Annotated in this window: 105 protein-coding genes and 1 tRNA gene (2 of these 106 cut by a window edge); 36 read left to right on the top strand and 70 right to left on the bottom strand. The window is 50.1% G+C overall.

Annotated elements, in window-relative coordinates:
* From K0335_RS00835 to cbpM, 5 genes are all read left to right on the top strand, one after another.
* Positions 1-754 carry the 3' portion of a LysR family transcriptional regulator gene (locus K0335_RS00835; RefSeq protein WP_104919641.1) on the top strand. Its footprint begins 161 nt before the window's first position, so 754 of the gene's 915 nt are visible here — the last part of the coding sequence; the start codon falls outside the window, past its left edge; the stop codon is at positions 752-754.
* A 50-nt stretch (positions 755-804) separates the two neighbouring features.
* Positions 805-2,058: a D-amino acid dehydrogenase gene (locus K0335_RS00830; RefSeq protein WP_104919640.1), complete on the top strand. Its 1,254-nt coding sequence runs from the start codon at positions 805-807 to the stop codon at positions 2,056-2,058.
* On the top strand, positions 2,055-2,411 hold the full coding sequence (locus tag K0335_RS00825; RefSeq protein ID WP_104919817.1) for a RidA family protein: 357 nt from the start codon (positions 2,055-2,057) through the stop codon (positions 2,409-2,411). The genes K0335_RS00830 and K0335_RS00825 overlap by 4 nt, the downstream gene beginning before the upstream one ends.
* 202 nt (positions 2,412-2,613) lie before the next feature.
* On the top strand, positions 2,614-3,534 hold the full coding sequence (gene cbpA / locus K0335_RS00820; protein WP_000420612.1) for a curved DNA-binding protein: 921 nt from the start codon (positions 2,614-2,616) through the stop codon (positions 3,532-3,534).
* A complete protein-coding gene (gene cbpM / locus K0335_RS00815; RefSeq protein ID WP_000024555.1) occupies positions 3,534-3,839 on the top strand; it encodes a chaperone modulator CbpM in 306 nt (101 codons plus the stop codon). The genes cbpA and cbpM overlap by 1 nt, the downstream gene beginning before the upstream one ends.
* Before the next feature lie 45 nt (positions 3,840-3,884).
* Here the strand turns inward: cbpM and cheZ are convergent, their stop codons facing one another.
* From cheZ to flhD, 16 genes are all read right to left on the bottom strand, one after another.
* Entirely contained in the window at positions 3,885-4,529 is a 645-nt protein-coding gene (gene cheZ / locus K0335_RS00810) for a protein phosphatase CheZ (RefSeq protein WP_000983596.1), read from the bottom strand.
* 7 nt (positions 4,530-4,536) lie between these two features.
* Positions 4,537-4,926 carry a chemotaxis response regulator CheY gene (gene cheY, locus K0335_RS00805; RefSeq protein WP_000763853.1) on the bottom strand — a complete coding sequence of 130 codons (390 nt, stop codon included), beginning with the start codon at positions 4,924-4,926 and terminating at the stop codon, positions 4,537-4,539.
* Positions 4,927-4,940: 14 nt separating this feature from the next.
* Positions 4,941-5,990 (bottom strand): chemotaxis response regulator protein-glutamate methylesterase, encoded by a 1,050-nt coding sequence (locus tag K0335_RS00800; protein ID WP_219393689.1) that lies wholly within the window; start codon positions 5,988-5,990, stop codon positions 4,941-4,943.
* The gene (cheR, locus tag K0335_RS00795; RefSeq protein ID WP_000204372.1) at positions 5,987-6,853 is read right to left on the bottom strand and encodes a protein-glutamate O-methyltransferase CheR; all 867 of its coding nucleotides are present in this window, start codon (positions 6,851-6,853) and stop codon (positions 5,987-5,989) included. The genes K0335_RS00800 and cheR overlap by 4 nt, the downstream gene beginning before the upstream one ends.
* A gap of 19 nt (positions 6,854-6,872) precedes the next feature.
* Positions 6,873-8,438: a methyl-accepting chemotaxis protein II gene (tar, locus tag K0335_RS00790; RefSeq protein WP_000483257.1), complete on the bottom strand. Its 1,566-nt coding sequence runs from the start codon at positions 8,436-8,438 to the stop codon at positions 6,873-6,875.
* A gap of 59 nt (positions 8,439-8,497) precedes the next feature.
* On the bottom strand, positions 8,498-9,457 hold the full coding sequence (locus tag K0335_RS00785) for a spore coat U domain-containing protein (RefSeq protein WP_000638294.1): 960 nt from the start codon (positions 9,455-9,457) through the stop codon (positions 8,498-8,500).
* Positions 9,454-11,841, bottom strand: a complete 2,388-nt coding sequence (locus tag K0335_RS00780) for a fimbria/pilus outer membrane usher protein (RefSeq protein WP_104919638.1) — start codon at positions 11,839-11,841, stop codon at positions 9,454-9,456. The genes K0335_RS00785 and K0335_RS00780 overlap by 4 nt, the downstream gene beginning before the upstream one ends.
* Positions 11,817-12,563 carry a molecular chaperone gene (locus tag K0335_RS00775; protein ID WP_000836025.1) on the bottom strand — a complete coding sequence of 249 codons (747 nt, stop codon included), beginning with the start codon at positions 12,561-12,563 and terminating at the stop codon, positions 11,817-11,819. The genes K0335_RS00780 and K0335_RS00775 overlap by 25 nt, the downstream gene beginning before the upstream one ends.
* Positions 12,564-12,575: 12 nt before the next feature.
* Complete coding sequence (locus K0335_RS00770) at positions 12,576-13,115, bottom strand: spore coat U domain-containing protein (protein ID WP_015953324.1); 540 nt, start codon at positions 13,113-13,115, stop codon at positions 12,576-12,578.
* A 12-nt stretch (positions 13,116-13,127) separates the two neighbouring features.
* On the bottom strand, positions 13,128-13,697 hold the full coding sequence (locus K0335_RS00765; protein WP_001038662.1) for a spore coat protein U domain-containing protein: 570 nt from the start codon (positions 13,695-13,697) through the stop codon (positions 13,128-13,130).
* Between the two features lie 269 nt (positions 13,698-13,966).
* The gene (gene cheW, locus K0335_RS00760) at positions 13,967-14,461 is read right to left on the bottom strand and encodes a chemotaxis protein CheW (protein ID WP_001098483.1); all 495 of its coding nucleotides are present in this window, start codon (positions 14,459-14,461) and stop codon (positions 13,967-13,969) included.
* A 16-nt stretch (positions 14,462-14,477) separates the two neighbouring features.
* Positions 14,478-16,433: a chemotaxis protein CheA gene (gene cheA, locus K0335_RS00755; RefSeq protein WP_072274242.1), complete on the bottom strand. Its 1,956-nt coding sequence runs from the start codon at positions 16,431-16,433 to the stop codon at positions 14,478-14,480.
* 4 nt (positions 16,434-16,437) lie between these two features.
* Positions 16,438-17,352, bottom strand: coding sequence for a flagellar motor protein MotB (motB, locus tag K0335_RS00750; protein ID WP_000796096.1), 915 nt, complete (start codon positions 17,350-17,352; stop codon positions 16,438-16,440).
* Positions 17,349-18,236 carry a flagellar motor stator protein MotA gene (motA, locus tag K0335_RS00745; protein WP_000905460.1) on the bottom strand — a complete coding sequence of 296 codons (888 nt, stop codon included), beginning with the start codon at positions 18,234-18,236 and terminating at the stop codon, positions 17,349-17,351. The genes motB and motA overlap by 4 nt, the downstream gene beginning before the upstream one ends.
* A gap of 124 nt (positions 18,237-18,360) precedes the next feature.
* The gene (gene flhC / locus K0335_RS00740) at positions 18,361-18,939 is read right to left on the bottom strand and encodes a flagellar transcriptional regulator FlhC (RefSeq protein WP_001291584.1); all 579 of its coding nucleotides are present in this window, start codon (positions 18,937-18,939) and stop codon (positions 18,361-18,363) included.
* A gap of 2 nt (positions 18,940-18,941) precedes the next feature.
* Positions 18,942-19,292, bottom strand: coding sequence for a flagellar transcriptional regulator FlhD (flhD, locus tag K0335_RS00735; RefSeq protein WP_002431607.1), 351 nt, complete (start codon positions 19,290-19,292; stop codon positions 18,942-18,944).
* 817 nt (positions 19,293-20,109) lie between these two features.
* On the opposite strand from flhD, the gene uspC reads away from it, so the two are divergent.
* Positions 20,110-20,538 (top strand): universal stress protein UspC, encoded by a 429-nt coding sequence (uspC, locus tag K0335_RS00730; RefSeq protein ID WP_046077443.1) that lies wholly within the window; start codon positions 20,110-20,112, stop codon positions 20,536-20,538.
* A 6-nt stretch (positions 20,539-20,544) separates the two neighbouring features.
* Here uspC and otsA read toward each other — a convergent pair whose 3' ends face one another.
* The 5 genes from otsA to araF form a co-directional block, all read right to left on the bottom strand.
* Complete coding sequence (gene otsA / locus K0335_RS00725) at positions 20,545-21,969, bottom strand: alpha,alpha-trehalose-phosphate synthase (protein WP_000089023.1); 1,425 nt, start codon at positions 21,967-21,969, stop codon at positions 20,545-20,547.
* The gene (gene otsB, locus K0335_RS00720) at positions 21,944-22,747 is read right to left on the bottom strand and encodes a trehalose-phosphatase (RefSeq protein ID WP_000165652.1); all 804 of its coding nucleotides are present in this window, start codon (positions 22,745-22,747) and stop codon (positions 21,944-21,946) included. The genes otsA and otsB overlap by 26 nt, the downstream gene beginning before the upstream one ends.
* Positions 22,748-22,900: 153 nt before the next feature.
* Entirely contained in the window at positions 22,901-23,887 is a 987-nt protein-coding gene (gene araH, locus K0335_RS00715; protein WP_000100214.1) for an arabinose ABC transporter permease AraH, read from the bottom strand.
* A gap of 14 nt (positions 23,888-23,901) precedes the next feature.
* Entirely contained in the window at positions 23,902-25,416 is a 1,515-nt protein-coding gene (araG, locus tag K0335_RS00710; RefSeq protein WP_002432082.1) for an L-arabinose ABC transporter ATP-binding protein AraG, read from the bottom strand.
* Positions 25,417-25,510: 94 nt separating this feature from the next.
* Complete coding sequence (araF, locus tag K0335_RS00705; protein WP_046077441.1) at positions 25,511-26,500, bottom strand: arabinose ABC transporter substrate-binding protein AraF; 990 nt, start codon at positions 26,498-26,500, stop codon at positions 25,511-25,513.
* 957 nt (positions 26,501-27,457) lie between these two features.
* Between araF and K0335_RS00700 the strand changes: the two genes are divergently transcribed.
* The 3 genes from K0335_RS00700 (at position 27,458) to ftnA (ending at position 29,069) form a co-directional block, all read left to right on the top strand.
* Entirely contained in the window at positions 27,458-27,961 is a 504-nt protein-coding gene (locus K0335_RS00700; RefSeq protein ID WP_000246690.1) for a non-heme ferritin-like protein, read from the top strand.
* A 145-nt stretch (positions 27,962-28,106) separates the two neighbouring features.
* Positions 28,107-28,442, top strand: coding sequence for a YecR family lipoprotein (yecR, locus tag K0335_RS00695; RefSeq protein ID WP_000706230.1), 336 nt, complete (start codon positions 28,107-28,109; stop codon positions 28,440-28,442).
* A 129-nt stretch (positions 28,443-28,571) separates the two neighbouring features.
* Positions 28,572-29,069 (top strand): non-heme ferritin, encoded by a 498-nt coding sequence (gene ftnA, locus K0335_RS00690; protein WP_000909918.1) that lies wholly within the window; start codon positions 28,572-28,574, stop codon positions 29,067-29,069.
* 37 nt (positions 29,070-29,106) lie between these two features.
* Here the strand turns inward: ftnA and K0335_RS00685 are convergent, their stop codons facing one another.
* Complete coding sequence (locus tag K0335_RS00685) at positions 29,107-29,346, bottom strand: YecH family metal-binding protein (protein ID WP_000094892.1); 240 nt, start codon at positions 29,344-29,346, stop codon at positions 29,107-29,109.
* Positions 29,347-29,540: 194 nt separating this feature from the next.
* Between K0335_RS00685 and tyrP the strand changes: the two genes are divergently transcribed.
* On the top strand, positions 29,541-30,752 hold the full coding sequence (tyrP, locus tag K0335_RS00680) for a tyrosine transporter TyrP (protein WP_024256854.1): 1,212 nt from the start codon (positions 29,541-29,543) through the stop codon (positions 30,750-30,752).
* Between the two features lie 39 nt (positions 30,753-30,791).
* Here tyrP and K0335_RS00675 read toward each other — a convergent pair whose 3' ends face one another.
* The 9 genes from K0335_RS00675 to K0335_RS00635 all read right to left on the bottom strand — a co-directional run bounded on the left by K0335_RS00675 (position 30,792) and on the right by K0335_RS00635 (position 38,351).
* Positions 30,792-31,457, bottom strand: a complete 666-nt coding sequence (locus K0335_RS00675) for a YecA family protein (RefSeq protein WP_001091689.1) — start codon at positions 31,455-31,457, stop codon at positions 30,792-30,794.
* A gap of 93 nt (positions 31,458-31,550) precedes the next feature.
* Positions 31,551-32,405, bottom strand: a complete 855-nt coding sequence (locus tag K0335_RS00670; protein WP_000004888.1) for a hydrogenase expression/formation protein — start codon at positions 32,403-32,405, stop codon at positions 31,551-31,553.
* Complete coding sequence (gene hyaE / locus K0335_RS00665; protein WP_000063963.1) at positions 32,402-32,800, bottom strand: hydrogenase-1 operon protein HyaE; 399 nt, start codon at positions 32,798-32,800, stop codon at positions 32,402-32,404. The genes K0335_RS00670 and hyaE overlap by 4 nt, the downstream gene beginning before the upstream one ends.
* The gene (hyaD, locus tag K0335_RS00660) at positions 32,797-33,384 is read right to left on the bottom strand and encodes a hydrogenase 1 maturation protease (protein ID WP_000003633.1); all 588 of its coding nucleotides are present in this window, start codon (positions 33,382-33,384) and stop codon (positions 32,797-32,799) included. Before hyaD ends, hyaE begins: the two co-directional genes overlap by 4 nt.
* Positions 33,381-34,088 carry a Ni/Fe-hydrogenase b-type cytochrome subunit gene (hyaC, locus tag K0335_RS00655; protein ID WP_001186414.1) on the bottom strand — a complete coding sequence of 236 codons (708 nt, stop codon included), beginning with the start codon at positions 34,086-34,088 and terminating at the stop codon, positions 33,381-33,383. The genes hyaD and hyaC overlap by 4 nt, the downstream gene beginning before the upstream one ends.
* Before the next feature lie 18 nt (positions 34,089-34,106).
* Positions 34,107-35,900 (bottom strand): Ni/Fe-hydrogenase large subunit, encoded by a 1,794-nt coding sequence (gene hyaB / locus K0335_RS00650; protein ID WP_104919634.1) that lies wholly within the window; start codon positions 35,898-35,900, stop codon positions 34,107-34,109.
* Positions 35,897-37,015: a hydrogenase 1 small subunit gene (gene hyaA / locus K0335_RS00645; protein ID WP_046077437.1), complete on the bottom strand. Its 1,119-nt coding sequence runs from the start codon at positions 37,013-37,015 to the stop codon at positions 35,897-35,899. The genes hyaB and hyaA overlap by 4 nt, the downstream gene beginning before the upstream one ends.
* A gap of 309 nt (positions 37,016-37,324) precedes the next feature.
* Positions 37,325-38,065, bottom strand: a complete 741-nt coding sequence (locus K0335_RS00640; RefSeq protein ID WP_000206924.1) for a hypothetical protein — start codon at positions 38,063-38,065, stop codon at positions 37,325-37,327.
* Between the two features lie 198 nt (positions 38,066-38,263).
* A tRNA-Ser gene (locus K0335_RS00635) sits at positions 38,264-38,351 on the bottom strand.
* Positions 38,352-38,667: 316 nt separating this feature from the next.
* Here K0335_RS00635 and yccA point away from each other — a divergent pair.
* Entirely contained in the window at positions 38,668-39,327 is a 660-nt protein-coding gene (gene yccA / locus K0335_RS00630) for an FtsH protease modulator YccA (RefSeq protein ID WP_000375136.1), read from the top strand.
* Positions 39,328-39,417: 90 nt separating this feature from the next.
* The gene (gene tusE, locus K0335_RS00625; RefSeq protein WP_000904443.1) at positions 39,418-39,747 is read left to right on the top strand and encodes a sulfurtransferase TusE; all 330 of its coding nucleotides are present in this window, start codon (positions 39,418-39,420) and stop codon (positions 39,745-39,747) included.
* Here tusE and yccX read toward each other — a convergent pair.
* On the bottom strand, positions 39,744-40,022 hold the full coding sequence (gene yccX, locus K0335_RS00620) for an acylphosphatase (RefSeq protein WP_000048252.1): 279 nt from the start codon (positions 40,020-40,022) through the stop codon (positions 39,744-39,746). The two genes, tusE and yccX, sit on opposite strands and share 4 nt — an antisense overlap.
* 94 nt (positions 40,023-40,116) lie before the next feature.
* On the opposite strand from yccX, the gene rlmI reads away from it, so the two are divergent.
* Both rlmI and hspQ read left to right on the top strand, forming a co-directional pair.
* Positions 40,117-41,307, top strand: coding sequence for a 23S rRNA (cytosine(1962)-C(5))-methyltransferase RlmI (rlmI, locus tag K0335_RS00615; RefSeq protein ID WP_000116320.1), 1,191 nt, complete (start codon positions 40,117-40,119; stop codon positions 41,305-41,307).
* Positions 41,308-41,364: 57 nt separating this feature from the next.
* Entirely contained in the window at positions 41,365-41,682 is a 318-nt protein-coding gene (gene hspQ / locus K0335_RS00610; protein ID WP_000561985.1) for a heat shock protein HspQ, read from the top strand.
* A 46-nt stretch (positions 41,683-41,728) separates the two neighbouring features.
* Here hspQ and K0335_RS00605 read toward each other — a convergent pair whose 3' ends face one another.
* Positions 41,729-42,142 carry a CoA-binding protein gene (locus K0335_RS00605; RefSeq protein WP_000665266.1) on the bottom strand — a complete coding sequence of 138 codons (414 nt, stop codon included), beginning with the start codon at positions 42,140-42,142 and terminating at the stop codon, positions 41,729-41,731.
* A gap of 172 nt (positions 42,143-42,314) precedes the next feature.
* On the opposite strand from K0335_RS00605, the gene K0335_RS00600 reads away from it, so the two are divergent.
* Positions 42,315-42,977 carry a DUF2057 family protein gene (locus K0335_RS00600; RefSeq protein ID WP_104919632.1) on the top strand — a complete coding sequence of 221 codons (663 nt, stop codon included), beginning with the start codon at positions 42,315-42,317 and terminating at the stop codon, positions 42,975-42,977.
* A 95-nt stretch (positions 42,978-43,072) separates the two neighbouring features.
* Positions 43,073-43,531 carry a methylglyoxal synthase gene (gene mgsA / locus K0335_RS00595; protein ID WP_000424177.1) on the top strand — a complete coding sequence of 153 codons (459 nt, stop codon included), beginning with the start codon at positions 43,073-43,075 and terminating at the stop codon, positions 43,529-43,531.
* Positions 43,532-43,562: 31 nt separating this feature from the next.
* Here the strand turns inward: mgsA and helD are convergent, their stop codons facing one another.
* Positions 43,563-45,617 (bottom strand): DNA helicase IV, encoded by a 2,055-nt coding sequence (gene helD / locus K0335_RS00590; RefSeq protein ID WP_000420509.1) that lies wholly within the window; start codon positions 45,615-45,617, stop codon positions 43,563-43,565.
* 122 nt (positions 45,618-45,739) lie between these two features.
* Between helD and K0335_RS00585 the strand changes: the two genes are divergently transcribed.
* Together K0335_RS00585 and yccS are read left to right on the top strand one after the other, a co-directional pair.
* Positions 45,740-46,186 (top strand): YccF domain-containing protein, encoded by a 447-nt coding sequence (locus K0335_RS00585; protein ID WP_002431615.1) that lies wholly within the window; start codon positions 45,740-45,742, stop codon positions 46,184-46,186.
* Positions 46,187-46,205: 19 nt separating this feature from the next.
* Positions 46,206-48,359, top strand: coding sequence for a YccS family putative transporter (gene yccS / locus K0335_RS00580; RefSeq protein ID WP_032243386.1), 2,154 nt, complete (start codon positions 46,206-46,208; stop codon positions 48,357-48,359).
* Here the strand turns inward: yccS and K0335_RS00575 are convergent.
* Entirely contained in the window at positions 48,322-48,951 is a 630-nt protein-coding gene (locus K0335_RS00575) for a TfoX/Sxy family DNA transformation protein (protein ID WP_000793790.1), read from the bottom strand. The two genes, yccS and K0335_RS00575, sit on opposite strands and share 38 nt — an antisense overlap.
* A gap of 216 nt (positions 48,952-49,167) precedes the next feature.
* Here K0335_RS00575 and sulA point away from each other — a divergent pair, with 216 nt between their 5' ends.
* A complete protein-coding gene (gene sulA / locus K0335_RS00570; protein ID WP_000288735.1) occupies positions 49,168-49,677 on the top strand; it encodes an SOS-induced cell division inhibitor SulA in 510 nt (169 codons plus the stop codon).
* 356 nt (positions 49,678-50,033) lie between these two features.
* A complete protein-coding gene (ompA, locus tag K0335_RS00565; protein WP_219393688.1) occupies positions 50,034-51,089 on the top strand; it encodes a porin OmpA in 1,056 nt (351 codons plus the stop codon).
* Positions 51,090-51,144: 55 nt separating this feature from the next.
* On the opposite strand, the gene matP is transcribed toward ompA, so the two are convergent.
* Positions 51,145-51,600 carry a macrodomain Ter protein MatP gene (matP, locus tag K0335_RS00560; RefSeq protein ID WP_000877154.1) on the bottom strand — a complete coding sequence of 152 codons (456 nt, stop codon included), beginning with the start codon at positions 51,598-51,600 and terminating at the stop codon, positions 51,145-51,147.
* A 184-nt stretch (positions 51,601-51,784) separates the two neighbouring features.
* On the opposite strand from matP, the gene K0335_RS00555 reads away from it, so the two are divergent.
* A complete protein-coding gene (locus tag K0335_RS00555; RefSeq protein WP_104919631.1) occupies positions 51,785-53,545 on the top strand; it encodes a Lon protease family protein in 1,761 nt (586 codons plus the stop codon).
* 68 nt (positions 53,546-53,613) lie between these two features.
* Positions 53,614-54,132, top strand: coding sequence for a 3-hydroxyacyl-[acyl-carrier-protein] dehydratase FabA (fabA, locus tag K0335_RS00550; protein WP_000227930.1), 519 nt, complete (start codon positions 53,614-53,616; stop codon positions 54,130-54,132).
* 66 nt (positions 54,133-54,198) lie between these two features.
* Here the strand turns inward: fabA and rmf are convergent, their stop codons facing one another.
* From rmf to rlmKL, 6 genes are all read right to left on the bottom strand, one after another.
* Entirely contained in the window at positions 54,199-54,366 is a 168-nt protein-coding gene (gene rmf / locus K0335_RS00545) for a ribosome modulation factor (RefSeq protein ID WP_000828648.1), read from the bottom strand.
* Between the two features lie 255 nt (positions 54,367-54,621).
* Entirely contained in the window at positions 54,622-55,185 is a 564-nt protein-coding gene (gene pqiC / locus K0335_RS00540) for a membrane integrity-associated transporter subunit PqiC (protein ID WP_000759110.1), read from the bottom strand.
* Positions 55,182-56,822: an intermembrane transport protein PqiB gene (pqiB, locus tag K0335_RS00535; RefSeq protein ID WP_000444390.1), complete on the bottom strand. Its 1,641-nt coding sequence runs from the start codon at positions 56,820-56,822 to the stop codon at positions 55,182-55,184. The genes pqiC and pqiB overlap by 4 nt, the downstream gene beginning before the upstream one ends.
* Positions 56,823-56,826: 4 nt before the next feature.
* Positions 56,827-58,074, bottom strand: a complete 1,248-nt coding sequence (gene pqiA, locus K0335_RS00530; protein ID WP_104919630.1) for a membrane integrity-associated transporter subunit PqiA — start codon at positions 58,072-58,074, stop codon at positions 56,827-56,829.
* A 129-nt stretch (positions 58,075-58,203) separates the two neighbouring features.
* Positions 58,204-60,111, bottom strand: a complete 1,908-nt coding sequence (locus K0335_RS00525) for an ABC transporter ATP-binding protein (protein ID WP_219393687.1) — start codon at positions 60,109-60,111, stop codon at positions 58,204-58,206.
* A gap of 11 nt (positions 60,112-60,122) precedes the next feature.
* Positions 60,123-62,231 (bottom strand): bifunctional 23S rRNA (guanine(2069)-N(7))-methyltransferase RlmK/23S rRNA (guanine(2445)-N(2))-methyltransferase RlmL, encoded by a 2,109-nt coding sequence (gene rlmKL / locus K0335_RS00520; protein ID WP_001086527.1) that lies wholly within the window; start codon positions 62,229-62,231, stop codon positions 60,123-60,125.
* A 97-nt stretch (positions 62,232-62,328) separates the two neighbouring features.
* On the opposite strand from rlmKL, the gene ycbX reads away from it, so the two are divergent.
* Complete coding sequence (ycbX, locus tag K0335_RS00515; RefSeq protein ID WP_000224279.1) at positions 62,329-63,438, top strand: 6-N-hydroxylaminopurine resistance protein YcbX; 1,110 nt, start codon at positions 62,329-62,331, stop codon at positions 63,436-63,438.
* On the opposite strand, the gene zapC is transcribed toward ycbX, so the two are convergent.
* The gene (gene zapC, locus K0335_RS00510; RefSeq protein WP_001220658.1) at positions 63,435-63,977 is read right to left on the bottom strand and encodes a cell division protein ZapC; all 543 of its coding nucleotides are present in this window, start codon (positions 63,975-63,977) and stop codon (positions 63,435-63,437) included. The genes ycbX and zapC overlap by 4 nt on opposite strands.
* Before the next feature lie 173 nt (positions 63,978-64,150).
* Positions 64,151-65,161 (bottom strand): quinone-dependent dihydroorotate dehydrogenase, encoded by a 1,011-nt coding sequence (pyrD, locus tag K0335_RS00505; RefSeq protein ID WP_002431618.1) that lies wholly within the window; start codon positions 65,159-65,161, stop codon positions 64,151-64,153.
* Positions 65,162-65,397: 236 nt separating this feature from the next.
* Here pyrD and ssuE point away from each other — a divergent pair, with 236 nt between their 5' ends.
* The 5 genes from ssuE to ssuB are packed head-to-tail and all read left to right on the top strand — an operon-like array spanning position 65,398 to position 69,634.
* Complete coding sequence (gene ssuE / locus K0335_RS00500) at positions 65,398-65,973, top strand: NADPH-dependent FMN reductase (protein WP_104919627.1); 576 nt, start codon at positions 65,398-65,400, stop codon at positions 65,971-65,973.
* Positions 65,966-66,925 carry an aliphatic sulfonate ABC transporter substrate-binding protein SsuA gene (ssuA, locus tag K0335_RS00495; RefSeq protein WP_104919626.1) on the top strand — a complete coding sequence of 320 codons (960 nt, stop codon included), beginning with the start codon at positions 65,966-65,968 and terminating at the stop codon, positions 66,923-66,925. Before ssuE ends, ssuA begins: the two co-directional genes overlap by 8 nt.
* Entirely contained in the window at positions 66,922-68,067 is a 1,146-nt protein-coding gene (gene ssuD, locus K0335_RS00490) for an FMNH2-dependent alkanesulfonate monooxygenase (protein WP_104919625.1), read from the top strand. Before ssuA ends, ssuD begins: the two co-directional genes overlap by 4 nt.
* An 11-nt stretch (positions 68,068-68,078) precedes the next feature.
* Positions 68,079-68,870, top strand: coding sequence for an aliphatic sulfonate ABC transporter permease SsuC (gene ssuC, locus K0335_RS00485; protein ID WP_032183869.1), 792 nt, complete (start codon positions 68,079-68,081; stop codon positions 68,868-68,870).
* Complete coding sequence (ssuB, locus tag K0335_RS00480; protein WP_001090506.1) at positions 68,867-69,634, top strand: aliphatic sulfonates ABC transporter ATP-binding protein; 768 nt, start codon at positions 68,867-68,869, stop codon at positions 69,632-69,634. Before ssuC ends, ssuB begins: the two co-directional genes overlap by 4 nt.
* Positions 69,635-69,676: 42 nt before the next feature.
* Here the strand turns inward: ssuB and pepN are convergent, their stop codons facing one another.
* Complete coding sequence (pepN, locus tag K0335_RS00475; protein ID WP_219393686.1) at positions 69,677-72,289, bottom strand: aminopeptidase N; 2,613 nt, start codon at positions 72,287-72,289, stop codon at positions 69,677-69,679.
* A gap of 265 nt (positions 72,290-72,554) precedes the next feature.
* Here pepN and pncB point away from each other — a divergent pair, with 265 nt between their 5' ends.
* From pncB to aspC, 4 genes are all read left to right on the top strand, one after another.
* Positions 72,555-73,757, top strand: a complete 1,203-nt coding sequence (gene pncB, locus K0335_RS00470) for a nicotinate phosphoribosyltransferase (RefSeq protein ID WP_000191397.1) — start codon at positions 72,555-72,557, stop codon at positions 73,755-73,757.
* A gap of 165 nt (positions 73,758-73,922) precedes the next feature.
* Positions 73,923-75,323, top strand: coding sequence for an asparagine--tRNA ligase (gene asnS, locus K0335_RS00465; protein ID WP_104919623.1), 1,401 nt, complete (start codon positions 73,923-73,925; stop codon positions 75,321-75,323).
* Between the two features lie 609 nt (positions 75,324-75,932).
* The gene (gene ompF, locus K0335_RS00460; RefSeq protein WP_046081546.1) at positions 75,933-77,006 is read left to right on the top strand and encodes a porin OmpF; all 1,074 of its coding nucleotides are present in this window, start codon (positions 75,933-75,935) and stop codon (positions 77,004-77,006) included.
* Positions 77,007-77,189: 183 nt separating this feature from the next.
* Complete coding sequence (gene aspC / locus K0335_RS00455; protein WP_046083462.1) at positions 77,190-78,380, top strand: aspartate transaminase; 1,191 nt, start codon at positions 77,190-77,192, stop codon at positions 78,378-78,380.
* Positions 78,381-78,428: 48 nt separating this feature from the next.
* Here the strand turns inward: aspC and gloC are convergent, their stop codons facing one another.
* From gloC to cmoM, 7 genes are all read right to left on the bottom strand, one after another.
* Positions 78,429-79,076: a hydroxyacylglutathione hydrolase GloC gene (gloC, locus tag K0335_RS00450; protein ID WP_001109459.1), complete on the bottom strand. Its 648-nt coding sequence runs from the start codon at positions 79,074-79,076 to the stop codon at positions 78,429-78,431.
* 26 nt (positions 79,077-79,102) lie between these two features.
* The gene (locus K0335_RS00445; protein WP_002431619.1) at positions 79,103-79,654 is read right to left on the bottom strand and encodes a YcbK family protein; all 552 of its coding nucleotides are present in this window, start codon (positions 79,652-79,654) and stop codon (positions 79,103-79,105) included.
* A 179-nt stretch (positions 79,655-79,833) separates the two neighbouring features.
* A complete protein-coding gene (gene ldtD / locus K0335_RS00440) occupies positions 79,834-81,681 on the bottom strand; it encodes a L,D-transpeptidase (RefSeq protein ID WP_104919622.1) in 1,848 nt (615 codons plus the stop codon).
* 242 nt (positions 81,682-81,923) lie between these two features.
* The gene (gene mukB, locus K0335_RS00435; protein ID WP_104919621.1) at positions 81,924-86,384 is read right to left on the bottom strand and encodes a chromosome partition protein MukB; all 4,461 of its coding nucleotides are present in this window, start codon (positions 86,382-86,384) and stop codon (positions 81,924-81,926) included.
* Entirely contained in the window at positions 86,384-87,088 is a 705-nt protein-coding gene (gene mukE, locus K0335_RS00430; RefSeq protein WP_024256410.1) for a chromosome partition protein MukE, read from the bottom strand. Before mukE ends, mukB begins: the two co-directional genes overlap by 1 nt.
* Positions 87,069-88,391 carry a chromosome partition protein MukF gene (gene mukF, locus K0335_RS00425; RefSeq protein WP_001288847.1) on the bottom strand — a complete coding sequence of 441 codons (1,323 nt, stop codon included), beginning with the start codon at positions 88,389-88,391 and terminating at the stop codon, positions 87,069-87,071. Before mukF ends, mukE begins: the two co-directional genes overlap by 20 nt.
* Entirely contained in the window at positions 88,388-89,173 is a 786-nt protein-coding gene (gene cmoM / locus K0335_RS00420) for a tRNA uridine 5-oxyacetic acid(34) methyltransferase CmoM (protein ID WP_001360537.1), read from the bottom strand. Before cmoM ends, mukF begins: the two co-directional genes overlap by 4 nt.
* 135 nt (positions 89,174-89,308) lie before the next feature.
* Between cmoM and elyC the strand changes: the two genes are divergently transcribed.
* A complete protein-coding gene (gene elyC / locus K0335_RS00415; protein ID WP_000899542.1) occupies positions 89,309-90,088 on the top strand; it encodes an envelope biogenesis factor ElyC in 780 nt (259 codons plus the stop codon).
* Here the strand turns inward: elyC and K0335_RS00410 are convergent.
* The 13 genes from K0335_RS00410 to K0335_RS00350 form a co-directional block, all read right to left on the bottom strand.
* A complete protein-coding gene (locus tag K0335_RS00410) occupies positions 90,065-90,958 on the bottom strand; it encodes a YcbJ family phosphotransferase (protein ID WP_000436940.1) in 894 nt (297 codons plus the stop codon). The two genes, elyC and K0335_RS00410, sit on opposite strands and share 24 nt — an antisense overlap.
* A gap of 152 nt (positions 90,959-91,110) precedes the next feature.
* The gene (gene kdsB / locus K0335_RS00405; RefSeq protein WP_000011564.1) at positions 91,111-91,857 is read right to left on the bottom strand and encodes a 3-deoxy-manno-octulosonate cytidylyltransferase; all 747 of its coding nucleotides are present in this window, start codon (positions 91,855-91,857) and stop codon (positions 91,111-91,113) included.
* Positions 91,854-92,036, bottom strand: a complete 183-nt coding sequence (ycaR, locus tag K0335_RS00400; protein ID WP_000350053.1) for a protein YcaR — start codon at positions 92,034-92,036, stop codon at positions 91,854-91,856. Before ycaR ends, kdsB begins: the two co-directional genes overlap by 4 nt.
* Positions 92,037-92,088: 52 nt before the next feature.
* On the bottom strand, positions 92,089-93,321 hold the full coding sequence (locus K0335_RS00395; RefSeq protein ID WP_000058082.1) for a winged helix-turn-helix domain-containing protein: 1,233 nt from the start codon (positions 93,319-93,321) through the stop codon (positions 92,089-92,091).
* A gap of 36 nt (positions 93,322-93,357) precedes the next feature.
* A complete protein-coding gene (gene lpxK, locus K0335_RS00390; protein WP_000572825.1) occupies positions 93,358-94,344 on the bottom strand; it encodes a tetraacyldisaccharide 4'-kinase in 987 nt (328 codons plus the stop codon).
* The gene (msbA, locus tag K0335_RS00385) at positions 94,341-96,089 is read right to left on the bottom strand and encodes a lipid A ABC transporter ATP-binding protein/permease MsbA (protein WP_000551253.1); all 1,749 of its coding nucleotides are present in this window, start codon (positions 96,087-96,089) and stop codon (positions 94,341-94,343) included. Before msbA ends, lpxK begins: the two co-directional genes overlap by 4 nt.
* A gap of 36 nt (positions 96,090-96,125) precedes the next feature.
* Complete coding sequence (locus K0335_RS00380) at positions 96,126-98,390, bottom strand: ComEC family protein (RefSeq protein ID WP_104919619.1); 2,265 nt, start codon at positions 98,388-98,390, stop codon at positions 96,126-96,128.
* 202 nt (positions 98,391-98,592) lie between these two features.
* Positions 98,593-98,877, bottom strand: coding sequence for an integration host factor subunit beta (gene ihfB, locus K0335_RS00375; protein WP_000167338.1), 285 nt, complete (start codon positions 98,875-98,877; stop codon positions 98,593-98,595).
* A gap of 159 nt (positions 98,878-99,036) precedes the next feature.
* Complete coding sequence (gene rpsA, locus K0335_RS00370) at positions 99,037-100,710, bottom strand: 30S ribosomal protein S1 (RefSeq protein WP_000140320.1); 1,674 nt, start codon at positions 100,708-100,710, stop codon at positions 99,037-99,039.
* Between the two features lie 110 nt (positions 100,711-100,820).
* Positions 100,821-101,504, bottom strand: coding sequence for a (d)CMP kinase (gene cmk / locus K0335_RS00365; RefSeq protein WP_000125009.1), 684 nt, complete (start codon positions 101,502-101,504; stop codon positions 100,821-100,823).
* A 186-nt stretch (positions 101,505-101,690) separates the two neighbouring features.
* Complete coding sequence (aroA, locus tag K0335_RS00360; RefSeq protein ID WP_104919618.1) at positions 101,691-102,968, bottom strand: 3-phosphoshikimate 1-carboxyvinyltransferase; 1,278 nt, start codon at positions 102,966-102,968, stop codon at positions 101,691-101,693.
* Between the two features lie 69 nt (positions 102,969-103,037).
* The gene (serC, locus tag K0335_RS00355; RefSeq protein WP_219393685.1) at positions 103,038-104,126 is read right to left on the bottom strand and encodes a 3-phosphoserine/phosphohydroxythreonine transaminase; all 1,089 of its coding nucleotides are present in this window, start codon (positions 104,124-104,126) and stop codon (positions 103,038-103,040) included.
* A gap of 189 nt (positions 104,127-104,315) precedes the next feature.
* The gene (locus K0335_RS00350) at positions 104,316-105,008 is read right to left on the bottom strand and encodes a DUF421 domain-containing protein (RefSeq protein ID WP_160193982.1); all 693 of its coding nucleotides are present in this window, start codon (positions 105,006-105,008) and stop codon (positions 104,316-104,318) included.
* 129 nt (positions 105,009-105,137) lie between these two features.
* Here K0335_RS00350 and ycaO point away from each other — a divergent pair, with 129 nt between their 5' ends.
* From ycaO to pflB, 3 genes are all read left to right on the top strand, one after another.
* On the top strand, positions 105,138-106,898 hold the full coding sequence (ycaO, locus tag K0335_RS00345; RefSeq protein ID WP_104919617.1) for a 30S ribosomal protein S12 methylthiotransferase accessory factor YcaO: 1,761 nt from the start codon (positions 105,138-105,140) through the stop codon (positions 106,896-106,898).
* 404 nt (positions 106,899-107,302) lie between these two features.
* On the top strand, positions 107,303-108,160 hold the full coding sequence (gene focA / locus K0335_RS00340; protein WP_002431623.1) for a formate transporter FocA: 858 nt from the start codon (positions 107,303-107,305) through the stop codon (positions 108,158-108,160).
* Positions 108,161-108,215: 55 nt separating this feature from the next.
* Positions 108,216-110,498, top strand: a complete 2,283-nt coding sequence (gene pflB, locus K0335_RS00335; protein ID WP_001292805.1) for a formate C-acetyltransferase — start codon at positions 108,216-108,218, stop codon at positions 110,496-110,498.
* A 319-nt stretch (positions 110,499-110,817) separates the two neighbouring features.
* Here the strand turns inward: pflB and ogrK are convergent, their stop codons facing one another.
* From ogrK to K0335_RS00310, 5 genes are all read right to left on the bottom strand, one after another.
* Positions 110,818-111,036 carry a prophage transcriptional regulator OgrK gene (ogrK, locus tag K0335_RS00330; protein ID WP_000468308.1) on the bottom strand — a complete coding sequence of 73 codons (219 nt, stop codon included), beginning with the start codon at positions 111,034-111,036 and terminating at the stop codon, positions 110,818-110,820.
* Between the two features lie 81 nt (positions 111,037-111,117).
* The gene (locus K0335_RS00325; protein ID WP_104919616.1) at positions 111,118-112,281 is read right to left on the bottom strand and encodes a phage late control D family protein; all 1,164 of its coding nucleotides are present in this window, start codon (positions 112,279-112,281) and stop codon (positions 111,118-111,120) included.
* Complete coding sequence (locus K0335_RS00320) at positions 112,281-112,760, bottom strand: phage tail protein (protein WP_000978908.1); 480 nt, start codon at positions 112,758-112,760, stop codon at positions 112,281-112,283. The genes K0335_RS00325 and K0335_RS00320 overlap by 1 nt, the downstream gene beginning before the upstream one ends.
* A gap of 14 nt (positions 112,761-112,774) precedes the next feature.
* Positions 112,775-115,222, bottom strand: coding sequence for a phage tail tape measure protein (locus tag K0335_RS00315; RefSeq protein ID WP_169710550.1), 2,448 nt, complete (start codon positions 115,220-115,222; stop codon positions 112,775-112,777).
* Positions 115,215-115,343 carry the 3' portion of a GpE family phage tail protein gene (locus tag K0335_RS00310; RefSeq protein ID WP_000143830.1) on the bottom strand. 27 nt of this gene lie beyond the right edge of the window, so 129 of the gene's 156 nt are visible here — the last part of the coding sequence; the start codon falls outside the window, past its right edge — the gene reads right to left on this strand; its stop codon occupies positions 115,215-115,217. Before K0335_RS00310 ends, K0335_RS00315 begins: the two co-directional genes overlap by 8 nt.

Genomic DNA, 115,343 nt, shown 5'->3' with positions numbered 1-115,343 from the left:
GCTTCTTCCAACCAGCGAAGCGCTCACACTTTTTGAAAAAGCGCAGTCGATTTATCACGAACTCGACAACCTGCGACTGCTGGCCGATAACCTGACGCGAGATCCGCGAGCCAGAATAGCCCTGGGATGCCTGCCAAGCCTGGGATTAAGTCTGGTGCCAGAAATAGTCACTGCGTTTTACCAGCAGAATGCGAATCTGGTAATGACACTGACGACAGAACACACCGAAACGTTGGTTAAAAAACTTGATCTCCGTGAGATTGATCTGGCCCTGACGCTACAGCCGATTCAACAGGGGGAGATTATGACGACGCTGATAGCCGAAGTTCCGCTGGTTTATATAGACCGGGACTATCGCCAGGGCGCAGTAGAAATAGACAAGATTGACCAGCAACGCTGGATTTCTCCCGGCCCCTATTCCCTTTCCGATGCAATAGCCAAACGGCGTGACTTTTTGACGACGCGCCTGAATGTCCAGACCTATTACATGGCGACGGAATTTGTAAAACGCGGAATGGGATGCAGTATTACCGATATTTTCTCTGCCCGTCATAACCTCCCGGCAGAGACGATTCATCCCATCGCCCCGCCAATGAAAATTGATCTTTGCTTGCTACGCCGTGCCGACGTTTCACTTAGCCCCATTACACAAAAATTTGTCGATTTCCTCTGTCAACAATTACGTCAGCAACTGCGAGCCATTAACCTTGAGTTATACCCTGAAAATAAAAAGTCAATTGCTCCTCAGACCTAAATGCTTTGACATAACCCCAACGCATTTATTAGCGGTGGATATCTCAGGTGATGAAAAAACGCATTGTAGTTATTGGCGGCGGGGTAATTGGTCTGGCAACAGCATGGGTGCTGGTAAAACAGGGCCATCAGGTGCAATTGTTAGAACGCAACAGCCAGGCAGGTGTCGCCACCAGTTTCGCTAACGGAGGGCAACTCAGTTATCGCTACGTTGCTCCTCTGGCGGATAAAGGCGTACCGATGCAGGGGCTTAAATGGATGGGGAAAAGCAACTCCCCCCTCAATATGCGTTTGCGCATGTCATTTAGCCAGTGGCGCTGGTTGCTGGAGTTTTTACTGGCCTGCAATAGCCGGACAAATAAACTCAATGGCGACCATATTTTACGCTTATCACTGTTAAGCCGTCAGGTCATGGAAGAGTGGCTGCTGGAAGATAATCTTGATGATTTTCACTGGCGCCGTTCTGGCAAACTGATTATTCATCGCCGCCCGCAAGATTTAGCCAAAGCGGCAAAAGGCATTAATCCGCAATTTCAACAGGCGTTATCACGCGAAGAGTGCGTTCATCTGGAACCAGCACTAAAACATATTAGTCATTCATTGTGTGGCGGTATTTACTCCCCTGGCGATGAAACGGCGGACTGCTATAAGTTCTGCCAGGCATTACTTGCCAAACTGAATGCCAGCGCAAATTTTTCGCTACAAACCGATTGTGAAGTTTTGCAGTTGAATAAAAAAGGCGAGCGCATTGATTCCCTTACCACCAGCACAGGAACACTGGTTGCTGATGATTATGTCGTTGCCGCGGGTAATGGCAGTAAGCATTTACTTGCCGGAACCGGGACTCACGTACCGCTCTGCGGTCTGAAAGGTTACAGTCTGACGCTCCCCTTTCCACAAGAAATGGGGATCGCACCGCAAATCAGTGTCACCGACTATGGTCATAAAATTGTCTATGCCCGCCTCGGTGACCGGTTGCGTATCGCCGCTATGGTCGATATTGGCTATGACGGTAATGAACTGCGCCCTGAACGAATCAATGCCTTAAAGCAGATCGTAGCTTCCAGTTTTCCGCAACTGCAAGGCATCGATGATGCCGAATTATGGACAGGTATGCGTCCATCCACCCCTGCGGGTCCGCCACTATTAGGACGGGCGAAATATCAAAATCTGTGGATGAATCTTGGTCAGGGCAGTCTGGGCTTTACGCTGGCGGCAGGTAGTGCCGTGGTGTTAGGCGCTCTGCTGTCGGGCGAAGATCCCGTAATTTCCCTTGATGGACTGACATGGAGCCAATCAGCTTGAATATCAAACGTAATAACCCACAACCTCGTCTTGCCGCCAGTGTGGAATATGGCAATCTTGTATTTCTCTCCGGCCAGACACCGAAGAGCAATACTCCTGACATCGCGCAACAAACGCGCGAAGTGCTGGAGAAAATCGACGCATTACTTGCTCAAGCTGGTAGTGATAAATTTCATCTCTTGTCCGCTCAGGTATGGTTAAAAGATATCAGCCGCGATTTTACCGATTTCAACGACGTATGGGTTAACTGGATGCCAGAAGGATATAGCCCGGCACGTGCTGCCGTGCAGGCTGAGATGGCCCGCCCGGAGATTCTGGTTGAAGTGATGGTCACTGCGGTAAAAGCGGGATAATCCCCCATTGTCAGCCCCCTGCCAACATCGTCATGGGGCTTAAACGCCCCCTCTTTTACCTGCCAACATTCAGGCTGAAAATATCATTTTTAGTTATGTTTTTTTCACTGCCCTACGATTTTTTCTGATTTCCCCTACACTTAACACTGATACCTTGTCAGGGGTTTCCCTTTGTCTGTATTGATTTACGCGAGATAATGCTATGGAATTAAAGGATTATTACGCCATTATGGGCGTGAAACCGACGGACGATCTCAAGACAATCAAGACCGCCTATCGTCGACTGGCCCGTAAGTACCATCCCGATGTCAGCAAAGAGCCCGATGCCGAAGCCCGCTTCAAAGAAGTCGCTGAAGCCTGGGAAGTATTGAGTGACGAGCAACGCCGTGCTGAGTACGACCAGATGTGGCAGCATCGCAACGATCCACAATTCAATCGTCAATTCCACCATGGTGATGGGCAAAGCTTTAATGCCGAAGATTTTGACGATATTTTCTCGTCGATCTTTGGTCAACATGCTCGCCAGGCACGTCAACGTCCGGCTACGCGTGGCCATGATATCGAAATTGAAGTGCCCGTTTTCCTTGAAGAGACACTCAGCGAACATAAACGGACTATCAGTTATAACCTGCCTGTCTACAACGCCTTTGGCATGGTCGAGCAGGAGATCCCAAAAACTCTCAATGTGAAAATTCCGGCAGGCGTTGGCAACGGTCAACGTATTCGTCTGAAAGGCCAGGGCACTCCAGGTGAGAATGGCGGACCCAATGGTGATTTGTGGCTGATTATTCATATCGCTCCCCATCCCTTGTTTGATGTGGTAGGTCAGGATCTGGAGATCGTCGTGCCTGTTGCGCCCTGGGAAGCCGCTTTAGGGGGCAAAGTTACGGTTCCAACATTGAAAGAGAGCATTCTGCTGACTATCCCGGCGGGTAGTCAGGCCGGACAACGTTTACGTGTGAAAGGCAAAGGTCTGGTGAGCAAAAAACATACCGGCGATCTCTACGCCGTGCTGAAAATTGTGATGCCACCAAAACCAGATGAAAACGCTACTGCGCTGTGGCAACAACTGGCAGACGCCCAGTCGTCATTTGATCCGCGTAAAGATTGGGGGAAAGCATAATGGCTAATGTGACGGTGAGTTTTACGATTACTGAGTTTTGCCTGCATACCGGTGTTTCAGAAGATGATCTGTATGAGATCGTCGGCTTAGGGGTGGTTGAACCTGCTGATTACAATGAGACAACCTGGATATTTGATGATCATGCGGCAACGGTGGTACGCCGGGCGGTACGTCTGCGTCGGGAGCTGGCCCTCGACTGGCCGGGTATTGCCGTCGCGCTGACACTGCTGGACGATATTGCTCATTTACGTCAGGAAAACCGGCAGTTGCGCCACCGGCTTTCGCGTTTTATTAATCATCCCTGAGAGACTGATTGTAACGCCGGATAATCTGTCATCCGGCGTTTGCGCTCAGAACCCGAGACTATCCAGCAGATCATCAACCTGATCCTGGCTGGCAACCACGCCCGCTTTCGACGTATCGACTTGCGGGCCATTGAGTAAGCTCTCGTTCTCCCGTTTCGGTCGGGCGTCCTGCTCAGGGATGTTTTCCAGTAACACCATCAGTAACTGGCGTTCAATCTCCTGAATAACATCCATCATCCGTTTGATCACCTGTCCGGTAAGATCCTGAAAATCCTGCGCCATCATAATGTCGAGCAGCTGCGCATTGGTAAAACGGGTATGGTCCGGCACTTCCGCAAGAAAACGACGGGTATCAGTGACCAGTTCTCGTGCTTGTGCCAGTTCAATCGGATCGTCAAACCACGCATCCCAGCGTTGGCTTAGTGATTTTGCGCCCTTTTCCATCTCCTCCTGATGCGGCTGCGAGGCTTCAACACTGTTTAACGCCCGCTCTGCCGCCTGCGCGGTCATTTGTACGACATAATCAAGACGATCACGGGCGTCAGGAATGGCTTCTGCCGCTTCGGCAATTGCCCGATCCAGCCCCAACTCCCGTAGACTGTCGCGCAACATGCGAGTCAGACTTCCGATGCGCGCAATTATGTCTGCTGCTGAATGTTCATCAGCAGGTTTAATCGAAGGTTGCATCATCACATCCTCACATGCCCAGTTTCTCAAAGATTTTATTGAGCTTCTCTTCAAGCGTAGCCGCAGTAAATGGCTTGACGACGTAACCACTGGCGCCCGCCTGTGCTGCTGCAATAATGTTCTCTTTCTTGGCTTCTGCGGTGACCATTAATACGGGCAACGTTGACATTGCTCCGTCGGCACGAATGGTTTTCAATAGTTCCAGACCATCCATATTGGGCATGTTCCAGTCTGAAATAACGAAATTAAAGCCACCCATTTGCAGTTTATTCAGTGCATCCACGCCATCTTCCGCCTCTTCCACATTATGGAATCCCAGCTCTTTCAGCAGGTTGCGCACAATACGTCGCATGGTGGAAAAGTCATCCACTACCAAAAATTTAAGTTCTTTATCCGCCATCTAAAACTCCTGATTTAAATACGTATTGCCTGACCGGCACTGATTTTCGCCAGCATCTGCTGACTAATTTGACTGAGATCGAGCACTTCACTGACACCGCCCATATTGATCGCTTCGCGCGGCATCCCGAACACGACACAACTGGTTTCGTTTTGCGCGATGGTCCAGGCTCCGGCCTGATGCATTGCCAGCATACCGCCTGCACCATCGTTGCCCATCCCGGTAAGGATCACGCCAACCGCGTTGCGTCCGGCATTGGCCGCCACCGAATGAAACAGCACATCTACCGAAGGTCGATGGCGGTTCACCGCCGGGCCAGCGTGAATTTTGATTTGATAATTGGCACCACTACGTGCCAGCTCCATATGCCGATCACCCGGTGCGATATAAGCGTGTCCTGGCAAAACGCGCTCGCCATCTTCCGCCTCTTTAACACTAATCTGGCAAATCTTATTCAGCCGTTCAGCAAAAGAACGGGTAAAACCAGGTGGCATATGTTGAGTAATAATCACCGCCGGGCAGGAGAGCGGTAGCGGTTGCAGAACATGACGGATCGCCTCTGTCCCCCCCGTTGAGGCGCCTATGGCAATCAGTTTCTCCGAACTGAGTAATGGCCCGGCTTTTAGCACTGCGGGTGTGGCAAGAGGTTTATGGGCTGTCAGTCTGGCGCGAGAAGCCGTGCGAATTTTTTCAGCAATGGTTTCGCTATAGGCCAACATCCCTTCGCGTATCCCCAATTGCGGCTTAGTCACAAAATCGATAGCTCCAAGCTCCAGCGCCCGCAGTGTAACCTCCGAACCTTTTCCAGTCAGGGATGACACCATCACCACTGGCATTGGTCGCAGACGCATCAGTTTCTCGAGGAAATCGAGTCCATCCATTCGTGGCATTTCAACGTCCAGCGTCAGCACATCCGGGTTAAATTTCTTGATCAGATCCCGCGCCACCAGCGGATCAGGAGCTGTCGCCACCATTTCCATATCGCTGTGACTGTTAATAATCTCGGTCATGATCTGGCGCATAAGCGCAGAATCATCCACCGACAATACTCTGATTTTACTCATACTTTGCCCTTATTTAGCGCATACACCGTCTGTCCGCGCAGGGTGAAATTGCGCACCAGGTGGCTAAAGTTTTCTGAATGACCAGCAAATAGCAGTCCATCAGGTTTCAGGAGTGGCACAAAACGACGCAGAATCTCTTGCTGCGTCGTTTTGTCAAAATAAATCATTACGTTACGGCAGAATATCGCATCGAATGGCCCCGGAACTGCATACTGTCTGTCCAGCAGGTTGAGGCTGGAAAAATCGACAAAATTCACCAGTTCCTGCCGCACTCGCACCAGCCCCTGATGTGGTCCGGTGCCACGCAAAAAGTAGCGTTGGCGTTGCAGTGGAGAGAGCGTTTTCAGCTCTTCGAGGCGATAAATGCCGTTACGTGCTTTTTCCAGGACATCTGTATCGATGTCACTGGCAAAAACTCGCCAGCGCCCCGGTACGAGGCCCAACGTATCAGCAAGCGTGATCGCAATACTGTACGGTTCTTCTCCGGTCGACGCCGCCGCACTCCAGACACGATATTCACCCTGGCGACGACGTGCGTGTTCGGCGAGCACCGGGAAATGGTGCCCCTCCCGAAAGAACGCGGTCAGATTGGTGGTCAGGGAGTTAATAAATGCCTGCCATTCCGGGCTGTTCTGGTCAGCCTCCAGCAAACTGAGATAGTGACCGAAATCAGCTATTCCCAACACCCGTAATCGGCGGACCAGACGGTTGTAAACCATATCCCGTTTGTGATCCGCCAGCACGATCCCCGCACGCTGATAAATTAACTGGCATATCCGACGAAACTGACTGTCGGAGAGCGCCAGGCGCTGAGTCATCTGTGATAAAAACGACGTTTGTCCGTCGGATAGCGATGAGGTCATTGCGCCTTCTCAACCATATTTACGATACAACCGGCGCTGTCAGACGAAATGCCGACACCGCCATCGTCAGGCGACTGGCCTGTTCTTCCAAAGCTGCAGCTGCCGCTGCTGATTCCTGTACCAGGGAGGCGTTCTGTTGTGTGACGCGATCCATTTCCGATACTGCCAGAGCGACTTGATCGATACCCCGGCTTTGTTCATCAGATGCGGAAGCAATTTCGCCCATAATGTCGGTGACACGAGTGACCGCATTGACAATATTGGTCATGGTTTCCCCGGCGCTTTCCACCAGCACAGAACCCGTATCGACACGGGCAACTGAGTCGCTGATTAAGGCTTTAATTTCTTTTGCCGCCTCTGCACTTCGGCTGGCAAGATTACGCACTTCGCCAGCAACCACGGCAAAGCCACGGCCCTGTTCACCCGCACGCGCCGCTTCTACCGCAGCGTTGAGTGCAAGAATATTGGTCTGAAAAGCAATGCCGTCGATAACAGTGATAATGTCAGCAATTTTCTTGGAGCTGTCGGCAATTTCATGCATCGTTTTCACCACGCCATCCACCACTTTTCCGCCATGGCGCGCGGTATCAGAGGCATTTTGTGCCAGTTGCGAGGCCTGACGGGCGTTGTCGGCATTCTGTTTCACCGTGGCAGTCAGTTGCTCCATACTGGCGGCAGTTTCTTCCAGTGCAGAGGCTTGCTGTTCTGTACGGGATGAAAGGTCATTATTACCGGCAGCAATTTCACTGGTGCCCGAGTAGATGGCATCTGAACCATTGCGCACCTGTTTGACTGTTTCAACTAATGAGTCCTGCATTTGATTTAAACTGCGGGCCAACTCGCTCATCTCACTGCGCCCGTCTATGGTCAGCGCTTGCGCCAGATTGCCTGTGGCAATTTCACGAATATGGGCAATGATTTGTGTCAGTGGGATCAGCAGCATCCGACGAATGCCGTACCAGACTGCCAGCAAAATCAGGACTACGACCAGGGCGATCACCGCCAGTTGCCACTGGGCAAAGCGATAATCACTGGCATTATCGAGAATGATATTTTGATAAAGGTTTTCACTGCTTTTTGCATACTGAGCAAACGCTTCGCCCATCGAATTTTGCATACTCTGAGTAGGCTGAGCGAAATAGGCATCCGTATTGCCGTAATCAAGAAAATCAATTAATTCAGTTAATGCGGCATAATAATTTTTGTACTTTTCATCAATATTGCGACTGGCGGTAACCATCTCAGGTAGCGAGTCGATATTTTTAAAGTTTTTATAATGAACAGCAGCCTGCGCCAGCGTTTTTTTAGCGCTTTCAAGTAATTCCATTTTTGCATTACTTTGCTGATGAGATGTATCCATCATCATGCGTACAGCCGAACGACTTAAATTAATGCGCGTCTGTAACATTAATTCCCAGGTCGAGGTCAGTTCCCGTTGCTGTTCCCGCAATTCATTCGAGATGACAAAACTTTCCTGACTGTGGCGTAAAGAAGAAAAAAACAGACCACCAGAAACAAACTGTAACAGTGCAAATACCCCCAGCACCATTATCAGCAGCGTGACTACGCGGATACGGTTAAACATAAGGCACCTTCCTGATAAAGAGTTAACCTCGTTATCGGCAGAAAGGCAGGAAACTTTATTCAGAAGGCAATATCTACCACGACAACATCGCTATAGGTACCGGCAGGAGGCGTGGTCTGGTTGGGCAGTACTCTGGCCGTGTAGCTATACGTTTTTAAAAGACCGTCACTGCTGGTCTCTGAGGATGCACTACTGGCCCAACGTTCCGTACCCGTGCTGCCCCAACGGTTAGTGCTGTTTTCTTTATAGATTTCATAGCTCAGGCGGTTATTACCGTTTGCCATATTGCGTACCGTTCCAGTGGCGTAACTACCGTTATTGATACCAATGGTGTAACTACTGCCTTTGGTACAGGTTACCGCTACCGCTTGCGCAACGACCGGGAAGTTTTTTGCCAGTGGCGCACTGCCAAAATTAACGTTGGGAGCAGTGATGGTAATGCAATCGTTGGTGACAGTGAGATTGAGCTGAAGGGTACGCACTACAGTATCCGTTTGCGGACTCAGGCAGATCCCAACACCCGCAGCACAAATATTGTAAGTAACACTGAAATTCAGTGTGACCTGATACGGCCCGGCACTAACATTTTGTCCGGTGGTCGTGGCGAAATACAGCGGCAGGGTATAGCGTGCTGTGACCAATAAATCCAATAATGTGCTACCGCTCCAGGTATAGCTTCCACCAATATTAATATCACTATTACCGGCACATGCCGCTTGAGTACAGAGTCGGACGGGGATTGCATCGGCAACACTGCTATTATCGCTGCGCTTTAATATTGCACGGTTGGTCGCAGATGTCGTGGCTCCGGTGTAAGTGAGCTTTACTGTATCGTTGGTTAGCAAGCCGATAACTTTGTCACATTGCACAATAAGACTGGCACTGGTCGTTTGTACCGTGTTGTTAACGGCAAATGACGTAACCGTACCCAAAGCACCGTTAGTGGTATTAACACTACAAACTGCCCAACAACTGCCTGATAACATCAGCAGCAACAGGCATCCCCATCGCCAGATCATGATCCACTCCGGCAAACCAACGGACCGTAAGTTTTTAATTTATGTTGCGGATTGGGCGTCAACGATAAGCGTGTTTGACATTGTTTGCCATCCGGTGTGATGGCGTGCAGTAGATTAACTGGCGCTAAATTTTCCAGCCAGACGATACCGTCATAACCCACAACTGCTGAAGTCTGATTGTTCAGCAAAATCTCACTTCCCACCGGCAGTATCTGGCCTTTCTCATCATGCAGGATCACGCTGGCGACTTGTTGCTGATCCATGGGGAAATCCACCAGGTAACCACTCTGCCGTCGCAGTGCTACTTTTCGCTCAGTCTCTTTCAGGCGGATATCTGCCGGAAGATTCAAGGTATTAATGCTGTAACTGGCGGGATAATAAGCGGACACACCACTGATCAATAAATAGCCATCATGGTTGGTTTCTCCAACAGGCTGATTCTCATAATTAACCGGGACGCCAGCTTGTCCATCAGTACTCACCACCACAAAGGCATCGTTAATTTTATTGGCGGCAAACAGTTGCTGCTCCATCCATACAAACGATCCCAGTGCCTCGCCCCACCAGGTCATATTGCCACTTTCTCCCCATGTGCCACCTTGCAGTTCCAGATGATCATTACGCCAGCCCAAAGTCGCTTGCTTGTAATTACTGGCTTCAGATTGCCTTGCCCATGCAAGATTCCAGCTAAAGCCGCCATCAGTTGGCATTGAGTGATTGTAGTTAATACGTTGTGTTTGCCCGGCATCCGGCATTTTTTCCATGGTGAACGCAGCACTGTCGCGCTCACCCAACGGAATCTGTACAGACATTGCCACTGTCCAGCCACCCTGCTGCCAGTCACGACTGGCCGCCAGATAAACGCTACTACTCCCCCACAAATTGCGACTCCAGGAGAGATTCAGCAATTCAGTTTTTTGTGCATCGAAACTGCGCACTCCAATCCATGCAGCGCCCACATTGCCCAATTCCCCCATATTAAAGGAAAGTGAATATTGATCGCTTTGTTGGCTGAGCGTCGCTAACGGTACATTATTTTCATCGACCTGAACGACGTTATCGTACAGCGCCAGGTTACCAAATCCGCGTTCACGGCGGGTATGTTGCGTCGCCACACTGAATGCTGCCGTACTGTACTGATATCCCCAGTTGATCTGGTTGCCGCTGCGTCCATGCATCCGGCTTTCGCTGTAGGCACCATTCACAACGCCAAAGTACCCCAGTTTCACGACTGCCCCCGCCCCACCGAGTGCTAATTCTTCAGCGACTTCGCTGTGACCTTCTAAAGTCAGAAAATCGCTGACGCCATAACGATAAGAAGCACTGGCCGCCGCCGGGCCGTAGTTGAAGCTGTCAATGCCATATTCACGACGCAATGCGCCAAAAGATAGTGCCCCATCACTCATTCCGGGTTTAAGCAAATTACTGGCAACATAAAAAGGCAACGAAGTAGTGACTTGCCGTCCGGCAGCGTCCTGAGTGACCAGTACCGCATCTCCGGCACCGTTGATATATGGCAAATTGGTCAGGGTGAATGGGCCAGGTTGCAAACTGGTTGATCCTGCACGATAACCATTAATAAACAAATCTACCGCTGTAGGGACTGCGGCTTCGCCGGAAAACGTCGGCAGCGGCCAGGTCACCAGATCAGGGCGCAGAGAAAAATCACGCCCCCAGTAAACACCACCAAGGCGCACACTGCTGCTCCAGCTTAATGCATCACTTATCACATCCCCGACTCGCCACTGGGTCGCCTGTTGTTCATTGGTGGCGGTGAAGGTGGTGTCATAACGCACATAACCTTCTTGCAAATCGTCAGCTCCGGAAAGTCTCTGACGCCAGAATCCTGTGGAAGAAAGTGATCCCGCATCGTTGAAAAAGCGCAGTTCATGCGAGAGAGTAGCCTGACCACTGCCATTTTGCGTTTTGCTGTTATAGAAGTCGTAATTCAGTAGTACGCCGCTACCATGATGAGCGGTTTGCGGTTCGGCTTCTCCGGCAAATGGCGTAATCCGCTCCGGCAGCCAGCTACGCGGAACAGTTAAAAGCAGTCGCTGACCGCTGCTGTCGTACTCTGCATTGACATGGGTCAGGCGGGAAACATTAACTTCACCTACGGGAAGCTGTTCGGCGGGCAGGCCGGCACGCATCAGATCCGCCCTGGAGAGATAAAAATCACCGTTTCGCTGAGTCACTGGCACCACCTGCTGAGTGTCGTAATAGTTAATGACCAGAGCGAGATGAAAAATCGCCTGTTGCTCAAGGGCATGAGCATTTGGTGGAGGCGGTAACAGATCGTCGTCGGCCATTCCACGCTCAGGCACACTGCTGGTGATAATCAGTATCATCACCACGCCTCTTACCTGGTGGGCGCTGACTGCCATTGATTACTCTGTGTATTCACCGTGGCGGTTAACGAATCCGATTGTGTTACCCCCGCCGGAAGCGGCCAGCGACGGTAGCTGCCAGGCAAAACATATCCCAGTAGCCCCTCGGCAATTATCTTTTGGCTGCCCCCCTGGCGCAGTGAGACTTTACTCAACCGGGCATGAGTATCATGTTGGTTACGCACTTCCAGCAGCGGTTTACCTTGCTCCTGCACGACTCGCCAGCTTAGCTTTGAAGCCTCTACCCTGGTGGGATGTTCGTTTTCTATGGCGGTGACAATACCCTGACCATAAACAAAAAACGGTAGAGAGTAACGCATCTGAACCTTAAGCCCCATTTGCGGTTTACTGGCCTGTTCAGGTTGGGGGATTTCATCAACAATAATGCGATAAGCCTGTTCGACACCCGCTGGCACCGGCGATTGTTTTATCAGTCGAATCAGCTGTTTTTTACCTTTTTCAATCCGCACTACAGGAGGGCTGGCGACGACATCTTGTTGCGGTTGATACCGTTCGAAACCGTCCTGCTGTTGCCAGCGGACAATGCGTACCTGCATGGTGGTGGCTTCACTGCCCTGATTCTGGATCCACAATTCGGTTGCGGTGTTATCGGCTGCCAACCACGGATCGATAGGCCAGAGTAATATCGTTGCCGCACCGTGAGCATTCGGAGCTAACAGCACCGCCGTCAGCGCACCTGAAAACAGGATCGATTTCATACATCTCCCTTTTTACCATGACAAAGTCACCGTAAGTTTGTCGAAATAATTTCCCGCCGGGCTAAATCCGGTCAGTGTCGCTGCACCAAATAGCGGCAGCGCTATGTTATTACTGTCGCTGTACAACACCGATACTGGCTGGTTAACCGTAACTTCACTGTTGGCGGCAAGCGAAGCACTGCTGTACAAGCGATAGGGCACACGATCTGTTCCCCCTGCTCGTTGCAGGTTGCGCACGGTGGTGTAGTTTTGCCCACCGTCAACACTCATATTCAGGACTACACCGGGGGTACAAGCCAGCGACAGCGTTGAGTTCGCCACAAAACTGCCACTCACCCGACGATTTTCCACTCCGCTATATGTGCCAAAATTGATATCGCCTAACGCACCGCCATTACCCGTGGTGATTGCACAACCTGACGTAACCGTGGCGCTCAGCTGAAAAGATTGTGTCGTCACTGCCTGCCCTTGCACGGCGGTTAACATTAGCACGGCATAACTCAGGCGAAACAAGCCACCGCCCCCTGACAGGGGGCATGTCGGTTTTTTCATTATTATGACAAATCAGTAAGTTACGCTGACATTGACCGTATCAGTATATGTACCGGGAACGACCGTTACGCTATTGCCACCGCCCTGAATACGCCCATACAAGGTGTAGTTATCGACACCCCCGGTGCTGGAGGCGACAGGAATCGGTGTGTTATTGCTGATGACGTTGCTATAACCACTGTCGCTATACAGGCTGTAGGCAACGCCCTGAGTGTTATCTGCGGCATTAATCAAATAGCGCCCCGGTGTGCCAGGCGTACCGATAACCGTTCCCGGTGCAGTGGCGTTGGTATTACCTGTCACCTCCACCGTATAGTCGGCTGTTGTGCACTGGATGGTAAAACTATTACCACCACTGGCTCCGCTGAGTTGAGTGGTCAGGGTAGAGAATGTCGCCGGATGTGTACCAAAATCGAGTGTCCCAAAATTGATACCATTCTGACTGGGCGAGCCATTGATAAGGCAGCCGTTAGTCAGCGTCAACGTCACCCCCACCGTACCGCTACTGGTTACGGCAATTGCTAAAGGAAGGTGTAACAGGAAAAAACTCGCCATACCTAAAAACAGATGGTTCTTGTTCATATCTTCACCTCCGAAAAAGCAATAGCTAATAATCCGCAAGGGATAACACACTGATAATCTGAAATTTAGTTTACGGCGGGGAATTCAACCACCCATGTTGCGCTTATTCATGCGTATGGATGATTGACAGGGTTTTATCAGATATTTCATCCTGTTATGAAAATTAACAGGGCGATAACAAAGTATACTGAGAGGATATATTCATTCTTATGTGAAGTTGATCACATGCCAGCACCCGATAAACAGAGTGCTGGCCGTGATATTAAGTGTTACGCCACTTCCGCAGTCGCGCTATCCAGAAGCGCCATTTCCTCACTATTCAGCAGTTTTTCGATATTCACCAGAATCAACATGCGATCACCCAGCGCTCCGAGTCCAGTCAGGTATTCTGTCGCCAGCGTTACCGCAAATTCTGGTGCCGGGCGAATTTGTTCAGCGGTCAGTGAGAGCACATCCGACACACCATCGACAACAATGCCAACGACCCTTTGTCCAAGGTTAAGAACGATCACCACTGTATTATCGTTATAATCCACATCGCCCTGACAGAACTTAACCCGCAGATCGACAATCGGCACGATAACACCACGCAGGTTAGTGACACCTTTAATAAAGGCTGGAGTATTGGCGATACGCGTTACCTGGTCGTAACCACGAATCTCCTGAACTTTAAGAATATCAATGCCGTACTCTTCTTCCCCCAACGTAAAAACCAGAAATTCCTGACCCGTTGGCTCGCCGGCTAATTTGTTCGTTGTATTCATGTTTTTATCGTCCTGTTCAGGCGGCGTTACCCGCCATACGTTGTTCGCGATTTAACCCTTGCAGTGCCGAGACATCGACAATCAGTGCGACGCTGCCATCCCCCAGAATGGTCGCGGCAGAGATCCCAGGCACTTTGCGGTAATTGCTTTCCAGGTTTTTCACCACCACCTGGTGCTGACCGATCAATTGATCCACCAGCAGCGCATAGCGACGGCTACCACTTTGCAGGATCACCACAATCCCCTGCGTCGCTTCCGTTTTCGCTCCCGCAACATCAAAAACTTTCCACAATTCCACCAGCGGTAAGTATTCACCGCGGACTTCCAGTACACGTTCTCCGCCCGCCAGTGGATGTAGATCGGCTTCTCGTGGCTGGAGTGATTCCATCACCGCATTCAGCGGCAGGATGAATACCTCGTCGGCCACGCGTACTGACATGCCATCAAGGATTGCCAGTGTCAGTGGTAGCAAAATACGAATCGTGGTTCCTGCCCCCTGCTTCGACTGAATTTCAACATGCCCGCCCATTTCCTGGATGTTCCGTTTCACCACATCCATACCAACGCCACGCCCGGACACGTCGGTTACCTGTTCGGCAGTGGAGAAGCCTGGCGCAAAAATTAACATTGCCACTTCGTCATCGGTCATGTTGTCACTGACCGCCATCCCCTGAGAAATCGCTTTCGCCAGGATACGCTCACGGTTCAGCCCTGCTCCATCATCAGTGACTTCAATACAGATATTGCCACCCTGATGTTCAGCGGAAAGAATCAAGTTACCCACGCTGTTTTTACCACTGGCCAGTCGTTTTTCTGGCAGTTCAATACCATGGTCAAGGCTGTTGCGCACCAGATGCGTCAGTGGATCAATAATTCGCTCTATCAGGCTCTTATCAAGTTCTGTGGAGCTACCCACCAGCGTCAGTTCAACCTGTTTACCCAGTTTTCCTGCAAGGTCACGGACCAGTCGCGGGAAACGGCTAAACACATATTCCATGGGCATCATGCGGATCGACATGACCGACTCTTGCAAGTCACGTGCATTACGTTGCAACTGCCCCATGCTGGTGATCAGTTCGCCATGTTTAACCGGATCAAGTTCGTTCGACCGTTGTGCCAGCATCGACTGGGTAATTACCAGCTCCCCGACAAGGTTTATCAGTTGATCCACTTTCTCAACCGCCACACGAATGCTGGTGGATTCACTGGCGCGGGCCGGTTTTTCTCGTTCTGCACGGTGTACCGGTGGTTCGCTGACGGGAGCTTTTGCCACCGGGGCCACAGGCTGTTGCGTGACGTTTTCAAAATGAATCTGATCTTCTTCGATCACAAAACAGAGCACCGCCACAATGTCATCCTGCGCGATATCGCCCTCCAGCGTCGCTGCCAGTGAATCTTCACCTTTTACTACCTCGCTTAAGGTCGCCAGATTGCGCAGTTCCGCTTCCAGTAAATCAACTTCTTTACTTTTCAGGCGTGACAACACAATGCGCAACTTGCCATTGGCGTTTGTAGACGGTGCAGCCTCTTTAACCGCCTGTAATTTACTGTGGCTATCGTCGGCAGGTACGGCTTCGCCTTTTGCTTCCAGCGCCAGTTGTCGCAACGCCTGACAGATGTAGTCAAAACTTTCGGCATCCGGCTGTTCCGCATTTTTGTAGGCGTCTAGCTGTTCTTGCATAATGTCTTTCGTTTCCAAAAACAGGTTGATAATGTCGGTGTTCAACTGCAATTCACCGCGCCGGGCCTCGTCCAGCAGGTTTTCCATAAGATGAGTGGTTTCCTGCAGGATCGTAAAACCAAATGTTCCCGCCCCACCTTTGATGGAATGGGCAGCACGAAAAATGGCGTTCAATTGTTCGGCGTCTGGTGCTGCTGGTTGTAGATCGAGCAAATGCTGCTCCATATCAGCTAACAGCTCGTCAGCCTCATCAAAAAATGTTTGATAAAAATCGCTTAATTCCATACTCACGCGGTCACCTCGAATTGGCTGGTGGCGATGTGGGAACAGCCTCAGGCTGTGATAAAACACTTACCGGCTCGTTCTGGCTTTCAGCGTTTTCGTGCAAAATTGCCTGCTCGGTCTGTTTATTAAGTACCAGCAGGCTTATACGGCGGTTAATGGCATCATTGCCACCGCGATCGCTCAGACGCATGGTGGCGGCCATCCCCACGACTCGTAATAATTTGCCTTCTTCAAGCCCCCCGACCATCAATTCCCGGCGGGAAGCATTGGCGCGGTCTGCAGAAAGTTCCCAGTTGCTGTAACCTCTTTCGCCATTGGCATAAGGGTAATCATCGGTGTGTCCGGCGAGGCTAATGCGATTAGGAATACCGTTAAGCACGGGGGCAATCGCCCGCAAAATATCGCGCATATACGGTTCCACGTCGGCACTACCGGTTTTAAACATGGGGCGATTCTGACTATCGATGATTTGAATACGTAACCCCTCCTGCACCATATCGATTTTCAGATGCGGTCGCAGAGCGCGTAGTTTAGGGTCGCTTTCAATCAGTTGGTCGAGATCGCCGCGTAAACGATTAAGCCGACTTTGCTCCATATGTTTTTTCAGCTCTTCAATACTCGGCTGACGGTTAACTTCCCCCTGCTGTTGGGTATAGTCGTCACCCCCGCCGGGAATTGGACTCTGGCTATTAGAGATACGATCACCACCCGTAATGGCTGTCGCCAGCGGTGTGCGGAAATACTCAGCAATCTGAATCAACTCTTTTGGGCTGGAAATTGAAATCAGCCACATCACCAAAAAGAAGGCCATCATCGCGGTCATAAAATCGGCGTAGGCAATTTTCCACGAACCATGCCCCGCGCCGCCGTGGTTTTTGGGCTTACGCCTTTTAACGACGATAATAGGTTGATCACGATTCTTCATACTTCCTCGGTAGTGGCCTGCTGATTCGGGTTTTTCACGGCGCGGACATGTTCTTCCAGCTCCACAAATGACGGGCGCTCACTGGAGTAAAGCGTCTTGCGACCAAACTCGACGGCAATCGGTGGGGCATAGCCATTCAGACTGGAAAGCAGTGTCACTTTGACGCACTGCATCATCTTGGTGGTTTCGGCGCTTTTCTGCCGTAACACTCCGGCCAGCGGCGAGATAAATCCGTAAGCGAGCAAAATACCGAGGAAAGTGCCCACCATAGCGTGGGCGATCAGCGCCCCTAACTCCGCAGCGGGTCGATCAGCCGATCCCAGGGCATGGACAACGCCCATTACCGCCGCAACAATGCCAAACGCGGGGAGAGAATCGCCAACAATTGCCAGGCTATTGGCTGGTACTTCTGCTTCACTTTCATGGGTTTCGATCTCTTCGTCCATCAACGCTTCAATTTCAAAGCTGTTCATATGACCGCTGATGATCAGACGTAGATAATCGACAATAAATTCAAGCATTACGCTGTCTGCCAGAATACGCGGGTAACTGGCAAAAATTTCACTTTCCTGGGGGTTTTCAATATCCCGTTCAAGAGAAAACATCCCCTGCTGGCGTGATTTCGCCATCAGGCGGTAAAGCAGCGCCAGCAGATCCATATACATCGCTTTGCTATATTTCGAGCGACGAAACAAGAGCGGTAACGCCTTGAGGGTTCCTTTGATCGCTTTACCGTTGTTGCCAACGATAAATGCCCCGATTCCGGCACCAGCAATAATCACCAACTCAGCAGGTTGATAGAGTGCTCCAAGACTTCCGCCGGTCATTAAGTAACCGCCGAAAACTGTACCGATAACAACCAGGTAACCTAATATGATAAGCACGACATCATCCTTCCACTGTTGATCATGACAGGATGAGCAGTCGAAGGATTAACCGGGTGAAGTGGCAAAAAAAAGCAGCGGTGGAGAGTGACCGCTGCTGGGGGGCTTTACCATACCGTTTCGGTTACATAGCCTGTTCGATCTGATCATCCAGCAGTTGTGGAATAATATCGGCAGCTTTCTGGCAAAGTTTACGTCTTTTTACAGCGCGAGAGGGTGGTTGGCAAAGACTACAGGCAAAACTGCCTGGCGGCTGGTGCGCATGGGTTATGAAATTGCCACCGCAGCAGTTGCAACTGGAAAGTTCCAGCAGTCCACTCTCAACAAAGCGAACCAGTGTCCAGGCACGGGTTAAGGCCAGTACCGGGCCATCGGCCTCCTGCGGGCACTGTTCGAGATAAAGGCGATACGCTTTGATCACCGCATCAACACCACTACACAGACCGGTTTTGAGTAAAAACTGCCAGGCATTGCAGAACATGGACGCATGTATGTTTTGTTCCCAGGTCATAAACCAGTCAGTAGAGAACGGCAACATGCCTTTTGGCGGTGGGCTGCCTCGCAGCTCCTTGTACAGTTTGATCAGGCGACCACGGCTCAGCTGGGTTTCACTTTCCAGCATCTGCAGGCGTGCGCCAAGGGTGATCAGTTCCATCGCCAGTTGGATATCCCGCGCTTCCTGCACAATGCTTTTTTCACTCATGATCAGCCCCTTCTCTTGCGCTCGGAGGCATCCTGTTGGTTTGCCTCATTCAGCAGCCGCGTGGACAGCATAATTCCGGTGTGGATTTGCTGCAGGTCATCGACGCGGGAGTCCTGAGTCAGACGGGTAATCGTCTGGTGGTTATCAAAGCGGAAATGGCAAACGAGTTGATTCGTTTCTGCCAGTTTAACCATTTGCGGAAGGGTCAGAGCTTCCAGCGTAGTCGCCATCTCCTCATCGATACCGAGACGAAACATGGCAGACGCTTTGTCCTGAAGAATCAGACGCTGAGCAAGGAGTAAATACGACAAATTGATATCGTAGATGTGTTTCAGCAACTCGGATGTATGCATTATTTTCATCCAGAATAACCAGCTATACCCGGCATACTTCAAGTTGCCTGTGCTACGACTCGAATTATGCCAGGTATATATTTTTATGCGGATAATTCCGCACCCCATGATGTCGCCGGAAAAACCGGTAAGAAGAAAAATCAGATAATCGCTATCACGTTATAAATGGGTAACAGGAAGCTCGTAGGGGTAGCATCCATTTACACATTCGCATGATTTCTTACAAATACCTAAGATTTTTCCTAATTCGTCGCAACTCTACTCGCCGCCTCATAGACATACAACGGAGGCCTGCTGCGATTATCGAAAATATGTGATCCAGATCACATAAAACAACAAAATAATTAATGTTTATCAATTAGCAATACTTTTCTGTTGTGGTGTATTTAGTCGACTTATTTTCATCTTATTCAACTTATAGCTTGCTTAACATTTGTCCGGCTTACCGTAATGTGAATATCACGCAACGTGATAATTATTCACGCAACTCTCACCGCGATGAGCTATCGCGCGAAAAAATCTTTTTGAAACAGTATGTTGGATATTTTAAACATAAAATAATTCATATAATTCATGATGTTACCAGAGGAAAAAATTTCGCTATTGGAATATTTAGCGATTTATTTTGCTAACTGAGTGAATATATATCGACTCAATTTTGTATAATTAATCGTCATTATTACCTGTCTACATTGATTAGATTCTTTAATTAATAATCATGATGACCTTCACACTATTGAGAAAGTTAAATATTGCACTATGCTGCGAAAGCGTGTAGTGCTGAACTAAAACTGAACAATCGCTATAGGGAAATAACATGGCATATACCAATATACTTGTGGCTGTCGCTGTAACACCGGAAAGTCAACAATTGCTGGCCAAAGCAGTTTCTATTGCGCGGCCACTTAATGGTCGCGTGAGTTTGATTACGCTGGCTTCTGATCCAGAAATGTATAACCAGTTTGCCGCCCCGATGCTGGAGGATTTACGTGAAGTCATGCAGGAAGAGATTTACGATTTCTTTCGCCAGCTGGAGCAAGAAGCGGGTTATCCCATTGCACAAAGTTTTATTGCCTATGGCGAAATGAGCGAGCACATTCTGGCGATGTGTCGCAAGCATAAGTTTGATCTGGTGATTTGCGGTAATCATAACCACAGCTTCTTTTCGCGAGCATCCTGCTCAGCGAAAAGTGTTATTGGCTCCAGCGAAGTGGATGTGCTCCTGGTGCCGCTTGCCGGGAGTTAATCCTGCTCAGGCCAGCTTAGGAAAGGTCGCCACGTTATTGCGCTGCTGGCTTTCCGCGCTTCGTGGCGCGACTTCCTTTAGGTCACGAATAAAGCGTTCCTGCCAGGCGTTAATATCGTTTTTGATGATCACTTCCATCATCTCCGCATGACGTGATATTCGCTCTGCCAGTGACATAGTTAACGCCCGGTTCAATGCCACTGCCACCTCGTCACGGTCATAAGGGTTAACGATTAACGCCGAAGTGAGCTCATTCGCTGCACCAGCAAATTGTGAAAGTACCAATACACCCGGGTTAGCTGGGTCCTGCGCCGCCACATACTCTTTTGCCACCAGATTCATGCCGTCACGTAACGGTGTGACCAGGCCGACATCGGAATAACGGAAGATTTTCATCAGAAGTTTGCGGTCAAAATGTTGATTCAGATAATAAAGCGGCGTCCAGCCAAGTTGACCATATTTACCGTTGATCCGTCCGGCTTCGTTTTCCAGTTGATGGCGAATATCCTGATAAGCCTGCACGTCACCACGCGAGGTAGGCGCAATCTGCGTATAGCGGATTTTGCCGTGATGCTGTGGATATTTCTCCAGTAGCGCTTCGTAAGCCTGAAAGCGCTCAGGCAAACCTTTTGAGTAATCCAGTCGCTCTACTGAGAAAATGTTCTGCACATTTTTCAGTTCCGCTTTTAATTGCGCCAGTTTTGCGGGCAAAGCCCCGGAAGCCTGATGAGCAATTTCATCTGGCTCAATACCAATCGGATAGACTTCAGTGCGAAATGCTTTCCCCCACGCAGTATGATTGCGCGAGCTGCGGGTGGTGACTCGCGTCTGCCCCGCCAGGCAATCAAGAAATGCCAGACGGTCATTTTCGGTCTGGAAACCTAACAAATCGAAGTCACACAGTTGTTCCAGTAGCGCTTCGCCCGGTGGCAAGGCACTGAAAATTTCTGGCGTCGGGAAGGGAATATGCAAAAAGAAACCGATGCGATTATTAACACCGCGTTTACGCAGCTCGCTGGCAAACGGTAGCAAGTGATAATCGTGGATCCAAATAATGTCATCATCTTCGATCAAGGGTAGAAGTTTATCGGCAAGCATAGCGTTAACCCGCTGATAACCTTCCCAGGCGTTACGCTGAAACTGAACTAAATCAAGGCGATAATGAAAAGCGGGCCACAACACGGCATTGGAGAATTGATTGTAATACTCGTCGAGATCCTGTTCGCTAAGATTAAAAGAAGCCCATGTTATGTTGCCCTTTTTCACCTTTTTTAGCGGCTGATCCTCATTACCCGTTTCGCCGCTCCAGCCAAACCATAACCCCCCTGCAGCCTTCAATGCGCCCAGTATACCAACGGCAAGACCACCAGCACTGGCGGCATGCTCATCAGGTGGGGCAATACGGTTAGATACTACGACTAAACGACTCATAATCATCACTCCTGTTCTCTTCTAATTTTTGTTCTTGTAATGAGTTGGTTATTACTGCAAGCCAGCGCCAGACATCTGGCACGCCCGCCAGCCGCCATTTCGCCTGGGTCTCACCTGCCCCTATTTTCACCGATATGCCTCCCGCCTGATTAACGACAGCAAAGCCGGACTCATCCGTTAAATCATCCCCCCAAAAAATCGGTATCCTTCCAACAAACGGGGTCTCCTGCATAAATTCTGCAATGGCATCACCTTTACAGGTGCCACGTGGTTTAATTTCAACCACACATTTGCCTTGCTGAAGCGCCATTTGCGGCCAGATTTGTGTAATTCGCTGCGCCAGAGTAAATAACAGCGCTTCATGCTGCGGTGCCTGGCGGTAATGCAGGGCAAACGCCATCCCTTTTTCTTCAATCTCCACTCCGGTTAAGCCTGCCAGCGTCGTATGCAGCTGCACGCTGATATCCCGGACCATGGCGTCAGGCAGACGCACAATATGCGTTTTACCATTGATGTCACGGCGTTCTGCTCCATGCACTCCGGCAAGGGGAAAACGATATGGTTTAGCCAGCGTATCAAGCTCAACCATTGAGCGCCCTGAAATCAATGCCAGCGCACCGTCGCTATGGACGGCCAGTTGCTGAAGACCTTGCAGAATCGCGTCAGGAATCGCCACCTGGTCGGGATGCGGTTTGATCTCAGCCAGCGTGCCATCAAGATCAAAAAACCAGGCGTATTTAGCGGAAAGTTCAGGGGCTTCGGTTAACGGTTTGGTCACCCGTTCCTCCTCCTTTATCTTGTTTTATTTCGCGCAGAACGCGCCTTACAGACATGTAAGTATAGACAGTGAGAAGAGGCTCGCCATTGGCATAAGATGAAGCCAGCCGCGACTGCGACTGGCTTTTCAGAGTTATCTCAGGGCAAAAAAACCTTAAAGAGTACGTTTCGCTTTTTGCTTATAACGGTCAAAAATCACCGCTGCCAGCAGGATTAGGCCGCGAACAACATACTGCGCAAACGGCGAAATATTTAGCAGGTTCATGGCGTTTTCCACCGTGCCAAGAATTAAGATCCCGGCCACCACATATGAGATTTTTCCGATGCCACCTTTTAGGGAGACACCGCCCAGTACACACGCTGAAATCACGATCAGTTCATAGCCGATAGACGTCATCGGTTGCCCACTGGTCATCCTCGACGCCAGAATGATCCCTGCGGCTGCTGATACCAGCCCGGATAAAACAAAAATAATGATTTTGGTGCGCACTACCGGAACACCCGCCAGCCTTGCAGCTTCTTCATTACCGCCAATCGCCAGGGTGTTACGGCCGAACGTAGTTTTGTTAAGTAACAAGCCAAAAATAATTAAACAGGCAACCGTTAACCAGATAGGAGCAGGTAGCCCAAACCAGTTGGCGTAACCGAGGGTAAAGAAGCGTTCATCCTCAATCCCTACAGCTTTCCCGTCAGAAATGATATACGCCAGACCACGTACAATTTGCATAGTTGCGAGTGTGGTGATCAGGGCGTTAATTTTCAATCGTGCAATCACGAAGCCATTAACCAGTCCACAAAGTACGCCCAGCAATAATCCCGCCGCCACACCTAACCATAAGCTTTCGGTCATATTGATGACCACTGCCGTTGTCACTCCGGCACAGGCAATCACCGAGGCTACCGAAAGGTCAAAGTCGCCAGAAGCCAGGCAAAATAACATACCGCACGCCACCATGCCGGACATGGAGATCGCTAACCCCAGTCCTTTCATATTGATAAACGTAGCAAAATTTGGCACAAAAATGGCACAGGCAATAAACAGCACCGCGAAGACCACCAACATGCCGTATTGATCCCAGATACGGCTAAAAGTAAACGATGACCTGGGCGTGCCTGAACCTGATGTAGTCACTGATGACATCTTATTCCCCTTACTCAGGCGACTGCCTGGCTGACTTTAGGCATCGCCAGGCTTAATGCCTGCCGTTCATCTGCCTGCTCATGAAGTAATTCCCCCGATATTTCCCCTTCACGCATCACCACAATGCGGTCGGCAACACCGAGGACCTCTGGTAGATCGCTGGACGCGAATAACACCGCCACGCCTTGCGCCGCCAGCGCATAAATTACGTTGTAGATTTCGTTTTTCGCACCAACGTCAATGCCGCGCGTGGGCTCATCAAGCAAAATGACTTTCATTTCTTCCGATAACCAGCGACCAAGAATGGCCTTTTGCTGATTACCACCGGAAAGATTCATGATCAGTTGCTCTGCTCCAGGTGTTTTGATGTTGAGCGAACGAATATGGTGTGCCGCATTGCTGTCTTCCCAGCCGTTATTGATCACACAACCACCGTGCAGATGCCTTCGCCGGGCGCTGATATTTATATTGTCACGCACCGAATGCACCGCAATGATGCCTTCTGATTTACGATCTTCCGGGCACAGCATCATTCCGGCGGCAATGGCATGAGCTGGCTTGTGTATCACGACTGCTTTTTGATCAATAAACACTTTGCCATCGGTAATCCGGGTACCGCCGAACAGCCCTTTCATCAGTTCGCTACGCCCTGCCCCCACCAGCCCAAACAGGCCGACAATCTCACCACTGCGTACTGTTAAACTGATCGGTGAACGCACACCTGGAGCCTTGACGTGGTCCAGACGCAGTCGCTCATCGCCATATGTTCGCGGTCGCCAGCCGTAGATATCGCCAAGATTTCGCCCAACCATTGCCTGTACCAGCGAGTCATGATTGACCTGATGCATATCGGTGAACGTGGTCACATAGCGTCCATCCTTAAACACAGTGATAGCGTCGCTCAGGGCGAATATTTCTTCCATCCGATGGGAAACATAAAGGATCACCCGCCCTTCTTCCCGCAGTTCGCGAATGACACGAAACAGGTTGTCAATTTCACGAGCTGAGAGTGAACTTGTGGGTTCATCAAAAGCGATGATTTTGGCGTTGCGCGCCAGTGCCTTGGCTATCTCCACCATTTGCCACTGACCAATAGAGAGATATTTCAGTGGCGTGTTTGGGTCAATATCCATGCCCAGATGCTTCAATTGCAGCCCCGCTTCGTAGTTCAACAAACTACGATTAACGATTCCCCCTTTTTGCGGCAGCTGCCCCAGGTAGATGTTTTCTGCCACTGTCATTTCCGGTACCAGATGGAGTTCCTGGTAAATAATCGCCACCCCGGCATTTAACGCAGCGGTGGTGTCGGCAAATGTCATTTGCTGGCCTTTAATGGCCAAAAAGCCCGTGGATGGCGCGTAATTACCGCTGAGGATTTTTAACAGTGTTGATTTCCCTGCGCCATTTTCTCCCATCAGGGCATGTACCTCTCCGGCATAACAGTCAAAGCTGATATCCGTTAATGCTTTTACGCCGGGGAAAGTTTTACCAATGCCGTGAAATGAGAGATACGGGGTAGACTGGTGCATAGCGCCTCCGTAGATCAGAGTCATTTATCAAATCCTCTACCATGACGGCAGAGGATCGGGATATTACTGATATGTATTTCTTATCCAGTAAAAATTACTTACCGCCTAAGCCCTTTTTCTCCAGTTCCTCTTTGAAGTTGTCACGTGTAATCAGGACGACGTCAGTCACTTCCGTGAATTTCGGTGGTTCTGCGCCTTTTTCCACCCAGTTATAGAGCATTTCGCTGGATTTATAGCCATGCACATCAGGGCTTGGCAGCAGAGAACCATAGAAGCCTGTTGCCTGCGCTTTTGACAGTTCGCTTACAGCATCAACACCGTTAATTCCAATGCCGATTACATCTGGCGCTTTAAAACCCTGCCCTTCTGTGGCACGCACGCCCCCCAACACGGTGTTGTCGTTCATTCCCACAATCAGCCAATGTTTGACTTCAGGATGTTGAACTAACATGGAGTTGGCGGCATCAAATGCGCCGGGGATATCGTTAGATTTAGTGGGGACCTGATAAATTTGTTTTTCCGGGAAGCCAGCGGCTTTCAAAGCATCCATAGAACCAGAAGTGCGGCGACGGGCAGTGTCCAGTTCATTAGCGGTAATGGCCATGACGGCAGTGTCTTTGACATCCCACCCACGTTTTTGCATCTCTTTATATAGCTCCTGCCCCTGGCGCTCCCCGATTTTGCTCGCCGCCATCATCACCAGCGGTACGATTTCCATTGGTTGGCCTTTGGCATTAACGAACTGGTCATCTACGGCGATCACTTTCATGTCATAACCACGTGCTTTCGCCACAATGGCCGATCCCAGTTTTGGATCGGGAGCACAAATCACAAATCCTTTTGCGCCGCTGGCAGCCAGGCTATCGATGGCGTTCAATGTTTTTTCGCCGTCTGGTACGGCAATTTTGATCACCTCAAACCCCAAATCTTTTCCTGCTTTATCTGCAAATTTCCATTCAGTCTGGAACCAGGGCTCTTCAGGTTGTTTGACCAGAAAACCTAATTTCATAGTTTCAGCGATAGCGGATTGTGACATAACGGCGGCCAGACCAATCGCTGCCAGTGCTTTAGTAAATTTGTGCATATTAACTCCAGCTTAAAGGTTCTTCTGTGTAGGGTAAAAAATTTTGATTTCTGATAATGAAGCCCTAAAACAAGGTATTAGCCATTGTTCTTCAGGATTAGCCTTATACTGAAAGTAGTTTTAGCGGGAAATTAATCATCCATAAGAGAGCGCCATCACAACGCAGAATTACAGTCATTGTGTACATAAATTCAGCGAAAAATGACATAAAGAATGGAGTATTTATCAGACAAATCAAATGGACCATAGCCAATTTGTCCATAAGGTCAGCAAACTTATCCTTGTGCTGTTTAGCGGGAAATTTTGTGGACTACTATCTGGTACTGACAACTGGATATGCAGAACAAAATGCCTGCGTTGGCCATGCAAGGCCAGCTAACGCGACAAGTGAGTGAATCCTCAAAAACTTACAAAAGTAAGTGATTAGGATACACGACAAGTCAGCAGGGTGTGAATTCGAACGATGCTTGCAGTGGCCCCGCAAAGGATAAGACCCATAGATTGATCAAATATCCCGTAGACGTCGTATATGCAACTTGAACTATGGCAAGTATATAAGTCGCTGAAAGAAATATCGAATAAAATAATCACCGAAAAAATTATTTTTCCCGTCATTAAAATTCGATAAATATCTTATATCCAGAAAGGCTAAATGTTTTCCCAGGAGAGAATTGAATAATACATCCTTTAAAATACTTCATAAACATCAATAAATTACAACAATAAAGCAGTCATTTAAGTATATTAATTGCATACTAAAATTATCGACAAAGTGTAAAAAAACATAAACTCTATGATTTAAGGATTTTCTTATTTTTATAGCCAGGCTATGCTGGTTTCTGCTGGCATGGATTCACGTCACAGCGTATTAAGGAACGGCAGAACGGAATATGTCTGCTATACATAGTTAAGTGCTGCGAATCGCACGCACCCCTCTCTGGATATAAGGATATTGTTATGGCTACGGTTGGTATTGTTCATAAACTCAATAAGCAACTGAATCTTGAGTTTTATGCGTCTAATCTCTACCTTCGCCTGAGCGAATGGTGTTCTGAACAAAGCCTGACAGGTACAGCCACATTTTTGCGCTCACAAGCGCAAGGCAACATTACCCAGATGATGCGTATGTTCAACTTTATGAAAAGCGCAGGTGCATTTCCTATTGTGGATGCCATTGATATGCCTGGCGATAAGTTGAATTCACTGGAAGAACTGGTTCAGAAAACGCTCGATGATTTAGAGCAGCGCTCCAGCACTCTCTCTCGTCTGGCTGACGAAGCCAAAGCCGTTAACGATGCGTCTACTCTCGATTTCCTGCATGATCTTGGTAAAACCCAACAGCAAGACAGCATTTTGCTGCAAAATGTGATGGATGCAGTACGCAGCGCCAAACGCGCAGGTTTATGCCTGGCGCAAACTGATCAGCATCTGTTTAACGTGGTTTCCCACCGTCTGCATTGATGCTTATGGCCGGAGTTTTGCGTATCGTCACTCCGGCCTGTCGTTTTATCCCGTATAAACGCTGCGTTTCCTGCGACTATTCCAGCCATTAAACCGTTGCGCCCTTCGCTAAAATAGATGACCAGGCAATTGAGGCGGCAACAACATGAAAATTGTATTCCTTTCTTTGATTCTTCTTACGCTGAGCGGCTGCACCGTGACTCGCCAGGCGCATGTCAGTGAAATTGATGTACCTAATGCAGTGGTACGTTTGACCTGGCAACAAATGATACTGCAAGATGCCCGAACAGACCCATATGTCGCCCAGGGGCTGGCCAATAATGCTTGCCTACAGTCTGGCTTCGGTCAGGCTGTCGCTTACGGACAACCAGTGGCAACTTGTAGCCTGTTTGCCGGATCATTATGTCTGAACACGACCTTTACCCTTTCCTATCAATGTCAGCCTTCTACTCCGATTATTGTTCAATTTTACCCTGATTAAATATCGTTAATGCGTTTAATTCCCATTTGTATTATTAATATATTTACCGATATTTTACCTTTTGCAAATAATTAAATAACAAATTATAGTGGCGGCACTTCGATAATAATGTGTTCGTGGAGTGGAACCATGCTAAAAGCAGAAATGATCGACAAACTGAATGAGCAGATGAATCTGGAACTCTATTCTTCTCTGCTGTATCAACAAATGAGTGCCTGGTGTAGTTATCATACTTTTGAAGGTGCCGCTGCCTTCCTGCGCCGCCATGCTCAGGAAGAGATGACGCACATGCAGCGTCTGTTCGATTATCTGACCGACACGGGGAATTTACCACGTATTTCCCCAGTGCCGTCGCCGTTTGCCGAATATGAATCACTGGATCATTTATTCCAGGAAACCTATAAGCATGAGCAGTTAATCACTCAGAAAATTAATGAACTTGCACATGCGGCTATGACCAATCAGGATTATCCGACATTTAATTTCCTGCAATGGTATGTCGCTGAGCAGCACGAAGAAGAGAAATTATTTAAATCTGTTATTGATAAATTATCACTGGCAGGTAAAAGCGGTGAAGGTCTTTATTTTATCGATAAAGAACTCTCTACGCTTGATGTGCAAAATTAACCCATTTACGGTGAGGAACTTCCTCACCGTAATTTAATTAATGGCGGCAAATCTTACTTTCATCCGTTGTAAAACCATCAACCAGGGGAATGAACTTCCCTTTCGCAGCCAGAAACGCCACTAATTCAGCCGCTGTCATTTCTGATGCAGAACAGGTGTGAAACCGTGCCTGCTCACCGAATTTTGCCTTAATAGCCGCTTCCAGGCTCGCTTCGCTGTACTGCTCACCAGATTCAATCATCATGTTCAATACTTCATGCCCGTGAATGGAACTCATCACATACCTCCACACCAAAAGGCCGTAGCCTGCCATGACGTTCTTTACTCTGCTTTGCGCTAAAACAGCATTTTTTGCTTTTCATTGTAAACATTTTTATACAGAGCATGTAACGGTGATTTGACGAAATTAAGCGGATACCGTACTCTGCGCCGCAGAAGTCTCTAATGAATTGTTCCAGGACAGAAGAAAGCGTGAAAAACAGAACTCTGGGAAGTGTTTTTATCGTGGCAGGAACCACAATTGGCGCGGGTATGCTGGCAATGCCCCTTGCCGCTGCCGGTGTTGGCTTTAGCGTGACACTGGTATTGTTGATCGGACTGTGGGCATTAATGTGTTACACCGCATTGTTATTGCTGGAAGTTTATCAACACGTTCCGGCAGATACCGGGCTTGGTAGTCTGGCGAAGCGCTATCTGGGACGCTACGGTCAATGGGTGACTGGCTTCAGTATGATGTTTTTAATGTACGCCCTGACCGCAGCCTATATTAGTGGTGCGGGGGAGTTGTTAGCTTCCAGTATTACAGACTGGACAGGCCGTGAAATCTCTCCGGCAGCTGGCGTGCTGCTGTTCACCTTTGTTGCCGGTGGAGTAGTGTGCGTGGGCACGTCGTTAGTGGACCTGTTCAACCGTTTTCTCTTCACTGCAAAAATTATTTTTCTGGTGGTTATGCTGGCGCTACTGATGCCGCATATTCACCAGATTAATCTACTAACTTTACCGGTTGAACAAGGACTGGCTTTATCTGCTATTCCGGTTATTTTCACCTCGTTTGGCTTTCACGGCAGCGTGCCAAGTATTGTCAGCTATATGGAAGGGAATATTCGGAAGCTACGCTGGGTATTTATTACCGGCAGTGCGATTCCTCTTATTGCCTATATATTCTGGCAACTGGCGACACTCGGCAGTATTAATTCCAGTACTTTTTTAGGCTTGTTAGCTAATCATGCCGGGCTGAACGGATTATTACAGGCGCTACGTGAAGTTGTGGCCTCGCCACATGTGGAACTGGCTGTACATCTGTTTGCTGATTTAGCATTGGCGACTTCATTTTTGGGGGTATCGCTGGGGCTTTTTGATTATCTGGCAGATCTGTTCCAACGGAGAAACAACGCCAGTGGTCGACTGCAAACCGGGGTCATCACTTTTTTACCCCCGCTGGCTTTTGCCCTCTTCTATCCGCGTGGTTTTGTCATGGCGTTAGGATATGCAGGTGTGGCATTGGCTGTTCTGGCCCTGTTAATTCCTTCTTTGTTAGCCTGGCAAAGCCGTAAGCGCTTCCCGGAAACTACGTGGCGAGTGGCGGGTGGAACACCTATGCTGGTAATTGTATTTATTTGCGGCGTCGCGGTGATCGGCATTCAGTTTATGATTGCAGCAGGATTGCTACCCGAGGTGGGATAAAAACAAGGCCCGAGAGTCGTGCTTTCGGGCCTTTAATGATTAATGCAAGCAGCACTGTTTAAATTTCTTGCCGCTACCACACGGACAAGGATCATTACGTCCGACTTTATTTTCGACTCGTATTGGTGCTTGTACAGCTTTTTCCTGTGGGTGTGCCATCCAGTATGCATGTAAATCCAGCGCCGCCATGCGTATGGCGTCAACACTCTCTTCAAATGCTTCTGGTGTCAGTTTTTCAACTACCGAGAAATTCTCTTCTCTGCCATGCAGTCCAATCGCATCCAGCGCAGGTTTTAACGACTCAGGAAGTGCCGACCAGTCACTGAGTGAAACACCGCGCATATAACCAAAACACCACTCTTCAACGATAGTTAATTCCTGGCCGTCGATATCGCGCAAACTAAAGAGCGGATCAAACTGATCGGGATAATCATTCAGACGCTCCGCAGTATCAGCAAAATGCTGAAATACCAGCTGCATAAAGCGATTCATCTCTTTTTCCGATGCCCACTTCGGTACATACTGCGCCCCACCCCAGATGGCAATCATCCACTGCTCTGGTTCAATCTCATACGGAGAACTCAGCACCGCCGTCAGTAATCCATCCAGTTCAGAAACATCCAGAATAGCGTGTTCAGTGTTGTACTTGGTGAGTACATCGTCCAGCCACTCCAGTTCGCTTTCGTTTAACGGTCCTGTATTCATCGCGCTTGTCCTCAGTGAAAATAAATCGCTGGGTCTATCTTACATGCCAGACGTGATATCGCCTACTTACCAAAAAGTAAGCCGCGTATAAATCTAACCGACACACTCCTGTAACCACTGGCTTACTTCTGCCAGGCGCTGCGCGGAATCCGCCAAATCTTCTGGTGCCGCCAGTACCACTTCCGGTATTGGACAGATTTCATAACTTTCAAGTAATGGGCCTTTTAAGGTGTCCGTGCAGCGTAAATGCCAGACATGGCGTAACCCCGTGGCGTTGATATAGCTCTCGCCATAGCCAATGGTGCGAATCTGAATATTTCCCGGCCCACAGAGACGTGAGAGAAAAAGCCGATCAGCCTCGCTAATGGGTAATTGCGTCAGATTAATGCTGTGCGGCTGCGCATCAAGGTTACGTACATGTGCCAGTAATTCATGCGCCAGCGGTAGGCCATTCATCAGGCCATCGATGGGCGGGGGTAGCAACGAGTCTGTCGGCAAGACGTTTTGCGTTGCCGCCTGCCACAACGCCAACGGCGCGCAGCCAGCCTCCAGTTTGTCCTCCAGCAACTGTTCACCGCGACGTCTGCGAACCCGCCATAATCCGCAGAAGATCGCCTCCTGAATTTCACTTTCACTACCATCAGCCTGCTGAATGCGCACTGATACTTCTCCTTCCCCGAGAAGCGTATTGATAAAGTGACGATCGTCGGCGTTGAGATTGAACAGATCGACTGCCAGCACCTCACCCAGCGGCGGCTGGCGTTCGCTTAGTTGATGTTGTAACTCGTTTAATAGCGCAATCACCTGCGGGCTATGAGCACATTGCTCCAGGGCCGCCATACTCGGTTCATCATTCACCTGACAGGTGATCGGCAGTGGATTCATGCTGAAACTGTCATCGTTCGGTTGCGTTCCGGGCCCCAGCAGATGGAAAAAAGTTTCGCTCATGAGGCACGCTCCTGTTGCGGTTCAACAAGCCCGCGCATCAGGTTTATCAGTTCCGCCCACGGGTGAATACCATTCAGCACGCCGCGATAGCTACCACCGGTAAACACCAGTGTGGCGGGAAAACGAAATACGCCAAAACGATCACCGATGGCTTCGCTTTGCTCAAGGTCGGCAATCGCTACCTGCCATGTATAATCAGGAAACTCGCGCAGTAATTCGCCAATCATTACCGGATTATCGCTGACCTCTGGCGTGCGTTTCGGGTCACTGCTTAATAACACCACACCGTCTGGCGCTTGCGTAAGCCAGTCGTCAAGACGGGATTCACTGATCGGCGTCCAGCCGCGCGCCAGCATACGTTGCCACAACGCATCAAATGGCGTGTCGTTGCTCATTCCTGCTCCTCCAGCGTCATCCGGTACTGGCGCAAGCGAACGCCTTCGTAGTTTTCCATCGACAGACAGTCATAATTGAGACAGCGCGATTCATTAGCCGGTTGCGGCTCAATTCCCCACGCAGCCAGTTGCGCCAGCGCCGCCTGTTCCGCGGCGGGCAGTTGCTCCCGAGCCAGTTCGCTCAGGCTACCGCCGTAGTCGTCGAGCATCGCGGGTTGCAGGCCGACGAGGGCAATATGTGCTGGCAGATTTCCGCGGATATCTGCCAGCGCCAGTACTTCGGAGAAACTGTTCTGGTGCAGGCTCATTTTCTTCGCGCTGAGATAGGCCGGAATGCGTTCTCCGGCATACGTTCGTAGCGTTCCGGGTTCCAGTCCGTAATCAATGGCGTCGAGAATCAGCAAGTGGCTGGCGCTTTCGACATACCCCAGCAAGTTCAGTCCCTGAGTGCCGCCATCAACAATCTCGACTTCATCGGGCCAGTGGTAATGGGCATACAACCGTTCCGCCACCCGCACGCCGAAACCTTCATCGGCCCACAGCAGATTGCCCAGTCCCATGACCACCACGCGTTGCTCACTCATGAACGCTCCTTGTTACTCATTTTGCCAAATTTGTGGCTACGGTAGCCGTTAACCATGGTGGAGATCACCGTGTCGTCGGACATGATGTCTTCACGCAGCGCCATGTAGACATGACCGATCACAAACGCGCCAATCAGCCACATCCCCAGCCGATGCCAGCTGTGAATGTCCATTGAGTTGCCCCCCGTCCAGTAGAAAAATTCCACCACATAACGGAACGGCGCAAAAATAGCGTACTGGCTGTGTTCGCTGTACAGCGCAAAGCCGGTGATGATCATAAAGACCGACATCAGGAAATAGCCGAACATCGCCGCCTGGGCGATGGGGTTATGGCCTATATCGGCACTCGGACGTTTTGCCAGAAACAGATACCAGCGGATTTCATACCACACGCCCTGCCACCAGCTTTTACGCCATACCGGCACAATAAACAGCTCGCGGGAGTAACGATTGCCAACAAAAGCCCAGTAGATCCGCATCAGCAAAACCACGGTAAAAATCATCCCGGCACTGAAGTGAATTAACCTGATGTATCCCATATAGAACAGATACGTCGCCTCACCGCTGACGGAAGGCAGCGGCTTGCCGATAAAGTAACCGGTGACCATCAACACCGCCATGCATAACACCGTCAACCAGTGCCAGATCCGCACGGGCGCTTCAAAGACATAGTGACTGACAACGTTGTCGCTTTTCTGTTGCATGATGATTCTCCTTCGCTGTTAACGCACCTGCACGGAGATCAGCTCGCTACCGTCGTCGCCCAGTACGTGTGTTGAACAGGCGAGGCACGGGTCAAAGCTGTGCAGAGTACGCAGGATCTCCAGCGGTTGCTCGGGGATCGCCATTTGGGTGTTCATTAACGCGGCTTCATAAGCGCCAATTTGCCCTTTGGGATCGCGCGGGCTGGCGTTCCAGGTGGTCGGCACCACACACTGGTAGAGATCAATCTTGCCGTCACGAATGGCAGCCCAGTGGCCTAGCGCTCCACGCGGTGCTTCGGTAAAACCGACACCACGGCACTCTGTCGGCCAGGTTGCAGGTTCCCATTTTTCAGTGGACGCGGTGGCGAGATTGCCGTTTTTAAGGTTGGTCATCAGCTTGTCGAAGAAATACTGCAACTTACCTGCAGCCCACTGCGCTTCGTGCGCGCGGCACAAAATGCGGCCCAACGTTGACTGGATGCCGGAAAGTGGCAGGTTCAACGCCGACATCATGCGATCGACCGACTCAACGGTCGCTGCATCGCCTTTGTGATAAGCAATTAACGTGCGTGCAAGCGGCCCCACTTCCATCGCGTTACCGCGCCAGCGTGGCGCTTTGATCCACGAATAGCGTTCCTGTTCATTCAGTTGCTGAATGTTGGTGTCGCTGCCTTTGACATCGCCGGGGTTGTACCACGGGTCGGTAATGCCATCGAATGGATGACGACCGACCTGATCATTGGGATAACGATACCAGGCGTGATCGACAAATTCCTGCACCTGTTGCGGATCGACTAAATCCACTGGCAGCACATTTTTGAAGTCGCCGTTGATCACCGCGCCGCCAGGCATTAGCAGACTTTTCTCGCCAAAGTCGTTGGCAATATCCGGGAACGCCCCGTAACTGAGGACACATTTATCAGAAAGACCAGTGCCGATTTCGCTCCACGGTTTGTTGAACTGACCGATGGCTAAAGCGTCGGGGATCATCACGTTATTAATGAAATCCGCCGTGCGGGTAATGATCGACTGCACCAGATTCAGGCGCTCCATATTGACCGCCCCGACCGCGCCACTTTCGTCAATGTTGATAGCGCACGGCATCCCGCCAACAATCCAGTTTGGATGTGGGTTTTTACCACCAAAGACCGCGTGGATTTTGACAATTTCACGCTGGAAATCGAGAGCTTCGAGATAGTGAGCAAAGCCCATCAGGTTGGCTTCTGGCGGCAGTTTATACTGCGGGTGCCCCCAGTAACCGTTACGGAAGATCCCCAACTGCCCGCCTTCAACGAATTTCTTCAGTCGGTTTTGCACATCGAAGAAATAACCAGGGGATGATTTCGGCCATGAGGAGAGGCTTTGCGCCAGTTCGGAGGTTTTCCGCGGGTCGGCTTTCAACGCATCTAACACATCGATCCAGTCCATCCCGGCAAGCTGATAGAAGTGCACCAGATGATCGTGACACCAGAGCGTTGCCAACATAATGTTGCGGATGATATTGGCGTTGTCCGGCACTTTAATACCGATGGCATCTTCGATGGCGTAAACCGAAGCCAGGGCGTGTACGCCGGTACAGACGCCGCAGATACGTTCAACGAACGCCCACGCATCGCGTGGATCGCGGCCTTGCAGGATGATCTCCAGCCCGCGAAACATGGTGCCGCAAGAAACGGCATTGGTGATCACATTTTGATCGTTAATATTCACTTCGCAGCGCATGTGGCCTTCAATGCGCGTAATCGGGTCGACCACCAGTCGGCGTCCGGCATTGTTGATGGTGTATCCCTGAGTTTCGTACTGAGTGCTCATGCCTGTTTATCCTCGTTGCCCGGCTGGTGTTCGGTTTCTGTAGGTTGCTGGTTATGACGTCTGCGCTGGTCAACGGCGCTGGCGACTGCGTGCACACCAACAGCCGCTGCCACCACGCCAAGCGCGGTTAAACCGACGGTGTCGGCGGTGGAATGAGTACCCATTTGCGGAATATCGACCACGCGGCTGTAGAACGAACCGCGATCCCAGAAGCCATTCTCAGAACAGCCCAGGCAGCCGTGACCAGACTGGATCGGGAAAGAAACGCCATCATTCCAGCGTGTGGAAGAGCAGGCGTTATAGGTGGTTGGCCCTTTGCAACCCATTTTGTACAGGCAGTAACCTTTGCGCGCGGCGTCGTCATCCCAACTCTGGACGAACTCTCCGGCGTCAAAGTGAGCGCGGCGATAGCATTTATCGTGAATACGCTGACCATAGAACATCAGCGGACGCCCCATTCTGTCGACATCCGGCAAGCGATCAAAGGTCACCATGTAGGTAATGATGGCGCTCATCACATCCGGGATCGGCGGGCAGCCCGGCACTTTAATGATCGGTTTGTCGCTGATCACTTTGTCGATTGGTGTGGCCTGCGTTGGATTGGGCCGCGCGGCCTGCACGCAACCCCAGGAAGCGCAGGTTCCCCAGGCGATAATCGCACTGGCTCCGGCGGCGGCGCGTTTGAGTTTTTCAATAAACGGTCGACCACTGCTGATACAGAACATCCCCTGCTCGCCCAGCGGTGGATTACCTTCTACTGCGAGGATATATTTGCCATTGTATTGCGTGATGATGTCTTCAAAGACTTCTTCCGCCTGGGTTCCGGCAGCAGCCATCAAGGTATCGTCGTAATCGAGGGAAATAAGAGAAAGAATGACGTCCTTCGCCAGTGGGTGAGCGGAGCGGATAAAAGATTCGGTACAGCAGGTACATTCCAGACCGTGGATCCATACCACCGGAATGCGCGGTTTGTTCTCCAGCGCCCAGGCAATCTTTGGTGCCATTCCCGCGCCTAATCCCAGCGAGGTGGCAGCCAGACTGCAATATTTGAGAAAGCTGCGCCGGGTAACGCCCTGACGCCGCATGGCCTGGTAAAATGTTTCCTCGTTATTCATATCGCACGTCTCTTCTCCTTGCGACACCGGCAGGACACCGGGCGCTTATGGTCGGCAAGCGACGTCCCTGTAGCAAGGCAAACCATCGCTTCACGTGAGATGCTGAAAACGAAAGCTCATCCTTCTGCACTGGCGCACGTCGCCAGATAGTAATGATAAAAAGCGTAGTCCATCAGCGACATAAAACAATATAGTTAGTGTGGGTTTATCCATTTACGCTATATTTAGGACCGTAATCTCCATTGCACTAACGATAACATTGGCAAGCGTCACCCCTGTCAAATAAATCTCAAGGGGTGTTACTCAGGATTAGAAATAATATTCAACGGTCTCTTTTTCTCTGATCTGTTCAGGTTGGAAACTAAATATCTTGAGGAGGGATTGATACTGTCTGCTTTGTTCTGACGTGATTTTCAACGGATTATGACTAATATTAAGTAACTTGAGTGTAACGGGTAAATTATCTGGCATATCTTTTAAATTATTATCATTGAGATATAAATTGACTAATCCGAAAGGTAAGCGCGAAGGTAAATGCTCCAGTCTGTTACCATGAAGTTTTAAATACGTAATACTGGCAGGTAAATCATCAGGAATGGTCGTCAGACACAGATGACTCAAATCCAGTCGAGTATCACTATGGTTCAGACATCTTGTTACTCTGGCAAGGGCTTCAGACCTTTTCTCATCCAAAGTTCTGTCCTTTGCCCATTCATACCATGTGTTCAGAATACGCCAATTGATAGTGTCAATGATGGCCTGTCGAAAGCTATTCACCAACTCCGGTTTATCAATATTTATTTTTTGTGAATTACTGTTATTTCCCTGACTAAGCAACAAAGAAATATTCTGGGTGATATTAATAACATATTCGTTATTTCTGAATTGTTGTGTATCACTCTGCCAGCAAGATTCCAAAAATTTCAAAACTGGCCTTTCGTCCTTAATTATCTCATCACGTTTGTTTTTTATATATAAAATCACACTTTCGGAAAAGTTATTAAAATCTTCGGCTGAGGGTTGATATGTATTATTTATTCCTGTTGTCATCTTTCCGGCTTCCATTGTCAATGACGGGTAGGATATATCATTAACCTAAGTGAAAGGGAAAAATATCAAAAATCGCTCAATTATAGAGAAGAGAGAAAAATCAGGGTTTAAGAGATCAGAACAGGTAGTCTGACCAGAGCGCTTAACTAAATCAGAAAAAGAAAAGGGGTTAGCATTTAGCTAACCCCTTCTTTTATCTGGCGGAAGCGCAGAGATTCGAACTCTGGAACCCTTTCGGGTCGCCGGTTTTCAAGACCGGTGCCTTCAACCGCTCGGCCACACTTCCGGAATGACGCGCACTATAAACATCCCGATGTCTCGTGTAAACCCCTAATTTGTTTGTTTGCCTGAAAAACAACCAATTAATGTTTAATGGATTCAATTTTAAGCTAAGCGAGCAGAAAACCAACAATTCACCTGCTTCTATCGCTCCTTTTTTTGCATCAACCTTTTCCCGACTGCCTGCTGTTAGCCTGAACACTCTGTAAAGACGTAAAACATGTTCCGGATCACATGCGTAAAGAAGGGTAAAACCTCTGGGTAGCTTTCAGCTATATCATTATGCTGCGTTATTAATTACACCTGTCATAGAGAGTGACTCAATGGATCGTATTGTTAGTTCTTCACATGACCGTACATCGTTGCTCAGCACCCATAAGGTGCTGCGTAATACCTATTTCCTGCTGAGCCTGACGCTGGCCTTTTCTGCGATTACCGCAACTGCCAGTACGGTGCTGATGCTGCCGTCTCCGGGCTTGATTCTGACACTGGTGGGTATGTATGGTTTGATGTTCCTGACCTATAAAACGGCGAATAAGCCGACCGGGATTATCTCCGCATTCGCCTTTACCGGTTTTCTGGGTTATATCCTCGGACCAATTCTGAATACTTATCTGTCTGCTGGAATGGGTGACGTAATCGCTATGGCACTGGGCGGAACGGCGTTAGTGTTCTTCTGCTGTTCTGCGTATGTGCTGACCACCCGCAAAGATATGTCCTTCCTCGGCGGTATGCTGATGGCGGGTATTGTGGTGGTGCTGATTGGTATGGTTGCTAATATCTTCCTGCAACTGCCTGCTCTGCATCTGGCGATCAGCGCGGTGTTTATTCTGATCTCCTCCGGCGCGATACTGTTTGAAACCAGCAACATCATTCATGGCGGTGAAACGAACTACATTCGTGCCACGGTTAGCCTGTATGTTTCGCTGTACAACATCTTCGTCAGCCTGCTGAGCATTCTGGGCTTCGCCAGCCGCGATTAATCTCATCCGCTAACACTTTCATAGCCTCGCTTTATGCGGGGCTTTGTTTTTTGTTACACTGCCGCCAGTTTGATTAAGGTAGTAATAATTATGCTGATCTTCGAAGGTAAAGAGATAGAAACGGATACCGAAGGCTATCTCAAAGAAAGCAGCCAGTGGAGTGAGCCGCTGGCGGTGGTGATTGCAGAGAACGAAGGGATTACGCTGTCGCCAGAACACTGGGAAGTGGTGCGTTTTGTGCGTGATTTCTATCTGGAATTCAATACTTCTCCGGCAATTCGTATGCTGGTAAAAGCGATGGCGAATAAGTTTGGTGAAGAAAAAGGTAACAGCCGCTATTTATACCGACTGTTCCCGAAAGGTCCGGCGAAGCAAGCCACCAAAATTGCTGGCCTGCCAAAACCAGTAAAATGTATTTAACGGATACGAAAATCCGTTAATTCCCCCGAGGGATGATGCGGCTCGCTGAGCACCCGTTCCACACGCGCAGAACGCGGGCCGCCACTCTTCAACCACTGCATTAATTTTTCCACCTGCCCTTCTTCACCGCAGGCAACCACTTCCACACTACCATCGTCAAGATTTTTGGCGTAACCGGTTAATCCCAGCCTTTTCGCTTCGTACTGGGTGGTATAGCGAAACCCTACGCCCTGAACCCGGCCGTAAACCCAGGCAATTATGCAGACTTTCGACATGACTGCTCTCCTTATCCTTAATGGACGCGTTGCAAATCCATGGAAAACTCCGGACAATGGCGCCCATTTCTTTGCATCGATAGAATAGTTAATTATGAGTGTACGTTTAGTGTTAGCCAAAGGGCGCGAAAAATCATTACTTCGTCGCCATCCGTGGGTCTTTTCCGGGGCCGTTGCCCGCATGGAAGGTAAAGCCAGCCTCGGTGAAACCATCGATATTGTTGATCATCAGGGAAAATGGTTAGCACGCGGCGCTTATTCGCCAGCTTCGCAAATCCGCGCGCGCGTCTGGACATTTGACCCGTCTGAATCTATCGACATTGCCTTTTTTACCCGCCGTTTACAACAAGCACAAAAATGGCGTGACTGGCTGGCGCAAAAAGATGGCCTCGACAGCTATCGTTTAATCGCTGGCGAATCCGATGGCCTGCCGGGTATTACTATCGATCGCTTCGGCAATTTTCTGGTGCTGCAACTGCTAAGCGCAGGCGCGGAATATCAGCGCGCGGCATTAATTAGCGCCCTGCAAACGCTGTACCCGGAATGTGCGATTTATGATCGCAGTGACGTTGCGGTACGTAAAAAAGAAGGGATGGAACTGACCCAGGGCCCCGTTACCGGCGAGCTGCCGCCTGCCCTGTTGCCGATTGAAGAGCATGGCATGAAACTGCTGGTGGATATTCAGCACGGACACAAAACGGGCTACTACCTGGACCAGCGTGACAGCCGCCTGGCTACCCGCCGCTACGTTGAAAATAAACGTGTGCTGAACTGTTTCTCTTATACTGGTGGTTTCGCGGTGTCCGCGCTGATGGGCGGCTGTAACCAGGTTGTCAGTGTTGATACCTCACAAGAAGCGCTGGATATTGCACGGCAGAACGTTGAGCTGAACAAACTGGATCTGAGTAAGGCTGAGTTTGTCCGTGATGATGTCTTTAAATTGCTGCGTACCTATCGCGATCGCGGTGAAAAATTTGACGTTATCGTGATGGACCCGCCGAAGTTTGTTGAGAATAAAAGCCAGTTGATGGGCGCGTGTCGTGGCTATAAAGACATCAACATGCTGGCAATCCAGTTGCTGAATGAAGGCGGTGTGTTATTGACGTTTTCCTGCTCTGGTTTGATGACCAGCGATTTATTTCAGAAAATCATCGCTGATGCCGCAATTGATGCTGGTCGTGATGTACAATTTATAGAGCAGTTCCGTCAGGCCGCCGATCACCCGGTGATCGCAACCTACCCGGAAGGGCTGTATCTGAAAGGGTTTGCCTGTCGCGTCATGTAACTTGAAAAGTGAAATTCTGCCCATAGTTCAAGGGTAAAGATTTCCCGGGAGGTGACTATGATTGCCAGCAAATTCGGTATCGGTCAGCAGGTTCGCCATTCCCTGTTAGGTTATCTCGGAGTGGTCGTTGATATCGACCCGGTTTATTCGCTCGCCGAACCGTCGCCAGATGAGCTGGCGGTGAACGACGAACTCCGCGCTGCTCCGTGGTACCACGTGGTGATGGAAGATGACAATGGTTTACCGATTCATACTTATCTTGCTGAAGCGCAGCTAAGCAGCGAAATGCGAGAAGAACATCCGGAGCAACCGTCAATGGATGAACTCGCACGGACTATTCGTAAACAACTTCAGGCGCCTCGCTTGCGCAACTAACCCCTTTGAGAAGCCCGGAAGGAAAAATCACCTTCCGGTCTTCTTTTTATTTCGCCAGTCCCAGTCTTGGGATTTCAATTGCCGGGCAACGGTCCATCACGACATTCATTCCCGCTTCTCGCGCCAACACTGCAGCCTGCTCGTTAATCACGCCCAGTTGTAACCATAATGTTTTCGCCCCAATAGCGACAGCTTCCTGCGCCACTCCCCATGCGGCCTCTGAATTACGGAAGACATCCACCATATCGACTTTCTCTGGGATCTCCGCAAGCGTGCCATACCCTTGCTGCCCCAGAAGCGTTTTTCCGGCCACTTTTGGTGAAACCGGAATGACATGGTAGCCCTGGTCGAGCAGGTATTTCATGACTCGATAACTTGGACGGTCAGGTTTATCACTGGCCCCCACCAGCGCAATGGTTCGGGTAGAGGTCAAAATCTCTGCAATATGGGTCTCTTTCATCATTTCCTCCAGTCGGTTTCGTAAAGTGTACGACAAACCCGAGATCCCAACCATTCACCCCATACAGACGTATGAGAGCAAAATCGGAAAATATGTCTATATGTTAGTAAGTATGATTACCGAAAAATTTTGATACATTCTTCATTGGGCGCTTATTGGACAGGAGTAAACTATGAAAGCCGGAACTCTCACTCTCCTCATTGCGCTCTGCTTACCGATATCCGTTTCTGCCACCACGTTACGTCTGAGCAGTGAAGTCGATCTGCTGGTACTGGATGGCAAAAAGGTCTCCAGCTCTCTCTTGCGCGGTGCAGACAGTATTGAACTCGAAAATGGTCCACATCAGTTGGTATTTCGTGTCGAAAAAACAATTCAGATGCCCGGTCACGGAGAACGCCTCTACATCTCACCACCTCTGGTCGCCAGTTTTAATACTCAGCTAATAAGTCAGGTTAATTTTCGCCTACCCTCACTGCTCAATGAGCGGGAAACTGCGCATTTTGATGCCGCACCGCGTCTGGAACTGCTTGACGGCGATGCAATGCCCATACCGGTAAAACTGGATATTCTGGCGATTACTTCAGTAGCTAAACCTATTGATTATGAAGGGGAAGTAGAGCGCTATAACAAATCAGCTAAACGCGCTTCGCTTCCGCAGTTCGCTACGATGATGGCAGATGACAGTACATTGCTTTCTGGTGTTTCGGAACTGGATGCTCTACCACCACAATCACAAGTCCTGACTGAGCAACGTTTAAAATATTGGTTTAAACAAGCGGACCCGCAAACACGTAACAACTTTCTGCAATGGGCTGAAAAACAACCATCTTCCTGAAAATTTTGTGCCTTCGCCCAGGCTTTTTTTGTCTTTCTCTTGCAGCATGAAGCCCTTGCAGTAATCTGTAGCAAAACTAACTACGGAAGTGAATTATGGAACTTACGACCCGCACATTGCCCGCGCGTAAACATATTGCGCTGGTTGCTCATGATCATTGCAAACAGATGTTGATGAACTGGGTGGAACGTCATCAGCCTTTGCTGGAAAAACATGTCCTGTATGCCACTGGCACCACGGGTAACCTGATTCAACGAGCCACAGGCCTTGAAGTGAACGCCATGCTAAGCGGCCCGATGGGTGGAGACCAGCAAGTGGGCGCGCTGATTTCGGAAGGAAAAATAGATGTCCTGATTTTCTTCTGGGATCCCCTCAACGCCGTACCGCACGACCCGGATGTCAAAGCGCTTTTGCGTCTGGCAACAGTGTGGAATATTCCGGTCGCCACCAATGTCGCGACAGCAGATTTTATTATTCAGTCGCCTCACTTTAATGATCCGGTGGATATTCTCATCCCTGATTATCAGCGTTATCTCGCAGAACGCCTGAAATAAAATGTGCAGGCGGTCACCACCGCCTGCTTATTCATGGTTTTCTGGCAATCGGCACATCCAGATCTTTTAAACTTTGCACAAACGATGACGGTGAGGCTTTATTAAATAAAGCCCAGACACGCTGGCGCGCACGCGTAAGCGCTACATATAACAAACGCCGTTCCTCTGCATCAGCAAAGTCTTCAACAGGAGGAAGTAACGCCTCTTCAATGATTGATTCACGCGCCGGGGCCGGGAAACCATCATTCCCTTCGTGCAATCCGACAATAATGACATAGTCAGCCTGCTGGCCTTTACTAGCGTGGATGGTCATAAAATCGATTTGCAACTTCGGCCAGCGAGTTTGTGCTTTTTCGAGACTCGCTGGTTTAAGGTGATGATATCTCGCCAGTACGAGGATACGTTCTTCAGGTTTGGCATAACCGGAAAGTTTATCTAACAGTGCATCCAGTTGTCCTTCCTCAAGCAAGGTCACCGATTTTTTATCACCGCTCATCAGGCTATTAAGCGGTTTTTTAAGTTGATGCGGATTCTGCTGAATAAACCGATTAGCGACTTCGCCGATACGACTATTAAAACGGTAGGTGGTATCCAGATCACAACGATCTCCCTCACCAAATGTTTGATGGAATGCGGTAGTCAGCGAAAGTTGTGCACCACTGAAACGGTAGATTGCCTGCCAGTCGTCACCCACGGCAAATAGTGAGGTTTGACTGTTTTGCTTGCGCAGGGCTGCCAGAAGTGCGGCTCTCTGCGGCGAGATATCCTGAAACTCATCCACCAGAATGTGCTTCCACGGACTGATAAACCGCCCTTTTTCCAGAATCACAATCGCCTGATGAATCAGACCAGAGAAATCCACTGCATTTTCTGCTTTTAACGCGCTTTTCCAGGCTTTTAACAATGGAGCCAGCAGCTTGATACGTTTACTGAATAAATCGCGAATATCCTCTGGTGCCCCAGCGATCATCTCCGCCTGTGCGCCGCCGTGCATTCGCATTAAACTGACCCAACGATCAAGTCGGGAAGCAAGGCGGCGTTGCAGTTTTGTATCGTCCCAGAAATTCCCTTCCGGCACATCCCACTGCAACTCGTCTTCCAGCCATAGCCGCCAGCCTTTCGCCTGTGCTTTTTTCTCGCTGCACTGTTTACGCCATTCCTTAATAAAGAGCTCGTGCCTGGCCTGAGTGTCATTTTCCAGTTTGCTGACCGTGGGTACTTTTTTACTGCCCTGCTGAATAATATACAGAGCAAGGGAGTGAAAAGTACGTGCCGTTATGTCCTCAGTATGCAAACGCTGACGAATTCGTTCATCCATTTCTTCGGCAGCTTTGCGACCAAATGCCAGCAATAAAATTTGTTCAGCCGCGGCTTCGCCTCGGGCCAGCAACCATCCGGCACGGGCCACCAGAACAGATGTTTTTCCACTACCGGCCCCCGCCAACACCAGCAGAGAGTGTTCACCGTTGACAACTGCCCGTGTCTGAGCGGGATTCAGCGGGGAGGACTCTATCTGCTGAAAAAACTCAGCATTCTCTTTTATCATCGCCTCGGTATATCGCTGATTATGTTGTCGACGGCTTCCTTCGATATCTTTCAGCCATGCCATACACTGATTTAATGGATCGCGGCAATTATCAAAGCTTTCCAGTCGGCTGACGGGCAACGGCAGTGCGGAAAATGCCTGACGAATTTGTTGCTGAATCCCCTGGGTTTTATCTCGCGTCAGCCATTTATTTTCCCCGGTTTGCTGGGTAATCAGCGCTAATTGCTCTTGCAGTACCGTGGCGGCAATTTGACTCATTTCGTCGCTCCATTGCTGCCAGTGAGCATTAAGGTGATGATAGAAGCGTTGTGTTTCTGCCCACTCCGTACCATGCAAACGGACAACTTTCTCATCAGGCAACACAAACTCCAGCTCGCCCCACACCAGACCGCGCTTACAGTTAATTGCCAGTAAATGATTAAATGGAATGAGGTACTCATGGCGATCGCCAGAGACTTTAACCCCTGCATTAAGAATGACCGCCCGATCATAAGGGTGCTGCGCCAGACGTTTTCCAAGAGAAGTCGCTTTCAGTTCCATGACTCAGTTGATCCACATGATGAGATTTTCATATCAGTTTAACCGCCAGAGAAAACGTGCTCCAGCCCAAAAAAACGTTACAATTGCGCCTGGCAGAGAAAACCAGAGTTAAACGAGGGTTTATGCGTACTGTTCTGAATATTTTAAATTTTGTACTGGGTGGCTTTGCAACTACCCTGGCATGGTTACTGGCAACTTTTGTCAGCATTATCCTTATTTTTACATTACCGCTGACTCGTTCCTGCTGGGAGATCACAAAGCTTTCATTTATCCCCTATGGCAACGAGGCGATTCATGTAGATGAACTCAACCCGCAGGGCAAAAACGTCTTACTGAATACTGGTGGAACTTTATTAAACATCTTCTGGCTGATCTTTTTCGGCTGGTGGCTTTGCCTGATGCATATTGCCTCCGGAATTGCACAATGTTTAACCATTATTGGTATTCCTGTTGGTATCGCGAATTTCAAAATTGCCGCCATTGCACTCTGGCCTGTTGGCCGTCGCGTGGTGTCGGTAGAGACGGCTCGTGCTGCGCGCGAAGCCAATGCCCGTCGTCGCTTCGAATAATCAGGATTTGCTGGCCGATATGTTAAGCCCCCTGCTCAAACGTTATACCTGGAACAGCAACTGGCTGTATTACGTACGGATTTTCATCGCATTGTGCGGTACCACCGCCCTGCCCTGGTGGCTGGGTGAGGTTAAGCTGACGATCCCGTTGACGCTTGGCATGGTCGCCGCTGCACTGACCGACCTTGATGATCGTCTGGCCGGTCGCCTGCGTAATTTAATTATTACGCTTATCTGCTTTTTTATCGCTTCAGCATCTGTTGAGTTGCTGTTTCCCTGGCCGTGGTTGTTTGCTATTGGTTTAACATTCTCCACCAGCGGATTTATTCTGCTGGGTGCATTAGGGCAGCGTTATGCCACTATCGCCTTCGGTGCCCTGCTGATTGCAATCTACACGATGCTGGGAACGTCGCTGTATGACCAATGGTATCAGCAACCACTGTTATTACTGGCTGGTGCAATTTGGTACAACTTGCTGACACTGATCGGTCATTTGTTATTTCCTATACGCCCTTTACAGGACAACCTTGCGCGTTGTTATGAGCAACTGGCGCACTATCTTGAACTTAAATCGCGCCTTTTCGATCCTGATATTGAAGATGAAAGTCAGGCCCCGCTCTATGATCTCGCACTGGCGAATGGGCAGTTGATGGCGACGCTGAACCAGACAAAACAATCATTACTGACGCGCTTACGCGGAGATCGCGGGCAGCGAGGTACACGTCGAACGCTTCACTATTATTTTGTTGCGCAGGATATTCACGAGCGGGCCAGCTCCTCACACGTGCAATATCAGGCGTTACGGGACTACTTTCGCCATAGCGATGTGATGTTCCGTTTCCAGCGTTTGATGTCGATGCAGGGTCAGGCTTGCATGAAATTGTCGCGTTGTATTTTGCTACGAACGCCTTACCAACATGATTCCCATTTTGAGCGCGCATTTACTCATATAGATGCAGCTCTGGAGCGTGTTCGTGCCGATGGCGCTTCTGAAGAGCAACTAAAAGCGTTGGGCTTTTTGCTGTCAAATTTACGGGCGATTGATGCTCAACTGGCCACGATTGAATCGGAGCAAGCCCTTGCGCTACCAGACAACAGCACCGAAAGCCAATTGGCAGACGACAGTCCTCATGGGCTGAGTGATATCTGGTTACGGCTGCGTCGTAATTTTTCACCAGAATCAGCACTTTTTCGCCATGCTATCCGTATGTCGCTGGTCCTTTGTGTTGGCTATGGCATCATCCAGATCACCGGTATGAACCATGGATACTGGATCCTGCTGACCAGTTTGTTTGTTTGCCAGCCAAACTATAACGCTACACGACATCGGTTAACGTTGAGAATTATCGGTACGCTGGTTGGTGTAGCGATTGGTTTGCCCATTTTATGGTTTGTACCGTCACTGGAAGGGCAACTTGTATTACTGGTGATCACTGGCGTCCTGTTTTTTGCTTTTCGCAATGTGCAGTATGCCCATGCGACCATGTTTATTACCTTGCTGGTACTGTTGTGCTTTAACTTGCTGGGTGAAGGGTTTGAAGTGGCCCTGCCACGTGTAATCGATACGCTTATTGGCTGTGCAATTGCTTGGGCTGCGGTAAGTTTCATTTGGCCAGACTGGCGGTTTCGCAATCTCCCGCGTGTTCTTGAGCGCGCTACAGATGCAAACTGCCGTTATCTGGATGCGATCCTCGAGCAATATCATCAGGGGAGAGATAACCGACTGGCATATCGTGTAGCCCGTAGAGATGCTCATAATCGCGATGCAGAACTGGCGTCTGTGGTTTCTAATATGTCCAGCGAGCCTGATGTAACGCCGCAAATTCGTGAGGCAGCATTCCGGTTACTCTGCCTCAACCATACATTTACCAGCTACATTTCTGCATTAGGCGCACATCGGGAAAAATTAACGAACCCTGATGTGCTGGCGTTTCTGGATGATGCCGTGTGCTACGTTGATGATGCGCTTCATCATCAACCTGCTGACGATATCCGTGTGAATCAGGCGCTGGAAGATCTTAAGCAACGCATTTCCCAACTTGACCCACACCAGGACAGTAAAGAGCCTCTGGTAGTTCAACAAATTGGTTTACTTATTGCGATGTTGCCGGAAATTGGTCGTTTGCAGCGCAAGATTAATCAAATGACGCCAGCAACGCCAGATCTGGCGTAAGAGACTCCACCCATACAGCAAGCTCCTGGCGACGGACCACCGGGAGCGCTGCTTCATGAATATCCTGCACCGCGCCTTCCAGCAAATAGAGTATTTTCACGGTAATGTGCTGATTCATCTGCTTTAACCTTAACCAGCACATTTTTGCCCCCAAAATACGCAACGTGCTGACATCTTTAATACCCGCCTCATTGAGCAACGACTCAAGATGATAAGTAATGTTAGGCAGATCTCTTAAGCGATACTTCCTGCCAAGGCTCTTCTTCTCTTTAAGAGCTGCATCCAGCGAATAACGCGACAGGCGAATTAATTGCTGCTGGTCCTGCCACAAACTTTCATCTACCCGGTAATAGTTCAGCATGACCAACCGCCCTTTTTTCATAAACGTTAACCAGCGGGGGGTATGTTTGACGCAATACTGGACGCTTTGTTCACAGGCGCGCAGATATAACTCACCATCAGCCACCATCGCAAACACGGTATCGCTGATAGTTAAGCTGTAACTGCCAAACAGAGACCGATAGTTCACCCTGCCCAGGGATGCTAAATATTCTTGTGATTTATAGATCCGATCATAGGATAGATTTTTCATAAAAATCCTTTTAAATCATAATGTAAGTAAATGATTTGCGCTAACGGATCCGTTAATTACGAAAATAGGCAACTTATTATCACGGGGCAAGATGATTTTAATTTTTATGCTAACTATTGATAAAAAATGCGAGGCGCTTTCCGAAAATAAGGTTGATCTTTACCCTCTCCAGATGTACTGTATATTCATACAGTGACTCACAGGGCTGGATTGATTATGTACACTTCAGGATATGCAAATCGTTCTTCTTCGTTTTCCACTGCGGTAAATAATACTGCGCGTGTCGCCACGACAAACACTACAGCAGGACTTATCAGTGAAGTGGTCTATCGTGAAGATCAGCCTATGATGACGCAATTACTGCTTTTACCGCTCCTGCAACAACTCGGTCAGCAATCACGCTGGCAGCTATGGTTAACACCCCAGCAAAAACTAAGCCGTGAATGGGTCCAGGCTTCTGGATTACCCTTGAGCAAAGTTATGCAAATCAATCAGCTTTCTCCGTGCCATACTGTTGAATCAATGATTCGCGCTTTACGTACCGGGAATTACAGTGTGGTTATCGGCTGGCTTGCCGAAGAATTAACCGAAGAAGAACATGCGGAACTGGTTAATGCAGCTAATGAAGGGAATGCGATGGGGTTTATTATGCGTCCAGTCAGTGCCCGGACACATGCCACGAGACAACTTTCCGGGTTAAAAATTCATTCTAATTTGTATCATTAAGTAAAATTAGGATTAATCCTGGAATCTTTTTTCATTTGCTCTCTCTATGTTGATGAGCAACATATTTCCCGTGTGAACGCCTGTCGGAAGCGGTTTCTGCCTTCAACCATAGTTGCCTTTGACATCTAAAATGTTAAATATTGTGTACACAAGCCTTTTTTTTTCATATGCCTGACAGAGTTCACACTTGTAAGTTTTCAACTACGTTGTAGACTTTACATCGCCAGGGGTGCTCGGCATAAGCCGAATCTATCGGCAGAGTAACAATTGAGCAGATACCCCCGGTGAAGGATTTAACCGTGTTATCTCGTTGGAGATATTCATGGCGTATTTTGGATGATAACGAGGCGCAAAAAATGAAAAAGACAGCTATCGCGATTGCAGTGGCACTGGCTGGTTTCGCTACCGTAGCGCAGGCCGCTCCGAAAGATAACACCTGGTACACCGGTGCTAAACTGGGCTGGTCCCAGTACCATGACACTGGTTTCATCGACAACAATGGCCCGACCCATGAAAACCAACTGGGCGCTGGTGCTTTTGGTGGTTACCAGGTTAACCCGTATGTTGGCTTTGAAATGGGTTACGACTGGTTAGGTCGTATGCCGTACAAAGGCAGCGTTGAAAACGGTGCATACAAAGCTCAGGGCGTTCAACTGACCGCTAAACTGGGTTACCCAATCACTGACGACCTGGACATCTATACTCGTCTGGGTGGTATGGTTTGGCGTGCAGACACCAAAGCTCACAACAACGTGACTAGTGAATCTGAGAAAAACCACGATACCGGCGTTTCTCCGGTATTCGCAGGTGGTGTTGAATGGGCCATCACTCCAGAAATCGCTACTCGTCTGGAATACCAGTGGACCAACAACATCGGTGACGCTAACACCATCGGAACTCGTCCAGACAACGGTCTGCTGAGCCTAGGTGTTTCCTACCGTTTTGGTCAGGGCGAAGCAGCTCCAGTAGTTGCTCCGGCTCCAGCTCCGGCACCGGAAGTACAGACCAAGCACTTCACTCTGAAGTCTGACGTTCTGTTCAACTTCAACAAAGCAACCCTGAAACCGGAAGGTCAGGCTGCTCTGGATCAGCTGTACAGCCAGCTGAGCAACCTGGATCCGAAAGACGGTTCCGTAGTTGTTCTGGGTTACACCGACCGCATCGGTTCTGACGCATACAACCAGGGTCTGTCCGAGCGTCGTGCTCAGTCTGTTGTTGATTACCTGATCTCCAAAGGTATCCCGGCAGACAAGATCTCCGCACGTGGTATGGGCGAATCCAACCCGGTTACTGGCAACACCTGTGACAACGTGAAACAGCGTGCTGCACTGATCGATTGCCTGGCTCCGGATCGTCGCGTAGAGATCGAAGTTAAAGGTATCAAAGACGTTGTAACTCAGCCGCAGGCTTAAGTTCCGTCCAGAAAAAAACCCCGCTTTATGCGGGGTTTTTTGTTTATTACTGCTACTAATCATTTTTTCCTAGCAGGGCCTGTAAATCCTGTTTCAACGACGACATAGTATTGGCGTACTTCTCTTTATGCTCGGCGTCTTCGATTAATTGCACAATTGTTTCCGACAGTGTTTTACCACGCCGATGCGCAAGCCCCGCCAGTCGCTGCCAGACCATAAATTCAAGGTCGATAGATTTCTTCCGCGTATGCTGATGCTCCGCATTAAAATGGCGCTTACGTCTGGCACGAATCGTCTGCTTCATACGATTAACTAATGCCGGATTCATGTGTTTTGCAATCCAGTCATTCACTTTCACTGGCTCATTTTCCAGCGTCAGTAGTAGATCCACGGCTTCCTGGGCAGCACTGGCCTCAATGTAACGGGTGATCAACTCCCCTTCACGATGCTTTTTCACCAGGTATTTCCACTTCCAACCGCTTTCGAGATTTTCAAGTTGTTGATATTTCATGGCGATCTCAATGTTACCCTGTCACTACTATCAGAATACCAGTTTTTCAGGCAAGAGATGAAAAGAATCTCCAGCCTGTGACAGATACCGCTAACCCTTTATGTTAGTCTGTGCAATTCAGGTGTGCCGCCGGGCCGCTTACGGTATAATCTTTCCTTTTACAATTGACTAAAAAATCTCAATTTTGACCATTACGAAACTTTCATGGCGCGATCTCGTTCCTGATACAGACAGTTATCAGGATATTTTTTCTCAGCCACATTTAACGGACGAAAACGACACCTTACTCAGTGATACTCAGCCACGCCTGCTGTTTGCCCTGGAGCAACTAATGCAACCGTGGGTCGCCTCCCCGTTTATGTTGGCAAAGGCCCCGGAAGAGCGCGAGTACCTGGAACTGCTGTCAGAAGCCACAAGCACCTTATTCAGTAATGCCAACCAACTAACAGGTGGGCATTATGAAATCTCCGGGAATAGTATTCGCTACAAACCGGCTACCCACCGGGATGACAACTTTGCGACTCTGACGCAGGTTGTCAGCGCCGACTGGGTTGAAGCGGAGCAACTGTTTGGCTGTCTGCGTCAATTCAATGGCGATATCACTCTACAACCAGGCCTGGTACATCAGGCAAATGGTGGAGTGTTGATAATTTCGTTGCGCACTCTGCTTGCACAACCATTGCTGTGGATGCGTTTGAAATCCATTGTTACCCATGGACGATTTGACTGGGTTGCATTCGATGAATCTCGACCACTGCCAGTCTCTGTTCCTTCAATGCCACTTACCCTGAAAGTGATTCTGGTGGGGGAACGTGAACTACTGGCTGATTTTCAGGAGATGGAACCAGAACTTTATGCCCAGGCAATTTACAGCGAATTCGAAGATACCTTACAGATTGTCGATGCCGGGTCGATGACGCAATGGTGTCAATGGGTAAGGCAAATCGCCACGCGTAAGAATCTGCCCTTACCTGCCACTGATGCCTGGCAAGTACTGATTCGTGAAGGCGTGCGCTATACCGGTGAGCAAGAAACGTTACCACTTGATCCACAGTGGATTACACGTCAGTTAAAAGAAGTGGCGCCTTTGTGCGAAGGCAACACCTGTAGTGGCGAACAATTATCGCTCATGCTGGCACAAAGACAGTGGCGAGAAGGTTTCCTGGCTGAGCGGATGCAAGATGAAATCCTGCAAGAACAGATTCTGATTGAAACCGAAGGCGAGCGTGTTGGGCAAATTAACGCCCTTTCGGTTATTGAATTTCCTGGGCATCCACGTGCTTTTGGCGAACCGTCACGCATCAGCTGCGTTGTTCATATTGGCGATGGTGAATTTACTGACATCGAACGTAAAGCGGAACTCGGCGGCAATATTCACGCCAAAGGGATGATGATCATGCAGGCGTTCCTGATGTCAGAACTGCAACTGGAACAGCAGATCCCTTTTTCGGCCTCGCTCACTTTTGAACAGTCCTATAGTGAAGTTGATGGTGACAGCGCGTCAATGGCAGAGCTGTGTGCGTTAATCAGCGCCCTTGCCGATGTTCCGGTTAATCAAAGCATTGCGATTACTGGATCTGTGGATCAGTTTGGGCGCGCCCAGCCGGTCGGTGGACTCAATGAAAAAATTGAAGGCTTCTTCGCTATCTGCCAGCAGCGTGAGTTGTCTGGCAAGCAAGGGGTTATCATTCCGAGCGCAAACGTGCGACATCTCAGCTTGCATAGTGAGTTGCTAAAAGCAGTTGAAGAAGAGAAATTCACTATCTGGGCGGTGGATGATGTCACTGATGCTTTACCGCTACTCTTAAATCTGGTGTGGGATGGTGAAGGCCAGACAACGTTGATGCAAACCATTCAGGAGCGTATTGCGCAAGCATCGCAACAGGAAGGTCGTCATCGTTTTCCCTGGCCATTACGCTGGCTGAACTGGTTTATTCCGAACTGATCGGACTTGTTCAGCGTACACGTGTTAGCTATCCTGCGTGCTTCAATAAAATAAGGCTTACTGAGAACATGGTAGATAAACGCGAATCCTATACAAAAGAAGACCTTCTTGCCTCTGGTCGCGGTGAACTGTTTGGCGCTAAAGGCCCGCAATTGCCAGCACCAAACATGCTGATGATGGACCGTGTGGTCAAAATGACCGAAACGGGTGGTAACTACGATAAAGGTTATGTTGAAGCAGAGCTGGATATCAATCCGGATCTGTGGTTCTTCGGATGCCACTTCATTGGCGATCCGGTTATGCCGGGATGCCTGGGACTGGACGCAATGTGGCAGCTGGTAGGATTCTATCTCGGATGGTTGGGCGGCGAAGGTAAAGGTCGCGCACTGGGCGTAGGTGAAGTGAAATTCACTGGTCAGGTTCTGCCAACAGCGAAAAAAGTGACCTACCGTATTCACTTTAAACGCATTGTTAATCGTCGTCTGATTATGGGTCTGGCAGATGGCGAGGTGCTGGTTGATGGTCGTCTGATCTATACCGCCAGCGACCTGAAAGTGGGTCTGTTCCAGGATACTTCTTCGTTCTGATTATTTTCAGGATGATAAAAAGGCGAAACCTCCGCAAGACGGAGGTTTCTTTTTAAAGAGACAGAATCAGGCCATTACTACCCTGTCCGCCATGGCTTCTCGCCAGCCTCCCAGCCATTGTGACCTTTGATTCAGCGTCTGATAGGGACACATTTCTTTTGAGCGTCCGGCGATGCCGGCCTGATAACCACGTTGATGTGCCCGTTCCAGGCGATCTCGTTTTTGTCTCTTCATGCCTCGTTTCCCTCATACTGGTTTCTGGTGGAAAAGAAAACAGTGATTACTAAATATGCAACCACACTTAAGCAATACCGCGAATCATAACTGCCGTCAATGCGCAAAATTCACACCACTGTCATATTTGTGAGCTACACGGGCATGTCGGTTGTACAAAAAATGTGAAGAGGAACAACTTTTTCCACACGTTAGAAACAAAAAAACCGCCTCAGGCAACAAACCGGAGACGGTTATATTTACAAATCTTTATAATTAAGGTAGACGCTTTATCTCTTGCGCAATAGAAGCGGCTTCCTGACTCCAGACACTGGCCAGCACTTTAACCATCTCATCGTAACCATCCTGAGTTTGCACCCCTTCCAGACGGAACGGACGTTTGATCAGTTGTCCCTGGTGGTTCAACAGCCACTCACCACTGACAATGACCTTGCCATCATAGCGACCGTTAAACTCCGTTACGGTAACATTGAGCGTGTCCTGGGCGCTTCCCAGAGGCTGGGAGGCAACCACCCAGCCGGGCAGTTGCGTGCTCAGGTTGGCAACCAGGGTGTTGCGCAACTGTTGATCCAACGGGCTGGCCCACAAGTTGTTGTTGGCAATCACATACTTCACATCACTGGTTTGATAAACCACACCATTCCCCGCCAGATAGTCAGGAACAGCGACCTGCTCTACCCATAACAGGCGATTACCCTGGCTGGCGGTACTTTGTGTACCGCTCTGCACCACAGGTAACTGGTAATAGTTTTTATTAATCTCGCCGGAGCTGCATCCGGCCAGCCACAGTGCCGCAATCGTCACTAGCCACTTTTTCATTGTTTCGCCCTCTTCGGCTCTGGATCTTTTTTGTCCTTCGCTTCAAATACCAGCGCGTTACTCTTCTCGTTGAGCGTTTTCAGTACTGGCTGCAATTCACGCAATACCTGATCAAGCCGCTGCATATCCGCCACCATCTTGTTGTAGGCTGCGGAGCCAGGCTGGAAGCCCTGCATACTGCGATTCAACTCACGCAGGGTATTTTGCATGTCTGCCGGAAGTTGCTGCATCGACTGGCTGGCGATTATCTTATTCATGCTATCCATTGTTGTTTGCAGGCTCTTCATGGTGCGCTGACTTTCGCTCAGCGTATTTGTCGCCTGAGCAATCATCGGATCCAACGGTAGTTTATTGATCTTATCCAGTGCTTCCATCAGGCGTTGCTGGATTTGCGCCAGACCACCACTAACGGTCGGGATAATCTGATAGCCATTAAACTCACGTACCCCTGTGATTGCAGGTGTGTTTGGATAGAAGTCCAGATCCACATACAACGCGCCGGTGACAAGATTGCCGGTTTTCAGGGAACCACGTAAACCACGTTGCAACAGCTCCGCCATATGTTTGACTACATCCGTATTTTCGCCCAACTGCATTTTCAACCGCTCCGGTTCAATGCGAATCAGTACCGGAATACGGTAATCATCGTTAAAGGTCTGACGCATATTCGGTGCGAAGAACGGCACTTTGCTTACCGTACCGAGACGAATTCCACGGAATTCCACTGGCGCACCGGGTTGCAAACCACGGACAGAATCTTTAAAGAACATCAGATAATCAATATGATCGGTATACAGAGAGTCCTGAATGCTGCGTTGATCGTCATACAACACAAACGCCGATTTCGGTGCGACTGGTTGACCTAAATCCAGCCCTTCAGGCACATCAAAACTGACACCACCACTAAGAAGTGTGGTTAACGATCCCATCTCCACGCGCATACCTGCCGAGGTGAGATCCACTGCAATACCACTGTCTTTCCAGAAACGGACATTACTGGTTACCAGTCGGTCGTAAGGTGCGTTAACAAAGAGTTGATAACTGATATTGCGTTTTTGGGTATCAAATGTGCTGGTTTCCACCGAGCCAACCCGAAAGCCACGAAATAACACCGGATCCCCAGGAGAAAGTTGCCCGGCTTTTTTACTGTCGAGAATAATACGGATCCCTTTCGCATCTGGCGGCGCAAGGGGTGGCGAATCAAGCAAATCATACTTCGTCTGCTTGCTGCCTTTTGCCCCTGGTTGAAGTTCAATATAAACCCCGGAGAGCAACGTGCCGAGACCACTGATCCCTTCACGACCAACCTGTGGTTTTACCACCCAAAAAACCGTATCTTTATGCAGCAGTTTCTCCATACCGGAGTTCAAACGCGCCTTGATTTCAACGTGCGTTAAATCATCAGCCAGAGTGGCGCTTTCAACCACCCCGACGTCAACGCTACGGCTTTTGATTGTCGTCTTACCACCTTCGATCCCTTCCGCATTAGCGGTAATCAGGGTCACTTCCGGCCCCTGATGACTGTAATGATAAAAAAGAACCCAGGCCCCGATGAGTGCCGTAACGATAGGAAATATCCACACGGGAGACCAGTTTCTCACTTTCTGGATTTTGGCTTCCCCACTTTTAGATTCCATACTGTCAGGACTCCTTATGCTCTGGTTGGCGATCCCACGACAAACGCGGATCAAACGTCATCGCAGAAAACATTGTCATTATGACGACTAAAGCAAACATTAATGCACCCATTGCCGGATAAATACTCATTAAACCTCCCATACGCACCAGCGCCGAGAGCACCGCGATGACGAAAACGTCAATCATTGACCAGCGGCCTACAAACTCTACAACTTCGTAAATCAAATGCATTCTTTCACTGTCGCGCTTGCCATGCCCTTTGGCATCCCAGCACAACCAGCCAATCGCAATCATCTTTAACGTTGGCACCATAATACTGGCCAGGAAGATAACCGCAGCAACGGGATAAGAGCCTTCACTCCATAATAAGATGACACCAGCAAGAATCGTCGACGGCATTTTCGAGCCTAATAAATCCGTCACCATGATGGGCAAAATATTCGCCGGGAGATACAGCATGATGGACGTAACAAGCAGTGCGAGTGTCCATTGCAGGCTGTTTCTACGTCGAACGTATCCTTTCGTGCCACAGCGTGGGCACACTGGATCACCAGCTGGAAGAATTGCCGTGCAACAGGAGCACGAACGCAGCCCCTGACGTATCCCCGTGACGCCCGGTTTTAGCGGCTGGCGCAATTCTGGCATTGGGGCAATATCGTCCCATAACCAGCGACGATCAACGCACTGAAAGGCGCGCAGTTGCAGGACACAAAATAAACACCATGGGAGAAAGCTGCTGCCTACACCAATGCTGCCGTAGGCCATCAGTTTAACGAAACTCACCAGCACACCGGCGAGGAAAATCTCCGCCATTCCCCAGGTTTTGAGTTGAAAAAGCACCCGTGCCAGTTGCTCTTTTAAACGGACCGGTAATTCCGCGCGATTAACCAGTAGCAGAATAGTTATCAGGCAAAACGCGGGAACCAGTTGCACAAACAACAGGAAAAAGGTGCCGAGGATGGCGTAGTCCTCAGAAAAAAGCACGCCGGGAATTTCCAGTAATGTAATTTCACTGGTGACTCCTGCAACGTTCATTTTCACAAAAGGAAACAAGTTGGACAGCAACAGCATGAACAGTGCAGCCAACGCATAGGCGGTGGGACGCTGCCGAGGGGCATCCCACGCCACGGTTAACGTTGTGCCACACCGGGGACATGCCGCTTTCTGACCATGCTCAAGGCGCGGTAACGCCACCAGCATGTCACACTGCGAGCACAGGATGTGCTTCGCGGCATGATGATGTTCGCACATTGGTACTCCTTAATGATGCGCTATTTTACAGATTGCTAACAAAGCGCTGGTTTTCGTGCCAGATAAACGTTACGCATCTGGCAATTTTACCGTTGTCAGCAGCCTCTGTTTAAATCGACTATTTTGCGATCAGCCACCATTTTTTAACGCTTCAAGATACTCCCAGCGTTCAAAGGCTTGCTCCAGCTCCTGCTCCGCAGCAGCCATATCGGCGAGCACTTTTTGTGTCTGCTCATGCGGCTGACTGAAGAAGGCAGCATCCGCCACCTGCGTCTGTAGGGCTTCCAGCTTCGCCTCCAGCTCTTCGAGCAATTGCGGTAGCTGCTCCAGTTCGCGCTGCAATTTATAGCTTAGTTTGCTACTGCTGCGTTTTACAGTTTCCGCTTTTGGCGCGGCGGCTTCTTCGGTTTTTTTCACCGCAGGCTGTTTGAGCGCCACATACTGTTCTTGCTGACCACGGGCATCATGATAACCGCCGACATAACGACCAATTTTACCGCCGCCTTCGAAGATCCAGCATTCTGTAACCGTGTTATCGACAAACTGACGATCGTGGCTCACCAGCAATACCGTCCCCTGGTAGCTGTCGATCAGTTCTTCCAGAAGTTCCAGCGTTTCGACATCAAGATCGTTGGTCGGTTCGTCAAGAATCAATAAGTTGCTTGGTTTGAGGAACAAACGCGCCAACAACAAGCGGTTACGCTCACCGCCAGATAGCGCACGTACCGGCGTCATCGCCCGTTTCGGATGGAACAGGAAGTCCTGCAAATAACCCAGTACATGGCGTGGTTTGCCATTTACCATCACCTCTTGTTTGCCTTCGGCCAGGTTATCCATCACCGTTTTATCGGGATCCAGTTCCGCGCGGTGCTGATCGAAATAAGCCACTTCCAGTTTGGTACCGACGTGAATACGTCCGCTATCTGGTTGAAGTTGACCTAGCATCAGTTTCAGCAGCGTGGTTTTGCCGCAGCCGTTCGGACCAATCAAGGCAATTTTGTCGCCACGTTGAACCTGGGCAGAAAAATCTTTCACCAATTGCTTACCGTCAACCTGGTAGCAAACGTCTTCCATTTCGAAAACGATCTTACCGGAGCGGCTGGCCTCTTCCACCTGCATCTTCGCCGTCCCCATGACCTCACGGCGCTGGCTACGTTCACGGCGCATTGCTTTCAGGGCGCGTACGCGGCCTTCATTACGGGTACGGCGCGCTTTGATCCCCTGGCGGATCCACACCTCTTCCTGCGCCAGTTTGCGATCGAACTCGGCATTTTGTAGTTCTTCCACACGCAGGGCTTCTTCCTTTTCAAGCAGATACTGGTCGTAATTCCCTGGATAGGTCACCAGCTTGCCGCGATCGAGATCAACAATGCGCGTCGCCATATTGCGGATAAACGAACGGTCGTGGGAGATGAAAATAATCGTCCCATTGAAGGTTTTGAGGAATCCTTCCAGCCAGTCGATGGTTTCGATATCAAGGTGGTTAGTCGGTTCGTCGAGCAACAACACGCGCGGATTGCTCACCAGCGCGCTTCCTAATGCCGCTTTACGCAACCAGCCGCCGGAAAGCGACGACAGCGCAACGTTAGGATCTAACCCCAGCTGTGCCAGCACTTCGTTAATGCGGTTTTCCAACTGCCACAGGTTGTGGTGATCCAGCTGTTCCTGAACCTTCGCCAGTTCGTTGAGATTTTTCTCGCTTGGGTCGTTCATCACCAGACGCGAAATATCGTGATAGCGTTTCAGGTATTCCGCTTGTTCTTCAATGCCTTCGGCAACGAAATCATAAACGCTACCCTCAACATTACGCGGCGGATCCTGTTGCAGACGAGCTACAATCAAATCTTGCTCGTAAATAATGCGACCGTCATCCAGTCCCTGTTCACGGTTGAGGATTTTCATTAACGTCGATTTGCCTGCGCCGTTACGCCCCACCAGACAAACACGTTCGTTATCTTCGATATGCAGTTCTGCGTTATCGAGAAGCGGCGCGTCGCTGAACGACAGCCATGCGCCATGCATACTGATTAATGACATTACTATTCCTTTCAGGCTGCGGTAATCAGCCAGCAGTTGTGGATCTGGCGGTTACGGGCAAAATCCTGGGAGAGCGTTTTTTGCGTAATTTCTTGTGCTTTCAGCCCCAGTTTTGCCAGTCCGTCAAGATCCATACGGAAGCCACGTTTGTTGTTCGAGAACATGATCGTCCCACCAGCACGCAGCAGACGTTTCAAATCTTTCATCAGCGCCAGATGATCGCGCTGAACATCAAACGCATCTTCCATTCGTTTTGAGTTAGAGAAGGTTGGCGGATCAATAAAGATCAGATCGAACTGTTCATTTGCCTCACGCAACCATGCCAGGCAATCGGCCTGAATCAGGCGATGCGCTCGGCCAGTTAAGCCATTCAGACGCAGGTTGCGTTCTGCCCACTCCAGATAAGTACGCGACATATCCACGGTGGTGGTGCTGCGTGCACCGCCTAATCCCGCATGCACGGTGGCGCTACCGGTATAGGAGAACAGGTTGAGGAAATCTTTGCCTTTGCTCATCTGACCGAGCATACGACGGGCGATACGGTGATCGAGGAACAGACCGGTATCGAGGTAATCCGTCAGGTTCACCCACAAGTGAGCGTTATATTCGGTAACTTCAAGAAACTCGCCCTTCTCGCCCAGTTTCTGGTACTGATTTTTGCCCTTCTGGCGTTCACGGGTTTTCAGCACCAGTTTGTTTGGCGCAATCCCCAGTACCGAAATGGTTGCAGCGATAATATCGAACAGACGCTGACGCGCTTTGTGCGCATCAATAGTTTTTGGCGGCGCATACTCCTGCACCACCACCCAGTCGGCATAACGATCAACGGCAACGTTATATTCCGGCAGATCGGCGTCATACAGGCGGTAACATTCAATCCCTTCCTGGCGAGCCCACTTCTCGAATTTTTTGAGGTTCTTACGCAGGCGGTTGGCGTAGTCTTCCGCTACCATTGCCGGTTTGCTGTCTGGTGTGCTTTCGGCAACGTGATAATTTTTCTGTACGCAGTCCAGCGGGCCGTTTTTCGCCTTGTACTGTTTGTCTGCGCGCAGCTGCAGGCAGCTTAGCAGATCCGGCGAGGCACTAAACAAAGAGAGATTCCAGCCACCGAACTGGTTTTTCATGATTCGGCCCAGCAGGCTATGCAGTGCAATCAGCGCCGGTTCGCTGTCCAGACGTTCACCGTATGGCGGGTTGCTCAACACTGTACCGTACGGCCCTTTCGGCAGCGGATTGGTCAGTTGCGCAACATCTTTCACCTCAAAGGTAATCAGTTCACCAATCCCCGCAAGACGGGCGTTAGTGCGCGCACGTTGAATCACCCGTGCGTCGCTGTCCGAACCGTAAAAATGAGAGCTGTACTCCGCCAGGCCTTTACGGGCGCGAGTTTGCGCTTCCGCTTTCACTTCCTGCCAGATAGCTTCATCATGCTGCGCCCAGCCGCTAAAGCCCCAACGCCCACGGTGCAAACCTGGTGCGCGATCGGTCGCCAGCATCGCAGCTTCAATCAGCAACGTACCAGAACCACACATTGGATCGAGCAGAGGTGTTCCCGGCTGCCAGCCGGATCGCATCACAATCGCGGCTGCCAGGGTTTCTTTGATCGGCGCAATACCAGCACGATCGCGATAGCCACGCAGATGTAAACCATCACCACTGAGATCAAGGGCGATACTGGCAGTTTCTTTATGCAGCCAGACGTTAACGCGGATATCCGGCGCATCGCGATCAACATTTGGACGCGGCAAATTTTTCCGCGTGAAAGCATCGACGATCGCGTCTTTCACTTTCATCGCGCCGTACTGGCTGTTGCGAATGGTGTCATTTAAACCACTGAAATGGACAGCGAAGGTCGCGCCAGGATTAAACATCTCTGTCCAGTTGATCGCCTGAACGCCGAGATAGAGGTCTAAATCACTGTAAACCTTACACTCGCCCAGCGGCAACATAATACGCGAGGCGAGGCGGCTCCACATCAGGCTCTGGTAAACAAGCCGTGTGTCGCCCTTGAAATGGACCCCACCCTGAACCACCTGGCATTCAACGGCCCCCAGGTTTTCCAGTTCAGTTTTTAACAGCTCTTCCAGCCCACGGGCCGTACTGGCAAACAGAGAATTCATATCGTCACTTTTACACTAAGAAAATTGTTGCGCATTATAGCTAATAAGCGCGTCATGTCATAAAGTTGAAGGCTTATTTTCATTTGAGGACCGCAGCGTGGCGACACTAACCCGGCTTTTTATTCATCCTGTTAAATCGATGCGCGGCATTGGTCTTACACATGCCCTGGCGGATGTCAGTGGTCTGGCCTTCGATCGCATCTTTATGATCACGGAACCTGACGGTACGTTTATTACCGCTCGCCAGTTTCCGCAGATGGTACGGTTTACCCCTTCACCCGTACATGACGGCTTGCATCTCACCGCGCCAGATGGCAGTAGCGCATATGTCCGTTTTGCTGATTTCGCCACACAAGACGCCCCAACCGAAGTTTGGGGTACACATTTTACTGCGCGAATTGCACCAGACGCGATCAACAAATGGTTAAGTGGATTTTTCTCCCGCGAAGTCCAATTGCGCTGGGTGGGGCCACAAATGACCCGGCGCGTGAAACGCCACAACACTGTACCTCTGTCATTTGCTGATGGCTATCCTTACCTTCTTGCTAACGAAGCCTCGTTACGTGATCTCCAACAACGTTGTCCGGCCAGTGTAAAAATGGAGCAATTCCGCCCCAATCTGGTGGTTTCCGGTGCGTCGGCCTGGGAAGAAGATAGCTGGAAAGTGATTCGTATTGGTGATGTGGTGTTTGATGTGGTTAAACCTTGTAGCCGCTGTATTTTCACCACCGTCAGCCCGGAAAAAGGACAAAAGCATCCGGCAGGTGAACCGTTAAAAACATTGCAATCTTTCCGAACAGCCCAGGATAACGGCGATGTCGATTTTGGTCAGAATTTAATTGCCCGTAATAGTGGCGTGATTCGCGTTGGCGACGAGGTGGAAATTCTGGCAACGGCTCCGGCGAAAGTTTACGGCGCAGCTGCCGTGGACGATACCGTCGACGCCGCGCAGCAACCGGACGCAAATGTAGATATTGACTGGCAAGGGCAGGCATTTCGTGGAAATAACCAACAGGTTCTGCTGGAGCAATTAGAAAATCGGGGAATTCGTATCCCTTATTCTTGCCGCGCGGGCATTTGTGGAAGCTGCCGTGTTCAGCTTTTAGAAGGCGAAGTCACACCGCTCAAAAAGTCAGCAATCAGCAATGATGGCACCATTCTTTGCTGTAGTTGTGTGCCGAAGACTGCGCTTAAACTAGCGCGTTAAACTGCCTGTTCGAGGCTGAAACTGTCAACATTAACCTGTGGTTTCAGCCTGTCATTCATGATTTTGATGGCGTCCCCCAACTGCATCGCGCGACCCGCAATAACAACGCAGGGTTGTGCCAGCAGGCACAGTGCGGCATTTTCGCCAGATTCAACGACCAGCAAATTGACCTGCTCGTGAGTATCGCTCAACCAGACACAAGCGGCATCACCGGGCATTGGTGCCCACATTTCGCCATGAGATATAAAATGCCAGCTTTTCGGCATTTGCGGTTTGAGATAACGAATTGCTACCAGTGCATTAAGCACTAACTCAGCTTTCTGTTCTTTGGATAACGGCAGGTCACGGCATTTTTCTTCAAAAGAAAAATAGAGCGCTGCATCATCAACACAAAAACCGGAGGGATTAAAGGCATCTGGCGTGAGCATTTTACGAGCAAAACGCGAGCGAAATAACATACCATTGGCTAAATCGAGCATCATTCGATCGTGCTCTTCATCATAATACCAGCGCCAGTTATCGTCAGGTTTAATTCGCATGCGGATTCTCCCACCTAAATCATTCTGCGCAACATTGTCCTTTGCCGCTTCGTTTATTGCCCTAAATAAGAAAAGACTAAAATGTATAAATAAGCAACAGGTAAGGAATATAAAACAACCAGGGCTGGAAATAAAGCCCCGGTTCTCTCATAACGTTAAAAAGGAGAAATTAATCAGATATTGCTAACGATTTCTTTAATCAAAGGCGGTCCTTTAAAAATAAATCCCGAATAAATTTGCACCAGCGTTGCACCCGCAGCAATCTTTTCACGTGCAGCGATAACCGAGTCAATGCCGCCAACACCGATGATCGGTAAACGACCGTTTAATTCCTGTGATAAGCGGCGAATAATTTCTGTGCTTTTTAACTGAAGCGGACGACCGCTTAAGCCACCGGTTTGATCGCAATTTTTCATTCCCTGTACCAGAGAGCGATCAAGTGTGGTATTGGTCGCAATAACGCCATCAATATTATGGCGAACTAAACTATCGGCAACCTGGATCAATTCTTCTTCAGAAAGATCCGGCGCGATCTTCACTGCGATCGGCACATATTTTTGATGGATCTTTTGCAAATCGTTTTGTTTATTTTTGATCGCGATTAATAAATCATCGAGCGCCTCACCATATTGCAGGGTGCGTAATCCCGGTGTATTCGGCGAGGAAATATTGATGGCGATATAACCAGCATAAGGATAAATTTTATCCATACAAATCAGATAGTCATCTTTACCCTGCTCCACCGGTGTATCTTTATTTTTGCCGATGTTAATACCCAGGACGCCGTCATAATGGGCTTTTTTTACATTCTCAATAAGATTATCCACCCCGAGATTGTTAAAGCCCATTCGATTGATCAGCCCTTCGGCATCAACCAGGCGGAAAAGACGCGGTTTGTCATTTCCAGGTTGTGGACGCGGCGTTACAGTGCCGATCTCAATCGAGCCAAACCCCATTGCGCCTAACGCGTCAATACACTCCCCGTCTTTATCCAGACCAGCGGCAAGACCAAGCGGATTTTTAAATGTCAGCCCCATGCAACTGACAGGTTTAACAGGTACTTTCTGCCGGACAAGTGCTTCAAACGGAGTACCTGTAATGCGGCGTAATTGCTGAAAAGTAAACTCATGAGCGCGCTCTGGATCGAGCTGGAAAAGGGCTTTACGAACGAAGGGGTAGTACATGAACTCTCCTAGATTCCCGGTGTGCAAACCGGGGGCGTATTATGTGCGAGTTCGGTTCAAAAGTGAATTGACCTGCGGCAAAAAATAGCAAACGTTTTCTTATTGCGCTTTTTTTATGCTTTTTTTGGCTTTTCTTCCTCAGATAAATCATTTCGACACGCGGACGCCCTCTGTCAGACTGACCTAATTGTTATCAATGCTAACAAAACAAGAACAATTGGTTATAAGGAGAGAGTATGCGTGTCATCACCCTGGCGGGGAGTCCTCGCTTTCCTTCTCGCTCCAGCTCCTTGCTGGAATATGCGCGGGAAAAACTAAATGGCCTGGATGTAGAGGTTTATCACTGGAATCTGCAAAACTTCGCCCCGGAAGATCTGCTTTATGCCCGTTTCGATAGTCCGGCACTCAAGACCTTCACCGAACAGCTGCAACAGGCCGATGGACTGATAGTCGCTACACCTGTGTATAAAGCCGCCTATTCCGGAGCGCTGAAAACCCTGCTCGATCTGCTGCCAGAACGCGCGTTGCAAGACAAAGTGGTACTGCCGCTGGCAACGGGCGGTACAGTGGCTCACCTTCTGGCGGTCGATTACGCGCTTAAACCGGTATTAAGCGCGCTGAAAGCCCAGGAGATCCAGCACGGCGTGTATGCCGATGACTCACAGGTGATTGATTACCAACATAAGCCACAGTTCACGCCAAATCTGCAAACCCGTCTTGATGCCGCGCTCGACACCTTCTGGCAGGCGCTGCACCGCCGCGATGTTCAGGTTCCTGACCTTCTTTCTCTGCGAGGTAATGCCCATGCATAACATCATTAAACTGGCGCTGGCGGGATTGCTTAGCGTCTCTACACTCGCGGTTGCCGCAGAGTCGTCTCCAGATGCGTTACGTATTGGCTATCAGAAAGGCAGTATTGGTATGGTGCTGGCAAAAAGCCACCAATTACTGGAAAAACGCTATCCGCAAACAAAGATCTCCTGGGTGGAGTTTCCCGCGGGTCCGCAAATGTTGGAGGCGTTGAACGTTGGCAGTATTGATCTCGGCAGTACCGGGGATATTCCACCAATCTTTGCTCAGGCCGCCGGAGCTGATTTGGTATACGTGGGCGTCGAGCCACCGAAGCCCAAAGCCGAAGTGATTCTGGTGGCAGAAAACAGCCCGATCAAAACCGTAGCCGATCTTAAAGGTCACAAAGTTGCCTTTCAGAAAGGTTCCAGCTCGCACAATCTTTTACTACGCGCACTACGTCAGGCCGGGCTTAAATTCACGGATATCCAGCCCACTTACCTGACGCCTGCCGATGCCCGCGCCGCGTTCCAGCAAGGTAACGTCGACGCATGGGCTATCTGGGATCCCTACTACTCCGCTGCGTTATTACAGGGCGGCGTGCGGGTGCTGAAAGACGGCACCGATCTTAATCAAACTGGATCGTTTTATCTGGCTGCCCGTCCGTATGCAGAAAAAAACGGCGCATTTATTCAGGGTGTACTGGCAACCTTTAGTGAGGCCGATGCGTTAACCCGCAGCCAGCGCGAGCAAAGCATCGCTTTACTGGCAAAAACGATGGGCTTACCAACGCCGGTGATTGCCTCTTATTTAGATCATCGCCCCCCTACCACCATCAAACCGGTTAACGCCGAGGTTGCCGCCTTACAGCAGCAAACGGCAGATCTGTTTTATGAAAACCGTCTGGTGCCGAAAAAAGTCGATATTCGCCAGCGTATCTGGCAGCCCACTCAACTGGAAGGAAAACAATTATGAGTCTGAATATGTTCTGGTTTTTACCGACCCACGGTGACGGGCATTATCTGGGAACGGAAGAAGGTTCACGCCCGGTTGATCACGGTTATCTGCAACAAATTGCGCAAGCAGCGGATCGTCTGGGCTATACCGGTGTGCTGATCCCAACGGGGCGCTCCTGCGAAGATGCGTGGCTGGTGGCGGCGTCGATGATCCCGGTGACGCAACGGCTGAAGTTTCTTGTCGCCCTGCGTCCCAGCGTAACCTCTCCTACCGTTGCCGCCCGCCAGGCCGCCACGCTTGACCGTCTCTCGAATGGTCGTGCGTTGTTTAATCTGGTCACAGGCAGCGATCCACAAGAGCTGGCAGGCGACGGCGTATTCCTCGATCATTGCGAGCGTTACGAAGCCTCGTCTGAATTTACACAGGTCTGGCGGCGCTTATTGCAGGGCGAAACCGTCGATTTCAACGGTAAACATATTCATGTGCGCGGAGCCAAACTGCTCTTCCCGCCGATTCAACAGCCGTATCCTCCGCTTTACTTTGGCGGCTCGTCAGACGTCGCCCAGGATCTGGCCGCTGAACAGGTTGATCTCTACCTCACCTGGGGCGAACCACCGGAGCTGGTAAAAGAGAAGATCGCGCAAGTGCGGGCGAAAGCTGCCGCGCATGGACGCAAAATTCGTTTCGGTATTCGTCTGCATGTGATTGTTCGTGAAACTAACGACGAAGCGTGGCAGGCCGCCGAGCGGTTAATCTCGCATCTTGATGATGAGACCATCGCCAAAGCACAAGCCGCGTTTGCCCGCACCGATTCCGTGGGGCAACAGCGAATGGCGGCGCTACATAACGGCAAGCGCGACAATCTGGAGATCAGCCCCAATTTATGGGCGGGCGTTGGCTTAGTGCGCGGCGGTGCCGGGACGGCGTTGGTGGGCGATGGTCCGACGGTCGCCGCGCGAATCAACGAATACGCTGCGCTTGGCATCGACAGCTTTGTGCTTTCTGGTTATCCGCATCTGGAAGAAGCGTATCGGGTCGGCGAGTTGTTGTTCCCACATCTGGATATTGCCATCCCGGAAATTCCCCAGCCACAACCGCTGAATCCGCAAGGCGAAGCGGTGGCGAATGATTTTATCCCCCGTAAAGTCGCGCAAAGCTAAGGAACAAAATGATGGCAACGCCAGTGAAAAAGTGGTTATTGCGCGTTGCCCCCTGGTTTTTACCGGTGGGCATCGTGGCGGTGTGGCAACTGGCCTCCTCGGTTGGCTGGTTGTCGACGCGTATTTTGCCCTCACCGGAAGGGGTGGTGACGGCGTTCTGGTCGCTCTCAGCCAGCGGCGAATTGTGGCAACATCTGGCGATCAGCTCCTGGCGGGCGCTGATTGGTTTTTCAATTGGCGGATCGCTGGGCTTGATTCTGGGACTGATTAGCGGGCTGTCGCGCTGGGGAGAACGGCTGCTGGATACCTCAATTCAAATGTTGCGCAACGTGCCGCATCTGGCGCTGATCCCACTGGTGATTTTGTGGTTTGGCATTGATGAATCCGCGAAAATCTTTCTGGTGGCGCTCGGCACGCTATTCCCCATTTATATCAACACCTGGCACGGCATCCGTAATATCGATCGCGGTCTGGTGGAGATGGCGCGTAGCTATGGATTATCCGGCATTCCGCTGTTTATCCATGTGATCCTGCCTGGTGCCCTGCCCTCAATTATGGTCGGCGTACGTTTTGCGTTGGGCCTGATGTGGCTGACGCTGATTGTTGCCGAAACTATTTCTGCCAATTCCGGCATTGGTTATCTGGCGATGAATGCACGGGAGTTTTTGCAAACGGATGTGGTGGTAGTCGCCATTATTCTCTACGCCCTGCTCGGCAAACTTGCTGACGTCAGCGCGCAGCTGTTAGAGCGCCTCTGGCTGCGCTGGAATCCGGCTTATCATTTGAAGGAGGCCACGGTATGAATACTGCTCGTCTGAACCAGGGCACACCCTTGTTACTCAATGCAGTAAGCAAACATTACGCGGAAAATATCGTCCTGAACCAACTGGATTTACATATTCCGGCAGGTCAGTTTGTGGCGGTGGTGGGCCGCAGCGGTGGTGGCAAAAGTACCCTGCTGCGCCTGCTGGCAGGTCTGGAAACGCCAACCGCAGGCGATGTGTTAGCGGGTACCACACCGCTGGCTGAGATTCAGGAAGACACGCGAATGATGTTTCAGGATGCGCGTCTGCTACCGTGGAAATCGGTGATTGATAACGTTGGGTTAGGCCTTAAAGGTCAGTGGCGCGATGCCGCGCGTCGGGCGTTGGCAGCGGTAGGACTGGAAAATCGCGCGGGGGAATGGCCTGCCGCACTCTCTGGCGGGCAGAAACAGCGTGTGGCGCTGGCAAGGGCATTGATCCATCGACCAGGTTTGTTGTTGCTTGATGAACCGCTCGGGGCGCTGGACGCCTTAACGCGACTGGAGATGCAGGATTTGATTGTGTCACTTTGGCAGGAGCACGGTTTTACCGTCTTGCTGGTGACGCATGATGTGAGCGAAGCGGTAGCAATGGCTGACCGGGTGTTGTTAATTGAAGAGGGAAAAATTGGTCTGGATTTGACGGTGGATATCCCCCGTCCGCGCCGGTTAGGGTCGGTGCGATTAGCGGAGCTGGAAGCGGAAGTGTTGCAACGGGTGATGCAGCGCGGTGAATCTGAAACTCGCCTGAGAAAACAGGGGTAAATTCCCCGAATGGCGGCGCTATTGCCGCCATTCGGTTATTTATCAAGCCAGAGCTTTAGTTATCTTCTCGTACAGATCGCCAGAGAGATTTTCCAGCCCTTTCAACTGCTCCAGCGCCGCGCGCATTTTCTCCTGACGTTTGGCATCGTAACGTTTCAGGCGAATCAGCGGTTCAATCAGACGTGAAGCCACCTGCGGGTTACGGCTGTTGAGGTCGGTAAGCATTTCCACCAGGAACTGATAACCGCTGCCATCTTCGGCATGGAACGCTGCCGGGTTGCTGCCCGCAAATGCCCCAATCAACGAACGAATGCGGTTCGGGTTGCTCATGGTAAATGAGCGATGCTGCAACAGACCACGCACCGTCTCCAGCACATTTACCGCCGGACTCGTGGCTTGCAGGATAAACCATTTATCCATCACCAGACCGTCCTGATGCCACTTGTCGTCGTACTCCTGCATCAACTTGTCACGACATGGCAACTGTGCGGCAACCGCCGCAGAAAGCGCCGCCAGCGCATCGGTCATATTGTTCGCTTCATGGTACTGCTTGCTCACCAGCACGTCAGCCAGATGCGTCTCACCAAAAGCAAGGAAGCGCAGGCAGGCGTTACGCAGCGTCCGTTTCGCAATATCTTCATGCTCAACGCGGTACTCGCTCTGGTAATTCGCGTTGTAAATAGCCAACAATTCATCCGCCAACTCTGTCGCCAGAGTACGGGTGAGTGCTTCGCGCACTTCAGCAATAGCAATCGGGTCGATGATATCGAACAGTTCCGCCATTTCATTTACCGAAGGCAGCGTGAGAATTTCTGCCGCCAGCGCCGGATCGATTTTTTCATCCAGCAGCACCGCGCGGAAAGCATCAGCAACATGCACCGGCAGAGACAGCGGCTGCCCTTGCTGATGACGGGCGACGTTCAGCTTGATGTAGGTTGCCAGCAGGCTTTGCGCCGCATCCCAGCGGGAGAAATCATTACGCGCATGACGCATCAGGAAGGTCAGTTGCTGATCGCTCCACTTATATTCCAGTTTCACTGGCGCAGAGAATTCGCACAGCAGTGCGGGTACCGGCTGGAAGTAGACATTATCAAAGACAAAGGTCTGTTCCGCCTGGGTGACGTTCAGTACCGAATTCACCGGGTGACCGCCTTTCTGCAACGGGATCACTTTGCCTTCGTTGTCATACAGCTCGATGGCAAACGGAATATGCAGTGGCTGTTTTTCTGCCTGATCCGGCGTAGCTGGCGTGCGCTGGCTGATGGTCAGGGTATACTGCTCGGTTTCCGGATTGTAGTCGTCTTTGACGGTCACAACCGGCGTACCGGACTGGCTGTACCAACGGCGGAAATGGGAGAGATCGACATTTGACGCATCTTCCATCGCCTGAACAAAGTCGTCGCAGGTTGCCGCACTGCCATCATGGCGCTCGAAATAGAGCTGCATCCCTTTCTGGAAGTTTTCTTCGCCCAGCAGAGTGTGGATCATGCGAATCACTTCCGCGCCCTTCTCATAAACGGTCAGGGTGTAGAAGTTGTTCATTTCAATAACCATATCCGGGCGGATCGGGTGCGCCATCGGGCTGGCGTCTTCCGCAAACTGCAATCCGCGCATGGTGCGCACGTTGTTGATACGGTTTACTGCGCGGGAACCAAGATCAGAGCTGAACTCCTGATCGCGGAACACGGTTAAGCCTTCTTTCAGGCTGAGCTGGAACCAGTCGCGACAGGTCACACGGTTACCGGTCCAGTTGTGGAAATATTCGTGACCAATAACGCGCTCAATATCGAGATAATCTTTATCGGTCGCGGTATCGGTGCGCGCCAGTACATACTTGGAGTTAAAGATGTTAAGACCTTTATTCTCCATTGCGCCCATATTGAAGAAATCCACCGCGACGATCATATAGATGTCGAGGTCATACTCCAAGCCGAAGCGTTCTTCATCCCATTTCATGGAGTTTTTCAGCGAGGCCATCGCCCACGGCGCACGATCAAGATTGCCGCGATCGACGTACAGCTCCAGCGCTACTTCGCGACCAGAACGCGTGGTGAAGGTGTCGCGCAGTACATCAAAGTCACCTGCCACCAGCGCAAACAGGTAGCACGGTTTCGGGAACGGGTCCTGCCATTGTACCCAGTGGCGTCCATTTTCCAATTCGCCTTGCGCAACGCGGTTACCGTTGGAAAGCAGGAAGGGATATTTGGTTTTATCGGCAATAATTTTGGTGGTAAAACGCGCCAGCACGTCCGGGCGGTCGAGATAATACGTAATATGGCGGAAACCTTCGGCTTCACACTGGGTGCAAAGCGCATCGCCTGACTGATAAAGCCCTTCCAGCGCGGTATTCGTCGCCGGGCTAATTTCATTAACGATCTTGAGCGTAAAACGCTCCGGCAAATTACTGATGACCAGTGCGCCCTCTTCTTCTTTCCAGGCGGTCCATGGCTCATCATTAATATGAACAGAAACCAGTTTGAGATCTTCGCCATTGAGACGAAGCGGAGCATCTGATGCACCATGACGGACAGCCTGGCTGACCGCGGTAACGACCGTCTTTTGCGCGTCCAGGTCAAAGGTCAAGTCAATATCAGTAATCTGGTAATCCGGCGCACGATAATCGTGACGGTATTTGGCTTGTGGCTGTTGAGTCATAAATAACCTTTAGCATCTTTTATAGAGTCTGGTGTTCAGTCTATTCCTGTTGCGTAAATCGCGCTATGCAGAATCTTCATCTTTTCAGACACAAAGCCAATTTTTGCTACAATTCTATAACAGGAGGCACAAATTGCCCTCGACCAGAATGGGTGCTTATGGTGTGATCGGGGTTCAATAAATCGCTAAACAAGGTATACTCCAGCGGTTTTCGAAGATGTTTATTGTACTAAACGCTCCCGCGAGAGGATGCTACTGCGAACCTATGACACAATTCGCTTCTCCTGTTCTGCACTCGTTGCTGGATACAGATGCTTATAAGTTGCATATGCAGCAAGCTGTTTTTCATCACTATCACGATGTGCATGTAGCCGCTGAATTTCGTTGCCGTGGTGACGACCTTTTGGGGATATATGCTGATGCCATCCGCGAGCAGGTGCATGCAATGCAACATCTGCGTCTTCAGGAGGAGGAGTTCCAGTGGCTGACCGGTCTGCCCTTCTTCAAGCCTGATTACCTGAACTGGCTGCGTGATTTTCGCTATAACCCGGAGCAAGTTTCCGTTACTAACGATAACGGTAAACTTAATATTCGCCTTACCGGGCCGTGGCTGGAAGTAATCATGTGGGAAGTTCCGTTACTGGCAGTGATCAGTGAACTGGTGCATCACTATCGTTCCCCCGAGGCTAGTGTACAGCTGGCGATGAATACCCTTGAGCAAAAACTGGCTGATTTCACCACATTAACTGCCGGGCTCGATATGTCGCGCTTCCATTTGATGGATTTCGGTACTCGTCGGCGTTTTTCCCGAGACGTACAAGAAGCCATTGTTAAGCGCTTACAGCAAGAATCCTGGTTTGTCGGTACCAGTAATTACGATCTGGCACGTCGTTTGTCGCTCACACCGATGGGTACCCAGGCGCATGAGTGGTTTCAGGCACATCAACAAATTAGCCCAGATTTAGCGACCAGTCAGCGAGCTGCACTTGCTGCCTGGCTGGAAGAGTATCCCGATCAACTTGGCATTGCATTAACCGACTGCATCACTATGGATGCCTTCCTGCGTGATTTCGGTGTCGAGTTCGCCAGTCGTTATCAGGGATTACGCCATGACTCTGGCGATCCGGTTGAATGGGGTGAAAAAGCCATTGCCCATTATCTGAAGCTGGGTATCGATCCACAAAGTAAGGTGTTAGTGTTTTCCGATAATCTCGATTTAACGAAGGCTATTGAGCTTTATCGGCACTTCTCTTCGCGAATCAAATTGAGCTTTGGTATTGGCACACGACTGACCTGTGACATTCCTCAGGTTAAACCACTCAATATTGTGATTAAGCTGGTGGAATGTAATGGTAAGCCGGTGGCTAAGCTTTCTGATAGCCCAGGTAAAACCATTTGCCATGATAAAGCCTTTGTGCGGGCATTGCGTAAAGCCTTCGATCTTCCCCAAATCAAAAAAGCCAGTTAATTTAGAGGGAGTCGTAAAGGCTCCCTTTTTGCCTTTTATTCTGAAATCTTTCACTCAGCCTGCGAATTCTGCTTGTCTGATTGCAGATGCCAGGTAACATAGGTATCCCCCCATTGAAGGGTGGACAAGTGTTTATTTTTTCCGACTATTAACAGAGAGAATATTATGAGCGTTGTGCCTGTAGCCGACGTACTCCAGGGCCGTGTAGCCGTTGACAGCGAAGTCACCGTGCGCGGATGGGTACGTACCCGCCGAGATTCAAAAGCTGGCATCTCCTTCCTCGCCGTTTATGACGGTTCCTGCTTTGATCCTGTACAGGCTGTCATCAATAATTCTCTGCCCAATTACAATGAAGACGTCCTGCGTCTGACCACCGGTTGCTCGGTCATTGTGACGGGTAAAGTCGTGGCGTCGCCAGGCCAGGGGCAACAATTTGAAATTCAGGCCAGCAAGGTTGAAGTTGCTGGTTGGGTTGAAGATCCAGACACTTACCCGATGGCGGCAAAACGCCACAGCATTGAGTATCTGCGTGAAGTCGCTCACCTGCGTCCGCGCACAAACCTGATTGGTGCCGTCGCGCGCGTTCGCCATACGTTGGCGCAGGCGCTGCATCGCTTCTTTAACGAGCAGGGGTTCTTCTGGGTTTCAACGCCACTGATTACTGCGTCTGATACCGAAGGTGCTGGCGAAATGTTCCGCGTTTCTACGCTGGATCTGGAAAACCTGCCGCGTAACGATCAGGGCAAAGTGGATTTCGACAAAGACTTCTTCGGTAAAGAGTCTTTCCTGACCGTATCTGGTCAGTTGAACGGCGAGACCTACGCTTGCGCATTGTCCAAAATTTATACCTTCGGCCCGACTTTCCGTGCTGAAAACTCCAACACCAGCCGTCACCTGGCGGAGTTCTGGATGCTGGAGCCGGAAGTGGCGTTTGCTAACCTGAACGATATCGCGGGTCTGGCTGAAGCCATGCTGAAATATGTCTTCAAAGCGGTTCTCGAAGAACGCGCTGACGACATGAAGTTCTTCGCTGAACGCGTAGATAAAGATGCCATTTCACGTCTGGAACGTTTCATTGAGGCCGACTTCGCTCAGGTGGATTACACCGACGCAGTGACCATTCTCGAAAACTGCGGCAAGAAGTTTGAAAACCCGGTTTACTGGGGCGTTGATCTCTCTTCTGAGCATGAACGTTATCTGGCGGAAGAACACTTTAAAGCACCGGTAGTGGTTAAAAACTATCCGAAAGACATTAAAGCGTTCTATATGCGCCTTAACGAAGACGGAAAAACCGTTGCGGCAATGGACGTTCTGGCACCGGGCATCGGTGAGATCATCGGTGGTTCCCAGCGTGAAGAGCGTCTGGATGTGCTGGACGAGCGTATGCTGGAAATGGGCCTGAACAAAGAGGATTACTGGTGGTATCGCGATCTGCGTCGCTACGGAACTGTTCCGCATTCCGGATTCGGTCTTGGTTTTGAACGCCTGATTGCTTACGTAACAGGCGTGCAGAACGTGCGTGACGTGATTCCGTTCCCGCGTACTCCGCGTAACGCCAGCTTCTAATTACATTTCATATGCAAAAAGCCAGCACCTGTTGCTGGCTTTTTTTCGCTTATTCACTTCTATAACGTCAATTTTTGTCAGCACATCGCAAACAAATTTCGTATCAATCGGCAAAAGACCTTGTATCTGTTACGGAATATTTCTCTGAATTATGATTGATTAAAAATTATTCCGCATAATTATTGCGGTTTAGTTTTTTCTCAACTACACGAGTGTTTTTTAATCAAAAAATTAGCTGTCCAGATGTCTATTGACAAAACCAGGTTATTTTCTGGTAGCAATAAATTTAAGACATCAGGCAAATAAAATATAAGAAAATCATATAAATGTATAAGATCAACGGAAAATTCACAGGAAAAGGAGAGGAAATATGACGGTGTTCACAAAGTTTGTTCTTGTTAATATTTTTTTACATATTTTTTCTTTTTGTAACCACTTTTTTAACTTTGTAGCACTTTCACTCTGGCGAAACGTTAGCCCGAATGGAAAGATGCCTGTCAGATACATAAAGACACCAAACTTTCATCAATAGTTCCGTGAATATTTATTTACAGAATTTATTGGCGGCAGTGGCAGGTGTTATAAAAAAAACCATGAGGGTAATAAATAATGATGAAGCGCAATATTCTGGCAGTGGTCGTCCCTGCTCTGTTGGTAGCAGGTACCGCAAACGCTGCGGAAATCTATAACAAAGATGGCAACAAACTGGATCTGTACGGTAAAGCTGTCGGTTTGCATTATTTCTCCAAGGGTAACGGTGAAAACAGTTACGGTGGCAATGGCGATAAGACCTATGCCCGTCTTGGTTTTAAAGGGGAAACTCAGATTAACTCCGATCTGACCGGCTACGGTCAGTGGGAATACAACTTCCAAGGTAATAACTCTGAAGGTGATGATGCTCAGAATGGCAATAAAACGCGTCTGGCGTTTGCTGGTCTGAAATTCGCTGATGCGGGTTCTTTCGATTACGGTCGTAACTACGGCGTGGTTTATGATGCCCTGGGTTATACCGATATGCTGCCTGAGTTTGGTGGTGACACCGCCTACAGTGATGACTTCTTCGTAGGTCGAGTTGGCGGTGTTGCAACTTACCGTAACTCCAACTTCTTTGGTCTGGTTGACGGCCTGAATTTCGCTGTTCAGTACCTGGGTAAAAACGAGCGTGACACTGCACGTCGTTCTAACGGCGACGGTGTTGGCGGCTCTATCAGCTATGAATTTGAAGGCTTTGGTATCGTTGGTGCTTATGGTGCTGCAGACCGTACCAACCTGCAGGAAGACTCTACCCTTGGCAAAGGCAAAAAAGCTGAACAGTGGGCTACTGGCCTGAAGTATGATGCTAACAACATCTATCTGGCAGCTAACTACGGTGAAACCCGTAATGCTACGCCGATCACTGGTGGCTTTGCCAACAAAACGCAAGATATCCTGTTAGTTGCGCAATACCAGTTCGACTTCGGTCTGCGTCCGTCCATCGCCTATACCAAATCTAAAGCGAAAGACGTAGAAGGTGGAATCGGTGATGTTGATCTGGTGAACTACATTGAAGTGGGCGCAACCTACTACTTCAACAAAAACATGTCTACCTATGTTGACTATGCGATTAACCAAATCGATTCTGACAACAAGTTGGGCGTAGGTTCCGACGATACAGTTGCTGTTGGTATCGTTTACCAGTTCTAATAGCATACCCCTTTGTTAAATGCCTAAAAAACAGGACTTTGGTCCTGTTTTTTTATACCTGATAGAGAAATCTTGCATCTGAAAAAAACAGTCAGAGTTTTCATCAGTAATAGTTGGAATTTTGTAAATCTCCCGTTACCCTGATAGTGGACTTCCCTTCTGTAACCATAATGGAACCTCGTCATGTTTGAGAACATTGCTGCCGCTCCTGCCGACCCAATACTGGGCCTGGCCGATCTGTTTCGTACCGATGAACGTCCCGGAAAAATCAATCTCGGGATCGGTGTCTATAAAGATGAGACGGGCAAAACACCGGTACTGACCAGCGTAAAAAAAGCTGAGCAGTATCTGCTCGAAAATGAAACTACCAAAAACTACCTCGGCATTGATGGTATTCCGGAATTTGGCCGCTGCACTCAGGAACTTCTGTTCGGAAAAGGTAGCGCATTGATTAATGATAAGCGTGCTCGTACTGCCCAGACCCCTGGTGGCACGGGAGCATTGCGCGTCGCCGCCGATTTCCTTGCAAAAAAAACCGATGTAAAACGTGTTTGGGTGAGCAACCCTAGCTGGCCAAACCATAAGAGTGTGTTTAATTCAGCCGGTCTGGAAGTGCGTGAATATGCTTATTATGACGCGGAAAACCACTCCCTGGACTTCGACGCTCTGGTAAACAGCCTGAACGAAGCACAGGCTGGCGATGTTGTACTGTTCCATGGTTGCTGCCATAACCCAACCGGGATTGATCCTACTCTTGAACAATGGCAGATGCTGGCACAACTGTCAGTTGAAAAAGGCTGGCTACCGCTGTTTGACTTCGCTTACCAGGGGTTTGCTCGTGGCCTGGAAGAAGATGCTGAAGGCCTGCGCGCTTTCGCAGCTCTACATAAAGAGCTGATCATTGCCAGCTCCTACTCGAAAAACTTTGGTCTGTATAACGAGCGCGTAGGTGCCTGTACGTTGGTTGCCGCTGACAGCGAAATTGTTGACCGCGCATTCAGCCAGATGAAATCGACCATCCGTGCTAACTACTCCAACCCACCAGCTCATGGTGCCGCCGTTGTTGCTACTATTCTGAGTAATGATGCCCTGCGTGCAATTTGGGAGCAGGAATTGACTGATATGCGTCAGCGTATTCAGCGTATGCGTTTGCTGTTTGTGAGCACCCTGCAGGAAAAAGGCGCAAACCGCGACTTTAGCTTTATCATTAAGCAGAACGGTATGTTCTCCTTTAGTGGCCTGACTAAAGAACAAGTATTGCGTCTGCGTGAAGAGTTTGCGGTGTATGCGGTTGCTTCTGGTCGAGTGAACGTAGCCGGGATGACGCCAGATAACATGGCGCCGCTTTGCGAAGCGATTGTGGCAGTGCTGTAAAGACTAGTTAAACGAAGCCCGCTGTGAAAGCGGGCTTTTTTATGTGACTTACCAGACGGGCATTTCATCTTGCAGGAAGGGGTTATGCAACCGCTCGTAACCAAGAGTGGATAATGGTCCGTGACCCGGGATAAATGTCACGTCATCACCCAGCGGCAACAATTTATCTTTGATTGCAGCAATCAGTTGATTGTGATCGCCACGCGGGAAGTCACTACGCCCTACTCCGCCTTTGAAAATAACATCGCCAGAAATCAGCAGCTTTGCCTGATCATCAAAAAACACCACATGACCCGGCGTATGTCCAGGGCAATGTAACACCTGTAAAGTCACATTCCCTATGCTAATGGTATCGCCTTCGTTCAGCCAACGATCCGGCGTCAATGGCTGACACTCGTCCAGTCCAAACATACGACTTTGCGCTGGCAAACCTTGCAGCCAGAACTCATCTTCTTTTTCCGGGCCAAGAACCGGCACGCCGTAATGTTGCGCCAGTTCCGCCGCTGCACCAACATGGTCCAGATGACCATGCGTCAGCAGGATCTGCATCAGCGTCAGGCCGCTGGCGTCAACTTCCTGTTTGATTTTTTCCGCATCGCCGCCAGGATCGACCAGTGCGGCCAGACGGGTTTGTTCACACCAGATCAATGAACAGTTCTGGGAGAATGCGGTGACCGGAATAATACGATAGTTCATACTGCCCCTGTTTTGTTAAGCGATTGCTACCAGTGCCGTGCTGGCCCGGTATCAATATGCACAAAGTTACTACGTGGGTAATATCCTACACCACCTGCGCGCATAGATAACGCGGCTTTGCGAATATTGCTTAACGCGATGCCTTCAATATGGAAATCCATCGCCTGCCCTTTAGTGTGATAGCTTTTCTTCGCTACTCCACGGCTGTGGGCGCGTAATTCATTGTTGGTATCAATAGAGCGATAACCGGAAATGAGTTGCACCGGTTTGCGGGTGCCTAACAACCCTTGCAGGCGATACAACTGGTCAAATAATCCTGGGTCGATGGACTTTATTTTGTTCGCGCGGTAATCGCGGAAAAAATGGTTTAGTTTTGCCAATTCTTCCTGAATATAGCCTCTGCCATCGAAAAACTCCGCTTTGATTGACTCTCCGGTATGGAGATTATTGAGTGTCAAAATGCGCGGGCGTGGGGTAGAGAGTGTCGCAAATGCAGGAGCAGCAGGCAGGATGGCAGCACCAAGTGCAACACCACCCAGCGCCAACAATTTGCGGCGATTAGCGTCGAATTTGTCCATGATAATCAAGTCTACAGGTCAATGTTATCGTTTATATGCACTTCTGGCGCACAAGAGGCACCTTAACCGCCAGTAAAGCTGACGTCAAGGCGACTCTCCCCCAGCAGTGACGGGGGCTACAGAGAATCGCCCCAATCATGCTAATTATTACGACAACTAATTTTCCCGAACTACTTCATTTACCTGATTAATTGTTCCGCTTTTGAGACAATTTGCGAGCTGGATCGCGCAGGCAGATCATAATTGTAAATATCTGTACGATATTGGGTGCGTCCATCAGCTCCCACGAATGCCGTCAGATAGTAAAGATTAACCGGGATGGTCTGACGGATGTTGACATATCGGGTATCACCTTGCTTAAGCGCATCGGAGATACGTTTGTCATTCCAGCCAGCATCCTGCAACAGCATATTCGCCAGTTCAGATGCCTTATTTACCCGCACACAACCGGAACTGAGTGCCCGGGTATCCCGTTTGAACAGATTGTGGTTAGGCGTGTCATGCAGATAAATAGCATCTGTACTTGGCATGTTGAATTTATAACGCCCCAGTGAATTGCGTGCGCCAGGCGCTTGCTGGAAACGAAACGGCAGATTCGAGGCTGTAATTGTTGACCAGTCAACTTGCCATGGATCAATGGCCTCTTTACTGTTCCAGCCACGCATTACTGTATAACCATGGCTTTCGAGGTAACCAGGATCATTACGCACTTTTGGCAGAATATCTTTGCGTGCCAGTGTTGGCGGTACGTTCCACGGTGGGTTCACTACCACGTTGTTAAGGGCACTGCTCATCATCGGCGTTTTGCGGTCAGGACGACCAACAATTACCCTCGAGTCCAGCACCTGATTGCCGTCCTGGTAATAAACCAGCGAATAAGCCGGAATGTTAACCATGATACCGGTAGAAAGTTCTGCGGGCAGTAAACGCAATCGCTGAATATTAAGCGCCAGGACACCCGCACGTTGTGCAGGAGTGACATTCAACCAGTCACGTGTTGCCGGGCCAATTGCACCATCTGCGCCCAATCCTTGCCACGCCTGAAAACGCTTAACGGCCTCCACCAGCTCCTTATCATAGGCGGCCCGAACTGCAGGAGCTGCTTTTTTGCGTGGTTCGGTTTGTTTGTCTAACGGTTTTGTCTCTGACGTTTCAACAGCCACCGCCGATGGACTTACCACAGCCTCTGCTGGGGTTTCATCTCCTGGCAATGCTATCTTCGGGCCACCTTCCAGCATACCTGTACGCTGCAATATCTCTCGCAATGCCGGTACGTCGTTACTCCACTGACCGGGGCGCAGCGTTGTTTTCCCCGTGAGCTGTGGCCACGGTTTGGTGTCAGCCAACAAGGTCAACAGTGATTCATGCATTGCAGTATATTGCGGATGTTTTGGTGCCAGACCTGCAACGAATGCGGGCAATTGCCCGTTATCCAGTGCTACCTGCCACTGATTTATCACCGACAGAGGCGGCGTCGCTAAAGCATATGGTTTGCTACTGTAAAGCCAGCGCGTGCCTTTTACCGGAATATTCGCGGTAAAATGGAGATACCCCATCATCGCATCCGAGAGCACAACATCACGTGCTATCCCTTTCACTTCAAGATTCGTCAGTAGCTCCACCCACTTGTTAAATTGTGGCTGAAATCCTGCTATTGCCACTTCAGCCAGTTGTTGCTGAAAGGCTTTCACCGCTTCACGGTTTTCCCACATCGGCTGCATATCACGCGCAGCATATAACAACTCAAGCTGGTTGCGATAAACCGGCTTATAGTCTGCGGGTAATTGAGATTCGATTTGTGTACGGGCTTTCTCCGCCGCACCTTCTGGTAGCGGTTGAAGCCCCGCCATCATCGCCGTGGCTTGCGCCTGCGGCTGGACATCGCCCTGTTCGGTAATAGCAATTGTGCTGTCACCTGGGATCATTTCAGGCTCATCGGCCTGCGCACTAAACAGTGGAGCGAATGTTACGGCCAGGCATAAACTCATTGCCGACAGCCGACGACCACGTATTGTATTAAGCAACATCCCTTGCCCCCTGTTGTAATCATACTCAGAAACAGCCGAATCGCTTGTTCGGTTGGCGATCCACATAAGCCAGTACTACACGAAGTATGACGAGTAAGCCTGAATCACTCGTCAGGCTTCTTATAAGTATATAAACACCGAAATGTTTTTGCCCGACCTAATGTAAAGAAGTTTAAGGAAATTGCATCATTTGATGAGACTTTTCGGAAAAGAAGAAGGCGGCTTTGCAGCCGCCTGAGGATTTAGCTTGCTTCAGAAGGCGCATCCACCGTGCCTGGAAGCGTTTCAGGGAGTTGCGGTGTAAAACCACGCAGACCGACTACGTGAACGTGTTCGGTATTCTGGAAGACTTTACGCACCAGTTTATAGGTGGTGCCTTTTTCCGGGCTGATATTTTCCGGCGCTGCGATGATGAGCTGCATTTGCAAACGCTCACACAATTCAAACAGCGTGGCGATGGAACGGGCATCCAGTCGCGCTGCTTCATCAAGGAACAGCAGACGGCAAGGAGAGATATCTTTACCGCGCAAGCGGCGAGATTCATCTTCCCAACTCTGTACCACCATCACCAGAATCGACATACCGGTACCAATAGCCTCACCGGTCGACAATGCACCAGATTCCGCGCGCAACCAGCCATCGGAACCACGGTTAACCTCAACTTCCATTTCAAGATAGTTGCGGTAATCCAGCAGTTCTTCACCGATGGTCTGCGGCGTGCGCTGCCCCATATCAATCTGCGGATTAAGGCGCTGATACAGTTTCGCCAGCGCTTCCGAGAAGGTCAGACGGTTGCTGTTAAACAGATCCTGATGTTGCTCGTGCTGTTCAGAGAGCACATCCAGCAGCATGGCGTGCGTTTCACGCACGTTCACGTTGAGGCGCACGCTGTTCACCTGACCGAACGATACGTTCTGCAAGCCCTGGTTGAGCATACGGATACGGTTCTGCTCGCGCTGAATAGTTTTACGGATGATGTTCGCCACGCTGCGGGAACTGATCGCCAGTTTCTGTTCGCGGGACGTTAACTCCTCGGTCAGACGGCTAAGTTCGATCTCCATCTGTTCGATAGCTTCCACCGGATCATCGGTACGAATAATATCCTGACGAATACGTTCACGCAGATGCTGATAAACCGCCACGAAGAACTGAATTTTACGCTCCGGACGTTTTGGATCTTCTGACAAACGCAGCACGTCGCGCAGATGTTCATTATCCGCCACCGCCAGACGCAGCGCGCCTAACGCCTTATCCGACATGGAACGCAAATCATCAGCGGAGAGATAAGCCAGCTCACGACGGTGTAAGCGGCGCTCAACGCCGTTATCTTTCACCATGCGCATGACTGCACACCAGCCCGCTTTCGCGGTCACTACCTGCTCGCGCATCTCAAAGTAATCACGCTCCAGCTTGCGCAGTTTGCGGGTCAGGTTGTCCATCTCCGCTTCGCAGAAGGTAAGCGCTTTTTCCAGTTGGTTGCGACGTGCACGGTTATTGCTCAGTTGCGCGTGCAGCTCGTCACGGCGAATACGTGCCCGCTCTTCTGCCCCGCTATCAGCACGCACGCCGATATCCTGCAATTCACGTTGCAGATCGTTGAGTAGCTCTTTTTTGGTGTCATACGAACTTTTCAGCGAAGCCAGTACCTGATTGTACTGACTTAACTGCGCGGCGTGTCCGCGCAACGCTTCACGAGCGCGGGTACGCTCCGCTTCCGCCTGTTCCAGACGTTCACGCAGTTTTTCGTTGAGATCGCTGTTACCGCTAAGCATTTCTGCCGAGTCAGAGTAGCTAAAGTGCGCACGACGCTGCACCACTTCCGTCAGGGCAAACGCCTGCTGACGGGCATCGCGCTGCATCTGCTGAGAGTACGCGTAATCTTCTTTTAACTGTTCGAACTGTTCCGGGTCGCTCTGCAATACCGAAACGATCGGTTCCAGTTTCGCCAGTTGATTGCCAAACTGCTGAACAAAACGCGCGGCTTCCTGGGCTTCATCCAGACGTTCGCGGATTTCATCGACGCGATCCGCCAGGCTGTCATCAGCCAGCAGGTTAAGACGCGGCAGAATGCGGTTCAGCGCCGTAACGCCCTCTTTCGCCTGCTCAAACTGAATACGCTGCTGCTGGTTATCATTTTCATGATTACTCAACGCCCGCTCCAGTTCGACGCGACGGCTGTTCAGTTGACGGATTTCTGCTTCCGGGTCAGACTCAAACGCCACCGCCAGATGACTACCTATAAAGCGGCTGAACGCCTGATGCAGACGCTGGGTTTTCTGTACATCAAAAGAGAGTGTGGCGAAGCGTTCGGAAAGCACTTCACGTTCGGCATGGAGGCTTTCGATGCGGCTTTCGCGAGCAGCACGACCAAACAGCGGCACTTCCGGGAAACGTGAATAACGCCACTGACGATCGGCGATTTTCACCACTACCGCTTTTTCCAGCTCATCAACGCTGAACACGCTGTCATCGAATGACTGCGGATCCCCTTCGATCAGATAGAGATCTTCCGGGCAATCGGTCAAGCCTTCCAGGTGTTCGGTTACCTGTGACAGATCTGGCACCACGATGGCGTGGCGTGACGGGCCATACAGCGCTGAGAAGTACGGCGCATCTTCCAGGCTAACGTCGTCATAAATTTCTGACAGCAGCACACCACCAAAACGCTCTGCCAGCGCGTTCAGACGCTGATCTTCAGAGCCGCCAGGCTGGCTTAAACGTTCGATCTCTTCATCGACGGCGTTTTTGCGTGCGCCAACTTCGTCACGTTCAACAATCGCTTCGCGCTCACGCTCAAGCAACTGTTGCAGATATTCGGTGACGTCCTGGCTGGAGGAGAACGCTTCACCGCACTGTTCGCTCAACTGGTTGAGACTGTTTTGCGCGGCCAGCCAAACCGGCGCACGCTGCATCAAACTCTGAATGCGAGACTGCAGCTGTTCCTGCTCCTGACGCAGTGCCATACGCTCTTCGCGGGCGTTAGAAACACTGTCGGAAAGAGAGGCAATGCGCGCTTCCAGCTCCTGATGCAGGGCTTCCAGTTCGTCGATATCAAAATTCTTGCCCTGACGTTTGCAGAAATCTGCCAACAGACGCTCAGCTTCTTGCTGCTCGCGCAGACGCTGTTCCAGTTCGCTTAAGCGCATCCGCAACGGCTGAACCTGCTCTGCCAGGTGACGCTGATCGACCCCTTCGCGCAATAGTTCGCGGGCGACATCCCACGCCTCGTTACGCGCCAGCGGGCCGTTGATTGCGACCACCAGCTGATAAGCCTGTTCAAACTGGCTGTGCGCGGTTTGCGCCATGCTCATTTTCTGCTCAAGAGAGAGCATTTTTTCAGTCGCTTCCAGCTCTTTCGCCTGAAAGGTTTCCAGCCATTCGGCGGCGCTGTCGGCGGTTAAGTCCGGCAGATGGCACAGTTCTTTGGCACGATTAAGCGCAGCAATCGCCTGGTTGTACTGGATCGCGCGCGTTTGCTGGACGTCCAGCGCCTGCTGGTAGTCAGCAAGCTGGCTTTTCAGCTCGTCCACTTCCAGCTCGGCAGCTTCCGCACGAGCCTCGTTCTCTTCCTGGCGCTCGATGGCTTCTGCCACCACTTCGTTTTGCTCTTCCAGGCGGACCTGCAACTCATCAAGATCCGCTTCGTAGCGTTCAATCTTTTCCTGCTGACGCAGTGCGGTTTGCACCAGGTTCAGGTGATCGCTGGCCGCCTGATAATCCGCTTCCAGATCGCCTTCGGCACCGTTGTGCTCTGCCAGTTCACGCGCCATATCGACGTGTTTGTACTGCTCAGCCGCCAGTTGCTGACGCGAAGTGTGAAGCTCACGACGAAACTCCAGCGCTTTATCCAGGTGAACACGGCGCTCGTTGGCGTGGCGCATGTAGTCCGCCGCCACGTAGTTGGTAGCTTCGCTGATCAGATGCTTGAACAAGTCACGGTCAGACTGGGTAACACGAATCGCTTCCAGCGTCATACGGTTTTCACGCAGCGCCGCTTCCATGTCCTGGAACGCTTTACGCACACCGCTATTTTCTGGCAACAGGTAGTCGCGCAGAGAACGGGTAATGGCGCTGGAGATCCCGCCATACAGCGAAGCTTCAATCAGACGATAGAATTTACTACGATCAGACGCTGAGCGCAGACGACGTGCGATGATGCCCAGATCGAACATCAGCGAGTGGTAATCGGTAATGGAGTTGAACTGTTTAAACTGCACGCCTTCCATCGCCTCGAGCTTGTCTTTCAGCTCGTTAAGCGGGAGCACGCGCGCCTGACGTTCATTCAGGGTTTCGGTCACCAGTTGTGTCGGCTGCACCGACATCGGCAAGCCCTGAATGGCAAATGGTTTGATATCCACTTTACGATCGCGCCCGGCAACCTGTTGCAGACGCACACCGACCACCACGCGCTGGTGGCGCGAGTTAATGGTGTCGAGCATCGAATAACAGACACCCGCTTTCAGCTTACCGTGCAGACCTTTATCGCGCGAACCGCTGGTGGCCCCGGCCTCCGTGGTGTTACGGAAATGCAGCAGGGTCAGGTCGGGAATGAGCGCCGTCACAAACGCCGCCATCGTGGTGGATTTACCCGCACCGTTACCGCCGGAAAGCGTCGTGACCAGCTCATCCAGGTCAAAGGTGCGAGCAAAAAAACCGTTCCAGTTAATCAGCGTCAGTGAGCGAAATTTACCGCGTTCAATCATTATTCTTCCTCTCCGCTATCTGGCTGATTCTCTTGGGTTTCATCGTTGAGTTGCAGATGATTTTCAATCGGCATTGCTTCGCCATCACGAATCAGGCGACGCTGTGCTTCACGGGGATCGTCGCCAGCACGCACATCGGCTCCGAAGCGGAACACCGATTCGGTAATGCGGAACTTACTGCTGTCATGGCCCATAAACCACACCATGCCTAAGCGACGCAGACGGTTGAGCGAAGAGCGTACTTTTTCCTGCAACTTCTGCCGGTCAACGTCTGAACCAGTAGAACGATTGTTCACCAGTTTCAGCAATTTTGCTTCATCGGCCAGGGTGAGCAGTTCGTCGTACAATTCCTGCTGGGTGAAAATCCCCTCATTCGCCAGCCGTTCCGGACTGAGATAGAGATAACAGAGGATTTTCCCGACCATCATATCCAGTTCTGACAAGACGGAACGTGGGATCAGCGTGGTGGAACGTGGGCGTAAATAGAAGAACCCCTCCGGTGCGCGAATAAGCTCAACGTTATAACGCGCGTAAAACTCTTCCAGATATTCCTGAAAATCCATCAGGAATGCATGATTATCCAGTTCGTCAAGGCCAATATGACGGCCTGAACGTAAGGCGCTATCCAGCGCCGGAAATAACGGATTCGCCAGTGCCTGCGCCAGCTTAACCGGCATCACTTGTTCAATATTTGTCGATGACATGCGCCTGTACCTTGGCTCCGTAATCATTAATCGGCTGCCATTTCGCTGGCAGTCCGGTGAAATCTGCTTGCGCTACGCCAAGGCGTACCGCCTGATCAATAACAATACGCGCAACGTCAAAGTGACGCGCACGCGGATACTGCGCCAGATATTCGCGTACCACCAGACCAAGATCCAGCGGCACTTGTCTGGTTTTGTACACGGCAAGTTGTTCTTCGATGATCGCCGCCAGCTGTTCGCGGATCTCATTAAACTCTTCGTACTCCAGATCCTCAGGAAGTTCCCCAGTCACTTCTTCATCGCGCAGTGCCATCTCTTCGTCACGCATATCCAGCAGACGATCGGCATTGGCATAAGTTAGCGCCCACGGCTCATCAAAATAGGTTTGAACCGACTGACGTAACCGCTGAGCAAAGACGCGATTTTTATCCATATCGATAGCGGTACGAATAAATTTGTGTACGTGGCGGTCGTAGCCAATCCATAAGTCGATGGATTGCTGGCCCCAGCTGATAATACGGTCGAGCTTGCTTTGCAGATCGAACACCAGACGATCGACAAAATGCAGGTCGTCATGAGTCATCGTCGCATCCTGAATGCGTAACAGATTAGCCTGCAATTTATCACCTGCCGCTTCCAGCGTATCCTGCAATTCACGCAGCGTTCCGGAAGTTTCCGAAAGCAACAATTCGCAGCTGGAAATCGCCGCCCGCCAGTCTTTGTTCAGCAACTGGGCGATATCATCTTTCACCTGCTGCTGCTGTTCGTCCATCAGACGTTGCGTCAGGTCGATGCTGTCGAAAATTTCTGCTACCGAATATTTCAGTGGCGCATAGACATTACGGTGCCAGTGAAACTCATCACCGCCCTCTTCGGCGGCATCTGCTGCGCGTTTAAGCTCACCCGCCACAATCGACAACTGCATAGAAAGGCGCAACGTAGAAAACTCGCGTTGACGGATGTAGTAATCGGTAATACCGATGCCAAGCGGCGTCAGACGGTAAATTGCGTTCCCTTCAGCCTGCTCGCTGGTAAAGCGGTTCAGCAGACGTTGACGCACCATGTCGTTGATCGCGTTGTTGGCGCGCACGCCGATGGTTTCGCTGGTTTGCTCAAACGCATCACTCACATGGCGGAATGCATCCACCAGCTCGCCTTCACTCATCTCACCATCCAGACGCTCGCCGTTCAGCGTGGCAACCGCCAGCAGAAAAGAGAGTCGGTCTACCGGCAGCGAGATGGAGAAGTCATTTTTTCTGGCCCAGGCAACCAGTTCGGGGACTGTCTGGGAAAATTCACTCATACTTTATCCTTGCTCTGCGGTTTGCGCGCGGTGACATGAATATAACGCCCCAGGGTAATATACGGTTCCTGACGGCAATAACGCGTTTCTAATTCAAGTAATGCTTCATAGCAGTCGCGCTGCTGGTGCTTCTCTCGCAGATAATCATGAAACACGCGAACGCCTGTCTTACCCATAATTTGCCAACCAGCTTCTTCCAGCCACAGATAAACCTGCGCCGGGTCGCGTGGATAATCTGGCGAAAGCGTCCGTTTTTTCTTTTTCGGCATTCCCGCCTGCACGTAATCAAAATTCCCTGCAACCATGTTATGCATCAGCAAGCCGTGCGCATTGTAGAACATTAACGACAACACACCGCCTGGACGTAACACTGACCACAGGGTCTGCAATACGCTGCGGGGATCGGCCACCCACTCGAGCACCGCATGGAACAATATCAGATCAACGGGCGTTTCCAAATGCGAAGCAACATCCTGAGCGGCGCAATGTATAAATTGCATGTTGTCGCTCACACCTTTTGCTTCTGCCGCCTGTTTTGCGCGGTCGATCATCTGCGCTGAAAGATCGCATAAAATGACCTGATGCCCACGCTCGGCCATTTTGATTGCGGTCTGCCCTTCTCCACCGCCAGCATCCAGCACACGCAGTTTTTGCGAGCCCATTTCCGCCAGCACGCGATCGAGATCCTGCCACAGAATAGCCTGTCGAAGCTGCCCTTTGGTGGTGCCGTAAATGTTACGGGAAAACTTTTCCGCAATATCATCAAAATTGCGATCCTGCATTGCTTTCTCCACCGGTTGGCTAAGACGTTTTCTGATAAAGACGCTATTTTGTCACAGCCACGGCGAGAATGAACCCGTCTGGTGTAATATCGCTGGCGATCCCTTGCTATATGGTCAAAAAAGGAACCAGAAAGGATGCTTTTTACACTGAAAAAAGTGATTGGCGGTATGCTGCTGCCACTTCCGCTGATGTTGTTGATTATTGGCGCTGGCCTGGCGCTGCTGTGGTTTAGCCGTTTTCAAAAAACGGGGAAGATTTTCATTAGTATTGGGTGGCTGGCGCTCTTGTTATTGAGTTTGCAACCGGTAGCCGACCGCCTGCTGCGTCCCATCGAAAGCACCTATCCGACATGGAATAATTCGCAAAAAGTGGACTATATCGTGGTGCTCGGAGGTGGTTATACCTGGAACCCACAATGGGCACCGAGCTCGAATTTAATCAATAACAGTCTGCCACGCCTGAATGAAGGTATCCGCTTATGGCGCGAAAATCCGGGATCAAAACTGATCTTCACGGGAGGCGTAGCAAAAACCAATACGGTGAGTACAGCCGAAGTAGGTGCCCGAGTTGCGCAATCGCTGGGCGTGCCGCGCGAGCAAATTATCACTCTGGATTTGCCAAAAGATACCGAAGAAGAAGCTGCGGCAGTGAAACAGGCAATTGGTGACGCCCCTTTCCTGCTGGTGACCTCCGCATCACATCTGCCGCGGGCGATGATCTTTTTTCAGCAGGAAGGGTTAAATCCGCTGCCAGCCCCGGCGAACCAGTTGGCCATCGACTCGCCGCTTAATCCGTGGGAACGCGCAATCCCTTCTCCAGTCTGGTTAATGCATAGCGATCGTGTTGGCTATGAAACGCTTGGCCGCATCTGGCAGTGGTTGAAAGGTTCGTCAGGCGAGCCACGGCAAGAGTGATTTTGATGCCAGATCGAAGTTGCGCCGACTAAATCGTCCGGTATTAACCAGTTGCGCAACTTCATCCCATAACACATACAACCAACGCCGCCAGATGAACGACTCCGCCACTGGCGCGTGTTGCAAATAACACCAGAGTAAATCTTCAGCCATTGGATTATCCATCAGACGAAATAATTCATATTCTCGGGGTGCCCAGAGCATTAATCCTGGGCCGACCATCGCCAAAAGCTGATCGCTACGGGAATCTTTTAGCATACTGCGTAAACAGAAGTTACCGTGAATCAGCACACAATTGTCGTTAAAGCCTTCGAATAATGCCGGTAAACATTCACGTGTCCGAAATAATATCCGTTTATCCTGCATGGTAAGCCCGGTATTACTGAACTGCCCCAGGGTAGTCCACAGCGTGTCAATTCGCTGGCGATACCATGAGGGCCAGATATTTTCCTGAGTATTATCCACGGCACCAACGCAACCACGGCTATCCTGTCGATGCCAGGCCAGTAACCCTTCAACAATCTGATCTTTTAATTGTTGCCAACGCTCTGGAGTTCGTGCGGGAGCTTCGACTGAAACGCCCTCCAGGCGCTCCAGCAACAGAACATCCGGCCCTGGATGGTCTTCGTGAGTCATCACGCCATAGATAGTTGGCATACGAACAGTACCGCCGCGAGCCAACATGGTAGTCTTCCAGGCAAGTTGGCGTGCGACGCCGGTTGTCGAAAAGCTTCGCGCCATTAACGGCACCGGGTTTCCCTGACTGTCATACAATGACCACAGAGTTGTGTCTGCTTTTTCATTCACACACTCTATACGACTCAATCTTTCGCCTAGTAAATGGCTTAATTCGGCACGCAGCTGTTCCATTCAGATAACCCTCATAAAAGCTACTGCTTTTATAATGAGCGCCAGAAAGAAATATGTCACATGAATGAGATCAATTATCGAAAGGATAAATTAAGGAAATTCGTAAGGGTTCGACACTCCTCTCATAATTAATCGGAGTGTCGTAGCAGGTGTTAGCGCATTTCAGCGCGTACACGTTCCAGATCTTCAGCGGTATCTACGCCTGTTCCCGGCACTTGTTCAGCAACGGCAACATGAATCTTTTCGCCATACCACAGCACTCGAAGCTGTTCGAGCATCTCAATATGCTCCAGTGGGCTTGGCTGCCAGTTAACATAACGGCGGATAAAACCAGCACGGTATCCATAAATTCCCAGATGACGCAGGAAGTTATCACCAACAGTTTCCAGACCTTTGGCAAAACGGTCGCGATCCCACGGAATGGTGGCACGAGAGAAATACAGCGCATACCCTTCAGAATCAAGAACGACTTTTACCACATTTGGATTAAATGCTTCTTCCGCGCTATGAACAGGAGCTGCCAGCGTTGCCATTCCCACCTGGCGTTGAGCAAGGTTCTCTGCCACCTGACGAATAATAACCGCAGGTATCATCGGCTCATCGCCCTGAACATTGACGATGACCGTATCGTCGCTGAATCCACATTTTTCGACAACTTCAGCCAGCCGTTCAGTACCCGATTGATGATCAGCTCGCGTCATACAAACTTCACCGCCAGCTGCTTCAACAGCACGAGCGACATCTTCATGGTCAGTAGCCACAATGATACGCTCTGCTCCTGATTCACGCGCACGTTCCAGTACATGCACAATCATTGGCTTCCCATTGATATCCAGCAGCGGTTTACCTGGCAAGCGAGTAGAGGCAAAACGCGCCGGGATAATCACCACGAAACTCATGATTGGCTCTCCTCGCTGGTGAGTACCCGAGCTTCTGTTTCCAGCAAAACTGGAATGCCGTCACGTAATGGAAACGCCAGTTTATCCAGTTTGCATATGAGTTCTTGTTTTTCCTGGTTATACCAAAGTTTGCCGTTGCAAACCGGGCAGGCGATGATTTCAAGCAGACGATGATCCATTATTCCTCCGGAGGAGATCGAAAAGTGAATTTACAAATCTTACCATATTCAATTACGAGGCAGGGTCTATTTCCCAACCCTGACGGCAATCAGCGAACAAATCTCGTGGGCAATTTCCGAGTGTAATGCGATTCGCCAACTGCCACCGTGCAAAATCAGAAATAGCCTGATGCACGCCTTTTTGTAACATTGCTCCAGATTTGACGCCTTCCTGCAAATACAGTGAGATAACATCCAATACCCCGTTCTTGCGATGCATTTTGGCGTCCATTCGTCCTACCAGTTGTCCGCGATGCAGCAAAGGTAGCACGAAATAACCATAGTGACGTTTCGTGGCTGGTGTGTAGCACTCAAGGCGATAGCTAAAATCAAAAAGTTGTTCAGCTCTCTTACGATCCCAAACGACAGGATCAAAGGGGGAAAGGACCGCACTATGGGTCGCGACGAGCTTGCCAGCTCCTACTAACTCAAGAAGAGGCCGCATTTCAGCATGTAGCCACATTGGGCCTAAATGCTCGACACTCACCGGGATAATTTGCTGCTGTTCTGCTCTTATTTCTCGCCACATCTTAATGTTTGGGCGTTTCAGGCGGTAATAGTCTGCCAACCATTGTTCCCGGAAAATCCCAAGGCTCCTTGCACTATTGTCCAGCATAAGCAGCTCCGCCTCTTCCTGAGAAAGGAGATCACGTTCATCATCCCAATGTGGCATAACGCGATCTGTTAAATCATATACTCGCTGAAATTTACGCCTTTCAACCACCATGACTTTGCCTGCTGTAAATAGCCCTTCAAGATGGCGTTTATGCGGTTTCCATTCCCACCAGCCGGTCGTTCCTTTTTGCGGATGTTCAAAATCAGCAGCACGTACGGGGCCATGCAACTGAATATGCTGGATTAATTGCTCAATCTCCGCCACATGCGCTTTCATCCAGGTATCTTTGTATTTCCAGCCCATCTTTTCAGGCATAAGCATGCGGTGGCGAATTAAATGAAAATCACTGCGAGGCAGAAAACAAGCCTCATGGGCCCAGTATTCCATCAGTTCGCCATTTAGAAGGGATTCATCCAGCCACTCTGGTTGGTACTGACCAAGGCGGCTGAAAAGCACCAGATAAGGACTACGAGCAACAACATTGATAGTGTCGATTTGCAGCAAAGACATGCGTGAAATGATCGCTGGAATATCGGCTGGTTGCGCACGACGACGAGGTTTTTTTAGCATCCCCTGCGCAGCAAGATGGAGATTACGGGCATCTGTAAGGGTAAGGTGCTGCAGCGACATTTATGACCTCGTCAATCAAGTGCCGCCACAGCGTTACTATTCACCTGAAGCCAGCGAAATAAGTTTTGCAAGAAGTTGCTCTGGTTCATGCCCCGCAAATCGGGCATCTACTGGGAGATACCACCAATTATCTTCCGCAAATGCACGACATTTTACGGCATCTTTTTCGGTCATGACCAATGTTTGCCCACTGTTCAACAATGCGCAAACATCTGAGTGCGTAAGTGACTGGTGATCGGCCAACGGTACACATTTTTCCGGGTTAACGCCGCACATTTTCAGCGTGGCGAAAAAGCGCGGCGGGTGCCCTATTCCAGCCATTGCAACGACATGCGTAAGTTTGGCTATATCGCAGCGGGTGCCAGTACGTAAATTAACAGCCTGCCCTGGAGCAAGATGCATTGGGATTTCACCGCTGCGTGGTACACCACCGTTAACGATCACAGTATCTACAGTTTTTAACCGCCCGGCACGCTCTCGCATTGGTCCGGCTGGTAACCACCAGCCATTACCGAAGCGACGTACACCATCAATCACCACAACTTCAACATCACGCGCCAGTCGATAATGCTGAAGCCCATCGTCGGTTACGATAATCTGCATATCAGGATGTTGTGTCAGAATCGCTTTTACTGCATCGCTGCGAACAGGTGAAACGGCAACAGGAGCACCTGTACGCTGATAAATCAGTACTGGCTCATCGCCAGCTTGTGCGGTAGTAGTATCGTCACTAAGCAAAAGTGGATATGACTCAGCTTTACCACCGTAACCGCGAGACACCACACCGACCCGAACGCCACGTTGTTGCAGTTGCTCTACCAGCCAAATAACAACTGGCGTTTTACCATTACCACCCGCGGTAAGATTCCCCACCACCACCACAGGAACAGGCGCGCGCCAGGCACGCTTTAATCCTAATTTATAGCACAGGCGAATCAGACCACTCACCAGGCCATACAGCCAGGAGAGTGGTAATAACAACCGCCACAAGGGCGATTCACCGGACCAGATACGTTCAATCATTGGCCAAATTGCATTTTATGCAGTTGCGCATAGACACCACGATGCGCCAGCAAATCACTATGCGTACCGCGCTCAACAATTACACCATCTTCAACCACAACAATTTCATCGGCCTGCTCAATGGTAGACAAACGGTGGGCAATAACCAGTGAGGTGCGGTTTTTCTGCAGTTCATCCAGTGCTGCCTGAATAGCTCGTTCGGATTCAGTATCGAGTGCCGACGTTGCTTCGTCGAGAATCAGGATCGGACTGTCACGCAGTAAGGCTCGTGCAATGGCGATACGTTGACGCTGCCCCCCGGAAAGCAGTACACCGTTTTCACCAATCACAGTATCAAGGCCATTGTCCATTTTGTTGATAAAGTCCATAGCGTAGGCCATACGGGCCGCTTCTTCGATCTGCTCCCGGCTGTAATGCTCTGTTCGCGCATATGCAATATTGTTGGCAACCGTGTCATTAAACAGATGCACATTCTGGGAAACTAACGCAACCTGATTACGCAACGAGGCCAGTTTGTATTCACGTAGGTCATGGCCATCCATCAGGATCTCACCTTCGTCAATGTCATAGAAGCGTGTTATCAGGCTGGCGATAGTGGATTTGCCCGAACCAGAACGCCCAACCAGTGCAACCGTTTTACCTGCCGGGATTTTAAGGTTGATGTTACGTAATGCAGGTACATCACGCCCAGGATAAGTAAAGGTTACATTACGGAATTCAATATCACCGGTCGCGCGCTCAATCTCACGTTTACCTTCGTCTTTTTCTTGTTCACTATCGAGGATAGTAAACAGCGTCTGACAAGCCGCCATACCGCGCTGGAACTGAGCGTTGACGTTAGTCAGCGACTTCAACGGACGCATCAACGCAATCATTGAAGAGAAGACGACAGTGATGGTACCTGCCGTCAGGCTGTCCATCACACTTGGGAAACTTGCAGCATAGAGAACAAAAGCGAGTGCCAGAGATGCGATCAGCTGAATGATCGGATCAGAAATGGAAGAGGCAGACACCATCTTCATCCCTTGCAAACGCATTTTGTTGCTGACTTTATCAAAACGCTTCGTTTCTACTTCCTGGCCACCAAAAATCAGCACTTCTTTGTGACCTTTCAGCATCTGTTCTGCGCTGGTTGTCACCTGCCCCATGGTGTTCTGCATATTTTTGCTGATGCTACGAAAACGTTTCGACACAACACGAATCGCAATCGAGACAATCGGAGCCAGCACAATCAAAATGATCGACAACTGCCAGCTGTAATAGAACATCATGGCAAACAGACCAATGATAGATGCGCCTTCGCGTACAACAGTAATCAGTGCACCAGAAGATGATGACGCTACCTGCTCAGAATCATAAGTGATACGAGAGAGCAACGTCCCGGTAGATTGTTTATCAAAGAATGAAACGGGCATCCCCATCATATGTCCGAACAGACGGCGACGCATGGTCATAACCACTTTGCCGGAAACCCAGGAGATACAGTAGCTGGAGATATAGCTGGTGATACCACGTAAAATCATCAGTCCGATCACCACCAGTGGCATCCATACCAGTACGGAGCGATCAGTTTTACCGAAGCCATCATCCAGCAGCGGCTTAAGCAGCGATAACATAAAGGTATCGCTGGCTGCGTTGAGGATTAACGCTATGCCCGCCACGATCAGACCCGCTTTAAAAGGCGCAATGGTTGGCCACAGTCGGCGGAATGTCTGCCACGTAGAGAGATCTTTGTCGTTATGCATTCAAAAAACCAGCATTTGTTGAAATAGCCGCATATTCTACCCGTTATCCTCTGACACGCCAAACCACTGATGATACCAACGCGGTAAAATTTGTTCCCTCATACTGCTTATCTGCCAACTTTGCGGAGAAAAATCGACCGTTATTTGCCCAGAATGGGGCGTATCTAACCATTGGTATTCTTGTTTCAGATATCGCTGTTTTACTTTCCACGAAGGCAGACGCCACGCGTTATAGCGCGACGCTGATGCCAGTGCGACAGAGCCATTTACCCGTTGAAGCAAAGGCAGAGTTGAGGATGTATTACTACCATGATGGGGCACCTGAATAATTGTCGCCGCCAGGTACTGCCAATAGTGACTAAGCATTTTTTGTTCAGCTGGAGCCTCGATATCGCCAGTCAACAAGATGCTCTGCTTGCCGTCATCTATTTTGACTACACAAGAGCGATTATTCCCCTGCTCCGAATCAACCTTGAGTGGCCAGTGCGCGGAGAAGTTAAGTCCCTGCCACTGCCACGTTTCACCACGTATACAGGGAAGATGACTCTGCCATCCGAGTGGACTTCTGACCCACATTTCTGGCCAGATTTTTAACAAAGAATCCAATCCTCCACGATGATCAAGATGCTCGTGGCTGAGAATGATGCCTTCAGGCTGTAAGTTATGCCAACGTAGCCAGGGAATGATGAGTTGTTGCCCACTATCGCCTCCTGGCCACGCAAGCCCCGTATCATAGAGAATAGCTTTGCCGTTTCGCTCAATCACCATTGCCAGCCCCTGCCCTACATCGAGCATATGCACTTGCCATATATCAATACGTGGAGCTCTCCATAGCGGCCAACTTAGAAGGATTATTCCTGATAAACATAAAAACGGAACTGCTCTCCAGGCATTAAGCCGCCATATCAACAAACCAGGCCACGGAGAAAATGCCAACCATCGCCATTGCTCGCTGATATTTACCCAACCACCAGGAAGTAACTCCAGTGCCCGGAATAATATTGCCAGTGAGTAGTCGGCTAAATACCAGAGCCCCTGCTCAAGCACTTGTGGTCCGGTAAGGTGTATCACCATACCCGCCAGGATAAGGGGCACAGAGATAAAAGTAACCAGCGGGACAGCAAATAAATTGGCTATCAATGAACTGAGACTGAGACCATGAAAAATAACTATCTGAACAGGTAACAATAAAAGCGTGATACCAATTTGCAAATGCACCAGAGAAACGAAAGGGCGAAGTAAACGTGGTAATGATAGCGAGGGCAATGGGCACCATTGATACCAAAAAATGAGCGCCGCAACTGCAAAAGCGGAGAGCCACAGACTATCGGAAAGTATCGCTATCGGATCGGTTATTAAAATTGCTGCAAGGCAGCATAGCCAGACGTCCCATCCGCTCCATTGACGGCCACTTATTTTAAGCATTCCCCAGACGGTTAAAGCAACAACGGTACGTAAGGCCGGTGGTTGCATACCTGTCAGCCAGGCATAAAAAATAGCACAGCCTACCCCGCCTATGAGAGGAACTTGCCAGAAAATACGTTGGGCTGGCAATAAAAACTGCATTCCCCGGATAATCCCTGCCGCGAGAACTGCGGCAAAAGCAATATGCAATCCAGAAATAGCCATCAGATGGGCCGTTCCGGTATCACGCATAATGCGCTTGATCTCCTGAGGGATTGATAAACGTTCTCCCATCCCCAGGCCTAAAATAACCGGTTTCCATAAATAATTAGCCAAAGTCTGAGTTATCGAAGCCAGATACTCAGCACGTAAGCTACAACGCGCATCTATCGCAGTTGCGTTAAGAAATCGCCCAGTGAGAGGTTGATGTTGAGCCAGCGCATATCGTTGGCTGTCAAAACCACCATCATTTAGTTGCCCATGCACTGCACGGACTTTTAATTTCATCAACCAGCGTTGGCCTGCACAGACTTCACCCGGCAGATATTGACCATACAAAACAATGCCAGGCGCAGGGAATACGCGTTTCCCTGACAGATGGGTAATCTGACCATAATGGGTTGTCATATGATCAGTACCAGTAATAAGAACCTGGGCTTCCTGTATCGCAGTCGGTAAAACTTCAGAAGGCCATGTGATTTGTTTGGCAGCCAGAATCCCCCACAGAAAAAAGAGCAAAGTCAGAGCCAAATAGCGCAGCGGTTGTCGTGGAATTAAAGCCAGCACGCATGCAGTAACAAAAAGAATCGCTATGACAGGGAAGCCAGGTAATGTTGGTAATAAGGTTAGCGGGAAAATACCGAATAAGACGCAAATGCTAATAGATGTAATTTTCACTGCACACCTCCATGTTGCGGGTAGTGTGCGAGTAATTTGAGACGGCGTCAGTTACGGGTTTTATTATTTTCGAGAGGCTTTCAGCACAATTTACTTATGTCATGTAATATGCAGGCAGAAATGCGAGGCTACTTCCAGAAGTCGGATACAGACAATAAAAAAGCACCACTTAGGTGCTTTTCGCGATTAAGTTTTTTAAAACTCAACCGTAAATATTGGCGCGATCGCGCAGTTCTTTACCTGGCTTAAAGTGCGGCACATATTTGCCTTCAAGTTCAACTTTATCACCAGTTTTTGGGTTACGTCCGGTGCGAGGTGCGCGGTAGTGCAAAGAGAAACTGCCGAAACCGCGGATTTCAATACGCTCGCCCTGCGCAAGAGTCGAGGCCATATGCTCCAGCATCTCTTTAACGGCATCTTCAACCACTTTGGCAGGAATATGCGATTGCTGGGTTGCAAGTCTTTCAATCAATTCTGACTTGGTCATGTTTCCTCCGGTTCCTTAAAGGCAAATTTAGCGGCTGCTGTTGTTGCATTGATTAAGGGCGGCCGTAGCCGCCCTTAGTGCTTGATTACAGGACGAAACCTGCAATCTGTCAAGTAAACTCAACAAACTTCGGGATAAAAATCCCGAAGAGTCAGAGAATTACTCGCCTTTAGCTGCTTTGAAAGCTTCAGCCATTGCATTGTTAGAGAAGTTTGCATCTTCCTGTTTGTTAACAGTTGCGATTGCATCTTTCTCGTCAGCTTCGTCTTTCGCACGAACAGACAGGCTGATTGCGCGGTTTTTACGATCAACGCCGGTGAATTTAGCTTCAACTTCGTCGCCAACGCTCAGAACCAGGGTAGCGTCTTCAACGCGGTCACGGGATGCTTCAGAAGCACGCAGGTAACCTTCAACGCCGTCAGCCAGTTCTACGGTTGCGCCTTTAGCGTCAACTGCAGTTACTTTACCGGTCACAATAGCGCCTTTCTTGTTCAGAGCAACCCAGTTGTTGAACGGATCTTCTGCGAGCTGCTTAACGCCCAGGGAGATACGTTCACGTTCTGCATCAACCTGCAGTACAACTGCTGCGATTTCGTCGCCTTTTTTGTATTCACGAACTGCTTCTTCGCCTGCAACGTTCCAGGAGATGTCAGACAGGTGAACCAGGCCGTCGATACCGCCGTCCAGCCCGATGAAGATACCGAAGTCAGTGATAGACTTGATTTTACCTTCAACACGGTCGCCCTTGTTGTGGGTTTCCGCGAACTGCTGCCATGGGTTAGATTTGCACTGCTTCAGACCCAGGGAGATACGACGACGTTCTTCGTCGATATCCAGAACCATCACTTCCACTACATCGCCAACGTTAACAACTTTGGACGGGTGGATGTTTTTGTTGGTCCAATCCATTTCGGAAACGTGTACCAGGCCTTCAACGCCTTCTTCGATTTCAACGAAGCAGCCGTAGTCGGTCAGGTTGGTCACGCGACCGGTCAGTTTGGTACCTTCCGGATAACGTTTAGCGATAGCTACCCACGGATCTTCGCCCAGTTGTTTCAGGCCCAGAGATACACGGGTACGTTCGCGGTCGAACTTCAGCACTTTAACAGTGATTTCGTCGCCAACGTTTACGATTTCGCTCGGATGTTTAACGCGTTTCCACGCCATGTCGGTGATGTGCAGCAGACCGTCAACACCACCCAGATCAACGAATGCACCGTAGTCAGTGAGGTTCTTAACGATACCTTTAACTTCCATGCCTTCCTGCAGGTTTTCCAGCAGCTGATCGCGTTCTGCACTGTTTTCAGACTCAATAACAGCACGACGAGAAACAACAACGTTGTTACGCTTCTGGTCCAGCTTGATTACTTTGAATTCAAGCTCTTTGCCTTCCAGGTGCAGGGTGTCACGAACCGGACGAACGTCTACCAGAGAACCTGGCAGGAACGCACGAATACCGTTCAGCTCAACAGTGAAGCCGCCCTTGACTTTGCCATTGATTACACCAGTAACGGTTGCTGCTTCTTCGTAAGCTTTTTCCAGCATCAGCCACGCTTCGTGACGTTTTGCTTTCTCACGAGACAGCAGGGTTTCACCGAAACCGTCTTCTACTGCATCCAGAGCAACGTCAACTTCGTCACCAACCTGGATTTCAATTTCGCCCTGGGCGTTTTTGAACTGCTCAGCCGGAATGGCAGACTCAGATTTCAGACCAGCGTCAACCAGTACTACGTCTTTGTCGATAGCAACAACAACACCACGAACGATAGAACCCGGGCGGGTTTCGATTTCTTTTAAGGACTCTTCAAAGAGTTGAGCAAAAGATTCAGTCATGTTTAATCTTCAGGTTTATATTTAACGTCCACCTGGCTCCGTGCCGGATGGGGTTGTTTAACATACCCGCTGTCATTCCATTGCAACGGGGGTACTGCAAATTCGGTCGCTTATGCGAGAGCCAGTTTTTGGCGCGCGTATTGTAACGCTTTTTCAATCACTTGCTCAATGCTTAAGGTGGTTGAATCTAACACTAAAGCATCAGCCGCCGGAACCAGAGGGGCTACCGCTCGATTACGATCACGGTCATCACGCTCTTTGATCTCGGCCAAAAGGCGTTCAAAGTTAACACTAAAGCCTTTCTCCTGCAACTGTAGCATGCGACGATGCGCACGTTCTTCAGAGGAGGCATCAAGGAATATTTTTACTGGCGCATCAGGAAAAACCACCGTTCCCATGTCACGCCCGTCGGCAATCAGTCCGGGCAGTTCGCGAAACGCGCGCTGACGACGCAATAAAGCTTCACGAACACGAGGAAAAGCAGCAACTTGTGATGCTGCATTCGCCACTTCTTGTGTTCTGATTTCTCCGCTGACGTCTTCTCCTTCGAGGATAACTTCCAGATTGCCGTTAGTTGAAATAAAGCGCACATCAAGATGGGAAGCCAGCGGTACCAGTGCGTCTTCCGATGCAACATCGACATGGTGATGTAAGGCAGCCAATGCCAGTACACGATAGATCGCTCCTGAATCCAACAGATGCCATTGCAATGCTTCCGCCATTGCCTTGCACAAGGTGCCTTTTCCTGCACCGCTTGGGCCATCAATGGTAATTACCGGGGCAATTGCCGTCATCTTCATCTCCTTAAAACAGGCGTACCGTTAACATAAACGCGGCGCATTATACGCGCCCTTGCCAGCAATCGTTAACGCTGTGTGCAAAATACGGAATGATTGAAGCTGATTGTAGAATAAATAAACAACGCAGGAGTCACGAGAACGAAAATCACCGCATCGGATGATGCGGTGGTAAGGCTGAGTTTATGCACTAATGCGAGCCAACTGCTCAAAATAGTCCGGGAACGTTTTGGCGGTACATTTAGGATCCAAAATTGTCACTGGCGTATCTGACAAGGCGACAAGCGAAAAACACATCGCCATTCGGTGATCGTTATAAGTCGCGATCTCGGCAAATTTCAGTTTTTCCAGTGGAGTGATACGAATAAAATCGTGCCCCTCTTCTACTTCCGCACCGACTTTACGCAGTTCTGTTGCCATCGCAAACAGGCGATCAGTCTCTTTAACACGCCAGTTATAGATATTGCGCAGCGTGGTGGTGCCTTTTGCAAATAACGCCGTCGTGGCAATGGTCATCGCCGCATCGGGAATATGGTTCATATCCATATCAATGCCGTTCAGTTCACCGCGTGTGCAGGATATATAATCGTCGCCCCAGCTAATGGTCGCGCCCATTTTTTCCAGTACGTCAGCAAAGTGAATATCGCCTTGCATACTATTGCGTCCAATGCCCGTCACTTTTACCGTACCACCTTTGATCGCTGCCGCAGCAAGAAAGTAAGAAGCCGAAGATGCATCCCCTTCCACTAAATAGCTGCCCGGTGACTGATAAGATTGACCACCTTTCACCACAAATTGTTGATAGCGCTGATTTTCAACTTCAACACCAAACGTTTTCATCAGGTTGAGGGTGATATCGATATAAGGTTTAGAAACCAGATCACCTTTAATACGAATAACTGTATCTTCCGGCGCAAGCGGCGCAGTCATTAATAGTGCGGTGAGGAATTGACTGGAAACGGAACCATCAACGTCAACGTTGCCACCAGTAAAGCCGCCCTGTAAACGCAGCGGTGGATAATTTTCTTGCTCCAGGTAAGTGATTCCCGCTCCGCCCTGGCGCAACGCATCTACAAGATGACCAATCGGCCGTTCTTTCATGCGCGGTTCACCGGTCAGAACAATATCATTGCTACCCAGACAAAGAGCTGCCGCCAGCGGACGCATTGCCGTTCCGGCATTACCGAGGAACAACTCCAGTGCACTCTCTGCGTGTAATGGACCACCGTTACCGATGATCTCGCAACGTGTACGATCGGTAGAAAGCGAATAGCTTACCCCTAATGCCTTTAACGCATTAAGCATATGGCGAACATCATCGCTATCCAGCAGATTAGTTAATACTGTTTTACCGTGTGCCAAAGCCGCCAGCAATAAAGCGCGGTTAGAAACGCTCTTGGAACCGGGCAGATTAATAGTGCCATCGACACGGGCGATGGGTTGTAACGTCAGGGATTCCATGAACTTAACTCTCAACGACAGAAACAAAAACCCACAGCATAACTGTGGGTAATAATAAGAATAGATGCCTTAACCGTGGCGACGTTCGAAATCAGCCATAAAATCAGTCAGGGCTATGACACCTTCCAGAAGCATTGCGTTATAAATTGACGCACGCATACCGCCGACCACGCGATGCCCTTTCAGCGCATGCAGCCCCGCAGCGAAAGACTCTTCGAGGAACAGTTTATCGAGAGCATTGTCCGCCAACTGGAACGGCACGTTCATCCGAGAACGGTTAGCTTTCGCTACGTCATTACGGTAAAAATCGCTGTTATCAATGGCGCCGTAAAGCAGCTCCGCTTTCTGCTGATTGATTTTATCCATTGCAGCCACCCCACCATTCGCTTTCAGCCATTTGAAGACCAGGCCAGATAAGTACCAGGCAAACGTCGGCGGCGTGTTAAACATGGAGTCGTTATCGTTGAGGATGGAATAATCCAGAATCGACGGACACGCGATATTCGCTTTACCCAGCAAGTCTTCACGCACAATGACAATTGTCAGACCAGCTGGGCCGATATTTTTCTGCGCGCCAGCATAGATCACGCCGTAACGGCTCACATCGATTGGACGAGAAAGAATGGTTGATGAGAAATCGGCAGCGACAACCACTTCGTTACCGAAGTCTGGCGTTTCGTCAATGGCGATACCATCAATAGTTTCATTCGGGCAATAGTGCAGGTAAGCTGCGTTATCAGAAAGTTGCCATTCACGCATTGGCTTCACCGCGCGCAGACCGTCAACGGTTACTTTGGCGTCAAACACATTTGGCGTGCAATATTTTTTCGCTTCTTTGATAGCGCTTGCCGCCCAGTAGCCCGCATCAACATAATCTGCGGTAGTCTTATCACCAAGTATATTCAGTGGCACCGCCGCAAATTGCCCACGGCCACCACCATGGCAAAAGAGTACTTTATAGTTTGAAGGAACGTTTAACAGCTCGCGGAAATCGTGCTCTGCTTCTTCTGCGACTTTGATAAATTCTTTGCCACGGTGGCTAATTTCCATAACGGATGTACCAAGACCATTCCAGTCACACAACTCTTGTTGCGCCTGCTTGAGCACATCTGCCGGAAGCATTGCCGGGCCTGAACTAAAATTGAATACCTGAGCCATTTCCCCTCACCACGTTTCATTTTTAATACCCGACAAAGTGAACGTCGGGTATAAGTTATTCCTGTGGCTATTGGTTTTATCATTCAGCGACACGCCTCGCAACGGGTAATACTGGCGACAATAAAAATGAGCACTTCGTCACGCAACATAATCTTTCGGAATTTTAAATAAAAAAGGGGATTTAACCTGTCAGGTCACCCGTTTCGCCCGGCTTGCCTTCGTCCATTCTGGATTTGCACAGCGCGGACATAATTGTTTTTCCCCCGCGTTCATATGAATGATTTCACTGCAACGGATGCAGGCATAGTCCGCCGACTCCGGTACCACTTTGTAACGCTGAGTACAGTCACTGGGTAAAATAAGTAAACCCGGTTTCACCTTGTCATCTTCAAAGAAATAGACACTGATTTGCCCGTTGGTTTCGAGAATCGCCAGACGTACCTGCCCCAACTGCTCCACTCCACGCAGTCGCAGCTCCATAAAGAACTCAAATTCCGTCATGTTGGAGTTATTAAGTTTCGACCAGGCCAGCTCACCATCCTCAATAATGACAATCGGCTTGCCTTCCAGAAGATCCTCCAGTTTTTCACTGTGCGCCATCAACCACATTACCAGGCGGTATAACAACGCCAGAGTAATAAAGACGATAAGTACCGGGACCATCGGCACATCATCATAAAACGCCACATCTCCCGCCGCTGACCCCAGCGTCAGAATGATTAACACTTCAAAAAGCGACATCTGCCGCACACCGCGTCTTCCGGTCATTTTGAGGAATAAAAAGACCAGTACAAAGGTATAAAGACTACGTAGTGCAACTTCGCCAAGGAAATCAAAAGGCACTTTATCAAATGCCATACGGTGGAGATCGAACGCCTTCATTTTTATGCTCTTATCGTGGTTTATCCGCTAAAAGCATAGTCAACAGTTCATCGGCATGGCGGCGGTGATAGCGCCTTTGAGATAAAACCCGTATTATTGCGCGCTTTCCGTACGACTAAAGTGATTTTCATGACGCAAACATTTATCCCCGGCAAAGATGCCGCTCTGGAAGATTCCATCGCTCGCTTCCAGCAAAAACTTTCAGACCTCGGTTTTCAGATTGAAGAGGCCTCCTGGCTGAATCCCGTGCCTAACGTCTGGTCTGTACATATTCGTGACAAAGAGTGCGCACTGTGTTTTACCAACGGTAAAGGCGCAACCAAAAAAGCGGCGCTGGCATCTGCCCTCGGTGAATATTTCGAGCGTCTCTCAACCAACTACTTTTTTGCTGACTTCTGGCTGGGCGAAACCATCGCCAACGGTCCGTTCGTGCATTATCCCAACGAAAAATGGTTCCCACTGACCGAAAACGACGATGTGCCGGAAGGACTGCTCGATGACCGTCTGCGCGCGTTTTACGACCCTGAAAATGAACTGACCGGCAGCATGCTGATTGACCTGCAATCCGGTAACGAAGATCGTGGTATTTGCGGTCTGCCATTTACGCGCCAGTCCGACAATCAGACCGTTTATATTCCGATGAATATCATTGGTAACTTGTACGTTTCTAACGGTATGTCCGCTGGCAATACCCGCAACGAAGCACGCGTTCAAGGGTTGTCCGAAGTTTTCGAACGCTACGTGAAAAACCGCATTATTGCTGAAAGCATCAGCTTGCCGGAAATCCCGGCAGACGTGCTGGCACGTTACCCTGCAGTAGTTGAAGCAATCGAAACACTGGAAGCGGAAGGTTTCCCAATCTTTGCTTATGATGGTTCGCTTGGCGGCCAGTATCCAGTGATTTGCGTGGTACTGTTCAATCCGGCTAACGGCACTTGCTTTGCCTCTTTCGGTGCGCATCCTGATTTTGGCGTAGCACTGGAACGTACCGTGACCGAGCTGCTGCAAGGTCGTGGCCTGAAAGATTTGGATGTGTTTACTCCGCCAACCTTCGATGATGAAGAAGTTGCTGAACATACCAACCTTGAAACGCACTTTATCGATTCCAGCGGTTTAATCTCCTGGGACCTGTTCAAGCAGGATGCCGATTATCCGTTTGTGGACTGGAATTTCTCCGGCACCACGGAAGAAGAGTTTGCCACGCTGATGGCTATCTTCAACAACGAAGATAAAGAAGTTTATATTGCTGATTACGAGCATCTGGGCGTTTATGCTTGTCGTATTATCGTGCCTGGCATATCCGATATTTATCCGGCTGAAGATTTATGGTTAGCGAATAACAGCATGGGCAGCCATTTACGTGAAACGATTCTTTCACTCCCAGGCAGCGAGTGGGAAAAAGAAGATTACCTGAACCTCATCGATCAACTGGATGAAGAAGGTTTTGATGACTTTACCCGCGTGCGTGAGCTATTGGGTCTGGCAACCGGGCCGGATAACGGCTGGTACACTCTGCGTATCGGTGAATTAAAGGCTATGCTGGCGCTGGCTGGTGGCGATCTGGAACAGGCTCTGGTCTGGACCGAATGGACGATGGAGTTTAACTCATCGGTATTCAGCCCGGAACGCGCAAACTATTATCGCTGCCTGCAAACCCTCCTGCTGCTGGCTCAGGAAGAAGATCGCCAGCCACTGCAATATCTGAATGCTTTTATCCGCATGTACGGCGCGGAGGCGGTAGAAGCCGCCAGTGCGGCAATGAGTGGCGAAGCGGCGTTTTACGGCCTGCAACCGGTAGATAGCGATCTGCACGCATTCGCCGCACATCAGTCGCTGCTGAAGGCCTATGAAAAGCTGCAACGCGCCAAAGCGACATTCTGGACAAAATGAAAGCAAACAGACAACGGCGAGTAGGTTAATTTCCTTGTCTGAGCTATATTACGGGGCGCATTTTGTGCCCCTTTCTTGTTTATTAAATTTAAACAGAAATAAATGTAGTTATTCAGTTAAATATTGTTATTCAATATTTAACCAGATTTATCAATGTTGTTATTTTATTAGTCTTTGTTTTCTGTCCATTAACGTACTTTCAGGAGCACTATCGAAAATATTCAACTGATTTATTAAATTTTAAAATTTATTTTTATTAAATAATTCATCAAGTTAAATACTTTTTGCGTAAAAACCATGCGACTTACAGGTCTATAAGCCAGGCGAGATATGATCTATATCAAATTCTCATCTATAATGCTTTGTTAGTATCTCGTCGCCGACTTAATAAAGAGAGAGTTAGTGTGAAAGCTGACAACCCTTTTGATCTTATTCTTCCTGCTGCGATGGCCAAAGTTGCCGAAGAAGCAGGTGTCTATAAAGCAACGAAACATCCGCTTAAGACTTTCTATCTGGCGATTACCGCTGGTGTATTCATCTCTATCGCTTTTGTTTTCTATATCACTGCAACAACAGGTGCTGGTGCGATGCCATATGGCATGGCAAAACTGGTTGGCGGTATCTGCTTCTCTCTGGGCCTCATTCTTTGTGTTGTTTGTGGTGCTGATCTCTTTACTTCAACAGTTCTGATTGTTGTTGCTAAAGCCAGTGGACGCATCACCTGGGGGCAACTGGCGAAGAACTGGCTTAATGTCTATTTTGGTAACCTGATCGGTGCATTACTGTTTGTTCTGCTGATGTGGCTTTCCGGCGAATATATGACTGCGAATGGTCAGTGGGGACTTAACGTCCTGCAAACAGCCGATCATAAAATGCACCATACTTTTATTGAAGCTGTTGCCCTCGGTATCCTGGCAAACCTGATGGTCTGTCTGGCTGTGTGGATGAGCTACTCTGGCCGTAGCCTGATGGACAAATCGTTTATCATGATTCTTCCTGTCGCTATGTTCGTAGCCAGTGGATTCGAACACAGCATCGCAAACATGTTTATGATCCCAATGGGTATCGTAATTCGTGACTTTGCATCACCGGAATTCTGGACCGCTATCGGTTCTTCTCCGGAAAATTTTTCTCACCTGACCGTGATGGGCTTCATCACTGATAACCTGATTCCGGTTACGATCGGTAACATTATTGGCGGTGGTTTGTTGGTTGGGTTGACATACTGGGTCATTTATCTGCGTGATAACGATCATCACTAATTGAGATGTTCTGCACGCGGTAAATAAAAAATCCACTTAAGAAGGTAGGTGTTACATGTCCGAGCTTAATGAAAAGTTAGCCACAGCCTGGGAAGGTTTTACCAAAGGTGACTGGCAGAATGAAGTAAACGTCCGTGACTTCATCCAGAAAAACTACACTCCGTACGAGGGTGACGAGTCCTTCCTGGCTGGCGCTACTGACGCGACCACTACCCTGTGGGACAAAGTAATGGAAGGCGTTAAACTGGAAAACCGCACTCACGCGCCAGTTGACTTTGACACCGCTGTTGCTTCCACCATCACTTCCCACGACGCTGGCTACATCAACAAAGCGCTGGAAAAAATTGTTGGTCTGCAGACTGAAGCTCCGCTGAAACGTGCTCTTATCCCGTTCGGTGGTATCAAAATGATCGAAGGTTCCTGCAAAGCGTACAACCGCGAACTGGACCCGATGATCAAAAAAATCTTCACTGAATACCGTAAAACTCACAACCAGGGCGTGTTCGACGTTTACACTCCGGACATCCTGCGTTGCCGTAAATCCGGGGTTCTGACCGGTTTGCCAGATGCTTATGGTCGTGGCCGTATCATTGGTGACTACCGTCGCGTTGCGCTGTACGGTATCGACTACCTGATGAAAGACAAATACGCTCAGTTCACCTCTCTGCAGGCAGATCTGGAAAATGGCGTAAATCTGGAAGCAACTATCCGTCTGCGTGAAGAAATTGCTGAACAGCACCGCGCTCTGGGTCAGATGAAAGAAATGGCTGCCAAATACGGCTACGACATCTCTGGTCCGGCAACCAACGCTCAGGAAGCTATCCAGTGGACTTACTTCGGCTACCTGGCTGCTGTTAAGTCTCAGAACGGTGCTGCAATGTCCTTCGGTCGTACCTCCACCTTCCTGGATGTGTACATCGAACGTGACCTGAAAGCTGGCAAGATCACCGAACAAGAAGCGCAGGAAATGGTTGACCACCTGGTCATGAAACTGCGTATGGTTCGCTTCCTGCGTACCCCGGAATACGATGAACTGTTCTCTGGCGACCCGATCTGGGCAACCGAATCTATCGGTGGTATGGGCCTCGACGGTCGTACCCTGGTTACCAAAAACAGCTTCCGTTTCCTGAACACCCTGTACACCATGGGTCCGTCTCCGGAACCGAACATGACCATTCTGTGGTCTGAAAAACTGCCGCTGAACTTCAAGAAATTCGCTGCTAAAGTGTCCATCGACACCTCTTCTCTGCAGTATGAGAACGATGACCTGATGCGTCCGGACTTCAACAACGATGACTACGCTATCGCTTGCTGCGTAAGCCCGATGATCGTTGGTAAACAAATGCAGTTCTTCGGTGCGCGTGCAAACCTGGCGAAAACCATGCTGTACGCAATCAACGGCGGCGTTGACGAAAAACTGAAAATGCAGGTTGGTCCGAAATCTGAACCGATCAAAGGCGACGTCCTGAACTACGATGAAGTGATGGAGCGCATGGATCACTTCATGGACTGGCTGGCTAAACAGTACATCACTGCACTGAACATCATCCACTACATGCACGACAAGTACAGCTACGAAGCCTCTCTGATGGCGCTGCACGACCGTGACGTTATCCGCACCATGGCGTGTGGTATCGCTGGTCTGTCCGTTGCTGCTGACTCCCTGTCTGCAATCAAATATGCGAAAGTTAAACCGATTCGTGACGAAGACGGTCTGGCTATCGACTTCGAAATCGAAGGCGAATACCCGCAGTTTGGTAACAACGATCCGCGTGTAGATGACCTGGCTGTTGACCTGGTAGAACGTTTCATGAAGAAAATTCAGAAACTGCACACCTACCGTGACGCAATCCCGACTCAGTCTGTTCTGACCATCACTTCTAACGTTGTGTATGGTAAGAAAACTGGTAACACCCCAGACGGTCGTCGTGCTGGCGCGCCGTTCGGACCGGGTGCTAACCCGATGCACGGTCGTGACCAGAAAGGTGCTGTAGCGTCTCTGACTTCCGTTGCTAAACTGCCGTTCGCTTACGCTAAAGATGGTATCTCCTACACCTTCTCTATCGTTCCGAACGCACTGGGTAAAGACGACGAAGTTCGTAAGACCAACCTGGCTGGTCTGATGGATGGTTACTTCCACCACGAAGCATCCATCGAAGGTGGTCAGCACCTGAACGTTAACGTGATGAACCGTGAAATGCTGCTCGACGCGATGGAAAATCCGGAAAAATATCCGCAGCTGACCATCCGTGTATCTGGCTACGCAGTACGTTTCAACTCGCTGACTAAAGAACAGCAGCAGGACGTAATTACCCGTACCTTCACTCAAACCATGTAATTGGTTTTCGCTGAAATCGTACAGTAAAACGAGTACAATAAAGGCTCCACGAAAGTGGGGCCTTTTTTTAACCAGTGAGCCTTTTTTGTCAGCTATCTATACTTTAAGGTGACTGCCAAAACAGACTCGACGTAGCCTTCGAGCTGCGCACCAACACGGCCTCAGATGGGCCACATCTGGAGAAACACCGCAATGTCAGTTATTGGTGACATTTTTTGATATCTAATCACATGAAATAAAAGGATTTATTTCTGGTCACGTCCACACATTGACCACATCGACAAAAAAGCCCCTCGACTGAGGGGCTTTCTGTTTGTAATTACATCCACATAATTTGCTGCCCTGACGGCAACGGGTGCGGCCTTACGGCGTGGACTTCTCCCGGCTTCACGATGTATCTCTGTACCGACTCATACGTGATGAACGTGGCGCTGCAATTCACGTTCTGACACTGGTGATAACGCTCTTTTGTCGTGTCAGTGATATAGCGGCTTGTACGCGCATGTGCGGCATGCTGGCATAAAGGACAATGAAACATCGCGAGCACCTCTTCCGGTTTTGTTGATGTTGCCATTCTAGTCAATTTATCCTTATAAAACAAATAGATAAATAAAATACATCACTCTTCATCTTCTGTTTCGTACTCCACATCAGAAAGCCTGACCTCAAGCTCTAATGACGTCGTGAAGCCGCTATTATTGAGAAAATGTGTCACCTTAGTGATTGTCCAGTCCTGCTCGTCTATGACGCGCTTAAAGCCTGACACTCTGACCGGCGTTTCCGTGTAAATATCTGCCCGACCAGTAGCAAGGCTGATGGAGAACTCCGCAACACCCCGTTGCAGCTTATCCCACTTCGCCTGAGCGGCACGCATGGCCTGCGCTTTTGTGGCATATACCGTGGTCAGGGCAAAAATGTTGTCAGCCTCACCGGCCATGTATTCACCTTCGCGCGCTTCCGGTACTTTTGGCGCTTTCTTCTGCGTGACCGGTTTCGCTTTCGGGTGCTCCAGTGCGCGCAGGTGTTTCTCTTTCTTTTTGCGTTTCAGTTTTACCTTCTGCTTTTGCGGTTTCGGGTCTTTGGTGTGTAACCACTTTGCCGTTACGCCGGTATAGGCTCCACGGTCAGCAATCGCAAAATGATGGCGGTCGCCGTCGCTGCGGGTTATGGTGACCTGCGGGATTTTTTTACCGCTGGCCGTCACCCCCTGCCCCGCTTTGAGAAACAACAGTTTTCCCATTTTTACCGACACCTCACCGCCGTTGCGTTCTGCAAGACGGGTCAGGAATTTCGCATCAGACTCCTGCGACTGGTCGATGTGCGGGATTTTAATTCCGGCCAGTGACGGAGCGACACTGGCTTCCAGCCTGTTACGGGAGGCTATCGCCTCAACAATCGCACCGAGCGTGGTGTCATGCCAGGAGCCTTCACGGCGGGAATTGAGCGTGCCACGAAAATCTGCACTCCGGGCCCGGATGGTGACCACATCCGGCGCGCCCCGGTGTTCTACCTCATCAACGGTGAATTTCCCTTTGCATACCAGGGCAAAACCTTTCCAGCCGATATACACCGTCAGGACAGCGCCACGAACCGGCAGCCCGACCTGCCCGTCGGCATCGTTCAGTTCAATATCAAGCTGGTCAGCCTCAAAACCCCGGTTATCCGTCAGGATCATACTCATCAGACGGTCGCTGATATTGCCGGTAATATCCCTGCTGTCGAGCATCAGCATGTAATCCGGCGTCAGCGTACTGCCTGCATCAAATGTCAGCGCATCCAGCATTATCCCGCCCCCGTCATACCCGTGAATCTGGTCGCCATACTGCCAGCCTTACCGATGAGCGATTCCGCCTGTTTACCGATATCGCCATAAAGCGCGGCCAGTGATTCATCAACGCGGGTGAGTGACAGCGTAAAATCAATTTTCCGGGGTGTGCCGTCTGCAAAGAAAATACTCCCTGTTTCACTCACCCTGCTGATGACATACATGCCGTAAATCATGCCGGTGCCATCCAGCAACGGCCACGCCCGGCCTTCCTCTGCCATCAGTCTGAGCGTGGTCATCGTCAGCTTTCCGCCGGTCAGTTCAGGATAAAGCACACCGGCAAGCGTGATGTTTTCTTCACCCACACCGAGAAACTGGTAGGCATCCCGTTTACCGATACGGGAATTTGACGGCCAGCGATAATCTGATTCACGCTGCATGGTCTGGTGTGGCAGCGTCTGGCGCATAAAAACAAACATACCTAACGCGAGCATCATTTTTCGTCACCTCCTTAACCGTCATGCATCATGCTGGCACGGGCGCGCGCACGTTTATCCCGCTCGTATTTTTCGAGCGCATCCTGTAACTGGCGGTCAAGCTGTGCCCCCGGCGCAGTACCGCCCTTCAGGCTGATGTGATATTCGTTTTTACTCTGGTCCACATAAGAGCGACCAGCCGGTGCCGTGACCGGCTGATAAGCCTGATAGCCTGCATAAGAGCTGGTCGCCGGAATATAACCACCGGTGCCATACGTGGCGGCATTAGTCCTTGCGGCGGTCTGGTCAAGTGTGCCTGACTCTTTGTTGATGACACCGAGTTTTTCCAGTACCCAGTCAATACCACTGCGCAGTTTGTTGAACGCATTAAGCGGCAGCATCAGCGCGTCAGCCAGTGCCTGCCCGAACATGACGCCCGTGTCACGGCAACGGTTCAGGGTGTCCTGGGTGGCTTTGACCGGGGCAATCAGGTTTTTAAACCACTGCCACGCGGCCTGTAACTTTTCACCCAGCCAGTCAAACACCGGCTTAAGTGGCGTGAACAGTTCCCCCACCGGCGCAAATGCCGCTTTCAGCCCTTCCACCACACCGCCAAAGAATGCGCTGACAGGCTCCCAGTATTTACGGATAAGTAACGCTCCGGCGACAATGGCGGCCACCACGGCCACTACCGGCCAGCTAATCGCCCCGATGGCCGTCATAACGGCACTGCCAACCGTCGTGAAGATTGCCCCCATTGCGCCTGCTGCTGCGATAATGGCATTGATGCCGGTGATAACCGGCCAGGCTACGAGGCCAATGGCACCGATGACACCAGTCAGCGCCAGTGCACCACCGACAATGAGGCCGATGATTGACGCCAGTGATTTGTTTTTCTGGATCCAGCCGTCGAGTTTTAACACATATTTTGTGGCCGTCTGCGTGAGATTACGCAGTGCGCCTTCCTGCTGGTCAAACAGGTCTGTCCCCACCGCCTCATAAGCGGACTGAAACTCCTTAAAGTCACCGCCGAGGTTGTCCTGCATGATATTTACCAGTTCTGCGGTCTTCCCGTCTGAGGCTTTAAACGCAGCAGTCAGTTTGTCCAGCTTTCCGGTTGACGCGGCAGTCATCAGCACAGCGGCGGCTGAGCTGGCCTCCTCCCCGAAAATAGTTTTCATGTATTCAGCCTGCTGGGCAGTACCGAGCCGGTTTTTCTCAAAACTGGCCTGCATTTCTTTCAGAATGGTAAATACTGGCCGGGTATTCCCCTTACTGTCTGAGGTTTTCACGCCAAGCTCTTTGAGTGCATCCCATGCTTTTCCCGTCGGTGCCTGCAGGCGGCTTAACACGGCACGGCTTCCCGTCCCCGCCATTGAGCCTGTGATTTTTGCATCATGCAGCGCCCCGACCATTGCGGCGGTTTCTTCAATGCTGACACCGGCATTTTTTGCCACAGGTGCGGCATAGGTCAGCGCATCGCTCATGCCGTCAAAATCGGCGGCGGTTTTGTTCATCGTCATGGAGAGAACATCCCCGATATGAGCGACCTTATCGTTTGAAAGCTGAAAGGCAGATTTCATCCCCATCAGCAGGGCGGCGTTTTCTTCCATCGTGCGACGGTTCGCCAGCGCCATATTCAGCGTGACCGGCGTTGCCGCCTGAATGGCATCAACATCCCCACCGGCTTTCGCAATGATAATCTGTGCACCGGCAGCATCATCCGCCGAGGCGGCTGTGTTGTCGCCGAGCTGGCGCGCCTGTTTGCGTAGCGCGGCCATTTCGGCGGAATCTTTTGCCACTCCGAGCACAGCCTGCAATTCTGAGTTTTTCTGCGCAAACTCATAACCGGGCATCAGCAACTTAACTCCGGCCATCGTTCCCGCCGCCGCAATCCCCACACCGGCAGCGCCTACTGAGGCCATATTTCCGGCCAGTTCCTTTCCGGCCTGATAACGCTGTTTGACTGCGTTAAGTTTTGCCTGTTGCGCACTGACACGCGCCAGCGCGTCGCGCTGCCGGTTAAGCTGTGCGGTGGTTTCACTGATACGGTTTTTCAGTCCCTGCTCATCATGTGCAAGATTGCGGGTATTAATTCCCACAACGGCCAGTTCCCGTTGCTGGCGTTTAACGGAATCCGTCAGGCGGTTATATTTCGCCTGTAAGTCCTCCGCCGCACGCTTTGCGGATTCCAGCACTTTCGCCTGAGCACGGGTCGGACGTTCGGTGTTTTTAAACTGTGTGGCAAGGGCTTCGGCCTCCTGCCGTGCCTTTTCAAGTGCATGACCAGTCACGGCGAGCTGTGCACTGGTCTTGCGAAATCCCTCAATACGGGATGCCTGACCGTTCAGCTCGCGCAGTGATTTTTGTGTTTCCCGGATATCCCCCGACAGCGACTTACTCGCTGTGCGGATGGATTTAAACGGGCGGGATGCCTGGTCAACAGCCCTGAGCAATACCTGTAATTTTACATTGTTACTCATTCGTGTTTCCGCTTCGCCGGAGCGCCTTTTCGCGCCATGTGATGAGTTCGGTCAGGCTCATGGGATACAGTTCTGATGGCGGCCAGTGAAATATCACTGCCACATCCGCCATCAGGTCATC

The organism is Escherichia sp. GZ89 (assembly GCF_019366485.1).
Lineage (GTDB): Bacteria > Pseudomonadota > Gammaproteobacteria > Enterobacterales > Enterobacteriaceae > Escherichia > Escherichia fergusonii.
This window is presented reverse-complemented; position numbering and strand designations above follow the sequence as displayed.

Coding starts and splice junctions, on each gene's coding strand:
- K0335_RS00830 (WP_104919640.1), top strand. CDS start 805: ATGAAAAAACGCATTGTAGTTATTGGCGGCGGGGTAATTGGTCTGGCA.
- cbpA (WP_000420612.1), top strand. CDS start 2,614: ATGGAATTAAAGGATTATTACGCCATTATGGGCGTGAAACCGACGGAC.
- cbpM (WP_000024555.1), top strand. CDS start 3,534: ATGGCTAATGTGACGGTGAGTTTTACGATTACTGAGTTTTGCCTGCAT.
- cheZ (WP_000983596.1), bottom strand. CDS start 4,529: ATGATGCAACCTTCGATTAAACCTGCTGATGAACATTCAGCAGCAGAC.
- cheY (WP_000763853.1), bottom strand. CDS start 4,926: ATGGCGGATAAAGAACTTAAATTTTTGGTAGTGGATGACTTTTCCACC.
- K0335_RS00800 (WP_219393689.1), bottom strand. CDS start 5,990: ATGAGTAAAATCAGAGTATTGTCGGTGGATGATTCTGCGCTTATGCGC.
- cheR (WP_000204372.1), bottom strand. CDS start 6,853: ATGACCTCATCGCTATCCGACGGACAAACGTCGTTTTTATCACAGATG.
- tar (WP_000483257.1), bottom strand. CDS start 8,438: ATGTTTAACCGTATCCGCGTAGTCACGCTGCTGATAATGGTGCTGGGG.
- K0335_RS00785 (WP_000638294.1), bottom strand. CDS start 9,457: ATGATCTGGCGATGGGGATGCCTGTTGCTGCTGATGTTATCAGGCAGT.
- K0335_RS00780 (WP_104919638.1), bottom strand. CDS start 11,841: ATGGCAGTCAGCGCCCACCAGGTAAGAGGCGTGGTGATGATACTGATT.
- K0335_RS00775 (WP_000836025.1), bottom strand. CDS start 12,563: ATGAAATCGATCCTGTTTTCAGGTGCGCTGACGGCGGTGCTGTTAGCT.
- K0335_RS00770 (WP_015953324.1), bottom strand. CDS start 13,115: ATGAAAAAACCGACATGCCCCCTGTCAGGGGGCGGTGGCTTGTTTCGC.
- K0335_RS00765 (WP_001038662.1), bottom strand. CDS start 13,697: ATGAACAAGAACCATCTGTTTTTAGGTATGGCGAGTTTTTTCCTGTTA.
- cheW (WP_001098483.1), bottom strand. CDS start 14,461: ATGAATACAACGAACAAATTAGCCGGCGAGCCAACGGGTCAGGAATTT.
- motB (WP_000796096.1), bottom strand. CDS start 17,352: ATGAAGAATCGTGATCAACCTATTATCGTCGTTAAAAGGCGTAAGCCC.
- flhC (WP_001291584.1), bottom strand. CDS start 18,939: ATGAGTGAAAAAAGCATTGTGCAGGAAGCGCGGGATATCCAACTGGCG.
- flhD (WP_002431607.1), bottom strand. CDS start 19,292: ATGCATACATCCGAGTTGCTGAAACACATCTACGATATCAATTTGTCG.
- uspC (WP_046077443.1), top strand. CDS start 20,110: ATGGCATATACCAATATACTTGTGGCTGTCGCTGTAACACCGGAAAGT.
- otsA (WP_000089023.1), bottom strand. CDS start 21,969: ATGAGTCGTTTAGTCGTAGTATCTAACCGTATTGCCCCACCTGATGAG.
- araH (WP_000100214.1), bottom strand. CDS start 23,887: ATGTCATCAGTGACTACATCAGGTTCAGGCACGCCCAGGTCATCGTTT.
- araG (WP_002432082.1), bottom strand. CDS start 25,416: ATGCACCAGTCTACCCCGTATCTCTCATTTCACGGCATTGGTAAAACT.
- araF (WP_046077441.1), bottom strand. CDS start 26,500: ATGCACAAATTTACTAAAGCACTGGCAGCGATTGGTCTGGCCGCCGTT.
- K0335_RS00700 (WP_000246690.1), top strand. CDS start 27,458: ATGGCTACGGTTGGTATTGTTCATAAACTCAATAAGCAACTGAATCTT.
- yecR (WP_000706230.1), top strand. CDS start 28,107: ATGAAAATTGTATTCCTTTCTTTGATTCTTCTTACGCTGAGCGGCTGC.
- ftnA (WP_000909918.1), top strand. CDS start 28,572: ATGCTAAAAGCAGAAATGATCGACAAACTGAATGAGCAGATGAATCTG.
- K0335_RS00685 (WP_000094892.1), bottom strand. CDS start 29,346: ATGAGTTCCATTCACGGGCATGAAGTATTGAACATGATGATTGAATCT.
- K0335_RS00675 (WP_001091689.1), bottom strand. CDS start 31,457: ATGAATACAGGACCGTTAAACGAAAGCGAACTGGAGTGGCTGGACGAT.
- K0335_RS00670 (WP_000004888.1), bottom strand. CDS start 32,405: ATGAGCGAAACTTTTTTCCATCTGCTGGGGCCCGGAACGCAACCGAAC.
- hyaE (WP_000063963.1), bottom strand. CDS start 32,800: ATGAGCAACGACACGCCATTTGATGCGTTGTGGCAACGTATGCTGGCG.
- hyaD (WP_000003633.1), bottom strand. CDS start 33,384: ATGAGTGAGCAACGCGTGGTGGTCATGGGACTGGGCAATCTGCTGTGG.
- hyaC (WP_001186414.1), bottom strand. CDS start 34,088: ATGCAACAGAAAAGCGACAACGTTGTCAGTCACTATGTCTTTGAAGCG.
- hyaB (WP_104919634.1), bottom strand. CDS start 35,900: ATGAGCACTCAGTACGAAACTCAGGGATACACCATCAACAATGCCGGA.
- hyaA (WP_046077437.1), bottom strand. CDS start 37,015: ATGAATAACGAGGAAACATTTTACCAGGCCATGCGGCGTCAGGGCGTT.
- K0335_RS00640 (WP_000206924.1), bottom strand. CDS start 38,065: ATGACAACAGGAATAAATAATACATATCAACCCTCAGCCGAAGATTTT.
- yccA (WP_000375136.1), top strand. CDS start 38,668: ATGGATCGTATTGTTAGTTCTTCACATGACCGTACATCGTTGCTCAGC.
- tusE (WP_000904443.1), top strand. CDS start 39,418: ATGCTGATCTTCGAAGGTAAAGAGATAGAAACGGATACCGAAGGCTAT.
- yccX (WP_000048252.1), bottom strand. CDS start 40,022: ATGTCGAAAGTCTGCATAATTGCCTGGGTTTACGGCCGGGTTCAGGGC.
- rlmI (WP_000116320.1), top strand. CDS start 40,117: ATGAGTGTACGTTTAGTGTTAGCCAAAGGGCGCGAAAAATCATTACTT.
- hspQ (WP_000561985.1), top strand. CDS start 41,365: ATGATTGCCAGCAAATTCGGTATCGGTCAGCAGGTTCGCCATTCCCTG.
- K0335_RS00605 (WP_000665266.1), bottom strand. CDS start 42,142: ATGAAAGAGACCCATATTGCAGAGATTTTGACCTCTACCCGAACCATT.
- K0335_RS00600 (WP_104919632.1), top strand. CDS start 42,315: ATGAAAGCCGGAACTCTCACTCTCCTCATTGCGCTCTGCTTACCGATA.
- mgsA (WP_000424177.1), top strand. CDS start 43,073: ATGGAACTTACGACCCGCACATTGCCCGCGCGTAAACATATTGCGCTG.
- helD (WP_000420509.1), bottom strand. CDS start 45,617: ATGGAACTGAAAGCGACTTCTCTTGGAAAACGTCTGGCGCAGCACCCT.
- K0335_RS00585 (WP_002431615.1), top strand. CDS start 45,740: ATGCGTACTGTTCTGAATATTTTAAATTTTGTACTGGGTGGCTTTGCA.
- yccS (WP_032243386.1), top strand. CDS start 46,206: ATGTTAAGCCCCCTGCTCAAACGTTATACCTGGAACAGCAACTGGCTG.
- K0335_RS00575 (WP_000793790.1), bottom strand. CDS start 48,951: ATGAAAAATCTATCCTATGATCGGATCTATAAATCACAAGAATATTTA.
- sulA (WP_000288735.1), top strand. CDS start 49,168: ATGTACACTTCAGGATATGCAAATCGTTCTTCTTCGTTTTCCACTGCG.
- ompA (WP_219393688.1), top strand. CDS start 50,034: ATGAAAAAGACAGCTATCGCGATTGCAGTGGCACTGGCTGGTTTCGCT.
- matP (WP_000877154.1), bottom strand. CDS start 51,600: ATGAAATATCAACAACTTGAAAATCTCGAAAGCGGTTGGAAGTGGAAA.
- fabA (WP_000227930.1), top strand. CDS start 53,614: ATGGTAGATAAACGCGAATCCTATACAAAAGAAGACCTTCTTGCCTCT.
- rmf (WP_000828648.1), bottom strand. CDS start 54,366: ATGAAGAGACAAAAACGAGATCGCCTGGAACGGGCACATCAACGTGGT.
- pqiC (WP_000759110.1), bottom strand. CDS start 55,185: ATGAAAAAGTGGCTAGTGACGATTGCGGCACTGTGGCTGGCCGGATGC.
- pqiB (WP_000444390.1), bottom strand. CDS start 56,822: ATGGAATCTAAAAGTGGGGAAGCCAAAATCCAGAAAGTGAGAAACTGG.
- pqiA (WP_104919630.1), bottom strand. CDS start 58,074: ATGTGCGAACATCATCATGCCGCGAAGCACATCCTGTGCTCGCAGTGT.
- K0335_RS00525 (WP_219393687.1), bottom strand. CDS start 60,111: ATGTCATTAATCAGTATGCATGGCGCATGGCTGTCGTTCAGCGACGCG.
- rlmKL (WP_001086527.1), bottom strand. CDS start 62,231: ATGAATTCTCTGTTTGCCAGTACGGCCCGTGGGCTGGAAGAGCTGTTA.
- zapC (WP_001220658.1), bottom strand. CDS start 63,977: ATGCGAATTAAACCTGACGATAACTGGCGCTGGTATTATGATGAAGAG.
- pyrD (WP_002431618.1), bottom strand. CDS start 65,161: ATGTACTACCCCTTCGTTCGTAAAGCCCTTTTCCAGCTCGATCCAGAG.
- ssuE (WP_104919627.1), top strand. CDS start 65,398: ATGCGTGTCATCACCCTGGCGGGGAGTCCTCGCTTTCCTTCTCGCTCC.
- ssuA (WP_104919626.1), top strand. CDS start 65,966: ATGCATAACATCATTAAACTGGCGCTGGCGGGATTGCTTAGCGTCTCT.
- ssuD (WP_104919625.1), top strand. CDS start 66,922: ATGAGTCTGAATATGTTCTGGTTTTTACCGACCCACGGTGACGGGCAT.
- ssuC (WP_032183869.1), top strand. CDS start 68,079: ATGGCAACGCCAGTGAAAAAGTGGTTATTGCGCGTTGCCCCCTGGTTT.
- ssuB (WP_001090506.1), top strand. CDS start 68,867: ATGAATACTGCTCGTCTGAACCAGGGCACACCCTTGTTACTCAATGCA.
- pepN (WP_219393686.1), bottom strand. CDS start 72,289: ATGACTCAACAGCCACAAGCCAAATACCGTCACGATTATCGTGCGCCG.
- pncB (WP_000191397.1), top strand. CDS start 72,555: ATGACACAATTCGCTTCTCCTGTTCTGCACTCGTTGCTGGATACAGAT.
- asnS (WP_104919623.1), top strand. CDS start 73,923: ATGAGCGTTGTGCCTGTAGCCGACGTACTCCAGGGCCGTGTAGCCGTT.
- ompF (WP_046081546.1), top strand. CDS start 75,933: ATGATGAAGCGCAATATTCTGGCAGTGGTCGTCCCTGCTCTGTTGGTA.
- aspC (WP_046083462.1), top strand. CDS start 77,190: ATGTTTGAGAACATTGCTGCCGCTCCTGCCGACCCAATACTGGGCCTG.
- gloC (WP_001109459.1), bottom strand. CDS start 79,076: ATGAACTATCGTATTATTCCGGTCACCGCATTCTCCCAGAACTGTTCA.
- K0335_RS00445 (WP_002431619.1), bottom strand. CDS start 79,654: ATGGACAAATTCGACGCTAATCGCCGCAAATTGTTGGCGCTGGGTGGT.
- ldtD (WP_104919622.1), bottom strand. CDS start 81,681: ATGTTGCTTAATACAATACGTGGTCGTCGGCTGTCGGCAATGAGTTTA.
- mukB (WP_104919621.1), bottom strand. CDS start 86,384: ATGATTGAACGCGGTAAATTTCGCTCACTGACGCTGATTAACTGGAAC.
- mukE (WP_024256410.1), bottom strand. CDS start 87,088: ATGTCATCGACAAATATTGAACAAGTGATGCCGGTTAAGCTGGCGCAG.
- mukF (WP_001288847.1), bottom strand. CDS start 88,391: ATGAGTGAATTTTCCCAGACAGTCCCCGAACTGGTTGCCTGGGCCAGA.
- cmoM (WP_001360537.1), bottom strand. CDS start 89,173: ATGCAGGATCGCAATTTTGATGATATTGCGGAAAAGTTTTCCCGTAAC.
- elyC (WP_000899542.1), top strand. CDS start 89,309: ATGCTTTTTACACTGAAAAAAGTGATTGGCGGTATGCTGCTGCCACTT.
- K0335_RS00410 (WP_000436940.1), bottom strand. CDS start 90,958: ATGGAACAGCTGCGTGCCGAATTAAGCCATTTACTAGGCGAAAGATTG.
- kdsB (WP_000011564.1), bottom strand. CDS start 91,857: ATGAGTTTCGTGGTGATTATCCCGGCGCGTTTTGCCTCTACTCGCTTG.
- ycaR (WP_000350053.1), bottom strand. CDS start 92,036: ATGGATCATCGTCTGCTTGAAATCATCGCCTGCCCGGTTTGCAACGGC.
- K0335_RS00395 (WP_000058082.1), bottom strand. CDS start 93,321: ATGTCGCTGCAGCACCTTACCCTTACAGATGCCCGTAATCTCCATCTT.
- lpxK (WP_000572825.1), bottom strand. CDS start 94,344: ATGATTGAACGTATCTGGTCCGGTGAATCGCCCTTGTGGCGGTTGTTA.
- msbA (WP_000551253.1), bottom strand. CDS start 96,089: ATGCATAACGACAAAGATCTCTCTACGTGGCAGACATTCCGCCGACTG.
- ihfB (WP_000167338.1), bottom strand. CDS start 98,877: ATGACCAAGTCAGAATTGATTGAAAGACTTGCAACCCAGCAATCGCAT.
- rpsA (WP_000140320.1), bottom strand. CDS start 100,710: ATGACTGAATCTTTTGCTCAACTCTTTGAAGAGTCCTTAAAAGAAATC.
- cmk (WP_000125009.1), bottom strand. CDS start 101,504: ATGACGGCAATTGCCCCGGTAATTACCATTGATGGCCCAAGCGGTGCA.
- aroA (WP_104919618.1), bottom strand. CDS start 102,968: ATGGAATCCCTGACGTTACAACCCATCGCCCGTGTCGATGGCACTATT.
- serC (WP_219393685.1), bottom strand. CDS start 104,126: ATGGCTCAGGTATTCAATTTTAGTTCAGGCCCGGCAATGCTTCCGGCA.
- K0335_RS00350 (WP_160193982.1), bottom strand. CDS start 105,008: ATGAAGGCGTTCGATCTCCACCGTATGGCATTTGATAAAGTGCCTTTT.
- ycaO (WP_104919617.1), top strand. CDS start 105,138: ATGACGCAAACATTTATCCCCGGCAAAGATGCCGCTCTGGAAGATTCC.
- pflB (WP_001292805.1), top strand. CDS start 108,216: ATGTCCGAGCTTAATGAAAAGTTAGCCACAGCCTGGGAAGGTTTTACC.
- ogrK (WP_000468308.1), bottom strand. CDS start 111,036: ATGTTTCATTGTCCTTTATGCCAGCATGCCGCACATGCGCGTACAAGC.
- K0335_RS00325 (WP_104919616.1), bottom strand. CDS start 112,281: ATGCTGGATGCGCTGACATTTGATGCAGGCAGTACGCTGACGCCGGAT.
- K0335_RS00320 (WP_000978908.1), bottom strand. CDS start 112,760: ATGATGCTCGCGTTAGGTATGTTTGTTTTTATGCGCCAGACGCTGCCA.
- K0335_RS00315 (WP_169710550.1), bottom strand. CDS start 115,222: ATGAGTAACAATGTAAAATTACAGGTATTGCTCAGGGCTGTTGACCAG.